The sequence below is a fragment of the Allobosea sp. GW821-FHT12C12 genome, assembly GCF_058807355.1.
This window is the reverse complement of the sequence record NZ_JBXAQP010000003.1, coordinates 1-112,645: the sequence shown is the minus strand read 5'-3', so window position 1 is coordinate 112,645 and position 112,645 is coordinate 1. Positions and strand designations below refer to the sequence as shown.

The 112,645-nt window shown below is 68.8% G+C and carries 104 protein-coding genes and 1 pseudogene (1 of these 105 cut by a window edge); 54 read left to right on the top strand and 51 right to left on the bottom strand.

The window, feature by feature from the left end; all coding sequences use genetic code 11:
- From AC1RRW_RS05340 to AC1RRW_RS05320, 5 genes are all read left to right on the top strand, one after another.
- Window positions 1-41 carry the end of an ABC transporter substrate-binding protein gene (locus tag AC1RRW_RS05340; RefSeq protein WP_492899507.1) on the top strand. The gene continues 925 nt to the left of window position 1, outside the view, so the window shows 41 of its 966 coding nt (coding positions 926-966); its start codon lies off the left edge, out of view; its stop codon occupies window positions 39-41.
- A gap of 187 nt (window positions 42-228) precedes the next feature.
- On the top strand, window positions 229-1,002 hold the full coding sequence (locus AC1RRW_RS05335; RefSeq protein WP_492899506.1) for an ABC transporter permease: 774 nt from the start codon (window positions 229-231) through the stop codon (window positions 1,000-1,002).
- Window positions 999-1,784 carry an ABC transporter ATP-binding protein gene (locus tag AC1RRW_RS05330; protein ID WP_492899505.1) on the top strand — a complete coding sequence of 262 codons (786 nt, stop codon included), beginning with the start codon at window positions 999-1,001 and terminating at the stop codon, window positions 1,782-1,784. The genes AC1RRW_RS05335 and AC1RRW_RS05330 overlap by 4 nt, the downstream gene beginning before the upstream one ends.
- Before the next feature lie 233 nt (window positions 1,785-2,017).
- Complete coding sequence (locus AC1RRW_RS05325) at window positions 2,018-3,577, top strand: AMP-binding protein (protein ID WP_492899504.1); 1,560 nt, start codon at window positions 2,018-2,020, stop codon at window positions 3,575-3,577.
- Window positions 3,578-3,760: 183 nt separating this feature from the next.
- Complete coding sequence (locus AC1RRW_RS05320) at window positions 3,761-5,488, top strand: 2-hydroxyacyl-CoA lyase (protein WP_492899503.1); 1,728 nt, start codon at window positions 3,761-3,763, stop codon at window positions 5,486-5,488.
- A gap of 21 nt (window positions 5,489-5,509) precedes the next feature.
- Here the strand turns inward: AC1RRW_RS05320 and AC1RRW_RS05315 are convergent, their stop codons facing one another.
- Genes AC1RRW_RS05315 through hutI form a run of 6 tightly spaced genes read right to left on the bottom strand, consistent with a single transcriptional unit; the run spans window position 5,510 to window position 11,405 of the window.
- A complete protein-coding gene (locus tag AC1RRW_RS05315; RefSeq protein WP_492899502.1) occupies window positions 5,510-5,914 on the bottom strand; it encodes a type II toxin-antitoxin system VapC family toxin in 405 nt (134 codons plus the stop codon).
- The gene (locus tag AC1RRW_RS05310) at window positions 5,911-6,177 is read right to left on the bottom strand and encodes a type II toxin-antitoxin system Phd/YefM family antitoxin (RefSeq protein ID WP_492899501.1); all 267 of its coding nucleotides are present in this window, start codon (window positions 6,175-6,177) and stop codon (window positions 5,911-5,913) included. Before AC1RRW_RS05310 ends, AC1RRW_RS05315 begins: the two co-directional genes overlap by 4 nt.
- Before the next feature lie 56 nt (window positions 6,178-6,233).
- Window positions 6,234-7,904, bottom strand: a complete 1,671-nt coding sequence (gene hutU / locus AC1RRW_RS05305) for a urocanate hydratase (protein WP_492899500.1) — start codon at window positions 7,902-7,904, stop codon at window positions 6,234-6,236.
- Window positions 7,901-8,710: an N-formylglutamate deformylase gene (gene hutG / locus AC1RRW_RS05300; protein WP_492899499.1), complete on the bottom strand. Its 810-nt coding sequence runs from the start codon at window positions 8,708-8,710 to the stop codon at window positions 7,901-7,903. Before hutG ends, hutU begins: the two co-directional genes overlap by 4 nt.
- Entirely contained in the window at window positions 8,707-10,242 is a 1,536-nt protein-coding gene (hutH, locus tag AC1RRW_RS05295) for a histidine ammonia-lyase (protein WP_492899498.1), read from the bottom strand. The genes hutG and hutH overlap by 4 nt, the downstream gene beginning before the upstream one ends.
- Window positions 10,239-11,405: an imidazolonepropionase gene (hutI, locus tag AC1RRW_RS05290; protein ID WP_492899839.1), complete on the bottom strand. Its 1,167-nt coding sequence runs from the start codon at window positions 11,403-11,405 to the stop codon at window positions 10,239-10,241. The genes hutH and hutI overlap by 4 nt, the downstream gene beginning before the upstream one ends.
- Window positions 11,406-11,548: 143 nt before the next feature.
- Between hutI and AC1RRW_RS05285 the strand changes: the two genes are divergently transcribed.
- Together AC1RRW_RS05285 and hutC are read left to right on the top strand one after the other, a co-directional pair.
- Entirely contained in the window at window positions 11,549-12,922 is a 1,374-nt protein-coding gene (locus AC1RRW_RS05285) for a formimidoylglutamate deiminase (protein WP_492899497.1), read from the top strand.
- Between the two features lie 2 nt (window positions 12,923-12,924).
- The gene (gene hutC, locus AC1RRW_RS05280) at window positions 12,925-13,674 is read left to right on the top strand and encodes a histidine utilization transcriptional repressor HutC (protein WP_492899496.1); all 750 of its coding nucleotides are present in this window, start codon (window positions 12,925-12,927) and stop codon (window positions 13,672-13,674) included.
- Window positions 13,675-13,731: 57 nt separating this feature from the next.
- On the opposite strand, the gene AC1RRW_RS05275 is transcribed toward hutC, so the two are convergent.
- Window positions 13,732-13,995, bottom strand: a complete 264-nt coding sequence (locus tag AC1RRW_RS05275; RefSeq protein WP_492899495.1) for a YMGG-like glycine zipper-containing protein — start codon at window positions 13,993-13,995, stop codon at window positions 13,732-13,734.
- Window positions 13,996-14,251: 256 nt separating this feature from the next.
- Here AC1RRW_RS05275 and AC1RRW_RS05270 point away from each other — a divergent pair, with 256 nt between their 5' ends.
- From AC1RRW_RS05270 to AC1RRW_RS05240, 7 genes are all read left to right on the top strand, one after another.
- Entirely contained in the window at window positions 14,252-14,659 is a 408-nt protein-coding gene (locus tag AC1RRW_RS05270) for a PRC-barrel domain-containing protein (RefSeq protein ID WP_492899493.1), read from the top strand.
- A gap of 209 nt (window positions 14,660-14,868) precedes the next feature.
- A complete protein-coding gene (locus tag AC1RRW_RS05265; protein WP_492899492.1) occupies window positions 14,869-15,759 on the top strand; it encodes a transglutaminase-like domain-containing protein in 891 nt (296 codons plus the stop codon).
- 121 nt (window positions 15,760-15,880) lie between these two features.
- On the top strand, window positions 15,881-16,810 hold the full coding sequence (locus AC1RRW_RS05260) for a diacylglycerol/lipid kinase family protein (protein WP_492899491.1): 930 nt from the start codon (window positions 15,881-15,883) through the stop codon (window positions 16,808-16,810).
- Between the two features lie 36 nt (window positions 16,811-16,846).
- Window positions 16,847-17,527 (top strand): phosphatase PAP2 family protein, encoded by a 681-nt coding sequence (locus tag AC1RRW_RS05255; protein WP_492899490.1) that lies wholly within the window; start codon window positions 16,847-16,849, stop codon window positions 17,525-17,527.
- Window positions 17,528-17,552: 25 nt separating this feature from the next.
- On the top strand, window positions 17,553-17,969 hold the full coding sequence (locus tag AC1RRW_RS05250; protein WP_492899489.1) for a DUF2177 family protein: 417 nt from the start codon (window positions 17,553-17,555) through the stop codon (window positions 17,967-17,969).
- Between the two features lie 76 nt (window positions 17,970-18,045).
- Window positions 18,046-18,198, top strand: a complete 153-nt coding sequence (locus tag AC1RRW_RS05245; protein ID WP_492899488.1) for a hypothetical protein — start codon at window positions 18,046-18,048, stop codon at window positions 18,196-18,198.
- A gap of 156 nt (window positions 18,199-18,354) precedes the next feature.
- The gene (locus tag AC1RRW_RS05240; RefSeq protein ID WP_492899487.1) at window positions 18,355-19,800 is read left to right on the top strand and encodes an aldehyde dehydrogenase family protein; all 1,446 of its coding nucleotides are present in this window, start codon (window positions 18,355-18,357) and stop codon (window positions 19,798-19,800) included.
- 108 nt (window positions 19,801-19,908) lie between these two features.
- On the opposite strand, the gene AC1RRW_RS05235 is transcribed toward AC1RRW_RS05240, so the two are convergent.
- The 6 genes from AC1RRW_RS05235 to AC1RRW_RS05210 form a co-directional block, all read right to left on the bottom strand.
- A complete protein-coding gene (locus AC1RRW_RS05235; RefSeq protein ID WP_492899486.1) occupies window positions 19,909-20,193 on the bottom strand; it encodes a type II toxin-antitoxin system RelE/ParE family toxin in 285 nt (94 codons plus the stop codon).
- Window positions 20,193-20,351 carry a hypothetical protein gene (locus tag AC1RRW_RS05230; RefSeq protein ID WP_492899485.1) on the bottom strand — a complete coding sequence of 53 codons (159 nt, stop codon included), beginning with the start codon at window positions 20,349-20,351 and terminating at the stop codon, window positions 20,193-20,195. The genes AC1RRW_RS05235 and AC1RRW_RS05230 overlap by 1 nt, the downstream gene beginning before the upstream one ends.
- 162 nt (window positions 20,352-20,513) lie before the next feature.
- Window positions 20,514-21,686 carry a 4-hydroxybenzoate 3-monooxygenase gene (pobA, locus tag AC1RRW_RS05225; RefSeq protein WP_492899484.1) on the bottom strand — a complete coding sequence of 391 codons (1,173 nt, stop codon included), beginning with the start codon at window positions 21,684-21,686 and terminating at the stop codon, window positions 20,514-20,516.
- Between the two features lie 137 nt (window positions 21,687-21,823).
- On the bottom strand, window positions 21,824-22,702 hold the full coding sequence (locus AC1RRW_RS05220) for a transglutaminase family protein (RefSeq protein WP_492899483.1): 879 nt from the start codon (window positions 22,700-22,702) through the stop codon (window positions 21,824-21,826).
- Complete coding sequence (locus tag AC1RRW_RS05215; RefSeq protein ID WP_492899482.1) at window positions 22,699-25,221, bottom strand: circularly permuted type 2 ATP-grasp protein; 2,523 nt, start codon at window positions 25,219-25,221, stop codon at window positions 22,699-22,701. Before AC1RRW_RS05215 ends, AC1RRW_RS05220 begins: the two co-directional genes overlap by 4 nt.
- Window positions 25,222-25,228: 7 nt before the next feature.
- Window positions 25,229-28,717: a transglutaminase family protein gene (locus AC1RRW_RS05210; protein WP_492899481.1), complete on the bottom strand. Its 3,489-nt coding sequence runs from the start codon at window positions 28,715-28,717 to the stop codon at window positions 25,229-25,231.
- 266 nt (window positions 28,718-28,983) lie between these two features.
- On the opposite strand from AC1RRW_RS05210, the gene AC1RRW_RS05205 reads away from it, so the two are divergent.
- From AC1RRW_RS05205 to eda, 8 genes are all read left to right on the top strand, one after another.
- On the top strand, window positions 28,984-30,573 hold the full coding sequence (locus tag AC1RRW_RS05205) for an ABC transporter substrate-binding protein (protein WP_492899480.1): 1,590 nt from the start codon (window positions 28,984-28,986) through the stop codon (window positions 30,571-30,573).
- A 130-nt stretch (window positions 30,574-30,703) separates the two neighbouring features.
- On the top strand, window positions 30,704-31,780 hold the full coding sequence (locus tag AC1RRW_RS05200; protein WP_492899479.1) for an ABC transporter permease: 1,077 nt from the start codon (window positions 30,704-30,706) through the stop codon (window positions 31,778-31,780).
- A 6-nt stretch (window positions 31,781-31,786) separates the two neighbouring features.
- Window positions 31,787-32,677 carry a nickel transporter permease gene (gene nikC, locus AC1RRW_RS05195; protein ID WP_492899478.1) on the top strand — a complete coding sequence of 297 codons (891 nt, stop codon included), beginning with the start codon at window positions 31,787-31,789 and terminating at the stop codon, window positions 32,675-32,677.
- The gene (locus AC1RRW_RS05190) at window positions 32,677-33,552 is read left to right on the top strand and encodes an ABC transporter ATP-binding protein (RefSeq protein ID WP_492899477.1); all 876 of its coding nucleotides are present in this window, start codon (window positions 32,677-32,679) and stop codon (window positions 33,550-33,552) included. Before nikC ends, AC1RRW_RS05190 begins: the two co-directional genes overlap by 1 nt.
- A gap of 106 nt (window positions 33,553-33,658) precedes the next feature.
- Entirely contained in the window at window positions 33,659-34,414 is a 756-nt protein-coding gene (locus AC1RRW_RS05185; RefSeq protein ID WP_492899476.1) for an ABC transporter ATP-binding protein, read from the top strand.
- A gap of 108 nt (window positions 34,415-34,522) precedes the next feature.
- Window positions 34,523-36,028 carry a glucose-6-phosphate dehydrogenase gene (gene zwf, locus AC1RRW_RS05180; RefSeq protein WP_492899475.1) on the top strand — a complete coding sequence of 502 codons (1,506 nt, stop codon included), beginning with the start codon at window positions 34,523-34,525 and terminating at the stop codon, window positions 36,026-36,028.
- Window positions 36,028-36,729 (top strand): 6-phosphogluconolactonase, encoded by a 702-nt coding sequence (locus AC1RRW_RS05175; protein ID WP_492899474.1) that lies wholly within the window; start codon window positions 36,028-36,030, stop codon window positions 36,727-36,729. The genes zwf and AC1RRW_RS05175 overlap by 1 nt, the downstream gene beginning before the upstream one ends.
- A 38-nt stretch (window positions 36,730-36,767) precedes the next feature.
- Window positions 36,768-37,412, top strand: coding sequence for a bifunctional 4-hydroxy-2-oxoglutarate aldolase/2-dehydro-3-deoxy-phosphogluconate aldolase (gene eda, locus AC1RRW_RS05170; protein WP_492899473.1), 645 nt, complete (start codon window positions 36,768-36,770; stop codon window positions 37,410-37,412).
- Window positions 37,413-37,415: 3 nt separating this feature from the next.
- On the opposite strand, the gene AC1RRW_RS05165 is transcribed toward eda, so the two are convergent.
- From AC1RRW_RS05165 to AC1RRW_RS05155, 3 genes are read right to left on the bottom strand one after another with little or no spacing between them, the layout of a single operon-like run.
- Window positions 37,416-37,751: a hypothetical protein gene (locus AC1RRW_RS05165; RefSeq protein ID WP_492899472.1), complete on the bottom strand. Its 336-nt coding sequence runs from the start codon at window positions 37,749-37,751 to the stop codon at window positions 37,416-37,418.
- Window positions 37,748-38,854, bottom strand: a complete 1,107-nt coding sequence (locus AC1RRW_RS05160) for an NAD(P)/FAD-dependent oxidoreductase (RefSeq protein WP_492899471.1) — start codon at window positions 38,852-38,854, stop codon at window positions 37,748-37,750. The genes AC1RRW_RS05165 and AC1RRW_RS05160 overlap by 4 nt, the downstream gene beginning before the upstream one ends.
- A gap of 16 nt (window positions 38,855-38,870) precedes the next feature.
- The gene (locus AC1RRW_RS05155; protein ID WP_492899470.1) at window positions 38,871-40,055 is read right to left on the bottom strand and encodes a M20 aminoacylase family protein; all 1,185 of its coding nucleotides are present in this window, start codon (window positions 40,053-40,055) and stop codon (window positions 38,871-38,873) included.
- 378 nt (window positions 40,056-40,433) lie between these two features.
- On the opposite strand from AC1RRW_RS05155, the gene AC1RRW_RS05150 reads away from it, so the two are divergent.
- Complete coding sequence (locus AC1RRW_RS05150) at window positions 40,434-40,835, top strand: hypothetical protein (protein ID WP_492899469.1); 402 nt, start codon at window positions 40,434-40,436, stop codon at window positions 40,833-40,835.
- Between the two features lie 2 nt (window positions 40,836-40,837).
- Here AC1RRW_RS05150 and AC1RRW_RS05145 read toward each other — a convergent pair whose 3' ends face one another.
- From AC1RRW_RS05145 to AC1RRW_RS05130, 4 genes are all read right to left on the bottom strand, one after another.
- A complete protein-coding gene (locus tag AC1RRW_RS05145) occupies window positions 40,838-41,935 on the bottom strand; it encodes an ABC transporter ATP-binding protein (RefSeq protein WP_492899468.1) in 1,098 nt (365 codons plus the stop codon).
- Between the two features lie 2 nt (window positions 41,936-41,937).
- A complete protein-coding gene (locus AC1RRW_RS05140) occupies window positions 41,938-43,656 on the bottom strand; it encodes an ABC transporter permease (protein WP_492899467.1) in 1,719 nt (572 codons plus the stop codon).
- 165 nt (window positions 43,657-43,821) lie between these two features.
- Window positions 43,822-45,150: an ABC transporter substrate-binding protein gene (locus tag AC1RRW_RS05135; RefSeq protein ID WP_492899466.1), complete on the bottom strand. Its 1,329-nt coding sequence runs from the start codon at window positions 45,148-45,150 to the stop codon at window positions 43,822-43,824.
- Window positions 45,151-45,287: 137 nt separating this feature from the next.
- A complete protein-coding gene (locus AC1RRW_RS05130; protein ID WP_492899465.1) occupies window positions 45,288-46,271 on the bottom strand; it encodes a threonine ammonia-lyase in 984 nt (327 codons plus the stop codon).
- Window positions 46,272-46,439: 168 nt separating this feature from the next.
- Here AC1RRW_RS05130 and argE point away from each other — a divergent pair, with 168 nt between their 5' ends.
- The 7 genes from argE to AC1RRW_RS05095 all read left to right on the top strand — a co-directional run bounded on the left by argE (window position 46,440) and on the right by AC1RRW_RS05095 (window position 54,145).
- Window positions 46,440-47,591, top strand: coding sequence for an acetylornithine deacetylase (gene argE / locus AC1RRW_RS05125; RefSeq protein WP_492899464.1), 1,152 nt, complete (start codon window positions 46,440-46,442; stop codon window positions 47,589-47,591).
- A gap of 174 nt (window positions 47,592-47,765) precedes the next feature.
- Window positions 47,766-49,367, top strand: a complete 1,602-nt coding sequence (locus AC1RRW_RS05120; protein WP_492899463.1) for an ABC transporter substrate-binding protein — start codon at window positions 47,766-47,768, stop codon at window positions 49,365-49,367.
- A gap of 159 nt (window positions 49,368-49,526) precedes the next feature.
- Complete coding sequence (locus AC1RRW_RS05115) at window positions 49,527-50,510, top strand: ABC transporter permease (RefSeq protein WP_492899462.1); 984 nt, start codon at window positions 49,527-49,529, stop codon at window positions 50,508-50,510.
- Window positions 50,511-50,517: 7 nt separating this feature from the next.
- Window positions 50,518-51,465, top strand: coding sequence for an ABC transporter permease (locus tag AC1RRW_RS05110; protein ID WP_492899461.1), 948 nt, complete (start codon window positions 50,518-50,520; stop codon window positions 51,463-51,465).
- Window positions 51,466-51,469: 4 nt separating this feature from the next.
- Window positions 51,470-52,123, top strand: coding sequence for a hypothetical protein (locus AC1RRW_RS05105; RefSeq protein WP_492899460.1), 654 nt, complete (start codon window positions 51,470-51,472; stop codon window positions 52,121-52,123).
- 7 nt (window positions 52,124-52,130) lie between these two features.
- Entirely contained in the window at window positions 52,131-53,153 is a 1,023-nt protein-coding gene (locus AC1RRW_RS05100) for an ABC transporter ATP-binding protein (protein ID WP_492899459.1), read from the top strand.
- Window positions 53,150-54,145: an ABC transporter ATP-binding protein gene (locus tag AC1RRW_RS05095; RefSeq protein ID WP_492899458.1), complete on the top strand. Its 996-nt coding sequence runs from the start codon at window positions 53,150-53,152 to the stop codon at window positions 54,143-54,145. Before AC1RRW_RS05100 ends, AC1RRW_RS05095 begins: the two co-directional genes overlap by 4 nt.
- A 16-nt stretch (window positions 54,146-54,161) precedes the next feature.
- Here the strand turns inward: AC1RRW_RS05095 and AC1RRW_RS05090 are convergent, their stop codons facing one another.
- The gene (locus tag AC1RRW_RS05090) at window positions 54,162-55,427 is read right to left on the bottom strand and encodes a peptide ABC transporter permease (protein WP_492899457.1); all 1,266 of its coding nucleotides are present in this window, start codon (window positions 55,425-55,427) and stop codon (window positions 54,162-54,164) included.
- A 291-nt stretch (window positions 55,428-55,718) separates the two neighbouring features.
- Here AC1RRW_RS05090 and AC1RRW_RS05085 point away from each other — a divergent pair, with 291 nt between their 5' ends.
- The 5 genes from AC1RRW_RS05085 to AC1RRW_RS05065 all read left to right on the top strand — a co-directional run bounded on the left by AC1RRW_RS05085 (window position 55,719) and on the right by AC1RRW_RS05065 (window position 58,510).
- Window positions 55,719-56,234, top strand: a complete 516-nt coding sequence (locus AC1RRW_RS05085; RefSeq protein ID WP_492899456.1) for a DUF2478 domain-containing protein — start codon at window positions 55,719-55,721, stop codon at window positions 56,232-56,234.
- A gap of 25 nt (window positions 56,235-56,259) precedes the next feature.
- On the top strand, window positions 56,260-57,141 hold the full coding sequence (locus tag AC1RRW_RS05080) for a formate dehydrogenase accessory sulfurtransferase FdhD (RefSeq protein WP_492899838.1): 882 nt from the start codon (window positions 56,260-56,262) through the stop codon (window positions 57,139-57,141).
- A 19-nt stretch (window positions 57,142-57,160) separates the two neighbouring features.
- Window positions 57,161-57,691, top strand: coding sequence for a hypothetical protein (locus tag AC1RRW_RS05075; RefSeq protein ID WP_492899455.1), 531 nt, complete (start codon window positions 57,161-57,163; stop codon window positions 57,689-57,691).
- Window positions 57,688-58,311: a molybdenum cofactor guanylyltransferase MobA gene (gene mobA, locus AC1RRW_RS05070; RefSeq protein WP_492899454.1), complete on the top strand. Its 624-nt coding sequence runs from the start codon at window positions 57,688-57,690 to the stop codon at window positions 58,309-58,311. Before AC1RRW_RS05075 ends, mobA begins: the two co-directional genes overlap by 4 nt.
- Window positions 58,312-58,384: 73 nt before the next feature.
- Window positions 58,385-58,510 carry a hypothetical protein gene (locus AC1RRW_RS05065; RefSeq protein WP_492899453.1) on the top strand — a complete coding sequence of 42 codons (126 nt, stop codon included), beginning with the start codon at window positions 58,385-58,387 and terminating at the stop codon, window positions 58,508-58,510.
- Between the two features lie 7 nt (window positions 58,511-58,517).
- On the opposite strand, the gene AC1RRW_RS05060 is transcribed toward AC1RRW_RS05065, so the two are convergent.
- Both AC1RRW_RS05060 and AC1RRW_RS05055 read right to left on the bottom strand, forming a co-directional pair.
- A complete protein-coding gene (locus AC1RRW_RS05060) occupies window positions 58,518-58,916 on the bottom strand; it encodes an SRPBCC family protein (protein WP_492899452.1) in 399 nt (132 codons plus the stop codon).
- A 58-nt stretch (window positions 58,917-58,974) separates the two neighbouring features.
- Window positions 58,975-59,520: a MarR family winged helix-turn-helix transcriptional regulator gene (locus AC1RRW_RS05055; RefSeq protein ID WP_492899451.1), complete on the bottom strand. Its 546-nt coding sequence runs from the start codon at window positions 59,518-59,520 to the stop codon at window positions 58,975-58,977.
- A 61-nt stretch (window positions 59,521-59,581) separates the two neighbouring features.
- On the opposite strand from AC1RRW_RS05055, the gene AC1RRW_RS05050 reads away from it, so the two are divergent.
- The gene (locus tag AC1RRW_RS05050) at window positions 59,582-59,971 is read left to right on the top strand and encodes a DoxX family protein (RefSeq protein WP_492899450.1); all 390 of its coding nucleotides are present in this window, start codon (window positions 59,582-59,584) and stop codon (window positions 59,969-59,971) included.
- Window positions 59,972-60,003: 32 nt separating this feature from the next.
- The gene (locus AC1RRW_RS05045; RefSeq protein WP_492899449.1) at window positions 60,004-60,231 is read left to right on the top strand and encodes a DUF4287 domain-containing protein; all 228 of its coding nucleotides are present in this window, start codon (window positions 60,004-60,006) and stop codon (window positions 60,229-60,231) included.
- 90 nt (window positions 60,232-60,321) lie between these two features.
- On the opposite strand, the gene AC1RRW_RS05040 is transcribed toward AC1RRW_RS05045, so the two are convergent.
- The 10 genes from AC1RRW_RS05040 to AC1RRW_RS04995 all read right to left on the bottom strand — a co-directional run bounded on the left by AC1RRW_RS05040 (window position 60,322) and on the right by AC1RRW_RS04995 (window position 69,609).
- The gene (locus tag AC1RRW_RS05040) at window positions 60,322-61,449 is read right to left on the bottom strand and encodes an Mrp/NBP35 family ATP-binding protein (protein WP_492899448.1); all 1,128 of its coding nucleotides are present in this window, start codon (window positions 61,447-61,449) and stop codon (window positions 60,322-60,324) included.
- 25 nt (window positions 61,450-61,474) lie between these two features.
- On the bottom strand, window positions 61,475-61,702 hold the full coding sequence (locus tag AC1RRW_RS05035) for a sulfurtransferase TusA family protein (RefSeq protein WP_492899447.1): 228 nt from the start codon (window positions 61,700-61,702) through the stop codon (window positions 61,475-61,477).
- Window positions 61,699-61,941 carry a hypothetical protein gene (locus tag AC1RRW_RS05030; protein WP_492899446.1) on the bottom strand — a complete coding sequence of 81 codons (243 nt, stop codon included), beginning with the start codon at window positions 61,939-61,941 and terminating at the stop codon, window positions 61,699-61,701. The genes AC1RRW_RS05035 and AC1RRW_RS05030 overlap by 4 nt, the downstream gene beginning before the upstream one ends.
- Window positions 61,938-62,483: a hypothetical protein gene (locus AC1RRW_RS05025; protein WP_492899445.1), complete on the bottom strand. Its 546-nt coding sequence runs from the start codon at window positions 62,481-62,483 to the stop codon at window positions 61,938-61,940. The genes AC1RRW_RS05030 and AC1RRW_RS05025 overlap by 4 nt, the downstream gene beginning before the upstream one ends.
- Window positions 62,484-62,566: 83 nt before the next feature.
- Window positions 62,567-64,762, bottom strand: coding sequence for a 3-hydroxyacyl-CoA dehydrogenase NAD-binding domain-containing protein (locus tag AC1RRW_RS05020; RefSeq protein WP_492899444.1), 2,196 nt, complete (start codon window positions 64,760-64,762; stop codon window positions 62,567-62,569).
- Window positions 64,763-64,767: 5 nt separating this feature from the next.
- Complete coding sequence (locus AC1RRW_RS05015) at window positions 64,768-65,163, bottom strand: endonuclease domain-containing protein (RefSeq protein ID WP_492899443.1); 396 nt, start codon at window positions 65,161-65,163, stop codon at window positions 64,768-64,770.
- A gap of 192 nt (window positions 65,164-65,355) precedes the next feature.
- Window positions 65,356-66,564 carry an acetyl-CoA C-acetyltransferase gene (locus AC1RRW_RS05010; protein WP_492899442.1) on the bottom strand — a complete coding sequence of 403 codons (1,209 nt, stop codon included), beginning with the start codon at window positions 66,562-66,564 and terminating at the stop codon, window positions 65,356-65,358.
- Entirely contained in the window at window positions 66,557-67,057 is a 501-nt protein-coding gene (locus AC1RRW_RS05005) for a GFA family protein (protein WP_492899441.1), read from the bottom strand. The genes AC1RRW_RS05010 and AC1RRW_RS05005 overlap by 8 nt, the downstream gene beginning before the upstream one ends.
- A gap of 33 nt (window positions 67,058-67,090) precedes the next feature.
- Entirely contained in the window at window positions 67,091-68,887 is a 1,797-nt protein-coding gene (locus AC1RRW_RS05000) for an acyl-CoA dehydrogenase C-terminal domain-containing protein (protein ID WP_492899440.1), read from the bottom strand.
- 236 nt (window positions 68,888-69,123) lie between these two features.
- Window positions 69,124-69,609 (bottom strand): MerR family transcriptional regulator, encoded by a 486-nt coding sequence (locus tag AC1RRW_RS04995; RefSeq protein ID WP_492899439.1) that lies wholly within the window; start codon window positions 69,607-69,609, stop codon window positions 69,124-69,126.
- Window positions 69,610-69,992: 383 nt separating this feature from the next.
- Between AC1RRW_RS04995 and AC1RRW_RS04990 the strand changes: the two genes are divergently transcribed.
- From AC1RRW_RS04990 to AC1RRW_RS04980, 3 genes are all read left to right on the top strand, one after another.
- Entirely contained in the window at window positions 69,993-73,247 is a 3,255-nt protein-coding gene (locus tag AC1RRW_RS04990) for a hypothetical protein (protein WP_492899438.1), read from the top strand.
- A gap of 327 nt (window positions 73,248-73,574) precedes the next feature.
- A complete protein-coding gene (locus AC1RRW_RS04985; protein WP_492899437.1) occupies window positions 73,575-74,504 on the top strand; it encodes a sulfite exporter TauE/SafE family protein in 930 nt (309 codons plus the stop codon).
- Window positions 74,501-75,268, top strand: coding sequence for a TIGR02186 family protein (locus AC1RRW_RS04980; protein ID WP_492899436.1), 768 nt, complete (start codon window positions 74,501-74,503; stop codon window positions 75,266-75,268). Before AC1RRW_RS04985 ends, AC1RRW_RS04980 begins: the two co-directional genes overlap by 4 nt.
- A 6-nt stretch (window positions 75,269-75,274) precedes the next feature.
- Here the strand turns inward: AC1RRW_RS04980 and AC1RRW_RS04975 are convergent, their stop codons facing one another.
- From AC1RRW_RS04975 to AC1RRW_RS04920, 12 genes are all read right to left on the bottom strand, one after another.
- Window positions 75,275-76,531: a molybdopterin molybdotransferase MoeA gene (locus AC1RRW_RS04975; protein ID WP_492899435.1), complete on the bottom strand. Its 1,257-nt coding sequence runs from the start codon at window positions 76,529-76,531 to the stop codon at window positions 75,275-75,277.
- A gap of 7 nt (window positions 76,532-76,538) precedes the next feature.
- Window positions 76,539-77,069, bottom strand: a complete 531-nt coding sequence (mobB, locus tag AC1RRW_RS04970; protein ID WP_492899434.1) for a molybdopterin-guanine dinucleotide biosynthesis protein B — start codon at window positions 77,067-77,069, stop codon at window positions 76,539-76,541.
- 99 nt (window positions 77,070-77,168) lie between these two features.
- A complete protein-coding gene (locus tag AC1RRW_RS04965; RefSeq protein WP_492899433.1) occupies window positions 77,169-78,176 on the bottom strand; it encodes a formate dehydrogenase subunit gamma in 1,008 nt (335 codons plus the stop codon).
- Between the two features lie 198 nt (window positions 78,177-78,374).
- On the bottom strand, window positions 78,375-78,971 hold the full coding sequence (gene fdh3B / locus AC1RRW_RS04960; protein ID WP_492899432.1) for a formate dehydrogenase FDH3 subunit beta: 597 nt from the start codon (window positions 78,969-78,971) through the stop codon (window positions 78,375-78,377).
- Window positions 78,972-78,985: 14 nt separating this feature from the next.
- Entirely contained in the window at window positions 78,986-81,964 is a 2,979-nt protein-coding gene (locus AC1RRW_RS04955) for a formate dehydrogenase subunit alpha (RefSeq protein ID WP_492899431.1), read from the bottom strand.
- A gap of 13 nt (window positions 81,965-81,977) precedes the next feature.
- A complete protein-coding gene (locus AC1RRW_RS04950) occupies window positions 81,978-82,196 on the bottom strand; it encodes a formate dehydrogenase (protein WP_492899430.1) in 219 nt (72 codons plus the stop codon).
- Between the two features lie 26 nt (window positions 82,197-82,222).
- Window positions 82,223-83,023 carry a Cro/CI family transcriptional regulator gene (locus AC1RRW_RS04945; RefSeq protein WP_492899429.1) on the bottom strand — a complete coding sequence of 267 codons (801 nt, stop codon included), beginning with the start codon at window positions 83,021-83,023 and terminating at the stop codon, window positions 82,223-82,225.
- A 111-nt stretch (window positions 83,024-83,134) separates the two neighbouring features.
- Entirely contained in the window at window positions 83,135-83,854 is a 720-nt protein-coding gene (locus AC1RRW_RS04940) for a DUF3306 domain-containing protein (protein ID WP_492899428.1), read from the bottom strand.
- Complete coding sequence (locus AC1RRW_RS04935) at window positions 83,854-84,369, bottom strand: DUF3305 domain-containing protein (protein WP_492899427.1); 516 nt, start codon at window positions 84,367-84,369, stop codon at window positions 83,854-83,856. The genes AC1RRW_RS04940 and AC1RRW_RS04935 overlap by 1 nt, the downstream gene beginning before the upstream one ends.
- A 10-nt stretch (window positions 84,370-84,379) precedes the next feature.
- Window positions 84,380-85,390, bottom strand: a complete 1,011-nt coding sequence (locus AC1RRW_RS04930; RefSeq protein WP_492899426.1) for a DUF6352 family protein — start codon at window positions 85,388-85,390, stop codon at window positions 84,380-84,382.
- Window positions 85,387-85,959 carry a DUF6505 family protein gene (locus AC1RRW_RS04925; RefSeq protein ID WP_492899425.1) on the bottom strand — a complete coding sequence of 191 codons (573 nt, stop codon included), beginning with the start codon at window positions 85,957-85,959 and terminating at the stop codon, window positions 85,387-85,389. The genes AC1RRW_RS04930 and AC1RRW_RS04925 overlap by 4 nt, the downstream gene beginning before the upstream one ends.
- Window positions 85,960-86,069: 110 nt before the next feature.
- The gene (locus AC1RRW_RS04920; RefSeq protein WP_492899424.1) at window positions 86,070-86,825 is read right to left on the bottom strand and encodes a biotin/lipoate--protein ligase family protein; all 756 of its coding nucleotides are present in this window, start codon (window positions 86,823-86,825) and stop codon (window positions 86,070-86,072) included.
- A 132-nt stretch (window positions 86,826-86,957) separates the two neighbouring features.
- Between AC1RRW_RS04920 and AC1RRW_RS04915 the strand changes: the two genes are divergently transcribed.
- A complete protein-coding gene (locus AC1RRW_RS04915) occupies window positions 86,958-88,997 on the top strand; it encodes a 4Fe-4S dicluster domain-containing protein (protein ID WP_492899423.1) in 2,040 nt (679 codons plus the stop codon).
- A gap of 119 nt (window positions 88,998-89,116) precedes the next feature.
- Here the strand turns inward: AC1RRW_RS04915 and AC1RRW_RS04910 are convergent, their stop codons facing one another.
- From AC1RRW_RS04910 to aptA, 3 genes are all read right to left on the bottom strand, one after another.
- On the bottom strand, window positions 89,117-90,397 hold the full coding sequence (locus AC1RRW_RS04910; RefSeq protein ID WP_492899422.1) for a c-type cytochrome: 1,281 nt from the start codon (window positions 90,395-90,397) through the stop codon (window positions 89,117-89,119).
- 61 nt (window positions 90,398-90,458) lie between these two features.
- Window positions 90,459-91,499, bottom strand: coding sequence for a serine hydrolase domain-containing protein (locus AC1RRW_RS04905; protein ID WP_492899421.1), 1,041 nt, complete (start codon window positions 91,497-91,499; stop codon window positions 90,459-90,461).
- Window positions 91,500-91,579: 80 nt separating this feature from the next.
- Window positions 91,580-92,920: an omega-aminotransferase AptA gene (aptA, locus tag AC1RRW_RS04900; RefSeq protein ID WP_492899420.1), complete on the bottom strand. Its 1,341-nt coding sequence runs from the start codon at window positions 92,918-92,920 to the stop codon at window positions 91,580-91,582.
- Between the two features lie 188 nt (window positions 92,921-93,108).
- On the opposite strand from aptA, the gene AC1RRW_RS04895 reads away from it, so the two are divergent.
- From AC1RRW_RS04895 to AC1RRW_RS04885, 3 genes are all read left to right on the top strand, one after another.
- The gene (locus tag AC1RRW_RS04895) at window positions 93,109-94,947 is read left to right on the top strand and encodes a hypothetical protein (protein ID WP_492899419.1); all 1,839 of its coding nucleotides are present in this window, start codon (window positions 93,109-93,111) and stop codon (window positions 94,945-94,947) included.
- 161 nt (window positions 94,948-95,108) lie between these two features.
- On the top strand, window positions 95,109-96,566 hold the full coding sequence (locus tag AC1RRW_RS04890; protein ID WP_492899418.1) for an EAL domain-containing protein: 1,458 nt from the start codon (window positions 95,109-95,111) through the stop codon (window positions 96,564-96,566).
- 66 nt (window positions 96,567-96,632) lie between these two features.
- Window positions 96,633-97,499: a TIGR01459 family HAD-type hydrolase gene (locus AC1RRW_RS04885; RefSeq protein WP_492899417.1), complete on the top strand. Its 867-nt coding sequence runs from the start codon at window positions 96,633-96,635 to the stop codon at window positions 97,497-97,499.
- A gap of 155 nt (window positions 97,500-97,654) precedes the next feature.
- On the opposite strand, the gene AC1RRW_RS04880 is transcribed toward AC1RRW_RS04885, so the two are convergent.
- The gene (locus tag AC1RRW_RS04880) at window positions 97,655-98,038 is read right to left on the bottom strand and encodes a response regulator (protein WP_492899416.1); all 384 of its coding nucleotides are present in this window, start codon (window positions 98,036-98,038) and stop codon (window positions 97,655-97,657) included.
- A 275-nt stretch (window positions 98,039-98,313) separates the two neighbouring features.
- Between AC1RRW_RS04880 and AC1RRW_RS04875 the strand changes: the two genes are divergently transcribed.
- The 10 genes from AC1RRW_RS04875 (at window position 98,314) to AC1RRW_RS04830 (ending at window position 111,772) form a co-directional block, all read left to right on the top strand.
- Window positions 98,314-98,754, top strand: coding sequence for a MaoC family dehydratase (locus AC1RRW_RS04875; RefSeq protein WP_492899415.1), 441 nt, complete (start codon window positions 98,314-98,316; stop codon window positions 98,752-98,754).
- Window positions 98,755-98,827: 73 nt separating this feature from the next.
- A complete protein-coding gene (locus AC1RRW_RS04870; RefSeq protein WP_492899414.1) occupies window positions 98,828-99,826 on the top strand; it encodes a bifunctional riboflavin kinase/FAD synthetase in 999 nt (332 codons plus the stop codon).
- 205 nt (window positions 99,827-100,031) lie between these two features.
- Window positions 100,032-103,082, top strand: coding sequence for an isoleucine--tRNA ligase (gene ileS, locus AC1RRW_RS04865; protein WP_492899413.1), 3,051 nt, complete (start codon window positions 100,032-100,034; stop codon window positions 103,080-103,082).
- A complete protein-coding gene (gene lspA, locus AC1RRW_RS04860) occupies window positions 103,079-103,561 on the top strand; it encodes a signal peptidase II (protein WP_492899412.1) in 483 nt (160 codons plus the stop codon). The genes ileS and lspA overlap by 4 nt, the downstream gene beginning before the upstream one ends.
- A gap of 74 nt (window positions 103,562-103,635) precedes the next feature.
- Window positions 103,636-104,277 (top strand): hypothetical protein, encoded by a 642-nt coding sequence (locus AC1RRW_RS04855; RefSeq protein ID WP_492899411.1) that lies wholly within the window; start codon window positions 103,636-103,638, stop codon window positions 104,275-104,277.
- A 143-nt stretch (window positions 104,278-104,420) separates the two neighbouring features.
- The gene (locus AC1RRW_RS04850; RefSeq protein WP_492899837.1) at window positions 104,421-105,707 is read left to right on the top strand and encodes a M16 family metallopeptidase; all 1,287 of its coding nucleotides are present in this window, start codon (window positions 104,421-104,423) and stop codon (window positions 105,705-105,707) included.
- 65 nt (window positions 105,708-105,772) lie between these two features.
- A complete protein-coding gene (locus tag AC1RRW_RS04845; RefSeq protein WP_492899410.1) occupies window positions 105,773-107,077 on the top strand; it encodes a M16 family metallopeptidase in 1,305 nt (434 codons plus the stop codon).
- Between the two features lie 137 nt (window positions 107,078-107,214).
- Entirely contained in the window at window positions 107,215-108,537 is a 1,323-nt protein-coding gene (locus tag AC1RRW_RS04840; RefSeq protein ID WP_492899409.1) for a phosphoglucose isomerase-related protein, read from the top strand.
- A 173-nt stretch (window positions 108,538-108,710) separates the two neighbouring features.
- Window positions 108,711-110,516 carry a DNA mismatch repair endonuclease MutL gene (gene mutL / locus AC1RRW_RS04835; RefSeq protein WP_492899408.1) on the top strand — a complete coding sequence of 602 codons (1,806 nt, stop codon included), beginning with the start codon at window positions 108,711-108,713 and terminating at the stop codon, window positions 110,514-110,516.
- Between the two features lie 158 nt (window positions 110,517-110,674).
- The gene (locus tag AC1RRW_RS04830; RefSeq protein WP_492899407.1) at window positions 110,675-111,772 is read left to right on the top strand and encodes a DUF3616 domain-containing protein; all 1,098 of its coding nucleotides are present in this window, start codon (window positions 110,675-110,677) and stop codon (window positions 111,770-111,772) included.
- A 43-nt stretch (window positions 111,773-111,815) separates the two neighbouring features.
- Here the strand turns inward: AC1RRW_RS04830 and rsmD are convergent, their stop codons facing one another.
- Window positions 111,816-112,376, bottom strand: coding sequence for a 16S rRNA (guanine(966)-N(2))-methyltransferase RsmD (gene rsmD / locus AC1RRW_RS04825; protein WP_492899406.1), 561 nt, complete (start codon window positions 112,374-112,376; stop codon window positions 111,816-111,818).
- 10 nt (window positions 112,377-112,386) lie between these two features.
- Window positions 112,387-112,645: pseudogene (locus AC1RRW_RS04820) on the bottom strand (pseudouridine synthase); the annotation flags it as partial.

Sequence of the window (112,645 nt, the reverse complement as noted above, 5' to 3'; positions counted from 1 at the left end):
ACCTGGTCGAGACGAAATACGTCGCCGGCGGCGCGAGCTGACGCCGCGGGCGTCATGCTCGGGCTCGTCCCGAGCGTCTTGTGCAGCCGCTCAACCTCGTCATGCTCGGCCGTGTGCCGAGCATCCACGTCCTCGTCGTAGCGCTCGACAGCCGAAGACGTGGAGGGTCGGGACAAGCCCGACCATGACGGGGAAGGCGTGGCCTCCGTCTCCGCGTCTGGACGTCCGATGAAACCCCTCCAGCCAGTCTCCGCGCCCTCCCGCGTCGCCTATGGCCTCGCCTTCCTCGCGCTGTTCGTGGCGGTCTGGTCGGTCGCGACCTTCGGCGGCTATGTCCAGAAGCTGTTCCTGGCCGACCCGCTGACCATGGTCCGCGAGGGCTGGAACCTGCTGACCAAGTTCGGCTTCGCCTTCGACATCGGCATGACGATCTGGCGCGTCGTCGGCGGCTTCGTGCTGGCGGCGATCGTGGCGCTGCCGCTCGGCATCGCGATGGGCGCCTACAAGCCGGTCGAGGCGCTGCTCGAACCTTTCGTCTCCTTCGCCCGCTATCTGCCGGCCTCGGCCTTCATCCCGCTGCTGATCCTGTGGGCCGGCCTCGGCGAGGCGCAGAAGCTCCTGGTCATCTTCATCGGATCGGTCTTCCAGCTGATCCTGATGATCGCGGTTTCGGTCGGCGGCATCCGGCGCGATCTGGTCGACGCCGCCTATACGCTGGGCGCGACCGACGCTTCGGTGGTGCGACGGGTGCTCCTGCCCAACGCCGCGCCCGAGATCGCCGAGATCTTCCGGCTCGTGCTCGGCTGGGCCTGGACCTATGTCATCGTCGCCGAGCTGATCGGCTCGTCGTCCGGCATCGGCCACATGATCACGAACAGCCAGGCGCTGCTCAACACCGGGCAGATCATCTTCGGCATCATCGTCATCGGGCTGATCGGGCTCGTTTCGGATTTCCTGTTCAAGGCGGTCAACCAGCGCCTGTTTCCGTGGGCAAGGCCGTGAGCAAGCTCGTCATCGACAATGTCGGAAAGGTCTTTCCGGCGAGCCGCGGCGGCCAGCCGACCCGCGCGCTGACGCCGACCACGCTGAACGTCGCCGACAACGACTTCATCACCATCCTCGGCCCCTCCGGCTGCGGCAAGTCGACCTTGCTGCGCATCATCGGCGGGCTGGAGACGGCGAGCGAGGGCCGCATCCTGCTCGACGGCGTGCCCGTCGGAGGGCCTGGCGCCGATCGCGGCTTCGTCTTCCAGAGCTACACGCTCTTCCCCTGGCTCAGCGTCGTCGAGAACATCGCCTTCGGCCTGCGCGAGAAGGGCGTGCCCGAGAAGCAGCGGCTGGAGCTGGCCCGCGACTGGGCCGGCCGCGTGGGCTTAAGCAGCTTCATGGAGCATTTTCCCAAGCAGCTTTCGGGCGGCATGCAGCAGCGCACCGCGATCGCGCGAGCGCTCGCCAACGATCCGAAGATCCTGCTGCTCGACGAGCCCTTCGGCGCGCTCGACAACCAGACCCGCGCCCTGATGCAGGAGATGCTGCTCGGCATCTGGGAGCGCGAGCGGAAGACCGTGCTCTTCGTCACCCACGACATCGAGGAGGCGATCTTCGTCGGCTCGCGCGTCGTGGTGATGAGCGCGCGGCCCGGCCGGATCAAGGCCGACATCAAGGTCGATCTGCCCCATCCCCGGCCCTACACGATCAAGACCTCGCCGGAGTTCGTGGCGCTGAAGGAGCGGCTGGTGGAGGAGATCAGGGTCGAGGCGGTTCTGGCGGCCGAGGTGCATTAGGCTGAGCCAAATCGATCGCGTTTCGGTTCTTCAGCCATCGTCCTTCGAGACGCCGCCGTCGCGGCTCCTCGGGATGTGGGCCCGGTTGTGGATGCGATAGCCCGCCATGCGTCGCCGCCGGCTTGCATGCCCGGCTGCGTTCGGTCGATGATTTCGTCCTGATCGCGCGGACGCCATACGGCGTCGAGAGCCGGCGAACCGGCCATGAGCGGTCGCGGGAGGACGACGGGACGATGCCGGGGCGTCTGCTGAATCTGGGCGAGGTGCTGGCCGCGCAGGCGCGGCTGCGGCCTGACCGTGTCGGCGTGCGCGATCTCGAACGGTCGATGGACTACGCGCTCTGGAACGCCCGCGCCTGCCGGCTCGCCAACGCGCTGCTCGGGCTCGGCCTGCGCAAGGGAGACCGTGTCGCGGTGCTGGCCTATAACTGCGTCGAATGGGCCGAGATCTATGCCGCCACGGCCAAGGCCGGCCTCGTCGCCGTGCCGGTGAATTTCCGGCTGGTCGCGGCGGAAGTCAGCTTCATCCTGGAGAACGCCGAGGTCTCGGCGCTGATCGTGCAGAGCGATCTCGCCGGCATCGTCGCCGAGATCGGGTCGGCTCTGCCAGTGAGCGGGAACCGCGTCGTTCACTTCGGCGCGGTCTCCTGCCCGGCCGGCTGGCGCGACTACGAGGCCCTGCTGGCGCAGGCCGCCGACAGCGAGCCTGAGCCGGTCGTCGCGCCCGACGATCCCTGGATGCTGATGTACACCTCCGGCACCACCGGCAAGCCGAAAGGCGCGATCCGCAGCCATCGCGGCAACGCCATGGTCTCGCTCGTCACCGAGATCGAGCTGTCGATCCGGCGGCAGGACGACGCATTGCTGGTCATGCCGATGTGCCACGCCAACTCGCTCTATTTCTTCGGCTCCTTCGCCTATTCCGGCGCGGCGGCGACGATCTATTCGCGCAGGAGCTTCGATCCCGAACATGCGCTGCGCACGCTGAACGAGGCCGGCATCACCTTCACCTCGCTGGTGCCGACGCACTACATCATGATGCTGTCGCTGCCCGAGGCGGTTCGCGCGGAAAACCCCTGCGAGCGCGTGACGCGGCTGATGATCTCCTCTGCCCCGGCGCGGCCCGACACCAAGCGCGAGATCATGGCGATGTTCCGCAACACCGGCCTGTTCGAGCTCTACGGCTCGACCGAGGCGGGCTGGGTGACGATGCTGCACCCGCACGAGCAGTTCGAGCGCACCGGCTCGGTCGGGCGCGAATGCGTCGGCTCGGCTCCGATCCGCATCCTCGACGAGGCCGGAAACGAGGCGCCGGACGGGGAACCCGGCGAACTCTATTCGAGCAACCCCTACACCTTCGACGGCTACTGGAAGCTGCCCGAGAAAACCGCCGAGGCCTTTCGCGGCGACTACTGCACCGTCGGCGACATGGCCCGGCGCGACGCGGACGGCTATATCTGGCTGGTCGACCGCAAGAAGAACATGATCATCTCGGGCGGCGAGAACGTCTATCCCTCCGAGGTCGAGACGGCGATCGGCGCGCACCCGGCGGTGCAGGATGTCGCCGTGATCGGCGTCCCCGACGAGAAATGGGGCGAGCGCGTCCACGCCGTCGTCGTCCTGCACGCCGGCGCGCCGTGCAGCGCGGACGACCTAGCCGCCTGGAGCCGCGAGCGCCTCGCCGGCTACAAGCGCCCGCGCTCCTTCAGCTTCCTGACCGAGAGCGAGATGCCGCGCACCGCGACGGGAAAAATCCTGCATCGCGTGCTGCGCGAGCGGATGTGCGGAGGGTGAGGATGATTCACGGAACCACTTTGTCATTCCGGGGCGCCGCGCAGCGGCGAACCCGGAACCCCCGACCGGGTAAGACCTTCGAAGACGCCCGGTCGGTTGCGCTCGCCCGGTCGTGGGTTCCGGGTTCTTCGCGTCGCGAAGGCCCGGATGACAGCGTGTATCGCAAGTGACCCCGGAGCCCCCATGTCCGACCCCGTCCTCGACCTCAACAGCGCGCCCGACACCTGCGCCGAATGGATCGCGCGCTTCCTGCGGGCGCGCGGCGTCGACCGCGTCTTCGGCCTGCAGGGCGGGCATGTCCAGCCGATCTGGGACCATCTCGCACGGCTGGGCATCCGCATCGTCGATGTCCGCCACGAATGCGCGGCGGTCCACATGGCCCATGCCCATGCCGAGCTGACGGGCGCGCTCGGCGTCGCCATGGTCACGGCCGGCCCCGGCGTCACCAACACCGTCACCGGCATGGCCAACGCCTCGCTCGCCCGCGTGCCGCTGCTGCTGATCGGCGGCTGCACCTCGCGACCGCAGGCCAATATGGGCCCGCTGCAGGACATTCCCCATGTCGACATCCTGAAGCCCGTCTGCCGGCAGGCCCGCACGCTGCGCGTCGCCGACCAGGTGATCCGCGAGTTCGACGAGGCGGTTGCGCGCGCCTTCGGCGATCTCGGCGAGCCCGGCCCGGTCTATCTCGAAATCCCGACCGACGTGCTGCGCACGCAAGTCGCGCAAAACCTCGTCCTCGAAGAGTGGATGGCGGCCAAGCCGTCGCGCCGGATCGAGCCCGACCCGGCCGCGATCGCCGAGGCCGTCGATGTCCTGTGGAGCGCCAGGCGCCCGCTCGTCGTCACCGGCCGCGGCGCTCGCGGAGCCGGGCCCGAGATCGCCCGGCTGCTCGACGCCTGCGGCGCGGTCTATCTCGACACGCAGGAGAGCCGCGGCCTCGTCCCGGGCGGCCATGCCGGCTTCGTCGGTGCGATGCGCGCGGCGGCGATGACGCAGGCGGACGCGGTCCTCGTCATCGGCCGCAAGCTCGACTACCAGCTCGGCTACGGCTCGCCCGCCGTCTTCCCGGACGCCAGCTTCGTGCGCCTCGCCGACTCGACCGGCGAACTCATCGACAATCGCCGTGGGTCGCCCGAGCTGCTGGCGACGCCCGCGCTCGCGCTCGCGGCCATGGTCGAGGCCGCCGGCAACCGCGCGCCGGCCGTCGATCGCGGCTGGAGCGAGGGCCTGCGCCAGCGCCATCTCGAGCGCTCGCGGCCGACGAAAGCCGAGACCAAGGGCAGCGACGGCAAGATCCACCCGGCCGCGATCTTCGCCGCGATCCGCGAGCACGCCGAGCCGGACCATATCGCCATCGCCGACGGCGGCGACCTGCTCTCCTTCGCCCGTGTCGGTCTGGAGGCCTCGACCTATATGGACGCCGGCGCCTTCGGCTGCCTCGGCGTCGGCGTGCCCTTCGCGGTGGCGGCCTCGCTTGCCTTCCCGGACCGTCAGGTGATCTCGGTCAATGGCGACGGCGCCTTCGGGCTCAACGCCATGGAGATCGACACCGCCGTCCGCCACGGCGCGAAATGCGTCTTCATCGTCTCCAACAATGCCGCCTGGAACATCGAGCGGCTCGACCAGGCGATGAACTATGGCGGCCGCGTCGTCGGCACCACGCTGCGGCATTCCGACTATGCCGGGATGGCGCGCGCGCTCGGCGCCCATGGCGAGCGCGTCGAGCGGCCCGAGGACCTGTCGGCCGCCATCACCCGCGCGCTCGCCAACGCACCGGCACTGGTCGACGTCGTCACCTCGCAGACCGTGGTGTCGTCCGATGCGCGGAAAGGTCTGGGCTTCGTGCCGGATTATCAGGCGCTGACCGCCTGGGACGAGGCGGAGCGGAAGCGGCGGGGGCTGGGATGAAGGGCAGCAGGCGAACGCATCTCAATCAGGCCAAGGGTTGAACAGTTTCACTGGCAAGTCGGCGAAATCGCGCGTATTGCGCGTGACGAGCGCGAGGTCATGGACGATCGCGGTGGCGGCGATGAGGGCGTCCGCCGGACCGCGGGAGCGGCCAGCGGACAGTTCTCCCCAGGCCGACGCAATCTCGTCCGTCACGGGCAGCGTGTTATCGCGGTAGTCGTTACGCAGTGCCAGCAGCCAGCGCTCCAGGCGCTCGGCGAAAGCAGGCTCGGACCGCCGCTTGATCTCGATCCCTTTTCGGATTTCACCGAACGAGATCACGCTGAAATGGACATTCGCGGGCGCGACCGCCGCATACCAAGCCATCACCGGCGGCACTTTTCGTCTCACCGCCGAGATTACGTTCGTATCGATCAGAAGTGTCAAAACTCGATCTCGCGGCCAGGGTCCTTTGAGCGCGCATTCACCAGTTCGACGAAATCGTCAGGCCATGGTTCTCCTTCGAGCAGGAACGCGACGATGTCTTTTTTAGGCTCGGCCCCAAGATCGCGCAGCCTCTGCAACTCGCTTTCGGCGATCACCACGACCGCCGGCTCGCCGCGCACGGTGACGTGCTGCGGCCCCTCGGTCTGAGCCCGCTTCACGACCTCGCTGAATTTCGCCTTGGCATCTTGAAGCGCCCAGGCCATGTCGACATCCTGACTAGTCTGACCAGTCGGCAAGATGGGCCCAGGCTGCGCTCGCGTCAACCGATCCCCATCCCCGGCAGCCGCAAACCCTTGTCCCGCGCGCAGTCCCGCGCGATCTCGTAACCCGCGTCGGCATGGCGCATCACCCCTGTCGCCGGATCGTTCCAGAGCACGCGCTCGAGCCGTTTCGCAGCTTCCGGCGTGCCGTCGGCGACGATGACGATGCCGGAATGCTGCGAATAGCCCATGCCGACGCCGCCGCCATGATGCAGCGAGACCCAGGTCGCCCCCGATGCGGTGTTGAGCAGCGCGTTCAGCAGCGGCCAGTCGGAGACCGCGTCCGAGCCGTCCTTCATCGCTTCGGTCTCGCGGTTGGGGGAGGCGACGGAGCCTGAATCGAGATGGTCGCGGCCGATCACGACCGGGCCCTTCAACTCGCCCCTGGCCACCATCTCGTTGAAGGCGAGACCGAGCCGGTGCCGGTCGCCCAAGCCCACCCAGCAGATGCGGGCGGGAAGGCCCTGGAACTGGATGCGCTCGCGCGCCATGTCGAGCCAGTTGTGCAGATGCGCGTCGTCCGGCATCAGCTCCTTCACGCGCCGGTCTGTGCGATAGATGTCCTCGGGATCGCCCGAGAGCGCGCACCACCTGAAGGGCCCGATGCCGCGGCAGAACAGCGGGCGGATATAGGCCGGCACGAAGCCGGGGAAGTCGAAGGCGTTCTCGACGCCCATGTCCTTGGCCATCTGGCGGATGTTGTTGCCGTAGTCGAGCGTCGGCACGCCCATCTTGTGGAAGTCGAGCATCGCCCTGACATGCTCGGCCATCGAGCGTTTCGCCGCCTCGACAGTTCCGGCCGGGTCGCGCTCCTTGCGCTCCTCCCACTGCTCAAGCGTCCAGCCGGCCGGGAGATAGCCGTTGAGCGGGTCGTGAGCCGAGGTCTGGTCGGTGACCACGTCGGGCCTGATGCCGCGCTTCACCATGTCGGGAAACACCTCGGCCGCATTGCCGAGCACGCCGACCGAGACGGCCTTGCCCCTGGCATGGGCGGCTTCGACGATCTTCAGCGCCTCGTCGACGCTGTCGGCCTTCTCGTCGAGATAGCGGGTGCGCAGGCGGAATTCGATGCTCGACGGCTTGCACTCGACCGCGATCATCGAGGCGCCGGCCATGGTCGCGGCGAGCGGCTGCGCCCCGCCCATGCCGCCGAGCCCCCCGGTCAGCACCCATTTGCCCTTGAGCGAGCCGCCGTAATGCTGCCGGCCGACCTCGACGAAGGTCTCGTAGGTGCCCTGAACGATCCCTTGCGTGCCGATATAGATCCAGGAGCCGGCCGTCATCTGGCCGTACATCATCAGCCCGGCCTTATCGAGCTGATGGAAATGCTCCCAATTGGCGTAGGCCGGGACGAGGTTGGAATTGGCGATCAGCACGCGCGGCGCGTCCGCATGCGTCCGGAAGACGCCGACCGGCTTGCCGGACTGCACCAGCAGCGTCTCGTCGGCCTCGAGCGAGCGCAGGCTGGCGCAGATCCGGTCGAAATCCTCCCAGGTCCGGGCGGCGCGGCCGATGCCGCCATAGACCACGAGCTCGCCCGGCTTTTCGGCGACGTCGGGATCGAGATTGTTCATCAGCATGCGCAAGGGGGCCTCGGTCAGCCAGCTCTTGGCCGAAAGCTCGCTGCCGGTGGCTGCGCGGATCACGCGGCTGTTGTCGATGCGGGTCATGCTTTGGCCTTTTCGATGCTGGCGCCTGCGTCCAGCGCGGCGGCGATGATGGCGGACAGGGCGGTCTGGAGCGTGGCGGCCTTGGCCGCGTCGAAGGTCCAGGGCGGCGCTTCGTCGACGAGATAGGCGCTGAGCGCGATCTCCATCTGGATCGCGTGCACATGCTCGGCCGCTCGGCCGTAATGTCGGGTGATCCAGCCGCCCTTGAAGCGGCCGTTGGCGACCTGCGTGACGGGCTGGCCGGCCATCGCCGCGACGGCGGCGTGCTCCACCGCAGGTGCGCAGCTCGCGCCCGAATTGGTGCCGAGGTTGAGCGTCGGCAGCGTGCCGGGAAACAGGCGCGGGATGACCGATTTGATCGAATGGCAGTCCCAGAGCAACGCGTAGCCATGGGCGGCCTTGACCCGCGCGATCTCGGCGACGAGCGCGTCGTGACAGGGCTGGAAATAGGTCTCGCGCCGCCGCTCGATCTCGGCTGCGTCAGGCGGCGTCGTCCAGATCGGCGCGCCGTCGAAGGTCGTGGTCGGGACGAGTTCGGTCGTCGCCAGGCCGGGATAGAGCGAGATGCCGGACGGGTCGCGGTTGAGGTCGATGACGTAGCGCGAGAGCCGCGCCTCGACGATCGTCGGCTGGAAGCGTTCCGCGAAGGCGTAGAGCTGGCGCATGTGCCAGTCGGTGTCCTCGACGAGTCGGCCGCGGTCGTTGAGCGTGGCGTGGACCTCGGGCGGAATCCTGGTGCCGGGATGCGGCATCGAGAGGATCAGCGGGGAGGGGCCGCGCGTCACGGCGACGATGTCGGCCGTCATGCGGACAACTCCGCGAACCCGTCCAGACCCGCCGCCTCTCCGACCGTGCCCGACAGCACGAACTCGGTCGCCGCCGCCAGATCCGGCGCGAGGTAACGGTCCGCCTCCAGCGGCGCGATCTTGCTTCGCAGCAGCGCCAGCACCGGCTCCAGCCGCGGGCTCGTCCTCATCGGGCGGTGATGCTCGATCGCCTCCGCCGCCGCCATCAGTTCGACCGCGACGATGCCGGCGGCATTGCGCGCCATGTCGAGCAGGCGATACGCCCCATGCGTCGCCATCGAGACATGGTCCTCCTGGTTGGCCGAGGTCGGGATCGTGTCGACCGAGGCCGGATAGGCCTTCTGCTTGTTCTCGGAGGCCAGCGCGGCCGCCGTCACCTGCGCGATCATGAAGCCGGAGTTCAGCCCGGCGTCGCGAGCCAGGAAGGGCGCCAGCCCGCTCATCGCCGGATCGACCAGCAGCGCCATGCGCCGCTCCGAGAGGTTGCCGATCTCGCACAGCCCGATCGCCAGCATGTCGGCGGCGAAGGCGACGGGCTCCGCATGGAAGTTGCCGCCGGAAACGATCTCGCCCGGCCCCAGCACCAGCGGATTGTCGGTGACCGCGTTGGCCTCGATCGCGAGCGTCGTCGCGGCGTTTCGCAAGAGATCGCCGACCGCGCCCATCACCTGCGGCTGGCAGCGCAGCGAATAGGGGTCCTGCACCTTGCTGTCGCCGAAGCGGTGGCTTTCGCGGATTTCGCTGCCGGCGATCAGATCGAGCAGGATCGCGGCGACGCGAATCTGGCCGGGCTGCCCGCGCAGCGCCTGGATGCGCGGGTCGAACGGCGTGTCGGAGCCTTTCAGCGCATCGACGGTCAGCGCGCCCGCGACCAGCGACGCGTCGAAGACGCGGCCGATCTGGCTGAGCGCGGCAAGGGCGATCGCCGTCGAGACCTGCGTGCCGTTGATCAGCGCGAGGCCTTCCTTCGCGCCGAGCGCCAGCGGGGCCTGGCCGATCCGCGCCAGCGCCTCGGACGCCGGAATGACGACGCCGTTCAGCCTGATCTCGCCGACGCCCATCAGCGCGGCGGTGAGATGGGCGAGCGGCGCGAGATCGCCCGACGCGCCGACCGAGCCCTTGGCCGGAACGACCGGCAGCGCATCGGCCTTCAGCGCCCCGACCAGCGCCTCGACCACGATCGCGCGCACGCCCGACGCGCCGCGCGCCAGGCTCGCCGCCTTCATGGCGAGGATCAGCCGCACCACGCTGTCGGGCAGGGCAGGGCCGGTCCCGACCGCATGCGACAGGATGAGGTTGCGCTGGAGCGTCGCGAGGTCGGAGTCGGCGATGCGCACGCTGGCGAGCTTGCCGAAGCCGGTGTTGACGCCATAGGTGACGGTGCCGGCCGCGACGATGTCGTCGACGATCGCCTGCGCGGCCGCGATGGCTTGCGCGCTCGCCAGCGAGAGCGTGACCGTGGAGCCATCGAGAACGGCGCGCCAGTCGGTGAGCGCGGCCTGGCCGGGAGACAACAGCAGAGGTGCGGTCATTGGCCGTTCCAGATGCGGGCGTGAAGCGGGTTGAAGCCGATGCGGTAGGCGAGCTCGGCCGGGCGTTCGATCTCCCAGATCGCGAGGTCGCAGCGCTTGCCGGCCTCCAGCGTGCCGACTTCGTCCTCGAGGCCGAGCGCCTGCGCGGCATGGCGCGTCAGCCCGGCCAGCGCCTCCTCCGGCGTCAGGCGGAACAATGTGCAGGCCATGTTGAGCACCAGAAGCGGCGAGGTCAGCGGCGAGGAGCCGGGATTGGCGTCGGTCGCCAGCGCGATCGGCACGCCATGCCGGCGCAGCAGCTCGATCGGCGGTTTTTGCGTCTCGCGCAGGAAGTAGAAGGCGCCGGGCAGGATCACCGCGACCGTGCCGGCCTGTTTCATGGCGATGACGCCCGCCTCGTCGAGATATTCGAGATGGTCGGCCGAGAGCGCGCCCTGGCCGGCGGCCAGCGCCGCGCCGCCGAGATTCGAGAGCTGTTCGGCGTGGATCTTGATCGCCAGGCCTCTGGCCTTGGCGGCGGCGAAGACGCGCGCCGTCTCGTCGGGCGAAAATGCGATGCCCTCGCAGAAGACATCGACCGCGTCGGCGAGATCGCCGTCCGCCACCGCGTCGAGCATCGGCCCGGCGACGAGGTCGACATACTCGCCCGAACGGCCCTTGAACTCGGGCGGGATCGCATGCGCGCCGAGGAATGTGGTGCTCACGCCGACCGGACGCTCGCGCCCGAGCCGGCGCGCCACGCGCAGGCATTTCGTCTCGGCGGCGATCTCCAGCCCGTAGCCGGACTTGATCTCGACGGTGGTGACGCCCTCGGCCAGCAGCGCGGACAGACGCCTGTCGGCGCCGGCGAAGAGCTCGGCCTCGCTTGCCGCCCGTGTTGCGGTCACGGTGGAGAGGATGCCGCCTCCGGCCCGCGCGATCTCCTCATAACTCGCGCCCTGCAGGCGCAACTCGAATTCATGGGCGCGGTCGCCGCCATGAACGAGGTGGGTATGGCAGTCGATCAGGCCGGGCGTGATCCAGCGCCGGCCGCAATCGACCGTCTCGGCGGCGTCGAGGCGCGGCGCTTTTGCCCGCGGCCCGGCATAGACGATCCGGCCGTCGCGGGCCGCGACCACGCCGTCATCGATCGCGCCATAGGGCTGGACCGCGCCCTGCGCCATCGTCGCCAGCCGGGCGTTGCTCCAGAGCCGGTCGCAGATCAGGATGTCGTCGCGCCGCTGGGTCACCCGCGTTTTCCCTCGACAATCTCCGGTGCCTGATACAATATCCATTTGCATATGCAAATGGCAAGCGGAGCGATTGCGTGACCTCGACCCTGCATCTCGCGCAGGCCCTCCTGCCGGACGGATTTGCCGACGACGTGACGCTGACGATCGCCGATGGCGTGATCACGCAGGTTCGGGCCGGAACGAAGCCCGCGGCCGGAGCCGAGCATCTTTCCGGCCTGACGCTGCCCGGCATGCCGAACCTGCACAGCCATGCCTTCCAGCGCGGCATGGCGGGGCTGGCCGAGCATCGCGGCGCGCCCGAGGATTCGTTCTGGACCTGGCGCGAGGTGATGTACCGCTTCCTCGACCGGCTCGACCCCGACGACGTCCAGGCCATCGCGGCTCAAGGCTTCGTCGAGATGCTGGAGGGCGGTTTCACCGCGCTGGCCGAGTTCCACTACCTCCACCACGACAGGGACGGCCGCCCCTATGGCGACATCGCCGCCATGGCCGGCGCGATCGCGGCGGCGGCGGAGGAGACCGGGCTCGGCCTGACGCTGCTGCCGGTGCTCTATCGCTTCGGCAATTTCGGCGGAGCGCCGCCGGCCCATGGCCAGCGCCGCTTCGTCAACGAGCGCGACGCCTATCTGCGCCTGCTCGAGGCGAGCGCGGTCGCGCTCGGATCCTTGCCCGACGCGCGGCTCGGCGTCGCGCCGCATTCGCTGCGCGCGGTCGCGCCCGACGATCTCGACTGGATCGCGTCCTTGAGGCCGGACACGCCGGTCCACATCCATGTCGCCGAGCAGATGCGCGAGGTCGAGGACAGTCTCAGGCTGACCGGCCGCCGCCCGGTCGAGCTGCTGCTGGAGAATGCGGCGCTCGGGCCGCGCTGGTGCCTGATCCACGCCACCCATCTCGCCGATGCCGAGCGCGACGGCATCGCCGCGAGCGGCGCGGTCGCGGGTCTCTGCCCGATCACGGAATCGAGCCTCGGCGACGGCATCTTCGACGGCGTGCGCTATCGCGACGCCGGCGGGGCGTTCGGCGTCGGCAGCGATTCCAATGTCCAGATCGACGCCGGCTCGGAGCTCCGCCAGCTCGAATATTCGCAGCGGCTGCGGGACCGCCGCCGCGCGCTGATGGCGGAGGCGGACGCCTCGACCGGCGTGGCGCTCTGGCGCGGGGCCTGCCTCGGCGGGGCTCGCGCCTGCGGCCGCGAGATCGGGCGGATCGCGGTCGGCTGTCGCGCCGACCTCGTCACGCTCGAAGCCGATCATCCTGCGCTCGTCGGCCGCGACGGGGCGGCGGCGCTCGACAGCGCGATCTTCGCCGCCAACGCATTGCCGTTGCGCGAGGTCAGGGTTGGCGGCAGGCGCGTCGTCGGTGAGGGTCGGCATCAGGCCCGCGAGGCGATTCGCCGCCGCTTCGGCGCGACGATGCGCAGGCTCGTGGCGCGGGACCGGGGCTGACGATGACGGATGCGGGCGGCGAAACGATCAGGCTCGACGGGGCGGGGCCGGTCTACGATCAGATCCGCCGCGCCATCCGCGACCTGATCCTCGACGGCAGCTGGCCGCCTGGCACCTCGGTTCCCCCCGAATACGCGCTGATGGAACAGCTCGGCGCCTCGCGCATGACGGTGCATCGCGCCCTCGCGCAGTTGGCCGGCGAGGGGCTGATCAACCGCCGCCGCCGTTCCGGCACCACGGTCGCGAGTCCGCCGGCCAGCCACGCCATGCTCGACATCCTCTCGATCCCGGACGAGATCCGCAATCTAGGGCAGGTCTACAGCCATGAGATCCTGTCGCGGCAGGACGGGCGGCCGACGGCGGCGGCGGCCGAGCGCTTCGCCATCAGGCGGGCGCGGCCCGTGGCGCATCTGTCGGTGCTGCATCGCGGCAGCGGCCAGCCGTATGTGCTGGAAGAGCGCGTCATCCATCTCGATACGCTGCCTGAGGCGGCAAGGGAGCTTTTCGCCGCGACGCCGCCGGGCGACTGGCTGCTGCGCAACAGCCTCTGGTCGCAGGCCGAGCATGCGATCAGCGCCGTCGCGGCCGAACCGACGGATGCGGCGCTGCTCGGGGTCGTGGCCGGCGAACCCTGTCTTCTGGTCGAGCGTCGCACCTGGAATCAGGATGCGCCGGTCACGGCCGTTCGCCTGCTCTACCCCGGCGCGCGCCATCGCTTCGTCGGACGCTTCGGACCCTACGGCGCCGTCTGAGAAAAGGCCCGCCGGGTTCGCGCCGGGCGGGCCTGACCTCGTGACGGTCGCGCTGCCTCAGCAGGCGTAGCGAACCCTGCGGCCGTATTCGTCGCGGCCGTAGCAGACCTGGTCGGGCGTCGCGGCCGAGCCGATGATCGCGCCGCCCGCGCCACCGATCGCGGCGCCGGCCAGCGCGCCGCCGGCCCTACCGGTGGCGAGGCCGCCGATGACCGCGCCGGTGCCGGCGCCGATCAGCGCGCCCGTTCCGGCGTTCTGTTCACGCGGGGTGCAAGCGCCGATCGAGGCGGCGAGCGCGGCGAGGATGAGGAATTTCTTCATGGTGTTTGGCTCCTGGCGTTCTGCTGGCCGGTGTGTCACCGCTGAACTCGACTCTTCCGCGAAGGTTCCGTCCGCGGCCGCTATGAGCGCGTCCCGATCATGTCGCCGTGGTGGCGCGATCATGGCCGGAGTTCGCCTGTCGGGGCCTCGTTCGGCCGCGCCGGCCGCCCCGGCGCCGGGAACCTTTCGGGCAACGCCAAGTTGATCCGCTGAGAGCGCCGACCGCTTTGCGGCGCCCGTGACGGAGGAGGTTCTCATGACTGACCACACCATGGCCGCGACGGCCCGCTCCACGACCGCCGGCTCCATGACGGCCAATCCGCTGATCGCCGGCGCTCGCGTCGCCGGAACCGACGTCTACAACACCGCCGGCGACCATCTCGGCGAGATCTACGACGTCATGCTCGACAAGCAGACGGGGAAGGTCGCCTATGCGATCATGTCCTTCGGCGGCTTTCTCGGACTCGGCGAGAAATACCACCCGATTCCGTGGAGCGTGCTCGACTACGACACGGGCCGAGGCGGCTATGTCGTCCCCCTGACCAAGGACAAGCTCGAGGCGGCGCCGATGTACGACAGCGCCGGCGAGCCCGACTGGGACGACAAGGCCTATGGCAAGCGCGTCCACGATTACTACGGCACGATGCCCTACTGGATGATGTAGGGCTCGCCAGACGCAGGTCGCGGCGGTTGCTATCCCCCCAGCCGAACCGTCGTGGCGGCGGGATGCGGGCCGAAAGGCCCGCATCTTCTTTTTCGACGCATGCCGGCCTTTTCGCGGAACCAAAAAGCGCGAGCGGCGTCATGTCTCGAGACTTCACACCTTCAGAGATTTCACTTCGGGCGCATGCCGCCGAAGTCGAGGAGAGCGTCATGCGGATAAGGTACGGCTATCGCATCGAGCTGCTGTGCCAGCAGGATCTGCCCCTGATCACCATGCTCGATGTGCATCCGTCTCGGCGCCATGATCTCGTGCGGCCTGACGAGATGGTGGTGACCGCGCTCGCCGACCGGATGAAGCCCATTCCCGTGAATCAGTATCTCGATCAGTTCGGCAACATCTGTCGCCGGATGGTGGTGCCGGCCGGCGGCGCGATCCTGCATTCCGAAGGCGTCGTGCACGATTCCGGCGAACCGGAGCCGCTGGGCCATGGCGCGCCGGAGGTGCCGCCGTCGCGCCTTCCCGACGAGGCGCTCGTCTATCTGCTGGGCAGCCGCTATTGCGAGACCGACAAGCTCGCGCCGCAGGCCTGGAGCCTGTTCGGCCATATCCCCGCCGGCTGGGAACGCGCGCAGGCGGTCGTCGATTTCGTCCATAACCACCTGACCTTCGGCTACCACTTCGCCCGCAACACCCGCACTGCCGCCGAGGCCTTCGAGGAGCGGATCGGCGTCTGCCGCGATTTCGCGCATCTCGCGGTGGCTTTCTGCCGCTGCCTCAACATTCCGGCGCGCTACTGCAACGGCTATCTCGGCGATATCGGCGTGCCGCCGAACCCGGCCCCGATGGATTTCAACGCCTGGTTCGAGGTCTTCCTCGGCGGGCGCTGGTACACGCTGGATGCAAGGCACAACCAGCCGCGCATCGGCCGCGTCGTAATCGCGCGTGGCCGCGATGCGACCGACGTCGCGATGATGAACTCGTTCGGACCGCATGTGCTGCGGCGTTTCGAGGTCATCACCGAGGAGGTCGAGGAGGAGGTCGCGATAGCGCCGGTGACTCCGCTCAACGGCCACTGGCAGCATCAGGCCGCGCTGGCCTGAACCGTCGGGCTGTCATCTCGTGCAAGCCCTTCCTATATGCGAAGATGCGGGCGCGGTCACGGCAACAGGCTTGCGGCCGGAATCTGCAACGCAACGATCCCGAGTTGTTCGTCAGGTCGCCATGCGCCACATCGTCGTCGTCAATGCCCGCGCCGGAACCGTTCTGGAGGCCGGAGCCGAGGCTTTCGAGGCGCGCATCGTCGCCGCCTTCGAGGCGCATGGCTGCACGGCCGAGGTCAAGCTGGTCCATCCGCGCGAACTCGACGACGCGCTGGCCCTGGCGATCAACGACGGCGACGCCGTTCCCGTCATCGCCGGCGGCGACGGCACCATCAACCGCGTCCTGCCGGTGCTGCTGGAGGCCGGCAAGCCGGTCGGCGTGCTGCCGCTCGGCACCGTCAACGTGCTCGGCCGCGATCTCGGGCTTTACGGCACGCTGGAACATCAGATCGAGGCGCTCTGCAAGGGGGCGCCCGTGACCATGGATGTCGGCGCGCTGAACGATCGGCTGTTCCATTCGATCTCCGGCATGGGCTTCTTCAGCCTGATGGCGCGGGAGCGCGAGCATGCCCGCCGGCGCTTTCCCTTCAGCCGCGCCATCGCTTTCGCCTTCGCCGCGACCCGTTCGATCCTGTTCACGCGCGCGATCACGGTCGATATCCGCATCGCCGAGGAGCGTCAGATCGTCCAGGCCGACGCCGTGCTCGTCACCGTCAACTGCTTCGACGGCGCGGACTGGCGTCGCGACCGTCTCGACGGCGGCGTCTTCGAGGTCCATGTGCTGAAGGCCGGCGGTCTGCTCTCGCGCTGCAAGGCGGCATTGTCGATCGTCTCCGGGCGCTGGCGCAGTTCCGCCAACCTGACCTCGTTCACCGGCGACAGCGTGACCCTGACGCGCCGCGACAAGCGCCGCGGCCACATCACCTTCGACGGCGAGGTCGAGCGCAAGGCGGGGCCAATCGCCTACCGGCTGCTGCCAAAGGCGATCCGGCTGATAGCGGCGCGCCGGGAACCTGACGAAGCGTCCGAACTTGACCGGGCCGTCGCCTGAGCACACTTCTTCCAGACGGCTTTCACCAGGAAAACGATGTCCGCGCTTCGCCCACATACCCTCGTCCCGGTCGCCGCCGCCTGCGCTTTCGCGGGGCTGACGCTGTTCATCGTGTCGGGACGCAGTTTTGCCTTCGATTCCTGGCTGGTGCTGCTGCTGCGCGAGGCCAACGATCCGGCGACGCCGCTCGGTCCGGCCTGGCTGCGCGAGGCGATGCGCGACCTGACGGCGCTCGGCAGCTTCGTCGTGCTGGGTATCATGACGGTCGTCGCCTGCCTGACGCTGAGGCTCAGCGGCTATCGGCATCTCGCAACCGGCCTGCTGATCAGCGTCGTCTCGGCCAGCATGGTCAGCACCGGCCTGAAGGCCCTGATCGGGCGCGCGCGGCCCGACATCGTCGAGCAGAGCGTGCGGACCTTCACCGCGAGCTTTCCGAGCGGCCACGCATTCCTGTCGGCGGTGACGCTGCTCTGCATCGCCGGCTTCGTCGGCATCGCCTCGCGGCGGGAGGACATGGCGCGGCTCTGCCTCGTCCTGGCCTGGATCCTGATCGTGGTGATCGGCGCGAGCCGGATCTATCTTGGCGTCCACTGGCCGACCGACGTGATCGCCGGCTGGTGCCTCGGCATCGTCTGGTCGAGCGTCGCCGTGGCCTGGCTCGGCCGGAAGATGGCGAAGGCCGAGCCGCTCGCGCCGGACCCGGCGGCCGAACGATGAACCATGACGCAGGAGAGAGACCGGCATGACACGATTTCTCCTGCTCTATGCCGCGACCGCGCTGGTGCTGTTCCCGCTCGATTTCCTCTGGCTCGGCTATGTGGCGCGCGGCTTCTACGCCTCGCGTCTCGGCGATCTCCTGCTGCCGCAGCCGCGCCTCGGCGTCGCGGCGGCGTTTTACGTCTTCTACGTCGCGGGCGTCGTCTGGTTCGCGATCCTGCCCAATCTCGCCTCGGGCAGCCTGATGGCGGCCTTCCTGACCGGCGCTGCCTTGGGCTTCGTCGCCTACGGCACCTACGACGCGACGAATTTCGCGACCCTGAAAGGCTATCCGCTCTCCATCGCCGTCGTCGATCTGATCTGGGGCATGGCCCTGACCGCCGTCAGTGCCGCCTGTGGCCTATATGTCGCAACGCGCTGGTTCGGCGTGACGGCGGGCTGAGGCGCGGAACCTTGGCGGCGCCGTGGGGTTGTGGGGCCGTCGCGCTGCCTGCGACGCACAATGCCGGAACCCATCGATGCAGTCCTCGCGCACCCTCCTGATCGCCCTCGTCGTCGTTCTCGTCGTGGGCCTCGCGGTCACCGGCTACGCGCTCTATCAGGAGAAGAAGCAGCCCGAGGGCGTCGAGATCTCCGTCGGCAAGAACGGCCTGTCCATCAAGGAGAAGTAAGGCCGAAACGGCGGCTGTGGCGACGCTGCTCTCTGCAAGTATCTCGGATACGATGCGCGGAAGGACTGGCGCGATAGCCGCGGCGGCAGTGGCCTTCGTCGGCCAAAGCGGTTACCACCGCCCACGAAATCCATAGTCGCCGTGGGAGGCCTCAAGATGACCGAGATGTTCAAGAACCTGATCGCCGGCGAGTGGGCCGCGGGCGGCAACGCCTCGCGCAACATAAACCCCTCCAACACCGGCGACGTCGTCGGCGAATACGCGCAAGGCTCGGCCGAACAGCTCGACGACGCGGTGGCAGCCGCCAAGGCCGCCTTTCCGGCCTGGAGCCGCTCCGGCCCGCAGGAGCGCTACGAGATCCTGAAGAAGGCCTCCGACGAGATCCTCGCCCGCAAGGAGGAACTCGGCCGCCTGCTCTCGCGCGAGGAGGGCAAGACGCTGGCCGAAGGCATCGGCGAGGCCGGCCGCGCCGGCCAGATCTTCGCCTTCTTCGCCGGCGAGTGCCTTCGGCTCGGCGGCGAGGCCGTGCCCTCCGTGCGGCCCGGCGTCGGCGTCGAGATCACCCGCGAGCCGCTCGGCATCATCGGCATGATCACGCCCTGGAACTTCCCGATCGCGATCCCGGCCTGGAAGATCGCTCCCGCGCTCGCCTGGGGCAATTGCGTCGTCGTCAAGCCGGCCGATCTCGTTCCGGCCTCGGCCTGGGCGCTGGTCGACATCGTCCACCGCGCCGGCCTGCCCAAGGGCGTGCTCAACCTCGTCATGGGCCGCGGTTCCGTCGTCGGCCAGGCGCTGCTGACCCACAAGGACGTGCAAGCGATCTCCTTCACCGGCTCGGTCTCGACCGGCCGCAAGGTCGCCGAGGCCTGCATCGCCTCGAATCCGATGAAGAAGGTCCAGCTCGAGATGGGCGGCAAGAATCCGCTCGTCGTGCTCGACGACGCCGATCTGAAAACCGCCGTCGAGGCCGCCGTCACCGGCGCCTATTTCTCGACCGGCCAGCGCTGCACGGCGTCCTCGCGCCTGATCGTGCAGGCCGGCATCCATGACCGCTTCGTCGAAGCCTGCATCGAGCGTCTGAAGGGCGTGGTCGTCGACGATGCGCTGAAGGCCGGCACCCATATCGGCCCGGTCGTCGACCAGGGCCAGCTCGATCAGGACCTGAAATACATCCAGATCGCCAAGGACGAGGGCGGCAGGCTCGCCTTCGGCGGCGAACTGCTCAAGCGCGAGACGCCCGGCTTCTACCTCCAGCCGGCGCTCTTCACCGAGACGACGAACAGCATGCGCATCTCGCGCGAGGAGGTGTTCGGCCCGGTCGCCAACATCATCCGCGTCAAGGACTATGACGAGGCGCTCGGCATCGCCAACGACACCGAGTTCGGCCTGTCCTCGGGCATCTGCACGACCTCGCTGAAGCACGCGACGCATTTCAGGCGCAATGCCGAGGCCGGCATGGTCATGGTCAACCTCGCGACCGCCGGCGTCGACTACCACGTCCCCTTCGGCGGCCGGAAAGGCTCGAGCTACGGCCCGCGCGAACAGGGGGCCTATGCGAAGGAGATGTATACGACGGTGAAGACGGCCTACACGCTGGCTTGAGGGTCTCGCTCAGGAATCGCCGCGCGGGCGTTCGGGCTTGGGCCCGAACGCTTCCGCTTCGAGGGCATCCGGCAGTGAGCAAGGTATATTCAGGTCACGATTCCGAACTCAGGATCGCCATGGAGTCGCGCGCGCCATGGATGACATGCGCGATTTCGACGACATCCGCTTTGATGCGATAGAGATCAGATAGCGGCGATAGACTTTTCTGCGAACGCCTTGGCTTTCCAGCCCTTCGGCCAGCGGCGAAGCCAATGGCGCCAGCCCGATCGCGTGACAGGCTTCCTGTATGGTGAAGAGAAAGCGCGCTGCTCTTTCGGGACTTTCGGCGGCCATGTAGGCGCCGATGCCAGCAAGGTCGGCTTCGGCCTCCGCAGTGACGACGACCCGCATCAATCGGCGGCTTGGGCCATGGCTTCGTATTTGGCGATCAGACTGTCGAAAACCTCGGCGGCCGGCTTGACCCTGCCGGCATCGGCATCGGCGAGATCTCGCGCGATTGCGGCATGGAGTTCCGCCCGCCGCTCTTCGCGGAGCCCGACCAGCTTCATCGCTTCGTGAAGGACGGCCTCGGGCGAAGCGTAGTGCCCTGCGTCGACCAGGCTGGTCCGAAGGACTGATCATCATCGTCGAGCTTGACCGGCGCGGACATGACTTGTTCCTGTTAGATCGCCAATATAGGCGCATGCTGCGTCGCGCCGCCATTGGTCGCTTCAATACCCCAACCCGACATAATTCTCCGCCAGCGCCGCCATCGCGTGCTCCGACGACACCAGATAATCGAGCTCCGCGCGCTGCATCCGCTGCTCGAAGCCGCTCTTGTCGGGGAAATGGTGCATCAGCGAGGTCAGGTGCCAGGAGAAGCGCTCGGCCTTCCAGACCCGCGCCAGCGCCCTGGCCGAATAGCTCTGGATGCCGGCATCCGAGCGCTCGCCGTAGTGCTCGATCAACGCTTCCGACAAATAGTGCACGTCGCTGGCGGCGAGGTTGAGCCCCTTGGCCCCGGTCGGCGGCACGATATGGGCGGCGTCGCCGGCCAGGAACAGTTTGCCGAAGCGCATCGGCTCGGTGACGAAGGAGCGCAGGGGCGCGATCGATTTCTCGATCGAGGGGCCGGTCACCAGCGCCTCGGCCGAGGCCGGATCGAGCCTGCGCCGGAGCTCGTCCCAGAAGCGATCGTCCGACCAGTCCTCGACTTTCTCGTCGAGGCCGCATTGCACGTAATAGCGGCTGCGGCTTGCCGAACGCATCGAGCACAACGCAAAGCCGCGCTCTTCGCCGGCATAGATCAGTTCGTGCGAGACCGGCGGCACATCGGCCAGGATGCCAAGCCAGCCAAAGGGATAGACCCGTTCGAACAGGCGCAGCGCGTTCTCAGGGATGCTGGCGCGGGAGACGCCGTGATAGCCGTCGCAGCCGGCGATGAAGTCGCAGTCCAGGCGTCGCTGCCGCCCGCTCTCGCTGAAGGTCACATAGGGCCGGGCGCCGTCGAAATCGTGCAGCGCGACATCGTCGGCGTCGAACACGGTCTTGCCGCTCTGCGAAGCGCGAAGATCCATCAGGTCGCGCGTCATCTCGGTCTGGCCGTAGACGGTGACGTGCTTGCCGCCGGTCAGGCGGTCGAGCGCGACGCGATGGCGCTGGCCGCCGAAGAGCAGCTCGAAGCCGTCATGCTTGAGCCCCTCGGCATGCAGCCTCGCGCTCGCGCCGACCTTGTCGAGCAGCGCGACGGTGCCCTGTTCGAGCACGCCAGCGCGAATGCGCGCCAGCACATAGTCGCGACTTTTGCGCTCGACGATGACGGCGTCGACGCCGGCAAGCTGAAGCAGCTGGCCGAGCAGCAGCCCGGCCGGACCCGATCCGATGATGGCGACCTGCGTGCGCAAGCTGTTCTCCAAAACCCCGCCGAGGCGCGGCCGCGCGCCATCGGCCGCGCCAACATGCCAGCATGCCGCCGCGCGAACAAGTTGTCATAGCAACTAATTATGAAGAAGGATCGCCCGGCGGCTCGCGCTGGCCATGCTCATCCGATCGGAATCACATCGACGGCGACGCCGACCTTCTGCGAGCCGGGGCCGACCAGCACGCCGTCGAGCGGCGAGACGTCGGCGTAGTCGCGCCCGAAGGCGGTGACGATATGGTCGTCGGCGACGATCAGATCGTTGGTCGGATCGAGCCCGATCCAGCCGGTCTCCGGCCCGCACCACAGCATCACCCAGGCATGGCTGGCGTCGGCGCCCTCCAGCCGCTTCTGCCCTGGCGGCGGAATGGTGCGGATATAGCCGCTGACATAGGCCGCCGGCAGGCCGAGGCCACGCAGGCCGGCGATCATGATATGGGCGAAATCCTGGCAGACGCCGTGACGCTCGGCGAAGGCTTCCGCCAGCGGCGTCGAGACTTCCGTCGCGTCGGGATCGTACGCGAACTCGGCCCTGATCCGCGCCATCAGCTCGCAGGCCGCCTCGAGCGCCGGCCGCAGCGGCGGAAAGCTCTTGCGCGCATAATCCACGACCTCCTCGACCTGCGGCGTCAGCCGGCTCGGAAAGAGCTGATGCGCGGGCGAATCCGGCGCGAGGCTGGCGGACGCCTGCGCCAGCGCGGCGACCTCCTCCCAGTGCCGGGTCAGGCCGGGATGCGGCGCGGGCGGCCGGTTGACCGCGATCCGCGCGCGCATCTCGACCTTGAGCTCGCGATGCGGTTTCGAGATCGTGATCGTCGTCATCCGGTTGCCGAAGAAGCACGCGCCGTCGATGCGCTCGGCCGGGCGCGGCGAGATCGAGAGGTCGGCGCGCTCGACGCGCTGGCCGCCATCGTCGCGCGGCAGAAGCCGCAGGATGCAGCGGGCGAACGGGACCGGGCGGCTGTAGCCATAGGTCGTGACGTGGCGCAGGTCGTAGATCACGCGATGCCCGTCAGCCGCGAGCCTTCGGGCGCGTTGTTCTGCAGGAAATAGCGCTCGGCGATGGCGCTGGAGAGCCCCATCAGCAACTGCTCGAACAAAAGGATGCCGCTGCGGTCGAGCCGCGCGGCTTCGGCGATGCGGCACTCGGCGGCGAGCTTCAGCGCCAGCCGGCGCGGCGCCTCCAGCATGCCGTCCTCGTTGAGCGAGGGCAGGGTCGCGATCTCGGCGTCGAGCCTGTCGATCTGGAACGCGGCCGAGCGCGGGTTGTAGGGGTCGAGCATGACGAGATCGAGCACGGGGTGGAGGCTGGCGCCGAGCAGATAGCGCGAGCGGTAGGTGATCTGCGAATCGGTCAGGTCGAGCAGGGCGTCGAGCGCGTCGGCCGGCGCGGTCGCATCAGTGAAATGCCGGGCGAAGCGGCAGGTCGCGATGCCGCGCTCGATGCGCCGGCCGATATCGAGGAAGCGCCAGCCCGGCCCGCGCACCATGTTCTCCTGGGAGAGGCCGGAGAAGGCGGCGAGCGACTTCAGCGCCCGGTCGGCGATCTCATAGGCCTCGCCGGCGCTGGGCGGCTTGCTGACGACGCGGGTGAGCTGGTGCCGCAGGTCGCTGAACAGCCGCCAGGCGTCGATCGAGAGCCGCTCGCGGATCACCGACGCCGTTCGGCGCGCCTCCAGCACGTTGGCCGCCGCCGAGCCGTACTGCTCGGGGTCGTGCAGCGCGGCCGAGGCCTGAAGGGCCGGCGCCTGGCCCTTGCCGCCGGGGGCCGCGCCCCAGGCGACGAGCAGGTTGGCGAGCCGCTTCAGCGTGTCGGGCCGGCCGGGCGTGGCGGTGTCGGCGTCGATCAGGCGGCCGAGCAGGGCGCGCACCAGGCGCAGCGTCGCCTCGGTCCGTTCCAGATAGCGGCCGAGCCAGAACAGGTTGTCGGCGGCCCGGCTCGGCAACGTGCCGACGAGGCGGCGGATCGCGGTGCGTTCGGGCGTCTGCAACAGCGAGACCGGCTCGACCGGCGCGTCGGACGTGACCCAGACATCCGAGGAGCGCACGCCGCTGCGCATGCTGACGGCGCGCGCGTCGGGCTCGTCCGAGATGCGGCAGAAGCCGCCCGGCATCACCTTCCAGCCGTCGGGCGTCGCGGCGGCGAAGACGCGCAGCGTCACCGGGCGCGGCTGGAGCCGGCCGTTCTGGAAGACGGGCATGGTCGAGAGCCTGACGATCTCCTGCCCGACATAGTCCATGCCGCGCGCCTCGATCCGGGCGCGCAGCGCATTGCGCTCGGCCGCCGGCAATTCGCCGGCGAGGATCGGTCCGGTGTCGAGCCCGCCGCCGGCCGAGCGGAAGGCCGGCGCGATGCTCATCCCGTCGAGCCGGTCGAGCACGGCGGCGCGCTCCTTCGGCTGCCCGCACCACCAGGTCGCGACATTGGGCAGGATCATCTTCTCGCCGAGCAGCCGCTCGCCGATCGCGGGCAGGAAGCCCATCAGCGCGCGCGCCTCGACGACGCCGGAGCCGAGCCCGTTGGCGACGTGGACATTGCCCTGCCGCACCGCCTGCACCAGCCCCGCCACGCCGAGCTGCGAATGCGCGTTGAGTTCGAGCGGGTCGGAGAAATCGCCGTCGATGCGTCGCCAGATCACGTCGGCGCGCTTGGGGCCGGCGATGGTGCGGACATGGATGCGCCCGTCGCGCATCATCAGGTCGCCGCCCTCGACCAGAAGGAAACCGAGATAGCGCGCCAGATAGGTCTGCTCGAAATAGCTTTCGTTCAGCGGGCCGGGCGTCAGCAGGCAGATGCGCGGCTCGACGCGGCGCGAGCCCGCGACGAGGCCTGCGCGAAAACCCTGGAAGAAGGCGGCGAGCCGCTCGATGTTCATGGTCCGGAACAGCTCCGGAAAGGCGCGCGCCAGGGCGAGGCGGTTCTCCAGCGCGTAGCCCGCGCCGGAGGGGGCCTGCGTCCGGTCGCCCAGCACCCACCAGCGCCCGTCCGGCCCGCGGCCGAGATCGGCGGCGTAGAGCTGCAGGCCGCCGCCGCCGGGCGCGCCATGCAGCGGCCTGAGATAATCCGGACTGCCGGTGACGATCGAGGCGGGCAGTAGCCCGCTCGCGATCATTTCGCCGGGACCATAGATGTCGTCGAGCAGGCCGGCGAGCAGTTGCGCGCGCTGCGCCACGCCCGCCGCGATCGTCTCCCATTCCGCGCCGGTGATGACCAGCGGCACATGGGAAAGCGGCCAGGCGCGCTCGCCGGCGAGCGGGTCGCGCGCGTCGAGATCGCCATGGACGCGGTAGGAGACGCCGGTGTCGCGGACATGCCGGTCGGCGAGGCCGAAGCGCTGGGTCAGCTCCTCCTGCGAGAGCGCGCTCCATTCGGCGAGGAAGGGCTCCCAATGCGGCCGAACCCGGCCCTCGCCGTCGATGAACTCGTCATGGACGCCGGGCAGCGGCCGGTAGCCGGACAACAGGGCGCCGCGCCGCTCCGTCTTCAGTCGCGTCGACGAGGAGCGGCCCTGCAGCGCCATCGGTCCATCAAACCCTCATGGGACGCCGCAGATCCAAGGTCATTGGAAAGTCCGGGCTGCGCTCCTCCGGCGGAATCGCCAGCGCGCCCGGACTATGACCGATTGACTCGAAACGCGCGAGCCGCCGCGCCTCCGCCTCGTAGGAATTCACAGGCGGCGTCTCGTAGTTGCGCCCGCCGGGATGGGCGACATGGTAGACGCAGCCGCCGAGCGAGCGCCCGACCCATGAATCGACGATGTCGAAGATCAGCGGCGCATGCACCGGAATCGTCGGGTGCAGGCCGGATGCCGGCTGCCACGCCTTGAAGCGCACGCCGCCGATCGCCTCGCCCGAGCGGCCGACAGGCGTGATCGGGATGCGGCGGCCGTTGCAGGCGACGATGTGGCGGCCGGGCACGAGCCCGCTCGCCTTGACCTGCAGCCGCTCGACCGACGAATCGACATAGCGCACCGTGCCGCCGATCGCGCCCTCCTCGCCCATCACGTGCCAGGGCTCCAGCGCCTGCCGGATCTCGATCGAGACGCCGCCATGCTCGACATTGCCGTAGAACGGGAAGCGGAACTCGGCCTGCGCCTCGAACCAGACCGGGTCGAAGGCGTAGCCGGCGCGATTGAGATCGGCGAGCACGTCGCCGAAATCCTGCCAGACCATCTCGGGCAGCATGAAGCGGTCGTGCAGGGTCGTGCCCCAGCGCACCAGCTCGCCTCCCTGAGGCTCGCGCCAGAACCAGGCGACCAGCGCCCGGATCAGCAGCTGCTGCGCCAGCGACATCCGCGCGTCCGGCGGCATCTCGAAGGAGCGGAACTCGATCAGCCCGAGCCGCCCGGTCGGTCCGTCGGGCGAATAGAGCTTGTCGATGCAGATCTCGGTGCGGTGCGTGTTGCCGGAGACGTCGACGAGCAGGTTCCGCAGCAGCCGGTCGATCCGCCAGAGCGGGATCGACGGCTCGCCCGGCTTCGGGATCATCGAGAGCGCGATCTCGAGCTCGTAGAGCTGGTCGTGGCGCGCCTCGTCGATGCGCGGCGCCTGGCTCGTCGGGCCGATGAACAGTCCGGAGAACAGGAAGGACAGCGACGGGTGCCGGTTCCAGTACAGGATGATGCTCTTCAGCACGTCCGGCCGGCGCAGGAAGGGCGAATCCGGCGGGGTCACGCCGCCGAGCACGACGTGGTTGCCGCCGCCGGTGCCGGTATGGCGGCCGTCGACCATGAACTTCTCGGCGCAGAGCCGCGACTGCCGCGCCTCCTCATAGACGCCGCGCGTGATCTCGACCGCCTCGCGCCAGTTCCTGGCCGGGTGGATGTTGACCTCGATCACTCCGGGATCGGGCGTCACCTTGATGTTGCTCAGGCGCGGGTCGTGCGGCGGCGAATAGCCCTCGATATGGACCGGCTGGCCGAGTTCCGTCGCCACCGCCTCTACGCTGGCGATCAGGTCGAGATAGTCCTCCAGCTTCTCGACCGGCGGCAGGAAGACGCAGAGCACGTTGTCGCGGACCTCGAGGCTGAGCGCGGTGCGGACATGCTCGCCGCCGATCTCCTGCTCCTGCCGGTCCTGGGCGCCCGAGCCTGGCGCGGGTTCGACCGCGCGCGACATCTGGGCATGCGCACCCATTCCACTCTCGAAGCCCTCATCCTGAGGAGCGCCCGCAATGCGCGTCTCGAAGGATGCTCCAGTGGTCCCGGGGCCTGCTGGAACATCCTTGGGGACGGCCGCCGACGCGGCCTCCTCGGTATGAGGGCCGAGCGATGCGGGCGAGCGTCCTCCCGCCGTCGGCAACGGCCCGCGCGGCTCCATCGGATCCTGGGGATGGATGTGCGGGTATTGGTCCTTCGGCACGACCGGCAGCGAGCCGAGCGGCAGCCGGTAGCCGACGGGCGAATCGCCAGGCACCAGAAAGAGCTTGCCGCGCCGGAGCTTCCATTTCTCCGAGCGCCAGCGCCGGTCGCCGGCCTGGCTCTGCCAGCGCTGCACCGGGATGACGTAGCCCCGCGGCTTGCCGAGGCCGAGCTGGAAGACCTGCGCCATGCGGGCGCGCTCCTCGGGGTCGGCTAGGCGAGGGTCGAGCGGATCGACATTGTCTGGAAGCTGCGCCTCCTGGAGCAGCCAGTGGCCGGTATCCTCATAGGCCGGCAACACATAGTCCGTCCCAAGGCCCAGTTTCTCCGAGAGGCCGGCCGCCAGCGCCTCCGCGTCGCCGATCGAGGCGGCCTGCTCCAGTTCGCGGTCGCCGCCGGTCCGGGCGCCGGGCTCGCGCGCGATCAGGGCGGCATTGCGCCAGATCGGCTCGCCATCGGCACGCCAGTAGAGCGCGAAGGCCCAGCGCGGCAGGCTCTCGCCCGGATACCATTTGCCCTGGCCGTAATGCAGCATCCCGCCCGGCGCGAAGCGCTCGCGCAGCCGCCGGATCAGCGCGTCGGCGCGGTGTCGCTTGGTCGGGCCGACGGCGGCGATGTTCCATTCCTCGCCGGTCTGGTCGTCGATCGAGACGAAGGTCGGCTCGCCGCCCATGGTCAGGCGGACATCGCCGGCTGTCAGATCGGCCTCGACCTGTTCGCCGAGCGCGTCCAGCCGCGACCAGGATTCGTCGGAGAAGGGCAGGGTGATGCGCGGCGCCTCGTGGACGCGATCGACCCGCATCGAGAAGTCGAAGGTCGTTTCGGCATAGCCCGCTAGCCCTGAGACCGGCGCGGCCGAACGGTAGTGCGGCGTCGCCGCCAGCGGCAGGTGACCCTCGCCGGTGAGCAGGCCGGATGTCGGATCGAGCCCGATCCAGCCCGCGCCGGGGATGTAGATCTCGGCCCAGGCGTGCAGGTCGGTGAAGTCCTTGTCTGTGCCGCGCGGGCCCTCGAGCGGGTCGATGTCGGCCTTCATCTGGATCAGGTAGCCCGAGACGAAGCGCGCCGCGAAGCCGAGATGGCGCATGATCTGGACGAGCAGCCAGCTCGTGTCGCGGCACGAGCCGGACCTGATGTGGAGCGTATGCTCGGGCTCCTGCACGCCCGGCTCCATGCGGATGCCATAGGCGATGCCGGCGGCGAGCTTCGCGTTGAGGTCGACGATGAAATTGACCGTGTTGACCGGCTCGCGCGGGATCGTCGCGAGATAGGCCGAGAGCAGCGGGCCGGCGGGCTCGGTGACGAGATAGGGCGCGAGCTCCGCCCGCAATTCGTCGGGATAGGCGAAGGGAAAGGTCTCGGCGTCGGTCTCGACGAAGAAATCGAACGGGTTGATGATCGACAGCTCGGTGACGAGATCGACCTCGATGCGGAACTCCCTGACCGGCTCCGGGAAGACATAGCGCGCCAGCCAGTTGCCGCTCGGATCCTGCTGCCAGTTCACGAAATGCTCGGGCGGGCTCACCTTCAGCGCGTAGCTGTTGATCGCGGCGCGGCAATGCGGCGCGGGCCGAAGCCGGATGATCTGCGGGCCGAGCGTGACCGGCCGGTCGTATTTGTAATGGGTGACGTGGTTCAGCGCGGCGATGATGGCCAAGGCGGACCTGCTTCACATGATGCGCGAGGCTTGAGCGCCAGGCCGGGTCACGTTAGCGGCGCGGCATGGGCGCGCAAAGCCGCAACTTGCGCAAGTCGCCGCCAACAAAACCGGCCTCTGCGCAAGAATCGGGCAATCTCGCGGCGGCTGCCCCGGGGACGGAAAGGCGGCGCTGGACATCGCGCGCGGAACGGTTCCACATTGCACGAAGAGCCGCGGCCATCGTGCAGGAACGAGCCGCAGGCCCGCAACATATGGGGATTTTAATGCGTCACGTCACCAAACTGATGGTCGCTTCCGCCTTCATGGCGTTGATGGCCACGACCGCGCTCGCCCAGACGCCGAAGGACACCGTCGTCATGGCCAAGCAGATCGACGACATCATCACGCTCGATCCGGCCGAGGCCTTCGAATTCTCCGGCGTCGAGGTCGTGACCAATGTCTACGACAAGCTGATCGGCGTCGATCTCGCCAGGAACAACGCGCTCGTCGGCGAGCTCGCCCAGAGCTGGACCGTCAGTCCCGACCAGTTGACCTACACCTTCAAGCTCCGCCCCGGCGTGAAATTTCACTCCGGCAACGCGCTGACCGCCGCCGACGTGGTCTATTCGATCCAGCGCGCCGTGACGCTGAACAAGTCGCCGGGGTTCATCCTGGCCCAGTTCGGCTTCACCAAGGACAACGTGCTGGACAAGGTGAAGGCCACGGATGACGCCACCGTCACGATCGAGGTCTCGAAGCCCTTCGCGCCGAGCTTCTTCCTCAACTGCCTGACCTCGGGCGTCGCCTCGGTGGTCGACTCCAAGCTGGTCAAGGCCAACGAGAAGGACGGCGACTGGGGCAATGGCTGGATGAAGCTGAACTCGGCCGGCTCCGGCGCCTACAAGGTCCGCGCCTACCGGCCCAACGAGCAATATGCGCTCGACGCCAACGAGGGCTGGTACAAGGGCGCGCCCAAGAACAAGCGCGTCATCGTGCGTCATGTCGCGGAGCCCGCCTCGCAGCGCCTGCTGCTGGAAAAGGGCGACATCGACGTCGCCCGCAACCTCTCCAAGGACCAGCTCGCCGCGGTCAAGGCCAACAAGGACATCGAGATCGTCCAGGGCGACAAGGGCTACATTCTCTATCTCGGCCTCAACACCAAGAACCCGAACCTCGCCAAGCCTGAGGTGCGCGAGGCGCTGAAATGGCTGGTCGACTACCAGTCGATCGAGAAGAACATCGTCGAGGGCACCTACAAGCACCACGAGGCCTTCCTGCCCAAGGGCTTCCTCGGCGCGATCGACGACAAGCCCTACAAGTTCGATCCCGCCAAGGCCAAGGAGCTGCTCGCCAAGGCCGGCCTGCCGAACGGCTTCACCGTCACCATGGACGTGCGCTCGGTCTCGCCGATCACCGACATCGCCCAGGCCGTGCAGGCGAGCTGGGCCCAGGCCGGCATCAAGCTCGAGCTGATCCCCGGCGACGGCAAGCAGACCCTGACCAAGTACCGCGCCCGCACCCACGACATCTATATCGGCCAGTGGGGCCCGGACTATCTCGACCCGCACACCAACGCCGAGACCTTTGCCATCAACGAGAACAACGGCGAGGACGCCAAGTCGAAGACGCTGGCCTGGCGCAATGCCTGGGACATCCCGGAGATGACCAAGGTCACCCAGGCCAACGTGCTGGAATCGGACGCCGCCAAGCGCGCCGCGACCTATGAGACGCTGCAGCGCGACCACCAGAAGGTCTCGCCCTTCGTCATCATGTTCCAGCAGGTCGAGGTCTCGGCCGATCGCAAGGGCGTCACCGGCTGGGTGATCGGGCCGAGCTCCGACACCAATTTCTACGCGCCGATCGCCAAGAACTGAACCCGCCGACCGACATCGCCCGCCGCGCCCCAAAAAGGTCGCGGCGGGTTTTCTGCTTTGACCGGACGCAAGCCAGACGCATGATCGAACCAGGAACCGCCATGCCCGCTCGGCAGGACAGGATGCGGCTATGACCAGCCTGACGGACGCGCCAATTCCCGCGCCGGTTCCCAAGCCGGGCTCGCCCGGACGTGCGCTGCGCTGGAGCAAGCTGCTCTGGCGCGAGCTGACCACGGTCGCGATCACGCTGTTCGGGCTTCTGCTGGTGACCTTCTTCATCGCCCGCGTCATCCCGATCGACCCAGTGCTGGCCGTCGTCGGCGACAACGCCCGGCCGGACGTCTACGAGAACGCCCGTCTCGCGCTCGGTCTCGACAAGCCGCTCTGGCGGCAATTCGCGATCTATGTCGGCAAGGTCTTCACCGGCGATCTCGGCACCTCGGTGCTGACGGCCCAGAAGGTCACCGACGACATCCGCCGCGTATTCCCGGCGACCCTGGAGCTCGCCACGCTCGGCACGCTGATCGGCGTCGTGCTCGGCGTGCCGCTCGGCATCGTCGCGGCGGTCAACCAGGGCCGCTGGCAGGACCAGGTCGCGCGCCTCATCGGCCTGTTCGGCTATTCGGTGCCGGTGTTCTGGCTCGGGCTGATGGGCCTGCTGCTGTTCTACGCCAGGCTCGGCTGGGTCGCCGGCCCCGGCCGCATCGGCGTCGCCTTCCAGGATTTCGTCGATCCGATCACCAACATCGTCATCCTCGACGCCATGCTGCAGGGAGAATGGGATGCGGCGAGAAACGCGTTCTCGCATCTCATCCTGCCGGCGGCGGTGCTCGGCCTGCTCAGCGTCGCCTATATCAGCCGGATGACCCGCAGCTTCATGATCACCGAGCTGCAGCAGCAATATGTCGTCGCCGCCCGCGTGAAGGGGCTCTCGGAATGGCGGGTGGTCATCCGCCATGCGCTGCGCAACGCCGCCGTGCCTCTCGTCACCGTCATCGCCCTGTCCTACATGCATCTTCTGGAGGGCTCGGTGCTGACCGAGACGATCTTCGCCTGGCCGGGTCTCGGCCGCTACCTGACCAACGCCTTGCTGAACGCCGACATGAACGCCGTTCTCGGCGGCACGCTGGTCGTCGGCGTGGTCTTCATCGCGGTCAATCTGTTCACCGACATCCTGGGCCGCATCGCCGATCCAAGGGCGAGGTGAATGCGCATGAGCACCTGGACCGACTACCTCCTGACCGATTCCCCCGCCTCGCGCCGGCAGGCCAGGCTCGGGCAGTTCTACCGGCAATGGCTCGCCTTCCGGCGCAATCCGCTGGCGCTGGCCGGCCTCGCCATCGTCGTGGCGCTGCTGCTGGTGGCGGCCTTCGCGCCGCTGATCGCCTCGCAGGACCCGCTTGCCCAGAATCTCGCCGGCCGGCTGCTGCCGCCGTCCTGGGACCATCTCTTCGGCACCGATGCGCTCGGCCGCGACATCTTCAGCCGCATCGTCCATGGCACGCGCGTCACCCTCGTCATCGTCGTTCTGGTGGTCATTTCGGTCGGTCCGATCGGCCTCCTGATCGGCGCGGCGTCGGGTTATCTCGGCGGCTGGGTCGACCGGCTGCTGATGCGGATCACCGACGTCTTCCTCGCCTTTCCCCGCCTCGTGCTGGCGCTGGCCTTCGTCGCGGCGCTCGGGCCGGGGCTGGAGAACGCCGTCATCGCCATCGCGATCACCGCATGGCCGCCCTATGCCCGGGTTGCCCGCGCCGAGACGATGATCATCCGCGGGCAGGACTACATCGCCGCCGTGCGGCTGCAGGGCGCCTCGCCGGCCCGCATCGTCTGGAAGCATGTCGTGCCGATGTGCCTGCCCTCGCTGATCGTGCGCACCACGCTCGACATGGCCGGCATCATCCTGACCGCGGCGGGGCTCGGTTTCCTCGGTCTCGGCGCGCAGCCGCCGATCCCGGAATGGGGCGCGATGATCTCGGCCGGCCGCGAGCAGATCTTCGACCAGTGGTGGGTCGCGACCTTCCCCGGCATCGCGATCTGCATCGTCGCGCTCGGCTTCAACCTGCTCGGCGACGGCCTGCGCGACGTGATGGACGCCAGGTGATGGCGCTCGTTCCCGCAAACGCCAGCGAGCCCCCGCTGCTCGAACTCGACAATCTCAAGGTCGATTTCCACACCCCGACCGGCATCGTCAACGCCGTGCGCGGCCTCTCCTTCACGCTGGGTCGCGAGCGGCTCGGCATCGTCGGCGAATCCGGCTCCGGCAAGTCGATGACCGGCCGCGCCATCCTCGACCTGATCCCGTGGCCGGGCGTCGTCGGCGCCGACCGCATGACCTATCGCGGCCAGGATCTGCTGACGATGGACAGGCGCAACCGCCGCAAGCTGCGCGGCCGCCACATCTCGATGGTGATGCAGGATCCGAAATTCTCGCTGAACCCGGTGCAGAGCGTCGGCCGCCAGATCGCCGAGGCCTACCGCGTCCACCACAAGGCGAGCGCGCGCGAGGCGAGGGAGCGCAGCCTCGCCATGCTGGAGCAGGTCCAGATCAGGGAGCCGGCCCGTGTCTACGACCTCTACCCGCACGAGGTTTCCGGCGGCATGGGCCAGCGCGTCATGATCGCGATGATGCTGATCGCCGAGCCCGACATCCTGATCGCCGACGAGCCGACCTCGGCGCTCGACGTCACGGTGCAGTTGCAGGTGCTGAAGATCCTCGACGACCTCGTCACCAGCCGCGGCATGGGGCTGATCTTCATCAGCCACGATCTGCATCTGGTGCAGTCCTTCTGCGACCGGGTCATCGTGATGTATGGCGGCAAGGCGATGGAGACGATGCCGGCCGCCGAGCTCGCCGACGCCGGCGCGCGCGACCGCCGCCATCCCTACACGCTCGGCCTGCTCGGCTGCCTGCCCGATCTCGACAAGCCGCAGGGCAAGCTCGCCACCCTGTCCCGCGACCCGGCATGGCTGGCATGATGATTTTGCGAAACGGATCGTCCGGGCGTGAGCCCTCTTCTCCCTCCCCCCGCTTGCGGTGGGGAAGGGGACAGGACGGCGCTCGCTCGCACGGTGGATCGCTCGCATGACCACCCAACCCGCCATCGCCGTCGACAGGCTCGACGTCTCCTTCGGCGATTCCCATGTCGTGAAGGACCTCTCCTTCGCGGTCGCGCCCGGCGAGAGCTACGGCATCGTCGGCGAATCCGGCTCCGGCAAGTCGACCGTGCTGCGCGTGCTCGCAGGCCTTAACCGCGACTGGAGCGGCGAGGTCGCGATCCTCGGCGAAAGCCAGCCCAAGCTCAGGAAAAAGGCCTTCTACCGCGCGGCCCAGATGGTCTTCCAGGACCCTTACGGCTCGCTGCACCCCAAGAAGACGGTCGACGACACGCTGGCCGAGCCGCTCGCCATCCACGGCATCCGCGAGCCGGAGGCGAGGATCGCACGCGCCATGACCGATGTCGGCCTGCCAGTCTCGTTCCGCTTCCGCTATCCGCACCAGCTCTCGGGCGGCCAGCGCCAGCGCGTCGCGATCGCGCGCGCGCTCGTGCTGGAGCCGACGATCCTGCTGCTCGACGAGCCGACCTCGGCGCTCGACGTCTCGATCCAGGCCGAGGTGCTGAATCTGCTGCAGGCCCTGCGGCACGAGCGCAGGCTGACCTATATCCTCGTCAGCCATGATCTCGCCGTCGTCGCCCATATGTGCGAGCGACTGCTGGTGATGCAGTTCGGCCGCGGCGTCGAGGAGATGACGGCGGCGACGCTGGCCGCGCGCGACCCCAAGACCGACTACGCCCGGCAATTGCTGACCGCCAGCGAGGGCTTTCGGCGGGCGGGCTGAGCAGGGTTGCGCAGCGAGCGTTTGGCAAAGCTCCCTGCTTGGTCGCATTCTCGTCGCAGCTCTGCGCTCGACTCAGCTCAGCCAGAGCCATACGGAGCCTGAGACGCCATGGACGCCATCGCAGACTGCGCCATCCGCCCGAAGGCCTCGCCGCAGCGCACGCCGGTGCCGCCCTTCGATCTCGTGATCTTCGGCGCCAGCGGCGATCTCGCCTTGCGCAAGCTGTTCCCGGCGCTGGCGCAGCGCAATCAGGAGGGCGTGCTGCCGCCCGAGAGCCGCATCCTCGCCATCGTCCGCAAGGACGACGACATGGCAGGGGTGCCGAAGCAGATCGCCGAGCGGCTGAAGGAGGAAGGCCTCGCCGCCGACCAGATCGAGGATTTCCTGCGCCGCCTGACCATGGTCCAGGCCGACGGCGCCAGGCCGGAAACGTTCAAGGCGCTCAAGAAGGCGCTGGGCGACACCGACCGCGTGCGCTCCTTCTACCTCTCGACCCCGCCCGACCTGTTCATCCCGATCTGCCGGAACCTCGCCAAGGCCGATATTCTCACCCCGACCTCCCGCGTCATCCTCGAGAAGCCGCTCGGGCGCGATCTCGCCTCCGCGCGCGAGATCAACGACGCCGTCGCCGCGATCCTGCCCGAGAGCCGGACCTACCGGATCGACCATTATCTCGGCAAGGAGACGGTGCAGAACCTCTTGGTGCTGCGCTTCGCCAACACCCTGTTCGAGCGCTCCTGGTCGAGCCGCGACATCGACAACATCCAGATCACGGTGGCCGAAACCGTGGGCCTCGAGAGCCGCGCCGGCTATTACGACAAGGCCGGCCACATGCGCGACATGGTCCAGAACCACGTCATGCAGCTGCTCTGCCTCTTCGCCATCGAGCCGCCGAACATGCTGGAGGCCGACGCGGTGCGCGACGAGAAGGTCAGGGTGCTGAAGGCGCTCAGGCCGATCGTCGGCCCCGACGTGCAGCGCCATACCGTGCGCGGGCAATACGGGCCGGGCCAGAGCGACGGCCAGCGCGTGCGCGGCTATGCCGAGGAGCTCGGCCATGCCTCGAACACCGAGACCTTCGTCGCGATCCGCTGCGAGCTCGACACCTGGCGCTGGGCCGGCGTGCCGATCTACCTGCGCACCGGCAAGCGCATGGCGCAGCGCTATTCCGAGATCGCGGTCACCTTCAAGCCGGTGCCGCATTCGATCTTCGGCCAAGGCGGCGGCTGCGACAATCTCGACGCCAACCGCCTCGTCATCCGGCTCCAGCCCAATGACGGCGTCCAGCTCCAGTTGATGATGAAGGTGCCGGGCTCCGGCAAGCTCAAGATCGTGCCGCGCCAGCTCGACCTGCGCTACGAGACCGCCTTCGACGTGCGCACGCCCGACGCCTATGAGCGCCTGCTGACCGACGTCATCCGCGGCGACCAGACCCTGTTCATGCGCCGCGACGAGGTCGAGCAGGCCTGGGCCTGGGTCGATCCGATCATCGCCGGCTGGCAGGAATACGCCCCGCAGCCGCATCGCTACGCCGCGGGTTCCTGGGGGCCCTCGCAGGCGATCGGCCTGATCGAACGCGACGGCCGCTCCTGGGCCGATCCGGACCTGGTCTGATGCGCCCTGTCGAGGCCGCGGCGGGGCCGGTCGCCTGGCATCGCTTCGAGACGCTGGACGATGCCTCCGAGGCGCTGGCCGAGACGGTCGCGGTCCGCCTCGAGGCGCTGCTGGCCGATCGCGAGAGGGTGCTGCTGTCCGTTCCGGGCGGCACGACGCCGGCGCGTTTCCTCGCGGCGCTGGGCGCCCATGACCTCGCCTGGGACAAGGTCACGCTGCTGCCGACCGACGAGCGCTTCGTCTCGCCCGACGACCCCGCCTCCAACGAGCGCATGATCCGCGCCAGCTTTTCGCCGCTGACCGAGGGCAGGGCGCGCTTCCTCTCTTTCCATGGCCATGGCGACGATCTCGAAGCCGCCGCCGGCGCGGTCTCGACGGAACTGGCCGGCCTGCCGCCGATCGACATCCTGATCAGCGGCATGGGAGCGGATGGCCACGTCGCCTCGCTCTTCCCGGGCGACGCCGTCGCGCTGGGCGCGGCCGACGACCGGCACGCCGTCGCGGCCCGACCGCCCGGTCTGCCGGAGCGCATCTCGCTCTCGCCGTCGCGCCTGGGCATGGCAGGCTGGACGGCGCTGCTGGTGGCCGGGCCCGAGAAGCAGCGGATGCTGGCCGGCGCGCAGGCCTTGCCCGCCGCCTTCCCCGTCGGACTTCTGCTGAGCCGCCCGCGGGGGCTCGACGTCTACTGGAGCAAGGTCTAAGCCGTTCCCGTCCTTTCAATCGATTGAAGAGCACTGCCATGGATGACGCCGCCATCATCGCCCGCCTCGAGGCTTGCGGCGTCGTGCCGGTCGTGGTGATCGAGGACGCGCATCTCGCCGTGCCGCTCGCCCGCGCGCTGCTTGCCGGCGGCATCGACGTGATCGAGGTGACGCTGCGCCGGCCGGCCGCGCTCGCGGCTCTGGAGACGATCGCGCGCGAGGTCGCCGACATCCTGCCGGTGGCGGGCACGGTGGCGACCCCGGCGCAGGTCGTCGACGTCAAGGAGGCCGGCGCGCAGGCCGTGGTCAGCCCCGGTTTCAGCGAGGCTGTCGACGATGCGATGCGCGCCGCCGGCCTGCCCTGGCTTCCGGGCGTCGCCACTGCGTCCGACTGCATGCGCGCGGTGTCGGCCGGCCGGCTGACCTGCAAGTTCTTTCCGGCCGAGCAGGCCGGCGGCACGGCGACGCTGAAGGCGCTGTCCGGGCCCTTCCCGCAGCTGCGCTTCTGCCCGACCGGCGGCGTGTCCCTGAGCAATCTCGGCGACTATCTCGCCCTGAAACAGGTCGTCTGCGTCGGAGGCTCCTGGGTGGTGCCGGCCGACGCCATCGCGAACCGCGACTGGGCGCGGGTGACGAAGCTCGCCAGGGAGGCGCGCGAGGCGGTCGCGGCGCTCAGGCGGTAATCCTCACTTCCGGCAGGCGAAGGGCGGGAAGGTGCTCGCCATGCTCTCGTTCATCGCCATCAGCACGAGGATGTTGGCGAGGTCGAGTTCTTCCTTGGAGCGCGGGCAGACATCGCCCTGGGTCGTGCAGCCCGAGGCGAGGAAGGCCTCGTGCCGCGCGACGAACTCAGGACTCAGGCCGGCGCGGCCGCGCTTCGACAAGGCCTCTGTCCAGGCCTTGCCGTAGCGCTCGCATTTGACCGCCGGCCAGCTTTCCGTGCGGCTGACCTGCGCGGCTGCGGGCGCAAGCCCGGCAAGCAGCAGCATCGAAAGCGATGCGATGCGAAGAGCTGTGCTCATGCCGAAAGCCTTTCGACGACCAGATCGGCGATCGCCAGCGAACTGGTCAGGCCCGGGCTCTCGATCCCGAGCAGGTTGACCAGCCCCGTCACGCCATGGATCTGTGGCCCGTCGATGCGGAAATCCGGCATCGGCTCGCCGGCCGAGTGCAGCTTGGGCCGGATGCCGGCATAGTCGGCGACCAGCGCGCCGTCCGGCAGGGCCGGCCAGTAGCTCCGGATCGCGGCATAGAACTTTTCCGCCCGCGCCTGGTCCACGATCAGATCCTGATCGTGCTCGACCCATTCGACATCGGGTCCGAACTTGACCCGTCCCGCCATGTCGATCGTCGCGTGGATGCCGAGCCCCGCCGCCTCCGGGATCGGATAGACCAGATGCGAGAACGGCTGCTTGCCGAGCAGCGAGAAGTAGTTGCCCTTGGCGTAGTGCTGGACCGGCACGTGATCTCCAGGAAAGCCGGCGAGCTTGCCGAGCAGGCGCGGCGCGCCATGGCCGGCCGCGTTGACGATGGTCGTCGCCGTATAGGTCGCCGGATCCTCGCCGCCGAAATCGACGCTGAAACCTTGCGCCTCGCGCCGCCAGCCGGCGATCGGCGTGTTGAGCGCGAGCGAGCCGCCCGCCGCCTCGCATTCGCCGAGCAGCGACAGCATCAGCGCATGGCTGTCGACCACGCCCGTCTCCGGCGAGAGCAGCGCGATCTCGCAGGTCACCTCCGGCTCCAGCGCCTTTGCCTCGGCGGCATCGATCCAGCGCAGGCTGTCGACGCCCGACGCCGCCGCGCGCGCATGGATCGTCTCCAGCGCCGGCCGCTGGCTTGCGGATGTGGCGACGATCAGCTTGCCGCAGGCCTTGTGCGGCAGGCCGCGCTCGCGGAGATAGGCGTAGAGGAGCTTGCGGCCCTCGACGCAGACCCGCGCCTTCAGCGAGCCCGGCGGATAGTAGATGCCGGCATGGATCACCTCGGAATTGCGCGCCGAGGTCTGCGTGCCGATGCAGTCCGCCGCCTCGGCGATCACGACCTCGCGCCCGGCCAGCGCCAGCGCGCGCGCTACAGCCAGGCCGACGACGCCGGCCCCGATGACGAGGCAGTCGATGTCGCTCATCGAATGATGCCGGCGTTCACGCGTGCCGGGGCATCGCCATCTCGACGAGGCTCGCCCAATAGGTCACGCCGACCGGGATCGCCGCGTCGTTGAACTCGTAGGCCGGGTGGTGGACGCCGGCCGAATCGCCGTTGCCCATCATGATGTAGGCGCCGGGGCGCTCCTCCAGCATGAAGGAGAAATCCTCCGAGCCCATGGTCGGGGCGACCTCGGTGTCGATCGCGTCCTTGCTGAAGGCGCTGCGCACCGCGCTGGTGACGAAATCGGTCTGGCCGGCATGGTTGAAGGTCACCGGATAGCCGCGCTCGTAGTCGATGTCGGCGCTGAGCCCGAAGGCGAGCGCCGTGCCGTTGACGATCTCGCGGAAGCGCTTCTCGGCGAGGTCGCGCATCGCCGGCGAGAGCGTGCGCACCGTGCCCTTGATCTCGACATGCTGCGGAATGACGTTGAAGGCCTCGCCGGCCTTGAACGCCGTCACCGAGACGACGACGGAATCGAGCGGGTCGGCATTGCGCGAGGAGATCGTCTGCAGCGAGGTGACGAGCTGGCAGGCGGCGACGAGCGGGTCGATCGTCTCGTGCGGCTTGGCGGCGTGGCCGCCGCGGCCCTCGAGCTTGAGCAGGAAACGGTCGGCCGCGGCCATCATCGCGCCCTTGCGGATGGCGAACTGGCCGATCGGGATGCCCGGCATGTTGTGCAGGCCGTAGACCTCCTGCACGCCGAAGCGCGCCATCAGCCCGTCCTTGCACATCTCGCGTCCGCCCGCGCCGCCCTCTTCGGCCGGCTGGAAGATCACGATCGCCGTGCCGTCGAAGTCGCGCGTCTCGGCGAGGTACTTGGCCGCGCCGAGCAGCATGGCGGTGTGGCCGTCATGGCCGCAGGCGTGCATCTTGCCGGGCGCCGAGGAGCGGTGCTCCAGATTGGTCTCCTCATGGATCGGCAGCGCGTCCATGTCGGCGCGCAGGCCGATGACTTTCCCCGAGTCCTGGCCGGTGCTCGCGCCCTTGCCCTTGATCACGCCGACGACGCCGGTGCGGCCGATGCCGGTGACGACCTCGTCGACGCCCCATTCCCTGAGCTTGTCGGCGACGATGCCGGCGGTGCGCTGCACGTCGAACATCAGCTCGGGGTGCTTGTGGAAGTCGCGGCGGATCGCGGTGATCTCGGGCGCGAGCGCGGCGATGAGCTCGGATTTGGGCATTGTCATCCTCGAGGAAGGGTAGCGTGGCGGCTCCGCGGGAAACGGGTCGACAGGCGCGCAAGCTAGCCGGCAGGCGCGCCGCTGTCCAAGCCGAATGCCGCATGACGGGGCGGAGGGCGGGGCATGGGGATGTCGGTTCGCGCCGGCGGGAGGGGATTAAATAAGCGCGCGCGAGCGCTCCTGAGAGATCATTCCGCTCGTTACGGCGCTGATCGAAAGTCTTTCCGCCTAACCTGTGGTCGACGAGATTCACAGCGCGTCATGATTTGGCCTTGTCCCCAGAATAGATCGCCGATCGCGCGCTCGGCCAGACCAGAACTGGCGGCCTGAGCTTTCCACTCCTCCCGTCTCATGTCTGGTTGATTGATGCGTATTCCGATGACGGCCGCCTTTATTGCGGCCAGCGTTCCCGCCGTCGCGGCCGATGTCGCCACCCCGAAAATCTCATTCCAGCCGCAGGTCAAGGGCGCCGCCTGCCTCAAGCGCGAAACGCTGGCCATGAGCGACGAGCTCGTCGCCAGGATCGGCCCGATCCAGATCACCTCGACCTGCGGCGGCCGCCACGCCCGCCGCTCGCAGCACTACGGCGGCAAGGCGATCGACTTCCGCCCGCTCGCGACCTCGGCCCGCAAGGCGGCCGCCGCCGCCCGCTCCCTGGAGGCTGTCGGCGGCGTCGGCGCCTATTCCAACGGCCTCGTCCACGCCGATGTCGGCGAGCGCGAGATCTCCTGGTACGGCCGCAAGCGCGCCAAGCGCCGCTACGCCCAGCTCGCGCGCTGAGATCAGGCGGCGAGCCAGAGCATGCCGCGCGAGGCGAGCGCCAGTTCGACCGCCTCGCCGACCTCGTGCAGGGCGTCGCCGGACTGGAAGGGCTGGTCGACGGCGACCTCGGTCGCGCCGACGCGCACGCCGTAGCGGACGCTCGCGCCGAGGAATTCGCGATGCGAGATCGTGCCGGGCAGCGGCACGCGGTCGCTCCGGCTCGCGCCGGGCCGGGCGATCTCAGCCTGCTGCGGCCGGAACACCAGCTTGGCGCCGGGCGGGATCGCCGCATCCCCGGGCACCGGCAATCTCACGCCGCCCTCGACCTCGAAGACGCGGTTGTCGCCCGCGCCGCCTACGGCGCCGGCCAGGATGTTGGCCGTGCCGAGGAAGTTCGCCACGAACAGGTTGGCCGGGCGCTCGTAGAGTTCCATCGGCGTGCCGACCTGCTGCACCACGCCGTCGTTCATCACGGCGATGCGGTCGCAGATCGTGTTGGCCTCCTCCTGGTCGTGCGTGACGAAGATCGTCGTCAGGCCGAGCCTCTGCTGCAGGTCGCGCAGCTCGCGCCGGACCTGCACGCGCATCTTCGCGTCGAGGTTCGACAGCGGCTCGTCGAGTAGCAGCACCTTGGGCTCGACGGCGACGGTGCGCGCCACCGCGACGCGCTGCTGCTGCCCGCCCGAGAGCTGCGAGGGCCGCCGCTCGCCGAGGTGGCCGAGACCCACCAGGTCGAGCGCGAGCGTGACGCGGCGCTCGATCTCGGCCTTGGCGACGCGCCGCTCCTCCAGCCCGAAAGCGACGTTGCGGCGGACGCTCATGTGAGGCCAGAGCGCATAGGACTGGAACACCATGCCGACATCGCGCTTCCAGGGCGGCAGCGCCGAGACGTCCTTGCCGGCAATGGTGACGCGGCCGCTATCGGCCTGGTTGAAGCCGGCGATCAGGCGCAGCAGCGTGGTCTTGCCGCAGCCGGAAGGCCCGAGGAACGCGAAGAACTCGCCGGGCCTGATCGCGAGGTTGATGGTCTTGAGGACGTGGTTGTCGCCATAGGACAGGTTGACGTTCTCGATCTCGACCGGGACGGCCGGCGTGGCGATGGCTGCGATCGCGTTCATGGTCAGTGACCCATGCCTTTTGCCTTCTGGCTGCGTTCGATGATGAGATGCGACAGGAAGGTGCAGAGCGCGACCAGCACCACCGCGACGACGCCGAGCGCCGCGCCCGGCCCGCGTCCGGCCGCCGACTGCATGAAGACGTAGAGCCCGTAGGCGAGCGGCGCGTCCGAGTTCGACTGGACCAGCATCAGCGTCGCCGAGAGCTCGACGGCCGCCGTCGCGAAGGCGGTGACGAAGCCGGCGAGGATGCCGCCCGCCATCAGCGGCACCACGACGCGCCGCACCGTCCGCGCCTTGGTCGCGCCGAGATTTTCCGCCGCTTCCTCGAGCGAGACCGAGATCTGCTGGAGCGCCGCCATGCAGGCCCGCAGCGCGTAGGGCAGGCGGCGGATCGCCAGCGCCAGCACGATGGTGATCCAGAGCGAGGCGAGCGGCGTCCCGTCCGGCAGGGTGACGCCGTAGAAGGTGCGCAGGTATCCGATGCCGAGCACGACGCCGGGGATCGCGAGCGCGGCCGAGGCCATCCAGTCGAGCCATTCGCGGCCGATCAGCTTCGTCCTCAGCACGAGATAGGCGATCGCGACGCCGAGCACGACGTCGATTCCGCCGGCGAGCGAGGCGTAGATCAGCGTGTTCTTGATGTAGAGGAAGCTCTCGCCGAAGACCCGGCCGTAATGCGCCGTCGTATAGGCGTCGGGCAAAGGCGAGAACGACCAGATCGTCGCGAAGGAGAGCAGCAGCAGCGCCAGATGCGGCGCCAGCACCAGCGCCAGGATCAGGAAGACGACGCCGTAGCCGAGCACGCCCTGCAGCGGCGTCATCCCGCGCTTGGCGAGCCCGCCGCCGCCGCGCTGCGTCGTCGCGTAGTCGCGGCCCTTCAGGGCCAGCGCCGAGAGCCACATCGCGACGACGGAGGCGACGATCAGCACGACCGAGATGACGTAGCCCATCGGGTCGGCGATGCCGATCGAGGTGACGCGCAGATAGGCCTGCGGCGCCAGCATGTCCTTGACGTTGAGCAGGAGCGGCGTCGCGAGGTCGTCGAAGACCTTGACGAAGACGAGCGAGGCCCCGGCGAGATAGCCCGGCATGGCGAGCGGGAAGACGATGCGCCGGAACAGCCGGAAGCCCGACGAGCCCAGATTCTGCGCCGCCTCCTCCATCGCCCGGTCGATGTTGCGCAGCGCCGCCGAGAGGTTGATCAGGATGAACGGGAAATAATGCACCGACTGCACGAAGATGACCCCGGCCAGCCCCTCCATGAACTCGATCTTGAAGCCGAACCAGTCGTCGAGCAGCAGGTTGACCGAGCCGTTGCGGCCGAAGAAGAGCTGCATCGCCACCGCGCCGACGAAGGGCGGCATGATCAGCGGCAGGAAGCCCAGCGTCTGCACGATCGCCGCGCCCCGGAAGGCGAAGCGGGTGGTGAGATAGGCCAGCGGCAGCGCGAAGACCGAGGCCCAGACCACCGACATCGCCGAGACGTAGAGCGAGTTCCACAGCGAGCGCATGAACAACTCGGTGCGGAAGAAGTCGTAGAAATTGACCAGCGTGAAGGTCGAGGCGCCCTTCTCGGTGAAGGCGACGTAGATCACGGCGCCGACCGGCAGCGCCAGGAACAGCACGAGGAAGGCCGCGATCCCGAGCGCCAGCGCGATCTGGCCTGGCGTGGCCGAGCGGCGCGCGGCGCGGGGGAGGGCGGGGGCCGGAATGGCGGTCATGAGGTCGTTTTCTTGCTTTGCGACAGACTTACGCTGTCACCGCCGTCATGGTCGGGCTTGTCCGGACCATCCACGTCTTCGTTCGCCGAGCGCTCTGACGAAGACGTGGATGCCCGCCACAAGGGCGAGCATGACCGTGAGTGGTGAGAAGGGTTCGCAGCAGGTCTACTTCGCCGCCTTCAGCGCCTCGTCCGCCTTCGCCCTGGCCTTGGCGTAGTTGTCGCGCGCGAAATTGGCCCACTGGCTCTCGACCTCGGCCTGGCGCGCGCCCTTCTCCTTGGCCCCGGTGAACGCGCCGCGCAGTTCGGCGCTGGCGGCCTGCGCTTCCGTCACCGGCAGCGCCGCGATCAGGGTGCGCGCCTCGTCGGCGAGCGCCTTGGCCTGCGGGTTCGGCTTCTTGGCGAGCGCCGCATCGACCTCGTGCAGCACCTTGGTCACGCCCTTCAGCCCGTCGAGCTGGAACGAGACGAGCTGGTCGAACAGCGTGTCGACGACGGCCGTGCGCGCCTCCGACTTGTCGACGTCGAAGCCGATCATCTTCTGGAAGCGCTGATCGGTGAAGGGGTTGGGATAGTCCGCTCCCGCCTTGGCGTAGACCGCCGGGTTCACCGGCAGGCGGCGGATGCCGGGCTCGAGCAGCACCTCCTGGCCGGTCGGCGAGAGCAGGAACTCGACGAAGGCTTCGGCCGCCGCCTTGTTGGGCGGGTTCGCGACGATGCCGACATTCGCCGGCACCACGGTCGTCACCGTCGGATAGACGAACTTGACCGGGAAGCCCGAGGCCTGCGCCGAGAAGGCGAAGAAGTCGATCACGATGCCGAAGCCGACCTGCCCGGAGTTCACCGCCTCTGGCACGCCGAAGGAGCGGTCGGTGATCGTGCGGAAATTGCCGGCCATCTCCTTGACGGTGCGCCAGCCCTTCTCCCAGCCCTCGCCCTGCAGGATCGTCTCGATCGTCAGATGCGTCGTGCCCGAGCGGGCCGGCGAGGCGATCGAGACATGGTCGAAATAGGCCGGCTTCGCCAGATCCTGCCAGTCCTTCGGCTCGGGCAGCCGGTTCGCCTTGGCGTAGCGCTCGTTCCACATGATGCCGTAGCCCGAGGCGGCGAAGCCGGAATAGAACCCGGCTGGGTCGTTGATCGGATAAGAGCCGATCTTGTCGGGGATGCCGGTCGCCTTGGGCTTGTAGGCGGTGAGCAGGTTCTTGCCCTTCAGCACCTCGAAGGCGTCGGGAGCCGAGGCCCAGAACAGGTCGACCTGGTTGTTGGCCTTCGTCTCCTCGAGATACTTCACGCCCGCATTGGTGTTGCGGTTCTGGACCTCGAGCGTGACGCCGGGCACGGCCTTCTCGAACGCCTTCTTGATCGGGTCGGTCACGTCCTTGGAGAAGGAGGTCACCACGGTGACCTTGCCGGTGGGAGCCTGGGCGAGCGCGGCCGTGGCGAAAAGGCCCAAGGCGGCCGATGCCGCGAGCGCGGCCCTGCGTGAGATCATGATGTCCTCCCGATCGTTTTTTGACAGGCTCGGCGTCGAGGCCGATTGGCGCCATTAAACCGTGGATCGGGTTACGCGGATAGTCATCGAACTGTCATATTGCTTTTCGCGTCCGTCACGCTCCGCCTTGAAACGGCTCAGATGCCGAATTGCGTGCGCCAAGCCGCGATATCCTCCAGCGCCACGTTCGAGCCGCAGAGCACCAGCCCGACGCGCTCGCCCGGCTTGAACATGTCCTTGCGGGCGATCGCCGCCGCGACGACGCAGGCCGCCGCCGGCTCCAGCAGCACGCGCCCGTTCTGCAGCACCCAGACGATCTCGCGCACCGCCTCGGCGTCGGGCACGACGATGATGTCCTCCAGGAATTCCCTCGCCGCCGCCATCGTCCGCTCGGTCGCGAAGGGCGCTCCAAGCGTGCGCGCGATCGAGGTCGGCCGGATCGCGACGGGTTTTCCCTCGGCCAGCGCCTGCGTCATCGTCGTCGCGCCCTCGGTCTCGACGCCGTGGATGCGCACCGCCGGGTCGAGGCCCTTCAGCGCGGCCGCGACGCCGGCCGCGAAGCCGCCGCCGCCGATCGAGATGAAGACATGGTCGAGCCGCCCGCTGGCGTCGGTCGCCATTTCGAGGCCGAGCGTGCCGTGGCCGGCGATGATCGCCGGATCGTCATAGGAATGGACGTTGGTCATGCCCTTGCCGGCATGGGCGTCGGCCTTGGCGAAGGCCTCGATCGAATCCTCGCAAAGCTCGATCTCGCCGCCGAGGCTCTTGGTCAGCTCGATGTTGAAGGGCGCGGCGTTCTTCGGCATCAGCACGAGCGCGCGCGCGCCCAGCGCCCTGGCGACGAGCGAGACGGCGATGGCGTGGTTGCCGCCCGAGACGGTGACGAGGCCGCGCGCGAGTTCGGCCTCGCTCAGGCTCATCAGCTTGTTGAAGCAGCCGCGCACCTTGAACGAGCCGGCGAGCTGCAGCGCCTCGACCTTGACCATGGTCTCGACGCCGAGCCGCGCCGATAGGCCGGCGCTATGATAGGTCGGCGTCCGCCGGACCTTGCCCGAGACGCGGGTCGCGGCGGCCTGGATGTCGGCGAGGGTCACGTCGAAAGTCATGGCGGCGGAAGTCATGGCGGCAGGCTTTCCGGTTGTTTCGGCGGGTTATAGGCGCTCGGCCGCCGCAGGTCAGCGCGCGCCGCGCATCCCCGTCAAGCGCTTCCGGGATTGACCCCGTTCGCGGGCAGCGTAGCGTGCGGAACGAAATCTGCCCGCGGGTCGTGCTTCCGGAGACTCTCTGTCGTGAACCTGTCGCCCAAGGAGATGCTCGCCAGGCTGGTGTCGTTCAATACGGAATCGCAGCGCAGCAATCTCGATCTGATCCATTTCTGCCGCGACTATCTCGCCAGCCACGGCGTCGAGAGCACGCTGGTCCCGAGCGAGGACGGGCGGAAGTCCAATCTCTTCGCCACGATCGGGCCAAGGGTCGATGGCGGCGTCGTGCTGTCGGGCCATACCGACGTGGTGCCGGTCGCGGGGCAGGACTGGAGCTCCGATCCCTGGACGCTGACCGAACGCGACGGCAGGCTCTACGGCCGCGGCGCCTGCGACATGAAGGGGTTCGACGCCATCGCCTTGGCGCTGGCGCCGGAAATGCTGAAGGCGCCGCTGAAGCGCCCGGTCCATATCGCGCTCTCCTACGACGAGGAGGTCGGTTGCATCGGCGCGCGCTTCCTCGCCAGGGCGATGACGGCGGCCGGCGTCAAGCCTTCGGCGGTGATCGTCGGCGAGCCCTCGATGATGCAGGTCGTCACCGGCCACAAGGGCGTCATCCGCATGCGGACCAGCGTGCGCGGCCATGCCGTGCATTCGAGCCGCATTCACGCCGGCGTCCCGGCGGTCATGGTCGCCGGCCGGCTGATCGACTGGCATCGCCTCGTGATGGAGGAGAATGCCGCCCGCGCCGATGCGAGCAACGATTTCGAACCGCCCTACAGCACGTTGCATGCCGGCGTGGTCGAGGGTGGAACGGCGGTCAACATCACCGCGGAGCGCTGCGAGTTCGTGCACGAGGTTCGCGCGATCCCCGGCGAGAGCGAGCTCGACTACGAGGCGCGCTATCACGCCTATGCGGCCGAGGTGGAGGCCGGCATGAAGGCGATCGCCCCGGCGACGGGCATCGAGATCGAGCGCACCTCGTTCACGCCCGGTTTGAAAAGAGAGACGAACGGCGAGGCCGAGGCGCTCGCGCGGCGGCTGACCGGCGACAATGGCAGCCATGTCGTCGCCTACGGCACCGAGGGCGGCCTGTTCCAGGGCGAGGGCTGGTCGACCGTGGTCTGCGGCCCCGGCGACATCGCCCAGGCGCACCAGCCCGACGAGTTCATCACGATCGCGCAGCTCGATGCCGGGACGACATTCGTGCGCGGCGTCATTGGCGAGTTGTCGCGCTGAGCGGCCGGGGCGTCGCTCGCGCGATGCGCCCCGCAATTGCCTTGCGAATGTGCATTTGCTTTTGCCGCCATGCGCTTTGCGCGGATTAGACCCGTGACTCGCGCGCACTCTTTCCCTAGCATCCCTCGCTTCGCCGGCCTCAAGCCAACGGCCGCTCCCGGGAGGCATGATCTCATGAAACCGCGTTCTCTCACCCTCGCCGCCGCCCTGTTCTGCGCATCGCTGCTCGCGATCGGCGCCGCGGAGGCCCGTCCGCTGAAATGGGCCGCCGCCGGCGACGCGCTGACGCTCGATCCCCACGGCCAGAACGAGGGGCCGACCACGAGCCTGAACCAGCACATCTATGAAAGCCTGACCGAGCGCGACCACGCCGGCAAGCTCAACCCGCTCCTCGCCACCTCCTGGCGCGTGCTGCCGGACGATCCGACGACCTGGGAGTTCAAGCTGCAGCCGGGCGTCAAGTTTCATGACGGCGCGGCCTTCACCGCCGACGACGTGGTGTTCTCCTATGAGCGCGCCATGCAGCCGACCTCGGACTTCAAGGGCTACCTGACCTCGGTCGAGAAGGTCTCGAAGGTCGACGACCTGACGGTGCGCATCAAGACCAAGGGGCCGAACCCGCTTCTGGTCAACAACACCTCCTCGATCCGGATCATGAGCAAGGCCTGGGCCGAGAAGAACAACGCCACCAAGGCGCAGGACTTCAAGAACAAGGAAGAGAACTTCGCCGTCCGCAACGCCAACGGCACCGGCCCCTTCATCCTGGTCTCGCGCGAGACCGACGTGAAGACGGTGATGAAGCGCAACGACGCCTACTGGAACAAGGGCAAGGTGCCGCTCGAGATCACCGAGCTGACGCTGGTGCCGATCAAGCAGGACGCCACCCGCGTCGCGGCGCTGCTCTCCGGCGAGGTCGACTTCGTCCAGGACGTGCCGGTGCAGGACATCGCCCGGCTGAGGAGCCAGCCCAAGATCCGGGTCAACTCCGGTCCCGAGAACCGCACCATCTTCTTCGGCATGGACGTGGCGTCCGCCGATCTGAAGGGCGACGACGTTCAGGGCAGGAACCCCTTCGCCGACAAGCGCGTGCGCCAGGCGATGAACATGGCGATCAACCGCCCGGCGATCCAGCGCGTCGTGATGCGCGGCGAGTCGGTCCCGACCGGCGTGATCATGCCGCCCTTCGTCAACGGCTGGACCAAAGAGCTCGACGCGGCACCCGCCGTCGACAACGCCAAGGCCAAGGCGCTCCTAGCCGAGGCCGGCTATCCGAACGGCTTCTCGACCACGCTGCATTGCCCGAACGACCGTTACGTCAACGACGAGGGCATCTGCCAGGCTGCGGTCGGCATGTTCGGCCAGATCGGCGTCAAGGTGAACCTGGTCTCGCAGTCGAAGTCGATCCATTTCAACCTGATCCAGAAGAACCCGCCCGAGACCGAGTTCTACCTCGTCGGCTGGGGCGTCCCGACCTTCGACTCGGACTATGTCTTCTCCTACATGTATCACAGCCGCACGGGCTCGCAGGGCTCGTGGAACGCGACCGGCTACAAGGACGCCGAGGTCGACGCGATGATCCAGTCGCTGTCGCGCGAGATCGACCTGCCCAAGCGCGACGCCACCATCGCCAAGCTCTGGACCAGGCTGAAGGACGAGACGGTCTATCTGCCGATCCACAATCAGTCCCTGAGTTACGGCATGAGCTCGACGCTCGACATCCCCGTCGACGTGTCGAACAACCCGAAGCTCAAGATGGTGAGCTTCAAGGGCTCGTAGTTCTCGCGGCGTTTCCGCGCGACTGTCATTGTCATGGTCGGGCTTGTCCCGACCATCCACGTCTTCCGTCGTCGAGCGCTGCGACCAGGACGTGGATGCTCGGCGCAAGGCCGGGCATGACGGCGGAAAGTCGACGAAACCAGAAAAGAAGAGCCCCGTATGCTCGCCTATATCCTGCGCTCGCTCATGCAGGGACTGGTGGTGATGCTCGCCGTCGCCTTCATCGCCTTCTCGATGTTCCGCTTCGTCGGCGACCCGGTCGTCAACATGCTGGGCCAGGAGGCGACGCTGCAGGACCGCGCCGCGCTGACCGAGCGGCTCGGCCTCAACGACCCCGTGCCGCTGCAGTTCGCCCGCTTCGTCGCCGACGCGGCGCAGGGCGATTTCGGCGTGTCCTGGCGCCAGAGCCGGAAAGTCTCGTCGCTGATCATCGAGCGGTTGCCGGCGACCGTCGAACTCGCCGTGCTCTCGGCGATTTTCGCCTTCGTCGTCGGCATCGCGCTCGGCGTCTATGCCGCGATCCGGCGCGACGGCTGGATCGCCAATCTCGTCATGTCGCTCTCGCTGATCGGCGTCAGCCTGCCGACCTTCCTGATCGGCATCGGGCTGATCTACATCTTCGCGGTCGAGCTGCGCTGGCTGCCCTCCTTCGGGCGCGGCGACACGGTGCGCATCGGCTGGTGGACCACGGGCCTGCTCACCGTCAGCGGCCTGAAATCGCTGGTCATGCCTGTGCTGACGCTCGGCTTCCTGCAACTCACGCTGATCATGCGCCTCGTCCGGTCCGAGATGCTGGAGGTGATGCGCGCCGATTTCATCCGCTTCGCCCGGGCGCGCGGCATTCCCGAGCGCAAGATCGAGTTCCGCCACGCCCTGCGCAACACCATGATCCCGGTGATCACCATAGCCGGCCTGCAATTGGGCGGCGTCATCGCCTTCGCCATCGTCACCGAGACGGTGTTCCAGTGGCCGGGGCTGGGCGCGCTCTTCGTCAACGCGGTGCAGTTCGTCGACGTGCCGGTGATGTCGGCCTATCTGATGTTCGTCGCCTTCGTCTTCGTGCTGACCTCGCTGATCGTCGACCTGATCTACGTCGCGCTCGATCCGCGCCTGCGCACCGGCAACCCGGCGATGGCGAAGTGAGGGGCCGATGAGCAGCGCACCACTCCCGACCCCGGCAAGGCCTGGCCGCCTCGCCCGCGCCTGGGATTCCGACCTCGCCTGGTCCTTCCGCTCCTCGCCGGTGACCGTCGTCGCGACCGTGCTCGCGCTGGTGCTCGTGCTGGCGGCGGTGCTGGCGCCTCTGATCGCGCCCTACGACCCGTTCGATCCGGCCTCGCTCGATCTCTCCGACGGCTTCTCCAGGCCGATGGAGCCGAACGAGATCACCGGAAAGGTGTTCTGGCTCGGCTCGGACGGGCAGGGCCGCGACATCTTCTCGGCGATCCTCTACGGCTCGCGCATCTCGCTGCTGGTCGGGGCGGCCTCGGTGCTGTTCTCGCTCGTCATCGGCGTGGGACTCGGGCTTGTGGCCGGCTATGTCGGCGGCCGCACCGAGGCGCTGATCATGCGCGTCGCCGACATCCAGCTCTCCTTCCCGGCGATCCTGGTGGCGCTGCTCGTCTTCGGAGTGGCGCGCGGGCTGATCCCCCCGGCGCTGCAGGAGCGCGCGACTTTGTTCGTGCTGGTCGCCGCGATCGGCCTGTCGAACTGGGCGCAATACGCCCGCACCGTGCGCGGCTCGACGCTGGTCGAGAAGAACAAGGTCTATGTCGACGCCGCCCGCCTGATCGGGCTGAAGGCCTGGCCGGTGATGCTGAAGCACGTCCTGCCGAACGTCGCCGGCCCGGTGCTGGTGATCGCCACGATCAACCTCGCGCTCGCCGTGATCGAGGAGGCGACGCTCTCCTTCCTCGGCGTCGGCATGCCGCCGACCCAACCCTCGCTCGGCACCCTGATCCGCTTCGGCCAGCAATATCTCTTCTCCGGCGAATGGTGGATCCTGCTCTTCCCCTCGCTCGTCCTCGTCCTGCTTGCGCTCTCGATCAACCTGTTCGGCGACTGGCTGCGCGACGCGCTCAATCCGAAGCTGAGGTGATCGAGTGACGATCTGGGCTGCTCTCATTCAGGCGCTCGGCACCATCACGGCGGCGTCGGTCGCCGTCGTCCTCTGGCGGCTTCAAGTGACTCGCGACCGTGAAAAATTGACGCTGGAACAGCGCGACCATGAGGAACGCGAGCGCAGGTTGCGCCGCGATAGGATCGACGACATGCTTGCGGCGATTGGCGCCGACATCTCCGTGGAGCTTCCATATCTTAAGATTCAGTTCGAGGATGACCGGATCGACGCGGTGCGTCGCAAGTTCGTCGAGCGGTTGAAGGATACCCGCTCGAAACCTGACGGAAAGGACATGCCTCAAGCGCCGGTCGTCGGAAACTTCGTGTTCGATACCCTCAAGCAGGAACTCGTCATCTTGCCGCGGGGCGTGATCGAGCAGATCGTCGGTTATTATCGCAACGATCAGCGGCTCGTGCGTCTGGCCCAGGCTTTCTCGGACGGCATGTATGAGGAACTCAGCGATGAGCGTCAGATCGAAGCAGTCGATTATTATCTCGATCTCGGCCGTCGCACGCTGGCGGCGGCACTGACCGCGCGCGATGCGATCATGAGCTACCAGTCGCGCAACACTTTAACGGCGTCAAACGGGCGGGATGACGGGACCAACCATAGCTCACCTCCAGTCCATGGAGCATAGCACATATATGGCGGGATCCGAAGTAAACCATGGCGCCCCCGTCCTCTCCGTCCGCGACCTCACGGTCGAGTTCGTCACCCGGCGCGGCACGTTGCGCGCGCTCGACGCGATCTCCTTCGACGTCGCGCGCGGCGAGGTGCTCGGCGTGGTCGGCGAATCCGGCGCCGGCAAATCCGTCACCGGCTCGGCGATCATCGGGCTGATCGACCCGCCCGGCCGGATCGCCGCCGGTGAGGTCATCCTGTCCGGCGAGCGTGTCGACGATCTGCCGCCGGACGCTATGCGCAAGGTGCGCGGCAAGCGCATCGGCATGATCTTCCAGGACCCGCTGACCAGCCTGAACCCGCTCTACCGCGTCGGCGAACAATTGATCGAGACGATCCGGACCCATACCGACATGAGCCCCAGCGAGGCCCGCGAGCGCGCCATCGCCTTGCTCGACGAGGTCGGCATCCCCGCGCCCGAGCGCCGCATCGACGGCTATCCGCACGAGTTCTCCGGCGGCATGCGCCAGCGCGTGGTGATCGCGCTCGCGCTCTGCGCGGAGCCCGAATTCATCATCGCCGACGAGCCGACGACCGCGCTCGACGTCTCGGTGCAGGCCCAGATCATCGCGCTGATCAAAAGGCTCTGCAAGGATCGTGGCGCCTCGGTCATGCTGGTCACGCACGACATGGGCGTCATCGCCGAGACGGCCGACCGCGTCGCGGTGATGTATGCCGGACGCATCGCCGAGATCGGCCCGGTGCGCGAGGTCGTCAAGGCGCCGCTGCATCCCTATGCCAAGGGGCTGATGGGCGCGATCCCCTCGCTCGAGGGCGACACCGACCGGCTCGTCCAGATTCCCGGCTCGATGCCGCGGCTCTCGGCGATCCCGCCGGGCTGCGCCTTCAATCCGCGCTGCGCGCAGGTCTTCGCGCGCTGCCATGTCGAGCGGCCGGAACTCGTCCCGGTCGGCGAGCGCAAGGTCGCCTGCCATCTCTACGACGAACCGGGCACGATCGACGGCAAGGCGGAGATCGCGGCATGAGCGAGGCCCCGTTCGTCCAGGTCCGCGAGTTGCGCCGCGTCTTCGACGTGTCGAAGCCCTGGCTCAACCGCGTCATCGAGCGCGCCCCGCGGCAATATCTCAAGGCCGTCGACGGCGTCTCCTTCGACATCCGCAAGGGCGAGACCTTCGCGCTCGTCGGCGAATCCGGCTCGGGCAAGTCGACGGTCGCGCGCATGGTCGTCGGCCTGCTGCCGCCCTCGCACGGCACGGTGTCGATCGCCGGGGTCTCGATGAACGACGTGAACGTCGCGCGGGAGCGCCAGCGCCTGCGCCGCCGCATCCAGATGATCTTCCAGGACCCTTACGCCTCGCTGAACCCGCGCTGGCGTGTCGGGCGCATCATCGCCGAGCCGATCCGCGCCTTCCGGATCATCGACGGCGAGGCCGATATCCTATCCCGCGTCGGCGAATTGCTGACCTTGGTCGGCCTGCATCCCGACGACGCCCGCAAATTCCCGCACGAGTTCTCGGGCGGCCAGCGCCAGCGCATCGCGATCGCCCGCGCGCTCGCCTCAAACGCCGAGTTCATCGTCTGCGACGAGCCGACCTCGGCGCTCGACGTCTCGGTGCAGGCGCAGATCCTCAACCTGATGCGCGACCTGCAGCAGACGTTCGGGCTGACCTATCTGTTCATCTCGCACAATCTCGCCGTCGTCAGGCACATGGCGACGCGCATCGGCGTGATGTATCTCGGCCGCCTCGTCGAGGTCTCGAACGGCCGGCAGCTCTTTTCCGCGCCGCGCCATCCCTATACGCGCATGCTGCTCGACGCGGTGCCCGACCTCGCCATGGTCGGCAAGGCGCGCGAGGGCGTGAAGGGCGAGATCCCGAACCCGATCTCGCCGCCCCCGGGCTGCACCTTCCACCCGCGCTGCCCGCTGGTCTTCGATCGCTGCCGTGTCGAGAATCCGCCGGTAATCGACGGCGTCGCCTGCCATGCGGTCAACGAGGGCCGGGTCCAGGCCGCCTGAAACGTCGGCCTGAACGTCACTCGCCGGCGGGCGCGATCCCGCCTGGGCCGTTGGCCTTGGGCCTCGCCCCGGTCTTGAGCGAGAGCGGCGCGACCGGGCGTTCGGTGCGGTATTGTCCGCGTGCGATCGCGGTGAAGAGCAGGGCCACCGCCGCCAGCGTCATCAGCCACCAGGGCTGCAGCGTGGCGAAGCCCAGCGCCGTCAGCGCGAAGGCCGTGACATAGGCCGCGACCCCGCCGGCGGCGAGCGCGCCGGGCATCCGGCCGGCCGCCCTGATCGCGAAATAGAGGCAGGCCGAAGCCGCCGCCGCGCCGACGATCCCGAGTTCGTACCAGGTCTCGAACAGCAGCGTCGCCGGGGTCGAAGGCGGCAGCGCGCCGGTGACGCGCCCGCGCAGCACCGTGTCGAGCCCATGGCCGGTGACGAGCTGGACCGGCGCGCGCAGCACGACATCGGCCCAGACCCCGAGCGCCTGGACGAAGTCGTTGGCGCTGTCGGGCAGGCGGGCCGCGACGGGCGTGAGCAGGAAGGGCAGCAGCGGCGCGAACAGCATCAGAAGCGCGACGATGGCCGCGATGATGCGCACCGCCTTGTCCCGGTTGGCGCTGACGGCCCCGAAGGCGACGGCGCCGCAGATCATCGCCACGGCCTCGCCATCCTCGAAACGCAAGAGCGCCAGCATGCCGACCACGAGCGAAAGCGCCAGCGCCGTCAGTCCCCGGTCGCGCGAGAGCAGCCAGGCCAACGCCGGCCAGGCCATGATCAGCACGACGCTGACGCCGCGCTCGACGCTGCCGGGCTCGGCGTCGCCGCGTCGCAGCGCGGCCACCACGATCAGCGCCAGCGCGAAGACGGCCGCCGCGCCGGTGCCCAGCGCCGCCAGGTTGAGGTTCGAGGCGCGCATCCGCTCGGGCAGGGCCGCGACGCCGCAGAAGCCGAGCACGACCGCCAGCACGAGATTGCTCGCCTTTTCGGCGGCCGAAAGAGTATAGGGGCTCCAGATCAGCGAGAGCACGGCCCAGCCGACGAGGCCGATCAGGATCAGTCCCGGCCGGCTGAACACGGCGCGTTTCAGCGTCGCCGTGAACAGACCCGGCGCCTCGACCAGCGCCGCGATCACCAGCAGCACCACGCCGATGGGAGCCAGCACGACGGCGGCGCGGCGCGAGACCAGCGAGGCGATCGGCAGCGCCACTGCGAGCGTCGCGAAGCCGATCCGGCGCAGCAGCAAGGCGGCGTCGGTGGCGGGGTCGAGCGGACCTTGAGGATTGCGACGTTGCATCTGTATCGACCATCGGCAGGCGTCGTCCGGAAAAAGCGCCGGACATCAACCTCTTCGCCAGCGTAGCGGTTCAATTCGCGCGGCGCTGTAGGTGCGGCGCAACACTGCGCGCCGATCTGAACGGAGGAGTTGCTTGCCGCGCCGACCTGTCTCCCCGCCGCAAGCGGGGAGAGGGGCGGAACGCATTGCGCCTTGAATCTTTCCGGGCGCTGCGTCGGACCATCCTTGCCGGACGCCATCGTGACGAATGCCCTCTGGCCGGCGCGGCGCTTTCATGGGATGGAACAGGCGATGACCATGCTCGCCGCCATCCCCTATGCCCAGGGTTTTCCGATCGACCGTTTCATGGCCGATCTCGCGGCGACGTTGCGCGGCCGGGGCCTGCGGCTCGCCGGCCTCGTCCAGCACAATGAGGGCGATTGCGACGGGGCCTGCGAGGCGATGGCGCTGGAGGAACTCGCCAGCGGCGCGCGCTTCGCGATCAGCGAGGATCGCGGCGCGGGCTCGATCGGCTGCCGGCTCGATGCGACCGGGCTCGCCGCCGCCGGCGGGGCGCTCGGCCGGGCGCTGACCGGCGCGGTCGACCTCGTCATCGTCAACAAGTTCGGCCGGCAGGAGCTGCTGGGGCAGGGGCTGCGGCAGGAGATCGCGGCGGCGCTGCTCGCCGGCCTGCCGCTGCTGATCGCGGTGCGTCGCGACTTCCTGCCAGCCTGGCGCGAATTCGCCGGCGAGGACTGGATCGAGCTGCCGCCCGAGGCCGAGACCATCGCGGCCTGGTCGGCGGCGCGCGTCCATCTCGCCGCCTGACGGAGCACGCGCCTTGGCGCAGGATATGAGCTTCCTCGACGACTATCTGGTGCGGCCGGACCCCGCCGCGCCGCGCCTCGGCGCGATCGTCTCGGGCATCGACCAGGCCGGCAGGGCGGTCGAGACCCGCGTCGTCACCGAACGCGCGCTGACGCTCTATCTGAACGCGCGGGAGATCGTCACCATGATGACGATCGGCGACCATCCCGACGCGCTGGCGCTCGGCTACCTGCTCAACCAGAACATGCTGAAGCGCGGCGACGTCGTCGAGGCGGTCGACTACGACGAGGAACTCGAGGTCGTGGTGGTGCGCACGCCGGAGCGCACCAATTTCGAGGAGAAGCTGAAGAAGAAGACGCTGACCTCGGGCTGCGCCCAAGGCACCGCGTTCGGTGACCTGATGGAGGCCATCGACGAGATCGAGCTTCCGAAAGCCGAGCTGCGCACGAGCTGGCTCTACGCGCTGACCCGCAAGATCAACACCACGCCCTCGCTCTATCTGGAGGCCGGCGCGATCCATGGCTGCGTGCTCTGCGAGGCCGACCGGCCGCTGGTCTATATGGAGGATGTCGGCCGCCACAACGCCGTCGACAAGGTCGCCGGCTGGATGTTCACGCACGACGTCGATCCCGGGAAAATGATCTTCTACACCACCGGCCGGCTGACCTCCGAGATGGTGATCAAGACCGTGCGCATGGGCATCCCCGTGCTGGTCTCGCGCTCGGGCTTCACCGAATGGAGCGTCGAACTGGCGCGCAAGGCCGGGCTCACGCTGATCGGCCGGGCGCGCGGCAAGCGCTTCGTCGCGCTGGCGGGCGAGAGCAACATCGTCTTCGACGCCGATGTTGACGCGGCCGAGGACGAGGACGGCCGGCATCGCCGCAAGGGGGCGGGGGGCGATGACTGAGTTGAGGCCGGATCGGCGCATGCCGTGGCAGCCTGCCAGCCTGCTCGAGCCGGGCGAAGTCGCGTTGTGGTGGGGAAGGCCGGACGCGCGGCGTTATGTGTCGCTGCCCCGCAGTCTCCTCGGCGGATTCGTCGTTTTGATTATGTTTGCATACCCCTGTGCTCTGGCAGTCCAGTCGGTGATTGCGGAGGCTGGCGGGTGGTTAATGGTGGCCGGACTGCTCATCTGCGCGGTCTTTGGAGCGTTTTCTATTGCCCTCTTTTGGATGATCTCCATCGCACCTTATCTTGAGGCTCGGCACGTCATCTACGTGCTAACTGCCCGACGAGCTATTGTTGCAAGGCCGACCGCCACCTCCAGTTTTCCGCTTGCGGCGATGGACCGCGTCCATGTCGAGACAACCGGGTCGAATATGGGAGACGGGATCTTTCGCGAACACTGGGCCGACAGCGGCGATGGCAAGTATCTGGTCCGCGATGGGTTTTTCGGGATCGTCGGTGCCGAGGCGGTTGGTCGTGAGATGCAGCGTCTGAAAGTGGGCCTAGCATGACCACGCCCACCCTCGGCCTCCTCCTCGCCGGCGGGCTCGCGCGGCGCATGGGCGGCGGCGACAAGCCGCTGCGGACCATTGCCGGCCGCACCATCCTCGCCCATGTCATCGAGCGGCTCGCCCCCCAATGCGACGGCCTGCTGGTCAACGCCAATGGCGATCCGACGCGCTTCGCCGACTACGCCTTCCCGATCGTCGCCGACAGCGTGCCGGATTTCGCCGGCCCGCTCGCCGGCATTCTGGCCGGGCTCGACTGGATGGCGCAGAACCGGCCGCAACTCGACTGGCTCGTCAGCGTGGCGGCCGACACGCCCTTCATCCCGCGCGATCTCGTTTCGAGACTGCACGAGGCTCGCGCGACTGCAAATCTCCCGCTCGCCTGCGCTGCCTCCGGCGGCTGGACGCATCCCGTCATCGGGCTTTGGTCAGTGCGTCTGCGCGGGGAGCTCCGCCATGCGCTTATCGTCGAGGACGAGCGCAAGATCGACCGCTGGACCGCCCGCCATGGCTGCGCCGGCGCGGAATGGCCGGTCGATCCCGTCGACCCCTTCTTCAACGCCAACAGGCCCGAGGACATCGCCGAGGCGGAGCGGCTTTTCGCCTCGCTGGACGGCGCTTGATCCGCACGTCGCGGCTCGCTATCTCTCTTGCGAATAAGAAGAGCTTATCGGCGCTGCCTGTCGGGGGACGACCATGAAATCATTCGTTATCGCCGTCTTGTTCTCCGTCGTCGCCGCCTGGGGCGCCAGCGTCGTGCTCAACACCATGTTCCAGAAGCCGGTCGAGACCGCCTATTCGACCGGCGGCGTCAGGCTCTGAACCCCGGCTAGCCCTCCAGCAGCGCCTTCAGCGCCGCCAGGTCGCGCGCCACCATCAGCGCGTCGCGCGCCATCTCGTCGTCCGACATGTCGCGCTGGAACAGCGTGAAGACGATCTCGCTGCCATCGCCATTGGCCATGATCCGCATCGGGTTGTGCATCGCCGGCCCGTGCTCGGGAACGACGGCATGGTCGCAGACGCCGTGATTGTTCGGCTCGCTGAAGACGATGCGCATCGGTCCCATCGGCGTCTCCGCCAGCCATGTCATGCCCTCGACATGGCTGAAGGAATGGCCGAGGCCTTCCGCCCACTTGGGAAAGTTCAACGGCTCGGCCAAAAAGGCATAGACCTCCTCGGCCGGTCGCTCGATCGAAATCCCGATATGGCGGGCATGGCTCGTGGTCATCGCCGGCTCCTCCGTTCGATGGAACAAATAAAGAACGGAATACCGGCGGCGTCAATAATCAGCCCTGCCCGTCAGGCGGCTGCTGATCCGCGAGGCTGACGGCCAGCCGCGCCAGCAGCCGGCCAAGCTCCTCGCGCTCCGGCTCGCTCAGGCCCGCGAGCATCCGCGCCTCGGCCGCCATGTCCTCGCGAAAGGCGGCTTCCGTTTTTTCGCGGCCGGCAGGCGTGAGTTCGACCAGCGTGCTGCGCGCATCGCTTTCGCTTTGACGCCTCGCGATCAGGCCGGCGCGCTCGAGTCGGTCGAGCCGGTTGGTCAGCCCGCCCGACGAGATCATCAGCGAGCGGAACAGCTCCGTCGGCCGCAGCCGATAGGGCGCGCCCGACTGCAGCAAAGTCGAGAGCACGTCGAATTCGCCGGTGTCGAGCCCGTGCCTGGCGAAGACCTGCTCGATCACGGGCCTCGCCTGCAGCGTGACCAGCCGCGCGCGGCCGAGTATCGCCATCCCGATCGTGTCGACCTCCGGCAATTCGCGCCGCCATTGCGCTCGCCGCAGCGCGACGCGGTCGCGCCCGTCCTCGGCCGGCTCGCGTGATTGTCTTGACATAAAGATAAATCCCGTTTTATCTTGGGATCAAGATAAACCTCCTTGCCGCTGGAGCAAGCCGATGAACGAGAACGCCATGCGCTGGACCGGGCGCACGCTGACCGGGATTTTCACGATCTTCATGCTGGGCGCGTCGATCGCGCCGAAATTCGCCGGCGCGGCGGTGGCGACCGACACGATGCGCGATCTGGGCTGGGATCCGAAACTGACGTTTCTGATCGGCGTGCTGGAGCTTGCCTGCCTCGTGCTGCATCTCCTGCCGAGAACCAGCATCCTCGGCTCGATCCTGATGACGGGCCTGCTCGGCGGCGCCATCGCGACGCAGGTCAGGGTGGGCAGCCCGCTGTTCAGCCATATGCTCTTCGGCGTCTATCTCGGGCTGATCATGTGGGGCGGGCTCTGGCTGCGCGACGCGGGCCTGCGCGCCCTGTTGCCGCTGCGCCGCGCCTGACAGCCCCGAAACCGAACCGGAGGACACAGACCATGTCGTTCCAGGCTTATCTCGACAACATCCAGGCCAAGACCGGCGTCACGCCGGACGGCTTCAAGGCGAAGGCGCGCGACAAGGGCTTCGTGACCGAAACCGGCCTTGCTCCGGGAATCAAGGCTGGCCAGGTCATCGAGTGGTTGAAGACCGATTTCGGCCTCGGCCACGGCCACGCCATGGCGATCGTGGCGCTGCTGAAGGGCCGCGGCCCGGAGGGTTGCTGAGGCATTTTCGTCGGTGCGAGCGCGGCGAGGCAATCCAGCGTTTCGCGCCACACGTCCCCTGGATTGCTTCGCTGCGCTCGCGATGACGGGTTATTCGATCACGATCCTCGGCGCGACCCTCTGGCTTCCACCCTCGAGCCCCGCCATCACCTGCCGCGCGATCGTCAGATAGGCCTTGGCGTGGGCCGAGTCGGGGTCGCTGGCCACGATCGGCCGGCCGCCGTCGGAGGTCTCGCGGATCGGCATGGCGAGCGGGATCTCGCCGAGAAAAGGCACGCCCAGCCGCTCGGCCTCGTGCCGCGCCCCGCCATGGGCGAAGATGTCCGAGCGCGCGCCGCATTCCGGGCAGACGAAATAGCTCATGTTCTCGACGATGCCGAGGATCGGCACCTCGACCTTTCGGAACATCGCGACGCCGCGCCTGGCGTCGAGCAGCGCCAGATCCTGCGGCGTCGAGACGATCACGGCGCCGGCGAGCGGCGTCTGCTGCGCCATGGTGAGCTGCGCGTCGCCGGTGCCGGGCGGCATGTCGACCAAGAGCACGTCGAGCTCGCCCCAGGCGACCTCGCGCAGCATCTGGGTGATGGCCGAGATCACCATCGGCCCGCGCCAGATCATCGGCGTCTCCTCGTCGATCAGGAAGCCGATCGACATGATCTTCAGCCCGTAGGCCTCCATCGGCGCGAGCGTGCGGCCCTGCACTAGGCGCGGCTTGCCGGTGATGCCGAAGATCTTCGGCACGGACGGCCCGTAGATGTCGGCGTCGAGCACGCCGACGCGCAGGCCGAGCGTGGCGAGCGCCACGGCGAGATTGCCTGTCGTCGTGGATTTGCCGACGCCGCCCTTGCCGCTGGCGACGGCGACGATCCGCTTCACGCCGGGAATGCCGGCGGCCTTCGGCGTCGGCCCGCCGGGGGCGGGCGTCGGACGCTGGGCCTGCTGGCGCGCCTGCGCGGCGGCGGAGGAGGGGGCCTTGTCCCCGGTCAGCCCGACCAGAACCTGCGTCACGCCGGGGAGCCCCGACACCGCGCTCTCGGCCGCCTTGCGCACCCGCTCCATCGCGGCGGCCTCGGTCGCGTCGATGCCGATCGCGAAGATCACCTTGCCGCCGTCGACGAGGATATTGGCGACGCGCCCCGAGGCGGCGAGCGATTGCCCGCTCGCCGGCAGCTTCACCAGTTCGAGCGCGCGCAGGATGTCGGCTTCGGTCACGGCCACGCTGCCAGCTCCATCCGCCGCGCTGTCAGGCCGCGGCCTTGCGAATATGGAAGACGAGCAGCTCGCCATCGCTGTGGCTGTGCTCGATCCTGTCGCCGGTTTCGCGCATCAGGTTGGGAATGTCGATAGCGGCCATCGCATCGGTGCATTCCACCACGAACAGCGCGCCCGCCGGCGCGCCCTTCAGCGCCTTGCGCACGCGCAAGGCGGGCAGGGGGCATTTCAGGCCGCGGAGATTGAGGGGGGTGCTCATGCGCGCGGGGATGATCCTGCTGCCGCCTCTTCTTCGAGCCCGAGCAGGGCCAGCGCCCGGCGATACTCCGACTCGACCAACGCCCCGTGCGGATCGGGCAGCCGTCCGAATCGTTGCGTCGTGGCCAGGATGACATCAATGGCCGCCATGCCCGCGCCGAGACGATCCGCAGCCTCGGCGGCGCTGATCCGGCTTTCGACATAGGCGTCCAGGACGTCGATATCCGGTGATGGCTTCATGGCCGCGTCCCCTTGATGATCTGGTAGTTCATCGCCGGATTGGCCTGTGGCGCCGTCCCTTCGATGCTGCGCCAGACCGCGTCGGCGTCACCGAGATGACCGGCGCGTTCGGCAAGATTCAGGAGGGCGCGACTGGTGACGACGACCACGTCCTCCGTCAAGCCCTCGCGCACGAGTAGGTTTGGAACGCGACCGTTTTCATAGACGACCAACGCCGGCCCGCCGAACGAGGCGAGGTGATCGCCGAGCCATTCGACGATCGCGTGCTCGCCGGCGTTGCGCGGACGGGGGCGTCCGGTCTCGAGCGCGATTCTGTACAGCTCGCCGATATCGGTCACGGGACGTTCGACCCAGCGATTGGCCCCAGGACGACGACCGTTCGCGTCGAGCCACGCCGCGATCTCGCGGGCATAGGGCTTGTCCGGGAAGAAGGTCGCCTCGATCTCGACGGCGTCCGGAACGACGACCATGCCGAAACGCAGCAGCAGGTCCATCTCGCCGGCTATGGCGAGATGGATCAGCGGCGAGGCGTCGACCAGCACGATCGTCGGCTCGACGCTCGGGAGCGGCATGGATTCGTCCGGCATCGCTTCAGTCTATCACGGACCGCCGATGCTGCGCGCGTCTAAGCCGCCTTCGCAGCCCCGTAATAGCTCTCGCCGGTCTTGGCCATCCTCTTCAGCTGCCGGTTAGGCTTGAAGCGCTCGCCATGCTTCCTGGCCAGCCCCTCGCAGAGCTTCACGAAGGCCGCCGCGCCCATGTTGTCGATGTAGCTCAGCGTGCCGCCGGAATAGGGCGCGAAGCCGAAGCCGATGATCGAGCCGACGTCGGCCTCGCGCGGATCGGTGACGACGCCCTCCTCATAGGTGCGCGCCGCCTCCAGCGCCTGCGTCGCCAGCAGGCGGTGGATCAGCTCCTGCATGTCGACGCGGTCCGGATCGATCCGGTTCTTCGTCAGCTCGGCGAGACCGGGCCAGAGCCGCTTCGGCCCCGCTTCCGGATAGTCGTAGAAGCCCTTCCTGTTCTTGCGACCGAGGCGGCCATGCTTCTCGACCATGTCGGCGAGCAGCTTTTCCTGCGCCGGATCGACCGAGCCCTCGCCGAGCTGCGCCTTGGTGGCCTTCAGCACCTTCCAGGCGAGGTCGACCGCGACCTCGTCGTTGAGCGACAGCGGCCCGACCGGCATGCCGGCCTGCTTGCCGGCGGCCTCGATCATCGCCGGCGGCACGCCTTCCATCAGCATGAGGTGGCCCTCGCGGATGTAGTTGCCGACGCAGCGATTGGCGTAGAAGCCGCGCGTGTCGTTGACCACGATCGGCGTCTTCTTGATGGCGCGGACGAAGTCGAGCGCCATGGCGAGCGCCTTCTTGCCGGTCTTTTTCGCCATGATGATCTCGACCAGCAGCATCTTCTCGACCGGAGAGAAGAAATGCACGCCGATGAAGTTCTTCGGCCGCTGCGAATGCTCGGCGAGGCCGGTGATCGGCAAAGTCGAGGTGTTGGAGCCGAAGATGGTCTTGGGACCGACGGCGGCCTCGACCTTCGCGATCACCTCGGCCTTGACCTTCGGGTCCTCGAACACCGCCTCGACGATCAGGTCGCAGCCCTTCAGCGCGGCGTAATCGGCGGTGGCCGTGATGCGGCCGAGCAGCGCGTCGCGGTCGGCGGTCTTGGCGCGGCCCTTCATGATCTGGTCGGAGACCAGCTTGTGCGAATAGGCCTTGCCCTTGTCGGCGGCCTCCTGGTCGCGGTCGACCAGAACGACCTCGAGCCCGTTCTGGGCCGAGACATAGGCGATGCCCGCGCCCATGAAGCCCGCGCCGACGACGCCGACCTTCCTCAGCTTGCTCGCCGGCACGTCGGCCGGGCGGCGCGCGCCCTTGTTTAGCTCCTGCATCGAGACGAAGAGCGAGCGGATCATCGAGGCCGCCTCCTTCGTGCGCAGGATCTTCGCGAAGTAGCGGCTCTCGACCTTGAGGCCGAGATCGATCGGCAGCTGCAGCCCTTCATAGACCGCGCTCAGGATGGCGCGGGCCGCCGGGTAGTTGTCGTTGGTCTCGCGGCGGTAGATCGCGTTGGCCGGCGGCCAGATCTGCATGCCGGCCGGCGAATGCACCTTGTTGGAGGGCAGCTTGAAGCCCTTCTGGTCCCAGGGCGCGGTCGCGGCCGGGTTGGCCTTGAGCCAGTCCCTGGCGTTCTGGACGAGCTGATCGCGCGGCACCACGGCGTGGACGAGACCGGAATTGCGGGCCGGCAGCGCCTTCACCTGCTCGCCCTTGAACATCATCTGGAGCGCGTCGCCGGTCTGCATCAGCCGCGAGACGCGCTGGGTGCCGCCGGCGCCGGGGAACAGCCCGACCTTGATCTCGGGCAGGCCGACGCGGGTCGAGGCGTCGTCCGAGACGACGCGATACTGGCAGGACAGCGCGAGCTCGAAGGCCCCGCCGAGGCAGACGCCATGGACCGCCGCCGCGAACGGCTTCCCGCAGGTCTCGAGCTTGCGGTAGAGTTGGCTGAGCTTTCGGCTCTCCTCGAAGAAGGTCTGCATCGCGACCTGCTCGCCCTTGTCCCTGGCGAGGCCGACATAGAGGTCGCGCAGGCCCTGCAGCATGGTCAGGTCCGCGCCGCCGGAGAAGGCCTCCTTGCCGGAGGTGATGACGCAGCCCTTGATCGCCTCGGTCGAGGCGACCTTGTCGATGATCTGGTCGAGCTCGGCCATCAGCTCGGGCGTGATGACGTTCATCGAGCGGCCGGGCATGTCCCAGGTCGCGGTCGCGATGCCGTCGGTGTCGGTCTCGAAGCGGAAATTGGTGAGGTTCATGGGAGTTACTCCGGTTGGAGAGGGCGCGACTCCTTCTCCCCTCGGGGGAGAAGGTGGCAGCGCGCAGCGCTGACGGATGAGGGCCGGCCCGGCGAAGCCGGGTCGGATGACGGGCGCCGAGCGAGAGCGAGCCGCTCCTCGACTTGGCGCAGAACGAGTTCGAGGCCGGTCAATATCTGTTCGTTGCGGAAGCGCAGGACGAGATAGCCTTGGTCGCATAAGGACGCGTCACGCCGCTGATCATGCAGAAGCTGATCGGCGTCATCGTGCGGTTCACCGTCCAGCTCCACGATCAAGCGCTCCTCGAAACAGCAGAAAGCCGCGATATAGGGGCCAATAGCCAATTGCCGTTTGAGCTTGAGACCGCGAAAACGACGGCCGCGGACGGCTTGCCAGAACAATGCTTCCGCACGCGTCGGCTCATGACGTTGGCCGCGCGCAAACTCTCGCGTCGATGAGCTGTTCCAGCGTTGCAGTAGAGCCTCCCAATATGGGGTCGTTGCCCTTGCCCCTTCGCGCGACCCGGCTTCGCCGGGCCCTCATCCGTCAGCGCTCCGCGCTGCCACCTTCTCCCTCGGGGGGAGAAGGAAAGATCACACTCGCTCGATGATCGTCGCGACGCCCATGCCTGCGGCGACGCAGAGGGTGACCAGCGCGGTCGTCTTGTTCGTCCGTTCCAGCTCGTCGAGCACGGTGCCGAGGATCATCGCGCCGGTCGCTCCGAGCGGATGGCCCATGGCGATCGCGCCGCCATTGACGTTGAGGATCGCGTCGTCGATGTCGAAGGCCTGCTGGAAGCGCAGCACCACCGAGGAGAAGGCCTCGTTCAGCTCGAACAGGTCGATATCGCCGGTCGTCATGCCGGCCTTCTTCAGCACGAGCTCGGTGACGTCGACCGGCCCGGTCAGCATCAGCGCGAGGTCGGAGCCGACCGTGGCGAAGGCGCGGATGCGGGCGCGGGGCTTGAGGCCCGCGGCCCTGCCGCCCTTCTTCGAGCCGACGAGGACGGCCGCCGCGCCGTCGACGATGCCCGACGAATTGCCGGCGTGGTGGACGTGGTTGACGAACTCGACATCCGGATGCGCGGCGGTCGCGACCGCGTCGAAGCCGCCCATCTCGCCCATCTGCACGAAGGAGGCCTTCAGCGCGGCCAGCGCCTGCATGTCGGTGTTGGGACGAATGGTCTCGTCGCGGTCGAGGATGATCAGCCCGTTGACGTCGGTGACCGGAATCACCGAATTCTTGAAGCGGCCCTCGTCCCAGGCGGCCGCCGCGCGCTTGTGCGAGCGCACGGCATAGGCGTCGACATCGTCGCGCGAGAAGCCGTATTTCGTCGCGATCAGGTCGGCCGAAATGCCCTGCGGCATGAACCAGGTGTCGATCGCGACGCTCGGATCGACCGCGATGCCGAAGCCGGACGCGCCCATGCCGACGCGGCTCATGCTCTCGACGCCGCCGCCGATCGCCAGTTCCTTCTGGCCGGACATCACCTGCGCGGCGGCGAGGTTCACGGCGTCGAGCCCGGAGGCGCAGAAGCGGTTGATCTGGATGCCCGGCACTTCCTTGCCGTAGCCGGCCTTGAGCGCGACCGTGCGGGCGATATCGGCCCCGGCCTCGCCGACCGGATCGACGCAGCCGAAGACCACGTCCTCGACCAGCTTCGTGTCGAGTTCGTTGCGGTCGCGCAGCGCGCGCAAAGTCGTGGCGCCGAGCTCGATCGCGGTGACCTCGTGCAGCGAGCCGTCTGCCTTGCCCTTGCCGCGCGGCGTGCGGACATGGTCGTAGATGAATGCGTCAGCCATCAAGGGCCTCCCGTGGTGTGTTGTTCTTGTCGGTTCCGCCGCCCCGGTCTCGCGTCGCCGGAGCGGGCCAGTCGATCAGTTCGGTCGGCGTCCACCGCGCCTTGCGTCGGGCGATGCGGCCTTCCGTCGTCTCCGCGTCGAAATCACGCGACTCAATTTCCCCGGTGAAGGCCTTGCGGTCATCGAGGACATCGACATTGACGACGCTGAACGCGCCGTCGTCGTCGCTCAGCAGCATCGCGACATAGACGCCGCAATTGCGGCACAGGATGACATCGGCGGTGCCGAGCCCGAAGCGGTAGTGATGAACCTGCTCCGGGGCGACGGCCGTCAGCGCGATGCGTGCCTTCGGATCGGAGAAGGCCCGCGCATTGTGCTTGCGGCAGAACGAGCACTGGCATGCGCCGAGCAACTGCTCCGCCGGCGCACGGTCGGTGCGCAGTTCGACCGTGATCGAACCGCAATGACATCGTCCCTTATGCGTGAACCGCATCGGCTCGTCCTTGCGCGAAAGACGGTCGTCCGTTCAGAACTGGTCCGGGCTCAGCGCCATGGTCGAATCCGACCCCGAGGTGATCCGCGCCAGATGCGCCGCGGTCTCGGGCAGACTCCGCTCCATGAAGAAGCGCGCCGTCGCCAGCTTGGTGTTCATCCGCTCGGTCGAGCCGTTCGAGCCGGCCTTGAGCTTGTCCTGCGCGACCTTGGCCATCTTCGCCCACATATAGCCGAGCGAAACCAGCCCGAGCAGATGCATGTAGTCGGTCGCGCCGGCGCCGGCATTGTCCGGCTTGGCGAGCGCGTTCTGCATGAACCACATCGTCGCCTGCTGGAGATGGCCGAGCGAGGCCGCAAGCGGGGTCAGGAGCGGCTTCAGGGCCTCGTCCTCGGCGTTCTCCTGGAGGAAGCCGCCGACCTCGTTGAAGAAGGCCATGATGGCGCGCCCGCCGTCGCGGCCGAGCTTGCGGCCGACCAGGTCCATAGCCTGCACGCCATTGGCGCCCTCGTAGATCATCGCGATACGGGCATCGCGGACGAACTGCTCCATGCCCCATTCGGCGATGTAGCCGTGGCCGCCATACATCTGCTGAGCCTTGACCGCGTTGTCGAAGCCGACATCTGTCAGAACGCCCTTGAGCACCGGCGTCATCAGGCCGAGTTGGTCGTCGGCGGCCTGGCGCTCGGCCGCGTCGTCCGAGCGATGGGCGATGTCGGACTTCAGCGCGTTCCAGAGCACGAAGGCGCGCGCGCCCTCGTTGAAGGCCTTGATCGACATCAGCGTGCGGCGCACGTCTGGATGGACGATGATCGGGTCGGCCGCCTTGGCCGGCTCCTTGGCGCCGGTCAGCGCCCGGCCCTGGATGCGGTCCTTGGCGTAGGCGATGGCGTTCTGGTAGGCGACCTCGGACTGGGCAAGTCCCTGGATCGCGACGCCGAGGCGGGCCTCGTTCATCATCACGAACATGGCGTTGAGGCCCTTGTTCTCCGTGCCGATGAGCCAGCCCCTGGCCCCGTCATAGTTCATCACGCAGGTCGAATTGCCGTGGATGCCCATCTTGTGCTCGATCGAGCCGCAGGAGACGCCGTTGCGCTCGCCGACCGAGCCGTCCTCGGCGATCGCGTTGCGCGGCACGACGAAGAGCGAGATGCCCTTGACGCCGGCCGGCGCGCCCTCGATGCGTGCCAGCACGAGATGGATGATGTTCTCGGTGATGTCCTGCTCGCCGGCCGAGATGAAGATCTTGGTGCCGGAGATCGCATAGGAGCCGTCGCCGTTCGGCACGGCCTTGGTCTTGATCAGCCCGAGATCGGTGCCGCAATGCGGCTCGGTCAGGTTCATCGTACCCGACCAGACGCCCTCGATCATCTTCGGGATATAGGCGCGCTTCTGCTCGTCGGTGCCATGGACGTAAAGCGCCGCGATCGCGCCGGCGGTCAGGCCGGGATACATCGAGAAGGCCATGTTCGCGGCCGAGGCGTATTCGTTCATCACCGCGCCGAGCGTATAGGGCAGGCCCTGGCCGCCATAGTCCGGATCCATCGACAGGCCGATCCAGCCGCCGCCGGCGAAGGCCTCATGGGCTTCCTTGAAACCTTTCGGCGTCGTCACCCGGCCATCCGGATGGCGCGTGCAGCCCTCCTGGTCGCCGGAATGGTTCAGCGGCTGCAGGACCTGCTCGCAGAGCTTGGCGCCTTCGCCCAGCACCGCCTCGACCACGTCCGGCGTCGCGTCGGCGAAGCCCGGCAGGTTGTTGTAGCGTTCGATGGCGAAGACGTCGTTTAGCAGGAAAAGCGTGTCCTCGACGGGGGCCTTGTAGACCGGCATCGCATCCTCCCTTGGTCGTGATGTTCTGGCGAGGCGTCGCGCCGGAAGGCCGGCGGCGTCTCGAATAGTTCACATATAAACTATTTGCGGCGCGGGGCAAGGGGGGTGCGCCAGCGTTCCGGCGCTTTTGCGCATCATTGCGCCGGCCACGCCAAAGAAAAAGGCCCCGGAAGCGTGTCCGGGGCCTTTTTGTCGAGAAGATTGCAAACCGGCGCGGATCGCGCCGGTCGGCCGGCTCAGGCCTTGCCGAGGCGCCGCAGCGTGGTCTCGAGTTCGGCGATCGCGCCCTCGATCTCGCTGCGCTGGCTGTGCAGCAGCTCGAGCTGCTCGACGATCTGATCGCGGTTGAGCTGCAGGCCGCCGACCGAGGCGGAGTTCGTCGCGTCGGCGGCGGCGCCCTTGTCCTCGTTGGCGAGCATGGCGCGGATTTCGACCAGGGTGAAACCGAGCTGCTTGCCCTTGAGGATCAGCGCGAGACGCGCCTTGTCGCGGCCGGAATAGATGCGCGTCAGGCCGGAGCGCGTCGGGGCTAGCAGGCCGCGCGATTCGTAGAAGCGCAGCGTGCGCAGCGTCACGCCGAAATCGCGGGCGAGGTCGCCGATGGTGAAGTCGCCCGCGAGATCCTGCTCGGCCTCGACGGGAGAAACCGGGGCCTTGGACGAAATGGAGGAGCGACCGTCGTGATTCGAGGCGGCCGCCAGAGCGAAGCTGTGGCGTGACATTGAAGCAGTCCTTGCGGTGCATGAGATCGGGAACGCCAATGAAGCAGGCGATGTTCCGTTGGAAGGAGCACATACGCCCGGCCCTATCCTAGCGTCAGGTAATGAGGTCGATTTCAGGGGCAGGTTACGGTTATATGACGCATTCTGCTGCGCGTCGCGACCGATAGTTGCGCCGTTCGCCTTGCATCATTCGCAAAAAATTAACCCGCCCCGGCCCGATCTTAACCGCCTGTTTACCATGGCTGCCAAAAGTCAGGGCTGCGGATCGGCGTTTCGTCAGCGGCAACGTAATCTTCACGTCTGGTCGATTTCGCAAGGAAGGCAGCGGCGAGCAGGGGCCTGCGCTTTTCTGACAAGGACCGGCCCCGTAGGCGAGCGTTGACATGGCCACGAGCTTGCCCTGGAGCGTGAAGGGCGTCGATCCCCGGACCCGCGACGCAGCGAAAGCGGCGGCACGACGCGCCGGCATGACGCTCGGCGAATGGCTCGATCACAAGATCCGCGACGAATCGCAGGCGTCGCAGTCCGACGCGCCCGAGCAGCTCGACATCGCCGCCCTGTCGGAGCGGCTGGCGCGGCTGTCGCAGGGCCAGATGGAAACCTCGTCGCAGGCGGCCGCCAGCGCGGCCCCGGCCCGGCCCGAGCCCGCCTCGTCCGCGATCGACGCTGTGATCTCGCAGGCCGCCGCGACCGAGAGGCTGACGCGCGAATCCAGCGCCAGGACGGCCGGCGCGCTCGATTCGATCGCGCGCTGGATCGAGAACGCCGAACACCGCATGACCGCGAGCGAGCGCGCCGCCGCCGAACGGCAGGAGCGCGCCACCGCCGTCATCGCCGACGCGATCAAGACGATGGGCGAGCGGCTCGTCGACGTCGAACGCAAGACGGTCGAAGCGCGGCGCAAGCCGGCGCAGGCCGAGTTCGCCGGGGCCGAGCCCGCCCGCGCGCCGCGTCTCGCCTTCAACCGCGACGGGCTGGCGGCGGCCGTGACCGACATCCGCACGCGCCAGCGCGCGCTCGATGCCGACCGCATGCCGCAAGGCGCCCAGCGCGCGCCGTCGCCCGAGACGCGGGTCGCCGCCCTGCGGCAGGATCTGCGCGATCTCACCGCCCGCATCGTGCCCGCCGAACCGGCGCAGGAGCCGTATCCGCGCCCCGTGACGGCTGCGGCCTATCAGCCGGCTGCCAATCCGATCGAGCACATGATCGCCGATCTCGGCGCGAGGCTCGACCGGCTCGATCGACGCGACGGCTTCGACCAGGTGCTGAAGCCGCTGGCGCGGATCGAGTCGGAGATGGCGCGCCTGGCGCAGGATCGCGCCGGCGACAGCTATCAGCGCGTCGAACTCGAAATCGCGCATCTGGCCGCCAAGGTCGATGCGCTGGCGGCGCGCGGCGGCGACAGGGCCCTGCTCGCCCCGCTGATGCGCGACATCGGCGAATTGCGCGACATGATGGCCCACTCCGCCGCCGACCGGCGGATGGAGGACGTCTCGCACCAGATCGCCTCGCTCTCCTCCGAGATGGGCCGGCTGCGCGACACCCAGCCCGACGGGCGCGAAATGCGCAGCCTGGCGCTGGCGATCGAGGATGTCCGCGACGCGCTTCTCGCCGACCGCGCCCATGGCGGCCAGGCCGATCCGGCGTCGCTGGATGCGCTGTCGCGCCAGATCGATGGGCTCGCCGGCCGCATCGACGGGCTGGCCGCCAGCAGCAACCTGGGCCAGTTCGTCAACGAGGGTGCGGCCCAGGTCGCGCGCGTCGACCTGCGTCCGATCGAGGACATGCTGCGCACGCTCGCCGACAAGATCGACGAGGCCGGGCGTCCCGGCGCCGATTCGGATGCGTTCGATTCGCTGGAGCAGCAGATTTCGGGCCTCGCCGAAAGGCTCGACCAGGCGGCCGCGACCCGCTCGGCCGAAAGCGGCATCGAGCGCACGCTGCAGGATCTGGTCGGCCATCTCCAGACGCTGCGCGAGGAGACCACGCAGGCCGTGCAGCGCGCCGCGAGCGCCGACAAGAGCGCGCCCGCGAGCGGTCTCGCGGAACTGTCGAGTCTCGTCTCGGGCCTGCGCGAGACCCATGTCTCGTCCGGCCGCGAAACCCAGGACGCGATCGGCGCGGTCCACCGCACCCTGGAGACGATCATTTCGCGGCTCGCCAGCCTCGAGGCCGATCTCGCCGCCGACCGTCAGGGCGCCGCGCCGCGCCCGCCGATGCCGCCGCGCGCCGCCCAGCCGCAAACCCGCCCGCCGGTCATGCCGAAAGCGCGCGATCTCGATATGCGTGATGCGCGCGACCTCGACCGGCCGGAGCCGCCCGCCGACCGCATAGTGCCCGAGCGTCTGCCGCGCGCCGATTCGGCGCCTGCCGTCTCGCTCGACCTGCCGCTCGAGCCCGGCTCCGGCCGCCCGCGCATCGACGCCATGGCCGCCGCCGCGCAGGATCCGCAATCGATCCGCCAGAACCTGATCGCGGCCGCGCGCCGCTCGGCCAAGGCCGCGACCGAAGCCGCCGCGGCTGCCCCCGCGGCTGCGGCCGACGCGCCCAAGAGCGGCGGCCGCCTCAAGGAGATCATGGAGAAGCGCAAGCGGCCGATCCTGCTCGGGCTCGCCGCGATCGTGCTCGCCATCGGCACGACCCATGTCGTCACCGGCGCGCTCAAGGGCGCCAAGCCCGCCACGGGCAAGCCCGCCGTCGAGACGCCGGTCATCGAACCCTCCGCCGCGGCGCAGCCGGAGACGGTGGCCAAGGACAAAATCAAGGACCAGAGCTCGGCGCTGGCGCCTGCTCCGGCCGCCGTGCCTGCCGCTCCCTCGCTCGCGATCGCCGGTCCGGCCCTGGCCGCCCCGGCGGGTCAGGACGTCACCGGCTCGCCGGCGCAAGGCGTGACGATGCCGCCGCTGCCCGTCCCCTCCGAGCCGCTCCAGCCGGCGACGAATATCGGCGAGCTGCCGGCCGGCCTCGGCGGAGCGGGCGTCCGCAAGGCGGCGCAGGCCGGCGATGCGCGGGCGGTCTACGAACTCGCCTCCCGCGCGGCCGACGGGCCGGGCGCCTCGCGCGATCCCAAGCTCGCCCTGCGCCTGTTCGAGCGCGCCGCCGTCGCCGGGCTGACGCCGGCGCAGTTCCGGCTCGGCAACATGTTCGAGAAGGGCATCGGCACGCCGCGCGACATCGCGCTCGCCCGGGTCTGGTACACGCGCGCCGCCGAGCGCGGCAACGCCAAGGCGATGCACAACCTCGCCGTGCTCCATGCCGAGGGCATTTCCGGCAAGCCGGACTATGCCACGGCGACGGAGTGGTTCCGCAAGGCGGCCGAACTCGGCGTCCGCGACAGCCAGTACAATCTCGCCATCCTGCTCGGCCGCGGGCTCGGCGCGCCGACCGATCTCGGCCAGTCCTATCTCTGGTTCTCGGTCGCGGCCGGGCAGGGCGACGAGGATGCCGCCAGGAAGCGCGACGAAGTCGCGCTGCGTCTGTCCGAGGCCGATCTCGCCACGGCCAAGCTGTCGGCCGAGCGCTGGCGTCCCAATACCCTCAATGCCGAGGCCAACGAGGTCGTTCCGCCGGCCAAGGGCTGGGACGAGACGCCGACGGCGGCCAACAGGAAGCCCGCCAAGCCGCCGAGCCGGACCTGATCGCGCCCGGCCCGGAGCTTAGTAATTTCAGTGAAAGCGCCGCGTCATCCCGGACAAGCCGCTTAGCGGCGCGGATTCGGGATCCATCATGAGGCGCGATGACGCTCCAGGACGGATTCCGGGAGAAGCATGACGGCGTGTTTCCGAGTGAAATCATCACTCCGCGGCGCCGCCCTGTCATGGTTCCGACGCCTTGGCCGTTCATCAGGGCTTCACACCGCCACGCCTAAACCGCTGATCTCGCGACGGTAAGGTTTGCCCAACCGTATTGGTGCAATCTGGGACGACAGCATGTGAGCGCCGGATTCCGGCGCGCGAGGATCGCGGGTGCAGATCTATCTTCCCATCGCGGAACTGCCGATCAGCATCCTGATGGTGCTGGGACTGTCGGGCGCCGTCGGCTTCATTTCCGGGCTGTTCGGCGTCGGCGGCGGCTTCCTGCTGACCCCGCTCCTGATCTTCCTCGACATTCCGCCCGCGGTCGCGGTCGCCACGGTCGCGGCGCAGGTCGCGGGCTCCTCGATGACCGGCGCGCTGACCTATTGGCGACGGCGCGCGCTCGATCTCAAGCTCGGCGGCGTGCTGGTGGTCGGCGGCATCGTGGGCACAGTGCTCGGCGTGCTGTTCTTCAACTCGATGCGCCGTCTCGGCCAGCTCGAACTGGTGATCAACCTGTCCTATGTGACGCTGTTCACCATCATCGGCGGGCTGATGCTCTATGACGCCGTCCGCTCGGCGCTGCGCGTGCGCGCCGGCAAGCCGGGGCGGCTGCGGCGGCAGGCCGGCACCCACCCGGCCTGGATGGGCCTGCCCTGGCGCGTCCGCTTCCACCGCTCGCAGCTCTATGCGAGCGTCATCCCGATCGCCGGGCTCGCGGTGGTGATCGGCTTCATCGGCGCCGTGCTCGGCGTCGGCGGCGGCTTCATCCTGGTGCCGGCGCTGATCTACTTCTTCCGCATTCCGCCGGCCGTCGTCGTCGGCACCTCCCTGTTCCAGATCCTCGTGACGATGACCGGCGCGACGATGCTGCATGCGCTCACCAACCAGTCGGTCGACATCATCCTGGCGACGCTGCTCCTGATCGGCGGCGTCATCGGCGCGCAGTTCGGCGGCCGCGCGGCGCGCAACCTCAACGTCGAATCCTTCCGCATGCTGCTGGCGCTGCTGATCCTCTCGGTCGGCCTGCGCTTCGTCATCGAACTCGTCGTGCCGCCGACCGAGCCATACTCCGTCGTGCTGCCGGAGAGCGCGCGATGAGGCGGCTCCTGCTTGTCTTGGCCGCGAGCCTGCTGGCGGCGTCGGCTCCCGCCTGCGCCGAGACGCTGATCGCCTCGGTCTCGAGCCACCAGATCCAGATCACCTCGAACTACACCGGCGACCAGCTCACCGTTTTCGGCCTGGTCGAGCGCGACGGCCGCACCGCCTCGCGCGGCGACCCCTACGACCTCGTCATCACCGTGCGCGGGCCGCGCCGCATGCTGCTGGTGCGCGAGAAGGAGCGGCTCGGGCCGATCTGGATCAATCGCGCCCAGCGCCGTTTCCCCAATGCGCCGGTGTTCCTGTCCGTGTCCAGCAACCGGCCTCTGGCGGAGATTCTGAGTCCCGAGACGGCGCGCCGCGAGCGCATCGGCCTCGCCAACGCCGACCGGCCGCCGCAGCTCTCCTTCGACGTCGACGCCCCGCTGGCGCGCTTCCGCGACGGCATGATCCGGATGCTGGAGGAGAAGGGGCTCTATGCCGAGAACGAGCGCGGCGTCACCTTCCTGTCGGGCACGCTGTTCAGCGCTCCGATCGAGGTGCCGGCGACGGCCCCGACCGGCGCCTACGAGATCGAGATCATGCTCTATGCCGGCGGCGTGCCGCTGGCGCGGCAATCGACCAATTTCGAGGTGGTCAAGACCGGCATCGAGCAGGGTCTCGCCACCGGCGCCTATGAGCGGCCGTTTCTCTATGGCCTGGCGACCGTGGCGCTCGCGCTCCTGCTCGGCTGGCTCGCCAGCGTCGTGTTCCGGCGCGACTGAGCTGGTTTACGCCAGGAGCGCGGCATAGCCGTAGAACGGGACGAGCGTGCCGTCCGCGATCACCGTCCAGTCGTCGGCGAGTTCGACCAGCCCGTCGGTCCGGGTCAGCGAGGTCAGCACGCCCGCGCCCTCGCGCGGATGCTTGCGGGCGACCATGACGCCGTCTGCCGCCGCGGACAGCGAGACGCGGACATATTCGCGCCGGCCCTGCTTCTTGCGATAGGGAAAGCCGAGCCTGACCGGCAGCGCCAGCGGCGGTTTGTGTTCCGCGCCCGCGAGCCGGGCGAGCAGCGGCCGCGCCACGAAGGCGAAGGTGACGAAGACCGCGACCGGATTGCCCGGCAGGCCGATGAAGGGCGTCGTCCCGATCAGGCCCATCGCGACCGGGCGGCCGGGCTTGATGCCGATGCGCCAGAAGGCGAGCGAGCCGGCCCGGGCGAGCGCCGTCTTGACGTGGTCCTCCTCGCCGGTCGAGACTCCGCCGGAGGTCAGGATCAGGTCGCAGGAGCCCGCGGCCTCGGTCAGGCGCGAAGCCAGACTCCCGGGCTCGTCGCGCAGAATGCCGAGATCGACGACCTCAGCCCCCGCCCGCGTCGCCATGGCCGCGAGCAGGCTGCGGTTGGAGTCGTAGATCGCGGCCGGGCCGAGGGGAGAACCGGGCTCGGTCAGCTCGTCTCCGGTCGAGAAGATCGCGACGCGCGGCCGGCGGCGCACCGTGACCTGCGTCTCGCCGAGCGCCGCCAGCGCGGCGACATCCTGCGGGCGTAAGGTCCGCCCGGCGCTCAGCGCCGTCTCGCCGCGCGCGATGTCCTCGCCGGCGGGCCGGGCGTTGGCGCCGCGCTTGAGGCCTTGCGGCAGACGGACCGCGTCGCCGTCGCGGACGACGTCTTCCTGCATGAAGACGGTGTCGGCGCCGGGCGGCATCGGCGCGCCGGTGAAGATGCGCATGGCTGTGCCCGCGACCCCGCGTCCGGAGGCGTCCTGTCCGGCCGCGAGCCGACCGGACAGGGCGAGCCGGGTTTCGCCCGCCGGGGCCAGATCGGCGAAGCGCACGGCATAGCCGTCGACGGCGGAGTTGGCGAAGGGCGGCAGGTCGAGCCCGGCGACGACATCCTCCGCCAGCACGCGGCCATCGGCCATGCCGAGCGCGAGCCGCTCCGTCCCGGCGACGGGCGCGACCAGTTCGGCGGCGCGCGCGCTCGCCTGCTCGACGTTCATCAGAGCTCCGCCGAAGGCCTCGTCGTCGCGGCTCAGTTGCGCCATGGCGGCCTCATTTGTCCTCGCTTAGCCGCGCCAGCACATCGGCGAGCGGCTCGGCATGGGTGAGCACGGCCTCGGTTACGGCCGCGATATCGTCGAGCGCGATCACGGGCCGGCCAGCCTCGGGGAAGCCCGAATCGCTGGCGATGGCGCGGATGGTCGGATCGCCCGGATGCAGCGGCGGCTTGCCGTTGGCCGCGCGATGCACCTCGATCTTGGCATGTCGCTCACGCTTGAAGCCCTCGACGACGACGAGATCGACGGGAGAGAGCCGCGCCAGCAGGTCGGCGAGCTTCGCCTCGGGCTCGGTCCGCAGTTCGCGCATCAGGGCCCAGCGCCGCTCCGAGGCGATCAGCACCTCGCGCGCGCCGGCCTCGCGATGCGCGTGGGAATCCTTGCCCGGCGTGTCGAGGTCGAAGGCGTGATGGGCGTGCTTCAGCGTCGAGACGGAGACGCCGCGCAGGCTGAGTTCGGGAATGAGGCGCGTCAGCAGCGTCGTCTTGCCCGCGCCGCTCCATCCCGCCAGACCGATCACACGCATCGACTACCGTCATCCCAAAACGAAACCGGGCGCTCGCGCGCCCGGCTGTCATCTTCCGGTTCGCCCCGCCTGGTCAAGCCGGGCAGGACAGCGACCGCCTCATTCCGCCGGCTGGAGCTTGCCGCCGCCGGGGACATGGCCCTTCTGCATCTCCTCGGCGACCCAGAGCGAATGGTGCTCCTTGGCCCAGTTGAGATCGACCTCGCCGGAGCCCATCGCGTCGAACGCGCCCTCCATGCCGATCGTGCCGATATAGATGTGGCCGAGGATGACCGCGACCATGACGACGGCGGTGAGCCCGTGCACGACGTTCCAGAACTGCAGGTTGAGCACGCCGCCGGCTGAGGCCGGGAACAGCAGGTAGATCCCCGAGACCGACAGCGCCGCGCCGCCGAGCACGACCGACCAGAACACGATCTTCTGGCCGGCGTTGAAGCGCCTGGCCGGGGGATGCTGCTTGCCGACGATGCCGCCGCCGGCCGCGATCCATTTCAGGTCGAGGCTGCCGGGGATGTTGTCCTTGATCCAGACCACGAGCATCAGCGCGATGCCGAGCATGAACGGCCAGGCGAGGTAGTTGTGCGCCCATTTCGCCACGATCGAGACATTGGTGAAGGCCTGGGGTCCGATCAGCGGCAGCAGCACCGACTTGCCGAAGGTCACGTTCAGCCCCGACAGCGCCAGCACGATGAAGCAGGCGGCGGTGAGCCAGTGCATGAAGCGCTCGAAGCCGTTGAAGCGCGTCAGCGTGCGCCCGGCCATCCCGGCGTGGACCTTCACCTTGCCGCGCACGAGATAGAACGCCGTCAGCAGCAGCAGCATGCCGAGCACCACGATGGCGCCGACGCGGACCATCGTGCCCTGATGGAAGGCCCGCCATTCGCGGCCGGCGGGCCGCTCCAGCGTCGCCGCCTTGCCGTCGGGGATCGAGATGCGGCCCTGCAATTCGGCCGAGGGATTGCCTTTCAGGGCGTCGAGGAACTGCTGCTCCTTGACCGCGTTCGCGGTCGGATTGACCTGCTGGGCCAGAGCCGGCGCGGCCGGAATGGCGGCGAAGGCCAGCATCAGGCCGAGAACCAGGAAACGAAGGTGGGCGCCGAGACGCATGGGCGAAGTCCTCTCGCGAGATGAACCGGACATCGAGGCGAGGGCGGAACCCAGCGCGCCTCGCGGCGACGCCACGCCCCCTCCCCGAGTTCGTCGATTTCGGATCGCCGAGCCGAAATCGACGAACGCGAAATCAGATGCTGTGGGGCGTGATGTCGTCCGAAAACCGCTTCGCGCTTTTCGGCATCACGCCCGAGTTCAGATGGCGATCGTTTCCTTGTAGGCGGTCTGCCAACCCCAGGCGCCCGAGCCGTAGCCGCGCTTGACAACCCGCTCCTTGTAGATCTGGGCGATGATCTCGCCGTCGCCGGCGAGCAGCGACTTGGTCGAGCACATTTCCGCGCAGAGCGGCAGCTTGCCCTCCGCCAGGCGGTTGGAGCCGTATTTCTGGAACTCGGCCGGCGAGAGGTCGGCCTCCGGGCCGCCCGAGCAGTAGGTGCACTTGTCCATCTTGCCGCGCGAGCCGAAGTTCCCGACCTTGGGATATTGCGGCGCGCCGAAGGGACAGGCGTAGAAGCAATAGCCGCAGCCGATGCAGAGGTCCTTCGAGTGCAGCACCACGGCGTCGGCCGTGGTGTAGAAGCAGTCGACCGGGCAGACGGCGGCGCAGGGCGCGTCCGTGCAGTGCATGCAGGCCATCGAGACCGAGCGCTCGCCGGGCTTGCCGTCATTGATGGTGACGACGCGGCGGCGGTTGATGCCCCAGGACACCTCGTTCTCGTTCTTGCAGGCGGTGACGCAGGCGTTGCACTCGATGCAGCGGTCGGCGTCGCAGAGGAATTTCATCCGGGCCATGGTTCAGCTCCTCTTCAAGCCGCCGCGATCTGACAGAGCGTGACTTTGCCTTCGTGCATCGCCGTCACGGGGTCGTAGCCATAGGTGGTGACGATGTTGACCGACTCGCCGAGCACGATCGGGTCCGCGCCCTTCGGGTAGTTCTTGCGCTGGTCCTCGCCCTGGTAGAAGCCGCCGAAGTGGAACGGCATGAAGGCGACGCCCTTGCCGACCCGCTCCGTCACCAGCGCCTTGACGCGGGCCTTCGAGCTGTTCTCGGGGCCCGAGACCCAGACGAACTGTCCGTCCCTGATCCCCCGCGCGGTCGCATCTGCCGGGTTGATCTCGACGAACATGTCCTGCTGCAGCTCGGCCAGCCACTTGTTCGAGCGCGTCTCCTCGCCGCCGCCCTCGTATTCGACGAGGCGGCCCGAGGTCAGCACGATCGGGAAGTTCTTCGCGACGCCCTTCTCGACCGCGGCCTTCTGGACCGAGGTATGGAGGTTCGGGATGCGCAGGGTCCGCTCGTCGGGGCGCGCCGGCCATTTCGCCACGAGGTCGACGCGCGGCGAGTAGATCGGCTCGCGATGCGTCGGCACGGGGTCCGGCAGGTTCCAGGCGTTGGCTCTCGCCTTGCCGTTGCCATAAGGCACGCAGCCATGCTCCAGCGCGACGCGCTGGATGCCGCCCGAGAGGTCGTTCGCCCAGTTCACGGCGTCGATGTTGTTGCCGCCGATCCAGGCGATGGTCGCGATCTCGGCCGGCGTCAGGTCCTTGTCCCAGCCGAGCTTCTTCAGCGAGCCCATGGTGAACTCGGGATAGCCGTCCTTGATCTCCGAGTTCAGCGAGTAGGAGCCGTTCTCGGCGAGCAGCGTGTCGTTGACCTTGCTGCCGTCGGCGAGCGTGCGCTCGCGCGTCAGGCCGAAGCGCGGCCGGAAGGCGCCGCCGCCGTTCCTCGCCTCCAGCGAGGTGTTGTAGAGGATGTGCGTGCCGGGGTGCTTGAACTCCGGCGTGCCCCAGCACGGCCAGGGCAGGCCGTAATAGTCGTTGGCGACGGGCGAGCCGGCCGCGCCGCGCAGCGAAACCAGGTCGAACTTGTCCTGGTGCTCCATATGCAGCTTCAGGCGCTCCGGCGACTGGCCGGTATAGCCGGTCGACCAGCCGCCCCTGTTGATCTCGCGCAGGATCGACTCGGCCGAGGGCTCGGCGCCGAACTTGCCCTGCACCATCTCGAAGGTCTTGAACATCGGCTCGGCGAATCCGAGCTTCTGGGCGAGGCGATAGATGATCCAGTAGTCGTTCGCGGATTCGAAGACCGGATCGACGACCTTCTCGCCCCATTGCACCGAGCGGTTGGAGCAGGTCCGCGAGCCGGAGCACTCGAACTGCGTCGAGGACGGCAGCAGATAGGTGCCGTTCCTGCGCTGGCCGAGCGAGACGAAATTCGTCGGATGCGGGTCTGCGATGACCAGCAGTTCGAGATTCTCGAGACCCTTCACCGCGTCGGGCATGCGCGGGATGGTGTTGCCGCCGTGGCCCATGACGACCATGGCCTTGAGGGTGTCCTTCTGGTCGACCTGCTCGGCCGGCAGATTGGCGGCGTCGAACCAGCGCGTCGAGGTGAGGCCCGAGGTCTCCATATTGGCCTTGCGGGTGCGGGCCGGGCGGCCGCCCTTGGCCGGAACCTCGTCGAAGCGCGAGACGAAATAGTCGAAATCGACGTTCCAGACCCGGGCCCAATGGCGCCACGCGCCCTCCACGAGGCCGTAATAACAAGGCAGATTCGAGATATCGAGGCCGAAATCCGTCGCGCCCTGCACGTTGCAATGGCCGCGGAAGATGTTCGCGCCCGTGCCCATCGAGCCGACATTGCCGGTGGCGAGCAGGAGGTTGCAGATCGCCCGCACATTGGCCGTGCCGACCGAATGCTGCGTCACGCCCATGCACCAGATGAAGGTGGCGGGCTTGACCTTGGCGAAGGTCTCGGCGGCGCGCTTGAGCTGCTCGCCTGGAATGCCGGTGATGTCCTCCACCGTCTTGGGGTCGTATTTCTCGACCTCCTTGCGGACGTCGTCCATGCCGTGGACGCGGGCGGCCAGAAACGCCTTGTCCTCCCACCCGTTCTGGAAGATGTGCCACATCATGCCCCAGATCACCGCGATGTCGGTGCCGGAGCGGAAGCGGACATAGTCGGTCGCGTGGGCGGCGGTGCGGGTCAGGCGCGGGTCGAACACGATGACGTTGGCGCGCTGGACCTCCTTGCCCTCGAGGATGTGCTGCATCGAGACCGGATGCGCCTCGGCGGCGTTCGACCCCATGAAGATGATCGTCTTGGAGTTGCGGATATCGTTGTAGGAGTTGGTCATGGCGCCGTAGCCCCAGGTGTTCGCGACGCCCGCGACCGTGGTCGAGTGGCAGATGCGCGCCTGGTGATCGACGTTGTTGGTGCCCCAGAAGGCCGCGAACTTGCGGAAGAGGTAGGCGCCTTCGTTGGAGAACTTGGCGGAGCCGAGGAGGTAGACGGAATCGGCGCCGGATTTCGCCCGGATCTCCATCATCTTGTCGCCGATCTCGTTGATCGCGACGTCCCAGGAGATGCGCTGCCACTGCCCGTCGACGAGCTTCATCGGATACTTGATGCGGCGGTCGCCATGGGTGAGTTCGCGCACGGACGCGCCCTTGGCGCAGTGCGAGCCCCGGTTGATCGGGCTTTCCCAGGCCGGCTCCTGGCCGACCCAGACGCCGTTATAGACCTCGGCCTTGACCGTGCAGCCGACGGAGCAATGGGTGCAGATGTTCTTGACCACCTTGGTCCCGGTCGCGGGACCGAAGACATCCGCCCGCGCCTTGCGGACGGAGCCGATGGTCAGCCCGCCGGCCGCCGCCGCGCCGCCGGCGACGATCCCCGAACGCCGCAGGAAGGTGCGGCGATCCATCACGCCCGACGACAGGCCGGCGATGGCCGCCTGCAGCTTGCCGCGCTGCGCGTCGGCCGATTTGCGCTTGATCAGCATGGTTTCCGCCTTCTCAGTAACGGTTCGTGCGGTAGAACGCCTTGACGTGGTCGCTTTCCCTGTAGCGCGCCTTCGTCTCGTCCTTGCCGGGATCGACGGCCTGCGCCGGCGTCGCCATGGCCGGCGCCACCGCGACGGTCGCGCCGGCGCCGAGCGCCTTGAAGAAGCTGCGGCGGTCGAAGGCCGACTTTTCGGTCCCGTCGACAGTGTGGGCCTGGGCCTTTCGCGACATGGGCGTCTCTCCAGCGTCGAATGCGGTCACGACGGCAGCCTCGCGGCTTGCGTCTCGATGGCGATGAACAGGCTGCCGATGCGGCCCACGGTCCGGTAGAACTGCGAGGCCTTGGCCACTTCGAGATCGGCGAAGAAGCGCTCGGCCCAGGGCGCGAGATGGCGCGCGAAGAAACGGTCGGCGTCGATGTCGTCGGCGACGAAGACGCCGCGCAGCAATTGCGCGGTGATGTCCATCAGGATCGCGACATGGTCTTCCGGCTCGCCGGCGCGCTCGGCCCGGGCGATGCCGAGCTTGCCCATGTCCTCGCGAACCAGCGCCAGCGGCTTCTCGTGCAGGAAGCCGGTCAGGTAGTAGGATGCGTAGGGCAAAAGCTCGCCGCGGCCGATGCCGACGAAGAGGTCGAAATACTCGTCGCGCACGGCCTCGGGCGTGGTCCGCGCGGCGCTGTCGGCCAGATCCAGATGCGCCAGGCCGAGCGGCGTGCCGTCGCCCTGAACGCCTTGCAGCGCCAGGAGCGTCTCCGCTGTCGGCGCGCGCCAGAGCAGCGCGCCGACAAGCTCGAATTCGCGGGCCCGCGCCTCGTCGATCGGGTCGATCGTGGGCGCGGGATCGCCGCCCTGAGAATGGTCCTGGATCATGACCGGGTAGAGGTCGGGCCTCAGGTCGCTGCGCGACACGCCGGTCAGGGCCTCGATCGTGAGCACGCGATCGGCGGGAACCCGTTTCCAGCTCGATATGGCCGGCTGCGACACGCCGACGCTCCGGGCGAGCGCCCTGACGCCGCCGGCCGCGCCGATTGCCCTGTCGAGCGCCGGATCCCGCATGGTCCGTGTCGTTCCCTCATCCGCCCCGCGACGTCGGATCGCCGCCGCCCTTGTTTAGAACGGTGATAATGAACGCTTATCGCTACGAAATACAACTGTTCCAGTCTGACCTCAGACTGGCATCGCGCCGCCACCGCGCTTGCGGACCCGTTTGGCAGGGAGGTCTGACGGTGCGGAATTTTGTGCTGCAGCATAAACCGCGCTCGATTCAGAAGCGGGGATTCCGCCGCCTTTCGTTTCGCTGGCGGCATGTGTGCGCGGTAGGGTCGTGCGAGGCTCCGTCGCGTTCGCAACGCCATGTTGCGGCGCGGTATGGTTCTCGCGGCTTTCGTCGTGGTCCGCGCTCTGCTGCGACATGGTGTCGCCGGTTGCCCCAGCAACCACCGGATCGGCCTTTTCCGGCTTCGGAGTCTCGCCGAAAATGCCGCGCACCATCGCCGCGACATCGTCCGATTCCGTCAGCGGGCCGTAGCCCGGCGCGCCGCCGGGGATATTCCATTCCAGCGCGTAGTCGCGCGCCGGGTTCTCGAAGCCGGCGATGAAGGGATCGCTCTCCCAGGCCCGGCGCAGCGCGGCGAGCTTCCAGCTTTCCGGCACGTTCTGCTTGAGCCAGTGGGCGACGTCGAAATCCTTGTCGACGAGATCGAGCGGGGGCGGCTCGATCATCTCCGGCTCGGGCTCTTCTCCCTCCCCACCGCAAGCGGGGGGAAGGGGCCCCGTCGCGCTGCCTGCGCCAGCTTTCGCCGGTTCCTTCTCGGCAACCGCCTCGCGCTTGCGGCGCGACCAGCGCGTCAGGAAGCCGTCATCCTCGCCGTCGCCGCTCGGGGCCATCAGCGCCCGCCTCCGCGACGCAGGCCGGCTTCGGGCCGCGGCCCGCCGCCCTTGCGCGGATCGTGCTCCTGGCGCTGGCGCTTGACGAATTCGCGCTCGACATGATGCGCGTCGACAAACGCGAGCACCTGTGCGGCGATTCCCGCCGGCATCGGCAGCGCCTCGACGATGTCGCCGACATTCTCGCAATAGTCCTCGCCCTCGAAAGGGTCGGCGGTGACGCCGACGAACTCCAGCTCGGGCTCGATTCCGGTCGGGCGGATCGCGACCCAGAGCTTGGCGCGCCCGGCCTGGAAGTTCTCGCGGAAATGAGCCGTGTCGACCGAATGCAGCGTCAACACGGCCGGCCCGAGATAGAAGCTCGTCCGGTCAGGCTCGCGCTTGAGCTCCGTCCAGGGCACGAGCCCCGGCGGCTCGGGCAGGACCGCGAGCGGAGCCCAGGCATGGTCGGCCCAGGGCGAGTCGATTTTTCGCCGTTCGACCACGATGCCGACATCGATATGCGATTGCGTCATGCGGGGCTCCTCAATGCGCCGGGGCCAGGTCGGCGAGCGGCAGCCCGGCCACGAGGTTCTGCGGCTTCATGCGCAGGATCCGGCCCTCCGACATTCCCATCAGCAGGTAGATCGGAGCACCCTTCGCGGCGGGCAGGACGGGCACGTCGTCCGGCAGCGTCAGTCTATATAACGCCAGCAGCCGCGAGGCCGCATCCTCCGCCATGGCCTGCCCCTGCCAGAGCGCATTGCCGATCGCGGTCGCCTCCGCATCGAGCCCGACGAACCAGCGCCAGTCGGCGTCCTTGACGCTCTCGACCGGCTCGACCGCAGCCTCGAACCCGTGGACCGCCCGCAGCCAGTGCCGCAACGCCTCGCCCAGGGCCGCGCGCCCCGAAGGCTTGCCGCCGAGATCGAGCACCATGTCGAAGCCGTCCGAGCGCTGCCAGTAACGGTCCGCATTGGCGGTCTTCAGGATGTCGAGCGAGGTCACGGCCGGGCCGCCCAGCATGGCGAGCAGCGGCGAGGCGCGCCGGTCGGCCTCGTGCCCCTCGATGATCTCGGCATCGGCGAGCAGGATCGTGTTCTCGTGGAAGGTGACGCGCTGTGGCCGGAACAGGCATTCGGCCGCCCGTACGACGAAGGGATCGTCGACCGCGTCGAGCGCGCCGCGCAGGATCACATGAACGAGCTGGTCGAGAAACAGCGGCGGAGTGCCGGCGACGCCCCGGCGGATCAGCGCGGTATAGGCCGCCTCGAGCGTCGGCCGAGCCATGAGCCGGTCGCGCCAGTCGAGCATGAAGCGCCAGTTCTCGCGCGCGTCCGCGTCCGCGATGGCGGTAAGTTCCGCCGCCGCGACATCGGCCTGCGGCTGCTCCATCAGCCTCGCATGCAGCGCGCGCTCGGCGGCGCAGGCCTCCTCGGGCGGCAACAGCTCCGGCCGCGCCAGATAGGCCTTGAGAAAATCATCCGTCACGACGAGCCCGCCGCCCGGTGCGCGGTCGAGCAGGAGATGGCCGGCGCTGGCCCAGAAATGCGTCATGACGCAGTGTTCTTTCTCAAATCTTGCGTCCTTCTCAGATTGAGCAGGTCGACCTCCTCGGCCGGTCCGTCTTCGCCCTCGACCTCCAGAAACTCGAAGGCGCGAAAGCCTTCCGTGTCGTGGCTGGCGCGCGGCGTCAGCGTCCGGAAACGCTCGCGGATTTCGCCATCCTCGAGACTGCGATGCAAGGCCAGCAGCGTCTGCGCCGGGTGGTCGCAAAGCGAGGCGGCGAACGCGATCTCGTCTTCCGCCGCCGCGCGGGCGGTCGCGAGGTCTGGCGCGCCGAGTTCTTCCCGAAGAAGCGCGGCGAGCCGTTCGACCGCGGCCTCGCGCTCGGCCTCGCTCGCCTCCGTCACCACCGCCAGCGTGCTCCAGCCGAAGCTGCCGATCCCGAGGAAGCCGGAGCGGAAGGCGACGCGGCCCTTGGCGTCGAGCGCCTCGATCCGTGCGGGATCGAACAGGAAGGAGCCCGTCACCAGCCATTCGCCCGGCTCCGCCGCGCGGCGGAAGACCAGCGTGTCGGAGGGGTCGAGCCGGATCGCGCGCGGGAGTTTGAGAGGAGAAGGCATCGCTCAGGCCGTCTCCGTCATTGCGAGCGCGGCGGAGCAATCCGCGGGCCTCGCGCAATCCTTCCGGATTGCTTCGTCGGCTGCGCCTTCTCGCAATGACGGAAAGGGCTTCACAGCTTCGGGCCGCCGCTGTCGCGATCGAGCCAGTCGGCCCGGCCCAGCGCCTCGACCAGGCTGCGCCGCCGCGTGCCTGCCTGCGAGGTCGCGACGAGGTCGCCGTTCGGCTCGATGCCGTGGCGCGTGCCCACCACCTTGTCGAGCCGGTCGAGCCAGCGTTTCGCCACGGCCTTCGGTCCGTCCTCCTGCCACTGGGTCACGCCGAGCATCAGATGGCGCGAGAAGGATTCGATCAGGTCGACCGCATCGACCTCCTCGAACCCTTCCTCTTCCATGCCGACGCCGGTCTGTCCCATGGCGAAGGGGCTCATCGTCGTGGCGCGCAGCATCGCGCCAAAAACCAGCCAGTCCGGCACGGCGTCCTCGGCGCAGCCTTCAGGCCAGGCCAGCCGGCCGCCGCCGATCAGGCCGAGATCGTAGACCAGCGCGTCGGGCCAGCGGAACAGGATCGGCCGCTCCGGCGGGCAATGCACCGCGAGCGCGTCGGCCAGCGCGTTCATGGCGAGGTAATGCGCCGGACGCGCCTCGCGCAGCGGAGCGTCCGGCTCCAGCACGACCGCGAATTCGACGATGGCGAAGCGCCGCGCCCAGACCAGCGTGGCGGCCCCGGAATCGGCCGCGATCGCCCGCGCATGGGCGAAGGCGTCGCCCGATTCGCGCAGGGTGACGAGCGAAAAGCCCGGCGGCAGCACCGGCTCTCGCCTGAGATCGCCGGAGCGCAGCGCGCTTGCCGCGACTCTTGCCGCCATCGCGGAAAACTCCCCAAGCCGCGACGAATGGCGCGGCTATTGCTTCTTTTGAACCTCTCCAATTCCATATAAGCAGTCGTTATCGCAAGGGAGACGAAAAGACGCTCCCCGACGCAAGGGACGAGACCTGAGATGGCCGACGCCGCCCGCACGCTGATCGTCTGCTCGTGCGAGGACACGATGCCGCTCGAGCTGGGCGCGCTGGCCAAGGGCTGCGCGGATGCGGACATCCGAACGGCCCGCCATCTCTGCCGCAGCCAGACCGGGATCGTCACGAAACTGCTCGGCGAAAGCGCCGCCATCACCATCGCCTGCACGCAGGAAGCCCCGCTCTTCGAGGAGCTGGCGGCCGATCTCGACTATGAGGGCGAGCTCGTCTTCGCCAACATCCGCGAGACCGGCGGCTGGTCGCGCGAGGCCAGGGCGGCCGGTCCGAAAATGGCGGCGCTGCTGGCGGCGGCGGCCGAGCCGATGCCGGCGATGGGCTTCGCCACCCTGGCCAGCAAGGGCGTCGCGCTGGTCTATGGCCGCGACGAGACCGCGATCGCCGTCGGCCAGAAGCTCGCCGAGCATCTCGACGTGACGATCCTGCTCAACCGGCCGGGCGAGATCGCGCCGCCGCGCGTGATGGCGGCGCCAGTGCTGAAGGGCGCGATCGGGACCGCGACAGGCTGGCTCGGCGCGTTCGAGCTGACGGTCAACGACTATGCCGCGCCGCTGCCGTCGTCGCGCGCGAAACTCGTCTTCGGCGAGCCGCGCGACGGCGCGGTCTCGCAATGCGACATCGTCGTCGACGTCTCGGGCGGCGTGCCGCTGTTTCCGGCCGGCGATCTGCGCGCCGGCTATCTCCGGGCCGATCCGCGCGACAAGGCCGCGATCGAGAAACTGGTCAGCGACGCAAGCCATCTCGTCGGCGAGTTCGACAAGCCGCGTTACGTCCGGCTGAACGAGGAACTCTGCGCCCATTCGCGCTCGCGGAAGACCGGCTGCACCCGCTGCCTCGAGCTCTGCCCGACCGGCGCGATCACGCCGAATGGCGACCATGTCGCGATCTCCGCCGAGATCTGCGCCGGCTGCGGGGCCTGCGCCGCCGTCTGCCCCACCGGCGCGGTGACCTACGCCCTGCCGCCGACCGACGCGCTGCTGCGCCGGCTGCGCACGCTGCTGACGACCTATGCCGCGGCCGGCGGGCGCGACGCGGTCGTGCTGCTGCACGACGCCGACCATGGCGAGCCGCTGATCGACGCGCTCGCACGCTTCGGCGAGGGCCTGCCGGCCCGCGTGCTGCCATTGCGCGTCAACGAGATCACGCAGCTCGGGCTGGAGACCTATGCCGCGGCGCTCGCCTTCGGGGCCTCGGCCGTCCGCGTGCTCGGCCGCGCCAGGCCGAAGCACGATCTCTCCGGCCTGACCCGCAATCTCGATTACGCCAACACGCTCGCGGGCGCGCTCGGCTTCGGCGAGGGTAGGGCGGCCATGATCGAGACCGACGATCCCGATCAGCTCGCTCTGGCGCTGTCGCGGATCGCGCCCGGCCGGCCTTCCGCCAGCCCAGCCCGCTTCCGCCCGATGGGCGAGGGCCGGCCGCTGCTGCGCCAGGCCGTCTCGGAACTGCACGTCGCCGCGCCGACGCCGATCGCCGCCATCGCCATGCCCGAGCGCGCGCCTTTCGGCACGATCCATGTCGACGCGGAGGGCTGCACGCTCTGCCTCGCCTGCGTTTCCGCCTGCCCGGTGCAGGCGCTGTCGGACAATCCCGAGCGCCCGACGCTGGCCTTCCAGGAAGATCTCTGCGTGCAATGCGGGCTCTGCGCCGCGACCTGCCCGGAGAAGGTCATCACGCTGGAGCCGCGCATTGATTTCGACGCCTGGACCGGCGGCAGGCGCGTGCTCAAGCAGGAGGAGCCGTTCCACTGCGTCAACTGCGCGAAGCCCTTCGGCGTGCGCAGCACGGTCGAGAAGATCGCGGGCAGGCTCGAAGGCAAGCACTGGATGTTCTCCGGCGCCTCGGCCCCGCGCATCTCGGTGATCAGGATGTGCGAGGATTGCCGCGTCGAGGTCGTCGTCAACGAGAGCTTCGACCCGCATCTCTCGCCACAGCGCCCGCCTGTGCGCACGACCGAGGATTATCTGCGCGAGAGGCGAGAGCGCGGGGAAGACCCGCTGCAGTAGTAGCTCACGATCCGGCCTCCTCCGTCATGCCCGGCCTTGTGCCGAGCATCCACGTCTTACAACGCGGGTAAAGGAAGACGTGGATGGCCGGGACAGCCCGACCATGACGGTAGAGGGAATCATCGCGCCGCCGTCACCTTCTCCAGCCAGTCGACCAGCGCCTGCCGGTCCTCCGCGCTGCCGATCGTCTGCTCGGGCATTTTCGTGCCCGGCGTGTAGGCGTTCGGCCCGACCTCGAAGAGCTTGGCGACCGTCTCTTTCGTCCAGACGATGTCCATTGTTTTGAACGCCTCGGAATAGGCGTAGCCCGGCGCGCTCGCGATCTTCCGCCCGAAGATGCCGTGCAGGGTCGGCCCGGCCCGGTTGCCGTCGGCCGGCGTCAGCGTGTGGCAGGCGGCGCAGGCGCGGAAGACCTGCGCGCCGCGCTCGCCCTGGAAGGCGGCCAGCATATCCTCGCCGGCCCGTGGCACGACCGGGCCGATATGCTCGCCGGTGACCGCGTTCCAGCGCCGCACCAGCCGGTCGGCTCCGCCAGACAGCAACGTCCTGCCGTCCGGCAGAAAGGCCAGCGACCAGACCGGCAAACCCGGCCCGACCAGCGTCGCCCGGATCGCCCGCGTCCTGCGGTCGATCAGCGCGACCTGCCCGCGCAGGCCGCCCACCGCGATGGTCGCCCCGTCGACCGAGAGCGCCAATGCGATCAGCGGCGTCTGGCCGATCGCGATCTCGGCGCGGGCCGCGCCGTCGGGCCCGAACAGCCGCAGCATTCCGTCGGCCGCGGCGACCGCGATCTCGCCGTCGGGCGCGACCATGACGCCGTTCAGCGCCGCCGGCAGCGTCACGATCCTCGCCGGCCCGTCATCGGCCGGCCAGATCCTGAGCGTCGCGTCATAGCCCGACGAGACGATTGCGCCGCCGGGTCCGAAGGCGACGCCGTTGACCGGCCCCTTGTGCCCTTCCAGCACGCGCGCCCCGCCGTCGGCGAGCGAGACGACCCGCACCGTCTCGTCCCAGGAGGCCGAGGCGAGATGCGCGCCTTCGGGCGAGACGGCGACGGCGGAGACCGGCCCCCTGTGCCCCTCCAGCACCCGCGCCGGCTCGGCCGCGTCGCCGTGCCAGAGCGCGATCCGGCCGTCCTCCGCCCCGGTCGCGAAACCGAGTCCGTTCACCGTCGCGACCGCGTTGATCGCGCCCTGATGGAAGCGCAGCACCTTGTCGGCCGCGCCCGTCTCCAGCCGCCACAGGATCGCCGACTGGTCGAAGGAGCCTGTCATGGCGAACCGCCCGTCGGGAGACACCGCGACGGCCCGCACGGGCCCGCCATGCCCGCGCAGTTCCTGGGCGGGGGCGGGGGAGGCGAAAGTGAGACAGAGGAGAACGGCTAAACCGAGCTTGGACATCGACACAACATGCCCGGCATCGCGGCCTTGGCAAGCAGGCTGCTCGAGCGACCTTGATCGCTCAGCGCTCCGCCATGCCGCCGACCACATAGTCGTTGATCAGCTTCACAGGCATCCGGTTGCGATCCGACCTGTTGTAGTTGCCCGCCGTCACGACCACGATGAGACCGAGCGACGGCGCGATCATCATGCGCTGCCCGCCATTTCCCGATGCGACCATGGTGCCGGCGCCGCTGCTCAACCGGCCGAGAAACCATTGATAGCCATAGTCGAAGCCGGGCTCGATCTCGGCGCGACGGCTGGCGCTGGCCTCGATCCACTTGCCGGGCACGATCTGGCGGCCGTCATGGACGCCGCCATCGAGAACGATCTGTCCGATCCGGGCCAGATCGCGCGGGCGCATGCGCAGACCCGACGCCGCCGATTCGCGCCCGTCGAAGCCCTTGGTCCAGCCCGTCTCGGTGATGCCGAGCGGCATAAACAGCTTGGCTTTGGCGAACGCGTCGAGCGAGAGGCCGCTGCCATTGGCGATGAGGTGTCCGAGCAGCGCGGTCGCGCCGCCGCTATAGGTCCAGCTCTGTCCGGGCGGCTTCACGATCGGCCGGTCGAGCACGAAGCGGATGCGGTCCGGCGCGCGCTCCATCGCGATCTCGCCGTTGCGCGGGTCGGTGTAGGGCAGCGACTCGTTCCATTCGGTGCCCATCGTCATCGACAGCACATGCGCGATGGTCAGTTGCCGGCGCGCCGGGTCGTTGGCGAGATCGCCATAGTCGGGAAAGGCGTCGAGCAGGATGGTGTCGGGCGCCGGGACAAGGCCTGCCTCCAGCGCGATGCCGTAGAGCAGACCGACGATGCTTTTCGTCACCGAACGCAAATCGTGCCGCTCGGACGCGTTGAAATCGACCACGCCGCGGCCGGTGCCCCAGATTTCGTCGACGCCCGGGAAATACTGCTCCCAGACGAGCTTGCCGCGCCGGATGACGACGAGGCCGTGCAAGCCGGGCAATTCGTCGGCGGCAAAGGCCTTGGCGACGCGCTCGGCCGCATCGGGCCGGAAGCCGGCCTCCTCGAGCGTGGCCGTCTGCCAGTCGCTGCCGGTCATCTGTCCAGCCGCCGCTTCAGGCAGAAGCGACGCTCCCGCCATCGCCAGGAAAGCACGCCGATCCATCGCTCATCTCGGCCCTAGTTCGCCACCTTGCGGATCACCCGCCTCAGTTTCTCCACCAGTTCGTCGACTTGGCTTTCGCTGATGATCAGCGGTGGCGAAAAGGCGATCGTGTCGCCCGCCGTGCGGATCATCAGGCCTTCCTCGTGGAAAGAGCGCTCGATCGCCTCGTAGCCGCGCTTGCCGACGCCTGCGGCGCGCGGTGCGAGATCGACGGCGCCGACGAGCCCGAGCGTGCGGATATCGACGACATTGGGCTCGCCCTTCAGGCCCATCACGGCCTCGGCCCATAGCGGCTCCATGGCGCGGGCGCGCTCGAACAGGCCTTCATCCCGGTAGATGTCGAGCGCCGCAAGCGAGGCCGCCGCCGCGAGCGGGTGGCCGGAATAGGTGTAGCCGTGGAACAGCTCGATGACGTTGTCGGGCCCGCCCATGAAGGCCTCGTAGATGTGCTTGCGCACCAGCACGCCGCCCATCGGCACGGCGCCCGAGGTCACGCCCTTGGCGAAGGTGATCATATCGGGGATGACGCCATAGCGCTCAGCGGCGAAGGCATAGCCCAGCCGTCCGAAGCCGGTGATGACCTCGTCGAAGATCAGCAGGATGCCGTGCTTGTCGCAGATCTCGCGCAGCCGCTTGAGATAGCCCTTCGGCGGCGGCAGCGCCCCGGTCGAGCCCGCCATCGGCTCGACGATCACGGCGGCGATCGTCGAGGCGTCGTGCAGCGTGACGACGCGTTCGAGATCGTCGGCGAAATGCGCGCCATAGTCGGGCTCGCCCTTGCTGAAGGCCTGCTTCTCGCGGTCATAGGTGTGCGAGATGTGGTCGGTGCCGGTCAGAAGCCCGCCGAAGAATTTGCGGTTGTTGACCATGCCGCCGACGGAGATGCCGCCGAAGCCGACGCCGTGATAGCCGCGCTCGCGCCCGATCAGCCTCGTCTTCGAGCCCTTTCCGGTGACGTTCCAGTAGGCCAGCGCGATCTTCAGCGCCGAATCGGCGGCTTCCGAGCCCGAGCCCGCGAAGAAGACATGGTCGAGGTCGCCGGGCGCGAGCGCCGCGATCCGCGCCGCCGCGGCGAACACCTTCGGGTGGCCATATTGAAAGGTCGGCGCGAAATCGAGTTCGCGCGCCTGGGCCTGGATCGCCTGGATGATCGGCTCGCGCGCATGGCCGGCATTGCAGCACCACAGGCCGGCCGTGCCGTCCATCACCGGCTTGCCCTCGGGCGTGTAGTAGAACATGCCCTCGGCCCGGGCGATCATGCGCGGGTTCTGCTTGAACGAGCGGTTCGCCGTGAACGGCATCCAGAAGGCTTCGAGGTCGTTCGGCGTGCCGAGCGGCTGCAGGGCGGATGTCATCGGCGGCGTTCCCGGTCCGGTTAAGCGTCTCTCAACCTAACAGCACGGTCGGGGCTGTAAATCGCCGCCGGCACGGGGCATGCCTGCGTCCGCCGGAGGCCGGGGTCGCGCGGCGAGACGGGTGACGTTACGTCGTTGCCGGCGTAGTCTGTGTGGCGGGGGAGATAGCAAACTGGACCAGAGCCCCGATGGTCGCTGACGGCGAAGCCCCGGACCGGCCCGACGACCAGAGCGCAGCGTTGATCCGCGCGGCTCTGCAGCGCATCCTCGCCTCCGATCCCTTCCGCGGCGCGCCCCAGCTCGCGGCCTTCCTCGGCTTCATCGTCGAGCGCAGCCTCGCTGGCCGCGCGTCCGGGCTGAAGGGCTATACCATCGCGGTCGAGGCGTTCGGCCGGCCGCCCGATTTCGATCCCCAGGCCGATCCGATCGTGCGCGTCGAGGCCGGCCGGCTGCGCCGTGCGCTGGCGCAGTATTATGCCGGGGAGGGCGCGACCGAGGCGGTCAGGATCGCGATCCCGGTCGGCGGCTATGTGCCGAGCTTCGTCTTCGGGTCAGGCGAGGCGGCGGCCGCCGCCTCGCCGCCGGCGGCGATGCCGGACACGCAGCCCGCTCCGGTCGGGCCCGGCCGCTTCGCCGATCCGCCCATCGCCGCGCCCGCGCCTGCCGGCCACAACCGCATAAGGCTCGCCATGGTCGGGCTGGCTCTGGTGATCACGGTCGCGGTCGCGGCGACCTGGATCGGCGATCGCCGCGCGCCGGATCCGCCCCTGGCCGGGTCGGCGCGGCAGAACCGGCCGGCCCCGCCGCCCGCCTCCGCCACGGCTCCGCCGCCCGCTCCGGCGACGCCGCCCGTCGCCGTGACGCAGCCGATCCATCTCCCGGTCGTCGCGGTAACCGTAGGCCCGCCGCCGGACGATCCCGCGCTTGGCGACATCATGCAGCGCTTCGCCCGCCTGCTTGTCGACGCCATGGCGCGCTTCGACGACCTGATCTCGGTCAGGGCCGTGCAGCCCGGCGCAAGCGGCGCCGAGGCGGCCGATTACGTCTTCGAGATGAACGCCAGCCGCGTCGGCGCGGTCGCGGAAGGATTCGGCCGGCTGCGCTCGGTCAGGGACGGGCGCATCGTCTGGACGACCTCGACCACGCGCACTCTCGATCGTGGCCCGGATGAGTCCGAGCTGAGTGAACGGGCGCGCCGGCTGGCGATCCGGCTGGCGGAGCCCTTCGGCATCATCCATGCCGACTTCCGGCAGTCGGCGGCATCGCCGGCGATGGGCTGCATCTTCCAGGCGCTCGATTTCCGCCGCACCATGCAGCCGGCCCGGCACCTTGCCGCCCGCACCTGCCTTGAGGGCGTGCTGGCCAGGGATCCGGGCTTTCATCCGGCCTGGTCCCAGCTCGCGCTGCTGATCCTCGACGAGTACACGCAAGGCTTCAACCCGCTGCCCGGCCCGCCGCTCGATCGCGCGCTGAGCGCGGCGCTGACGGCAGTGCGGCTGGCTCCGTCGAGCGCGCGCGCCCAGCAGGTGATGATGGACGTGCTGTTCGCGCGCGGCGCGCTGGAGGATGCGATCAGGAACGGTCGCGAGGCGCTCGCGCGCAATCCCTACGATCCCGACATCATGGCCGATCTCGGCTCGCGCTTCGTCCGGCTGAACCGGCCGGCGGAAGGCCTGCCGCTGCTCGCGCGCGCGGTCGAACTCAGCGCCGGGCGGCCGCCCTGGTATGATTTCTACGCCTTTCTCGCGGCGCATCTGCTGGGCGCCGACAAGCTCGCGGAAAGCTACGCCGCCGCCCTTCTGGCCGACCAGGGCGCGCTCAGCCTTCTCGGACGCGCCATCGCCGCCGCCAAGGAGAACGACCAGATCGAGCTGGCGGCCTGCCTGCGCGCGCTCGCCGCGGCCGCGCCGCTCTTCTCCATCGATCCGCGGCTCTATCTCGCCCGGAAGGGCTTTTCGCAGGATCTGATCGACCGCGTGGTCGCCGATCTGGGCGCCGACGCGCTGAGCGCGGTCAAGCGGCAGTGACGCCGCCTGTCGCCGGTCCGGCCGCGAATTCCACCGTTTTTATGCGATCCGGCGCCGGTTGCGGGTCGGGAGGCTCGCTTGGCGCGTCGCGCGCGGTTAACCTCGCGGAAATCATCCGTGATTCGCCGCTGCCGTCCTGTCCCTCTTGCGCGATCGCTCTCTTGGCCCCTGTCAGCCTGAACGTCCTGCACCCTCTCGCGAGCGCCGTCACCGGCCTCTCGGCCGGCGTCGTGACGGCGTTGCTGACGCCGGGGCCGCTCGGCGGCGCGCTCGGGCTGCTGCTTGCCGGCGGCGGGCTGATCGGCTCGGCCCTGGTCTCGGAGAAGCGCGGCGCGGCGCAGCGGGAGCAGGTTCTGGCGGCGGTCGGCGAGGTCAAGGTCAGGCTGGCGACCAATGCGATCCGGCTCGATTCGCTGGCGCGGCGCGTCGAGGAGCTGCCGATGCGCGAGGCCGACGCGGCCCCGGCCCGCGCCATGCTGAACGAACTCACCGCCGAGGTCGGGCTGCTCGGCGACCTGATCCATCAGGTCGCCACCACATTGTCGGACCATGACGCCGAGCTGGCGCTGGCGCGCTCGCGCCAGCAGGCGCCCGCCGCGCCCATGCTTGCGCCCGTCCCGGTTATCGACCCGGAGGCCGCGGCGCGGGCCCGGATGGAGGCGAGGGCTGCCGAGCGCGAGCAGGCGATCGCGCAGGCCGAGCGCCGCGCCGCCGACGAACGCGCCGCCGTCATCAGCCAGGCGCTTTCGGAAGGGCGCGTCGAGGTCTATCTCCAGCCGATCGTGCAATTGCCGCAGCGGCGCACGCGCGGCTACGAGGCGCTGGTCCGCTTGAGGCTCGACGAGCAGACGCTGCTGCTGCCGGAGGATTTCCTCGCGATCGTCGAGGAGCGCGGCTTCGGCCCGACGCTGGATGCGCTCGTGCTGACCCGCGCGCTCGCCATCGCCAGGCATCTCGGGGCCAAGGGCGGTGGCCTCTTCGTCTCGTGCAATTTCAGCAAGGCGACCTGGGGCTCCGCCAAGGCGCTGGCGGCTCTGTCGCGCATCCTCGACAAATACCGCGAGCATGCCGGCCATCTCGTCGTCGAGATGCCGCAGATCGTATTCCGGGCGCTGGATCCGACGAGCCTCGGCTTCCTCGGCGCGATGTCGGCCAACGGCGTGCGCTTCGCGCTCGACCAACTGGTCGATCTCAGGCTCGATCCTGCGTCGCTGTCGGATCGCGGCGTCCGTTTCGTCAAGGCGCCGGCCGCGCTGCTGCAGGCCGACGTCGTCGGCCGCGCCGCGACCGACATCGCCGCCAGCGACCTGTCGGCCCTGCTCGCCCGCGCCTCGATCGTGCTGATCGCCGATGGGGTCGAGGACGACCCGACGGTCGCCGACATGATCGATCTCGGCGTCGGCCTCGCGCAGGGACTGGTCTTCTCGCCGCCGCGCCCGGTCAAGCCGGAGGTCTTCGCCGAGCCGGCCGCTGCGCCGCTCCGCGAGCCGGAGCCGGCCAGACTCTCGGCCGAGGTCGTCGGCTATCCCGCGCCGGCGCCGCCGCAGGACGTCAGGCCGGGGGAAGCCGCGCCCGAGCGCGTGCCGTTCCGCTCCGTTCTGCGCCGGGCCAGCGCCTGACCCGCGGGCTTTCGTTCGCGGCTGCGAAAGGCTAAGGCTGCGCCGCATCCGCCGGAGCCTCGAGCCTTGCCGACATCACAGCACAAGACGCAGCCGCTGGCCGGCTTTTCGACGGTGGCCGAGCGCTTCGACCTCTGCCTCTGCGACATCTGGGGGGTCGTCCATAACGGCGTCGCCGCCCATCGCCAAGCGGTCGACGCGCTGGTCGCGATGCGCCGCGCGGGCGTCGGCGTCGTGCTGGTGACGAATGCGCCGCGCCCGCGCGAGGTGATCAAGGCGCAGCTCGACGGGTTCGGCGTGCCGGCCGAGGCCTATGACGCGATCGTCACTTCCGGCGATGTCTGCCGCGACCTGATCCGCGCCCGCGCCGGCGAGCCGGTCTACATGCTCGGCCCCGACCGCGACCTGCCGCTGGTCGCGGGCCTCGATGCGCCGCGCGTCGCGCCGGAAGAGGCGGCCTACGTCCTTTGCACAGGCTTCGTCGACGACGAGACCGAGACGGCGGAGACCTATGCGGGACTGCTGTCGGGCTTCGCGGCGCGCAAGCTGACCCTGATCTGCGCCAATCCCGATCTGGTGGTCGAGCGCGGCGGGCGCATCGTGCCCTGCGCCGGCTCGCTGGCGCTGGCCTATGAAGGGTTCGGCGGCGAGGCGATCTATGCCGGCAAGCCGCACGCGCCGATCTACGAGGCGGCGCTGGCGCTGGGCGAGGAGGTTCGCGGCTCGGCGATCGATCGCGGGCGCATCTGCGGCGTCGGCGACGCGATCCGCACCGACATCGCCGGGGCCAACGCTTTTGGGGCCGCGAGCGTCATGGTGCTCGCCGGCATCCATGCGCAGGACCTAATGCAGGCGAGCTGGGAGGAGCGCCACGGCTGGTTCGCCGACCAGCTTCACCGGCCGGACTACGCCCTGCCGCATCTGGTCTGGTGATGGTGTCGGGTCACTGAGGGCGTCGCAAAACGCGCTCCGGTGAGTCGGCTGGCGTGGCGGTCTAGAACCGGCGCGCAGCGGACTTCATGTCCGTGAGCACCGGAAGCGGAGAGCGCCGCGTCAGACGGCCTCCGGAGTAGCGCTTGGCGACGCCCTCATGCGGCGCAGACCGACTCGATCTTGCTCTTCAGCGTCTGCGCATTGAACGGCTTGACGATGTAGTTGTTCACGCCGGCCTTCTTGGCGGCGATGACGTTCTCGGTCTTGGATTCGGCGGTGACGATGATGAAGGGCGTCTCGGCGAGCTTCTCCTCCTCGCGGACGCGGCGCAGCAGCTCGAAGCCGGTCATCGGCTCCATGTTCCAGTCGGAGATGACGAGGCCGTATTTCTTGTCGCGCATCTTCTCGATCGCGGCGGAGCCGTCCGAGGCGTCGTCGACATTCTCGAAGCCGAGCTGCTTGAGCAGGTTGCGGATGATCCGGACCATCGTCTGGTAGTCGTCGACCACGAGGATCGGCATGGATGGGTCGAGAGCCATTGCGGTGCTCCAGGCATGACGGTGTTGGCGCAGGGACAGGCCGGCGCGGGCTGCCATCCCAGAGCGGCGACCCTTGGTCAATCGTCTTAAGCTAGGCGGTGTTTCGATCAGGTTAATCCGATGGAACAGTGACGTAAGGTGATGCGTTGGGAGGGGTGTCACCAAAGTCCAATGGCGTGGTGCAACGCAATATGAAAGGCTCGGTCATGACATCGGCGTCTCGCTAAGCCGGCACGGCGTTCTCGCCCCGGTCGGACACTCCCATGAGCCAGGCCATGAACAGCTCTCTCTATCGCGTCCATGCTTTCGAGGATCTGGCGCTCGGCCAGAGCGAGAGCCTGATGCGCACGGTGATGGAGCGCGACGTCTCGCTCTTCGCCGACCTCTCGGGCGACGCCAACCCGATCCATCTCTGCGACCGCTACGCCGCCTCGACCAAGTTCGGCCAGCGTATCGCCCATGGCATGCTGACGGCGAGCCTCGTCTCGGCGCTGCTCGGCACGCGCCTGCCGGGGCCGGGGGCGGTCTATCTCTCGCAGACGCTGACCTTCCTCGCTCCGGTCAAGATCGGCGATGTCGTGACGGCCCGCGTCGAGGTCGTCGAGCTCGTGGCCGAGCGCCGCCGGGCGCGTCTGTTCTGCGAATGCCTCGTCGACGGCAAGGCCGTGCTCGAGGGAGAGGCCTGGGTCGCCCTGCCGCCGGTCCGCCGCGCTTGACGCGTCCGGCGGCTTGAGGCCAAACAACCGCGCGCGGGGTTTTGAGCCCGGCAGCCCGGACGCTCTAACCACCATGACCTTCTCCGCTGACCGCCCGTCGGCCGACGCCAAATCGGCCGCGGCGCAGACAGCCTTCGTCATCGACCCCGCCAAGCCCGTGCCCGCCCATCTGCGCGGCGCGGTGCTCGCGCTTGGCAATTTCGACGGCGTCCATCGCGGCCATGCCGAGCTGGCGCGGGAGACGATGGAACTCGGCGAACAGCTCGGCCGCCGGCCCGCCGCTCTCACCTTCGAGCCGCATCCGCGCAGCGTCTTCAGGCCGGACCAGCCGGTGTTCCGGCTGACGCCGCCGGCGGTCAAGACCGAATTGCTGACCGCCGCGGGTCTGCGCCAGACCTTCATCCTGCCCTTCGACCGCGACATCGCCGCGATCGAGGCGAAGGCCTTCATCGCCGAGCTGCTTCTCGGCAAGCTCGGCGCGGCTGGGCTCGTCTGCGGCTACGACTTCCATTTCGGCAAGGGCAGGGCGGGCTCGCCCGAGATGCTGCAGGCCGAGTGCGAGGCCGAAGGCGTGCCCGTCGTCGTCGTGCCGCCCTATGCCTGGGCGGGCGAGCCGGTCTCCTCGACGCTGGTGCGCGAGGCGCTCGGCGAGGGCGACGTCGTCCGCGCCGCCGATCTGCTCGGCCGGCCCTGGTTCGTGCGCGGCGTCATCGCCCATGGCGACAAGCGCGGCCGCGAGCTCGGCTACCCGACAGCCAATATGCATCTGCCCCGCGACTGTCGGCTGCGTCATGGCATCTACGCGGTGCGGATCAGGATCGACGGCATCTGGAAGGACGGCGTGGCGAGCTTCGGCAGCCGTCCGACCTTCGACGACGGCGCGCCGAGGCTGGAGACTTTCGTCTTCGATTTCGACGGCGATCTCTATGGCAGGCAGGTCGATGTCGCGCTCGTCGCCTGGCTGCGCGGCGAAGAGAAGTTCGACGGTCTCGACGCGCTGATCGCGCAGATGGACAAAGACAGCGCCGCCGCGCGCGACATCCTGGCGAGAACGCCGCCCTTCCTTCCGTAACCTTGGCCTGCTAGAAGCCGCCCATGTCCGCGTCTCGAGCCAGCATCATCGCGTTCCCCCGGCGAATTACGGGCCCGGCTGCGGCCCTGCGCTGATGCGCGGGCGCCTGCGCAGTCCGGGTTGAGCGCCGCTTTTCCTGTTTTCGCGACCAGCGCGCCGTGCCGGGCTTGATCCGGCCAGCCGGTCGCATCGCCCGAGCCGGATCATGACCGACAAGACCGCCGAGAAACCCGCGACGACCGACTATTCCCAGACCCTGTTCCTTCCGCAGACCGAGTTCCCGATGCGGGCGGGCCTGCCGCAGCGCGAGCCCGAGCTGCTCGCCCGCTGGGCGCGGATCGACCTCTACCGCAAGCTGCGCGAGGCGGCCGCGGGCCGCGACCGCTTCATCCTGCATGACGGCCCGCCCTATGCGAACGGCAACATCCATATCGGCCATGCGCTGAACAAGGTGCTGAAGGATCTCGTCACGCGCTCGCAGCAGATGCTCGGCCAGGATTCCAACTACGTGCCGGGCTGGGACTGCCACGGCCTGCCGATCGAGTGGAAGATCGAGGAGCGGTACCGCGCCAAGGGGCTGAACAAGGACGACGTGCCGGTCGTCGAGTTCCGCAAGGAATGCCGCGCCTTCGCCGAACACTGGGTCGACGTGCAGCGCGAGGAGTTCAAGCGCCTCGGCGTCGAGGGCGACTGGGCCGACCCCTACCTGACCATGGCCTTCGGGGCCGAGGCGCAGATCGCCCGCGAGATCATGAAGTTCGCCGAGAGCGGCCAGCTCTATCGCGGCTCCAAGCCGGTGATGTGGTCGGTGGTCGAGAAGACCGCGCTGGCCGAGGCGGAGGTCGAGTATGAGGAGCATACGAGCGACACGGTGTTCGTGGCGTTTCCTGTTTTACAGGCGATGACAGGCGACATGGGCGCCACCCCGTGGCCTGAGATTTGGAAGTTTGCCGAGGAGTTGAGTAACTCATCCATCGTCATCTGGACGACCACGCCCTGGACCATGCCCGGCAACCGCGCGATCTCGTTCCATAACAAGATCGCCTATGGGCTCTATCGCGTCACCGCCGCGCCAGAGCAGAACTGGGCCAAGGTCGGCGCGACCTACATCCTCGCCAAGAACCTCGCCGAGTCCGTCTTCAAGGCCGCCAAGGTCGAAGCGTTCGAACTCGTTGCGGACGTGCCGGCCGATGCGCTTGCTGGCCTCACCGCAGCCCACCCTCTGCGCGGCCACGGCTACGAATTCGACGTTCCCCTCCTCGACGGCGACCATGTCACCGACGAGGCCGGTACGGGCTTCGTCCACACCGCGCCCGGCCATGGCCGCGAGGATTTCGACATCTGGATGGCCAACGGCCGCCAGTTGCAGGCGCGCGGCATCGACACCCACATCCCCTACACCGTCGACGCCGATGGCCGCTTCACCAGGGACGCGCCGGGCTTCGAGGGACGGCAGGTCATCACCGACACAGGCGAGAAGGGCGACGCCAACGAGGCCGTGATCAAGGCGCTGGCGGCGAGCGGCAACCTCGTCGCGCGCGGCCGGCTGAAGCACCAGTATCCGCATTCCTGGCGCTCGAAGAAGCCGGTGATCTTCCGCAACACGCCGCAATGGTTCATCGCCATGGACAAGCCGATCGGCGGCGAGGGCGGTCCGGCGTCTGCCGGAGACCCGGCGCCCACGGCAGGCGGCAACGCCGACACGCTGCGCAACCGCGCCCTTCGCGCCATCGCCGAAACCGAATGGGTTCCCGCGACCGGCGAGAACCGCATCAACGGCATGATCGCCAACCGCCCGGACTGGGTGGTCTCGCGCCAGCGCGCCTGGGGCGTGCCGATCACCGTCTTCGTCGAGAAGGAGACGGGAAGGGTTCTGGTCGATGCGAAGGTCAATGCCGCCATCGCCGAGGCCTTCGAGAGCGAGGGCGCCGACGCCTGGTTCAGCGACACCGACGGCGCGCGCTTCCTCAAGCCTTTCGGCTATGACCCCGCTGAATACGAGCGCGTCACCGACGTGCTCGACGTCTGGTTCGATTCGGGCTCGACCCACGCCTTCACGCTGGAGAAGCGTCCCGATTTGCGCGCCCGCCGGCGCGGCGACGGCGGCAACGACCGGGTGATGTATCTCGAGGGCTCCGACCAGCATCGCGGCTGGTTCCATTCCTCGCTGCTCGAAAGCTGCGGCACGCGCGGCCGCGCGCCCTACGACATCGTGCTGACGCACGGCTTCTGCCTCGACGAGAAGGGCGAGAAGATGTCGAAGTCGAAGGGCAACGTCACCGCGCCGCAGGACATCATCAAGGATTCGGGCGCCGACATCCTGCGGCTCTGGGTCGCGGCGGCCGACTATTCCGACGATCTGCGCATCGGCAAGGAGATCCTCAAGACCTTCGTCGAGACCTACAGGAAGCTGCGCAACACCCTGCGCTGGATGCTCGGCACTCTCGCCCATTTCAGCGAGGACATCCGCGTCTCGGAGACGCAGACGATGCCGGAGCTGGAGCGGCTGATGCTGCACCGGCTGGCCGAACTCGGCCCGCAGGTCGAGGAGGCTTACGCCACCTACGACTACAAGAAGGTCGTGAACCTGCTGTCGCAGTTCATGAACACCGAGCTCTCGGCCTTCTATTTCGACATCCGCAAGGACGCGCTCTATTGCGATCCCCTGTCGAGCCATGTCCGCAAGAGCGCGCTGACCGTGGTCGACCATCTCTTTCGCTGCCTCGCCACCTGGCTCGCGCCCATCCTGGTCTTCACCACGGAAGAGGCCTGGCTCGAGCGCTATCCCGAAGCGAAGGCGATGGACGGCTCGGTCCATCTCGAGCTGTTCGCGCAGGCGCCGCAGGCCTGGCTCGATCCCGAGCTCGCCGAGCGCTGGGCCAAGATCAGGCGCGTGCGCCGCGTCGTCACCGGCGCGCTCGAACTGGAGCGCGCCGCCAAGCGTCTAGGTTCGTCGCTGGAGGCCGCGCCCGAGGTCTTCGTTTCCGATCCGGACCTGTTCGCCGCGCTGTCGGGGGCCGATCTCGCCGAGATCAGCATCACCTCCGGCATCCGGGTCCGCAGCGGCAAAGGCCCGGCGGAGGCGTTCCGGTTGCCGGACGTGCCGGGCGTCGCGGTCGTGCCGGCCCGCGCGGCGGGCGTGAAATGCGCCCGCTCGTGGAAATATTTCGATCCCGCCAGCGCCGATCCGGCCTATCCCGCGGTGACGCCGCGCGACGCCAAGGCGCTGCGCGAACTCGGCCAGCCGGCGCGATGACGCCGGCTCGCCGCTCAGGCCTCGCGATCATCCTTGTCGTCTTCGCGCTCGACCAGGCGCTGAAGCTCTGGCTGCTCTTCGGCCTCCGTCTCGCCGAGACCGGCCCTTTCGCCGTCCTGCCCTTCATGGACATCGTGCTGGCCTGGAATCGCGGCATCTCCTACGGGCTTTTCCAGCAGGGCGCCGATATCGGCCGCTGGGCGCTGGTCGTGATCTCCTTCGTCGCGGCAATCTGGCTCGGGCGCTGGATGTGGCGCGAGAGCCGCCCGCTGACCGTGGCGAGCCTGGCGCTGATCATCGGCGGCGCGCTCGGCAACGGCGTCGACCGGGCCGTCCATGGCGCGGTCGTCGACTTCGTCAGTCTGCATTGGGGCCGCTTCAGCTGGTACATCTTCAACGTCGCCGATGCCGCGATCGTTGTCGGGGTTGCCGCGCTGCTGTATGAATCGTTCCGTCCGGCTGCCAAAGCCGCGAGCTGAAACGGGTTTCGCCATCGTTTCGCCGCGCCGATGCGGTTGAGACGGCGGCGCTCATCGTCCCAGGGAGGTTTGAAATGGCCCATCGCGCTTCGCGTCTGCTGCTCGCGGGCGGCCTGCTGCTGGCGGCCTCGCCGGCCTTCGCCCAGGAAGGCATGCTGTTCAAGAACCTCATGGAAGGCGTCATCGGCAAGCGCGGCGGCGACGACATCGAATATCGCGAGCGCCCGCCGCTGGTCGTGCCGCCGGGTTCGGCCCTGCCGCGTCCGCAGGAACCCGCCAGCGCCCGCACGGCGGCCTGGCCCAACGACCCCGACGTCGCCCGCCGCAAGGCCGCGGCCGAGGCGAGGGTCCTGCCCTTCACCGACAATCAGGCGACGCGCAACAACGCCTGGCTGAACCAGGGCGAGCTGCGCCAGGGCCCCGCCGCGCGCGCCAGCGCCAGGCGTCCTGTCGTCGTCGAGGAGCACAGCAACTACAACAACCAGATCGAGCCGATCCGCAGGGCGAAGGAAGAGGCCGCGCGCCGTGGTCAGGAGGATCTGGCGCAACTGAACTACGGCTCCGAGCCGCCGCGCCGGCTGCTGACCGAGCCGCCGGTCGGCTATCGCCGTCCCGCCGGCTCCGCTCCCGTCGGCCCCGGCCAGAGCGGCCCGCAGGAGGACAAGCAGGCCGTCGGCCAGCGCGAGTTCCTGATCGGCACCACGCCGATGCAGTAGGCGGCCTTTCGCCGCTCCGGCTCGCTCCGGCGCGCCGCAAGTCCTATCTCGCAAGGCCGGCATCGCAAGTCTTGCCATGGAAGTCTTGCCACAGGAGGCGCTGGCCCGGCGCCTCCGCCATCAGGAGACGGCCGAAGGTGAACATGCATTCGCGTCCGAGCCAGGCCGCCCAGCCGGTTGAATCCTTCCGGCTGGAGAACGGGCTGGCGGTCGTCGTCGTTCCCGACAGGCGCGCTCCCGTCGTCACCCATATGGTCTGGTATCGCAACGGCTCGGCCGACGATCCGGCCGGCAAGTCCGGCATCGCCCATTTCCTCGAGCACCTGATGTTCAAGGGCACGTCGAAATGGCCGGCGGGCGAGTTCTCAAAGATCGTCGCCGGCTTCGGCGGTCAGGAGAACGCCTTCACCTCCTTCGACTACACCGCCTATTTCCAGCGCGTGCCGAAGCAGCATCTGCGCGCCATGATGGACTACGAGGCCGACCGGATGACGGGCCTCGCCTTCGACGAGAGCGTCGTCGGGCCAGAGCGCGACGTCGTGCTGGAAGAGCGCAGGATGCGCGTCGATTCCGACCCCGCGGCCCAGCTCGGCGAGGAGTTTTCCTCGGCGCTCTTCGTGCACCACCCCTACGGCACGCCGATCATCGGCTGGGAGCACGAGATCGAGGGCCTCGATCGCCAGGACGCCTTCACCTACTACCAGCGCTTCTACACGCCCGAGAACGCGATCCTCGTCGTCGCCGGCGATGCCGATGCGGCCGAGGTGCGAAAGCTCGCCGAGGCGAGCTACGGCGCGATACCGGCGCGCGGCGAGACGCCGCTGCGCAGGCGCCCGGCCGAGCCCGATCCGCGCGCCGCGCGCCGCGTCGCGCTCTCGGACCCGCGCGTGCGCCAGCCCTCGCTGCGGCGCGGCTGGCTGACGCCGACCTACACCGCCGGCGACCGCGCCGAGGTCTTCGCGCTGGAGATCGCGGCCGAGATCCTTGGCGGCGGCACGACCTCGCGGCTCTATCGCAACCTCTGCGTCGAGCAGGAGCTCTCGGCCGGGGCGAGCGCCTATTTCATGGGCTCGATGGTCGACCGCGCCGCCTTCCAGATCTCGGTCAGCCCGCGTCCGGGGACGGAGATGGCGGCGCTCGAGGCAGGCCTCGACGCCGCTCTCGCGGGCTTCCTCGCCGACGGCCCGAGCGAGGTCGAACTGATCCGCGCCAAGACCCGGCTGATCGCCGAGACGATCTTCGCCCGCGACAGCCAGTCCTCGCTGGCGCGCACCTTCGGCGCGTCGCTCGCCGTCGGCGAGAGCGTCGAGGACGTGCTCGCCTGGCCGGACCGGATCGAGACCGTGACCCGCGACGCCGTCGTCGAGGCCGCGCGCCGCTATCTGAGGCCCGACCGCTCGGTTACCGGCTTGCTGCTGCCGGCGGGCTGAGAGCCGGGCTGCCTGCCTCCCAACCCGTGCGACGCGGCGACGATCGCCGCCGACAGGACATCCTCATGAACGCGTCGATCGATCTCGTCAGACAGGATCTCGCCAGCATCGCCGGCCCGTCCGTCACCGTCCAGAAGGTGCGCGGCGCCTGCGGCGTCGAGGCCTGGCTGGTCGAGGAGCACAGCCTGCCGCTGATCGCGCTCGACTTCGCCTTCGACGGCGGCGCGACGCGCGATCCCGAGGACGCGGCCGGCAGCGCCTACCTCGTCTCCGGCCTGCTCGACGAGGGCGCCGGCGATCTCGACGCCGAGGCCTTCCAGGGCCGCATGGCCGACCACGCCATCAATCTCGGCTTCGAGGCCAGGCGCGACGATTTCCACGGCCATCTCCAGACCTTGTCGCGCCATCGCGACACCGCCTTCGAGCTGCTTGGCCTCGCGCTGCGGAAGCCCCGCTTCGATGCGGACGCCGTCGCGCGGGTCAAGGCCCAGGTCGTCGCCGGGCTTCAGCGCCAGGCCCAGAACCCCGACACGCTCTGCCGCAACGCGCTCTACGCCACCGCCTTTCCCGGCCACCCCTATGGCCGGCCCGAAAAGGGCGATGTCGACAGCGTCTCGAAGCTGGAGGCGGATGGGCTCAAGGGCCTCTCGGGCGAGCTTTTGTCACGGGCCGGACTCAAGCTCGTCGTCGTCGGCGACATCACGGCCGACGAGCTGGCGGAGCGCATCGACGCGATCTTCGGCGCGCTGCCCGAGGGCTCGCCGCGCCGGCTCCCGGCCGAGCCGCTGCCGATCCATGGCCTCGGCGAGACGCAGGTGATCGATCTCGACGTGCCGCAGACCGTGCTGCGCTTCGTCGCTCCAGGTCCGATGCGCGACGATCCCGACTTCATCGCCGCCAGCGTGCTGAACCACATCCTCGGCGGCTCGGCCTTCACCTCGCGCCTGTTCATGGAGGTGCGCGAGAAGCGCGGCCTCGCCTACGGCGTCTCCTCCAGCCTGCTGCCGATGCGCGAGAGCGCCATGGTCGTCGGCGGCACCTCGACCCGCAACGACCGCGTCGCCGAATCGCTTGCCGTCATCCGCGAGGAGATGAGCAAGCTCGCCGAGGAAGGCCCCAGCGAGCATGAGATCGAGGAGGCCAAGCGCTACATCATCGGCTCCTATCCGCTGCGCTTCGACACCTCGCCCAAGATCGCGTCGGAACTGCTCGGGCTGGCGATCTACGGCTTCGAGCCGGAGTTCCTGACCGAGCGCAACCGGCTCTTCGCCGAGGTCACGCCGGCCGACGTCAGGCGCGTCGGCAAGCGCCTATTCGGCGATCCGCGCCTGCTGGTGCAGGCGGTCGGCCGCCCGGTCGGTCTGGTGTGAGTCTCCGCCGTCGTTGCGAGGGTAGCGAAGCAATCCAGAGATTTGCGTGAGACGCTGGATTGCTTCGCCGCGCTCGCGATGACGGTGATGGTTGCGCGTTCGATATCGATTCCTGATCTCTCTCCGGCAGGCTCTCCATGCTCCAGCAAAGCTACGATCTCGCGCTTGAATCCGGCGTCGGCCCGGGCGCCATTCCGGACGCCGCCTTCGAACAGGCGCTGGCCGATCTTGCGCCCGGGCTGGCGAGGCTGAAGGCTCAAGGAGAGGATGGCTCGCTGCCGCTGCTCGGCCTGCCCTCCGACACCGCCGATCTGCCGCCGGTCCACGCCGCCGCCGCACGGCTCAAGGACGGCGCGACCGACATCCTCGTGCTCGGCACCGGCGGCTCCTCGCTCGGCGGCCAGACGCTGGCGCAGCTCGCCGATTACGGCATCACCGGCCTGTCGCGCTTCGCGCCCGAGCCGCGCGTGCATTTCATCGACAATCTCGACCCCGACACCTATCGGCGCCTGCTCGCCAAGCTGCCGCTGAAGACGACCAGGTTCGTCGCGATCTCGAAATCCGGCGGCACCGGCGAGACCCTGCTCCAGAGCATCGCCGCCATCACCGCGATGCGCGCCGCCGGGCTGAGCGACGCCGGGATCGGCGCGCGCTTTCAGGGCCTCTCCGAGCCGGCCACCCCCGGCAAGCTCCACCCGCTGCGCGCTCTTCTGGAGCCGTTCGGCGTGCCCTTCCTCGATCACCATACCGGCGTCGGCGGGCGCTATTCGGTGCTGACCAATTGTGGCCTGTTGCCGGCCTCGGCGCTCGGGCTGAACATCGAGGCGCTGCGGGCGGGCGCGGCCAGGGCGCTGGCGCCCGTGCTCGCCGGCGAGAACGTGCGCGAGACCCCGGCCGCGCTCGGCGCGGCGCTGCATCTCGCCGCGATGCGCTCTGGAAAAGGCATCGCCGTGCTGATGCCCTATGCCGACAAGCTCAGCCTGCTGACGCGCTGGTGGGTCCAGCTCTGGGCCGAGAGCCTGGGCAAGGACGGCAAGGGGACGCAGCCCGTGTCCGCGCTCGGCCCGGTCGACCAGCATTCGCAGCAGCAGCTCTATCTCGCCGGACCCAAGGACAAGTTCTTCACCGTCGTCACCGTCGGCGCCAAGGGCAAGGGGCCGTCGATCGACGCGGATCTCGCCGGCCAGATCGGCCAGCAGGACTTCGCCGGCAAGACCATCGGCGATCTCGTCGCGGCGCAGGGCGTGGCGATGATCGACACCTTCGCCAGGAACGGCTGCCCCGTGCGTCGCTTCCATCTCGACGCGATCGACGAGACGATCCATGGCGAACTGCTTATGCACTTCATGCTCGAGACGATCCTGACCGGCTACGCCATGGGCGTCGATCCCTTCGACCAGCCGGCGGTGGAGGAAGCGAAACTCCTCGCCAAGCGTTATCTTGCCGAGGGGCGGGCTTGAGTCGCGCGCACCTTGTCATTCCGGGGCTTCGCGAAAGCGAGGAACCGGAACCCGCGACGGGGTAAATCCGAAAGCGCATGACAGGCTCGCCCGGTCGTGGGTTCCGGGTTCGACCCCGCGAGCCGCCCCGGAATGACGAATGGGAACGCCGGTCCCGGCTGCTTGAGAACGATATGACCGTCCGCCGCCTCGATCCCGTCCTCGTCGACCGCATCGCCGCCGGCGAGGTGATCGAGCGGCCGGCGGCGGCCGTGAAGGAACTCGTCGAGAACGCGATCGACGCCGGGGCGCGCGCCATCGCCGTCACCATCGCGGCGGGCGGGCGCCAACTGATCCGCGTCGTCGACGACGGGGCCGGCATGTCGCCGCTGGACCTGGCGCTGGCCGTCGAGCGCCATGCCACCTCCAAGCTCCCCGATGGCGATCTCTTCGCGATCGGCACGCTCGGCTTCCGCGGCGAGGCCTTGCCGTCGATCGGCTCCGTGGCGCGGCTCTCGATCGTGACCCGGCGCGCCGACGCGCGCCAGGGCTCCGCTCTCGTCGTCGAGGCCGGCGAGAAGGGCGTCGTCCGCCCGGCCGCCGCCGCGATCGGCACACGCATCGAGGTCGCCGACCTCTTCGCCTTCACCCCGGCGCGGCTGAAATTCCTGAAGAGCGACCGGGCCGAGGCCGGCGCTGTCTCGGAGATGCTGCGAAGGCTCGCGATCGCGCACCCCGCCATCCGCTTCAGCCTCGACGGCGACCACGTCACCGGCTTCGACTGGCCGGCCGAGACGATGAGCGAGGACGGCCAGTTGCGAAGGCTCTCGCGCGCGCTCGGGCGCGACTTCCCCGAGAATGCGCTGAGGCTCGACGCGCGGCGCGAGGGTTTCGCGATCGCGGGCTTCGCCGGACTGCCGACTTTCCATCGCGGCACCTCGGCCGGCGTGCACCTGGCGGTCAACGGCCGCCCGGTGCGCGACAGGCTGCTGCTCTCGGCCGTGCGCGGCGCCTATGCCGACGTCGTGCCCTCCGACCGGCATCCGGTGCTCTTCCTCGACGTGAGCTGCGAGCCGCGCCTCGTCGACGTCAACGTCCATCCGGCCAAGAGCGAGGTCCGCTTTCGCGATCCGGCGCTGGTGCGCGGGCTGGTCGTCTCGGGCCTGAAAGCGGCCCTCGCCCAGGCCGGCCACCGCGCCACCACGACCGGCGGCGCGCGCGCGCTCGAGGCGTTCCGGGCCGTCTTCGCCGGAAACGCCCACGGCGAGAGCGTGCGGCGGCCGCACTTTTCCGGCGCGCCTGCCTGGGCCGCTCCCGCCGCTGGTTTCAGCGACGCGACACAGGCGGGTTTCGCCGCCTTCGCGACGCCCTCCGCCGACGCCAGCGCCGGCATGGCGGAGCCCGCGCCGGACGCGCTCGACCGCCCGCTCGGCGCGGCGCGCGCGCAACTGCACGAGACCTATATCGTCGCCCAGACGCGCGAAGGCGTCGTCATCGTCGACCAGCACGCCGCCCATGAGCGGCTGGTCTATGAGCGGCTCAAGGCCGAGCGCGCCAGGGCCGGCATCGCCCGCCAGCCCCTCCTGCTGCCCGAGGTGGTGGAACTCGACCCCGTCGACGCCGACCGGCTGAACGCGGCGTCCGGCGAACTCGCGACGCTCGGCCTCGGCGTCGAGCCCTTCGGCCCAGGCGCGGTGCTGGTCCGCGAGGCGCCGTCGCAACTCGCCGGCGGCAATCTCCAGCGCCTCGTCCGCGATGTCGCCGACGCGCTGGCCGAGCACGGCACGACAGGCTCGCTGGAGCGCCGGCTCGACCATGTGCTGGCGACGATGGCCTGCCACAATTCCGTCCGCGCCGGCCGCCGCCTGCGCCCGCAGGAGATGGACGCGATGCTGCGCGAGATGGAGATCACGCCCAATTCCGGCCAGTGCAACCACGGCCGGCCGACCTATGTCGAACTGAAGCTGGCCGATATCGAGCGGCTGTTCGGGCGACGGTGAGGGCATCGGGCCGCTGTCGATCGTTGCGAGAACGGCGTGTCCTGGCGGGCCGCCGGCCAACCGGCGATGCTATCGCTCCTCGGCAAGCTGACGTAAGGCTGTATCCCTTGGAGATCACGGGCCGAGGCTGCTGATCCCGTGACCGGGGAGGGACTGTCATGCGGCGCGATATTCCGCTTGTTTCGACCTTGGCTGCCGGCGCGTTCCTGCTCTCTTTCGGCCTCGCGGCGGCGCAGCCGGACTCCACCGGCGTCGCGCTGAAGGTCGCGCGCGCCTTCTCGGCGCCGTCGAGCGATGCCGACGACAAGGCGCGCGGCGTCAGCGGCATGGCCTGCACGGGCGCGCCCGACGCCACGAGCCGTTCCTGCCTTGCGATCATCGACGAGGAGCGCTTCGCCGAGGTCGCGACGCTGTCGGGCGATGTGCTGACGCCGACGGGCCGGCGGATCGTGCTGTCGAAGAAGAAGGAGACCGGCCAGGGCATTCTCGGGGCGATGCCGCGTGCGGCTTGCCCGGACGGCGAATCGTCGAAGTTCGGAGAAGCCGATGGCGAAGGCATCGCCCAGGGCGAGGGCTACCTGTACATCGTCGGGTCGCATGGTTGCAGCGGCAGGGGCAAGTTCAAGCCGTCGAGCTTCCTGATATCCCGTCTCCCCGTGGGCGATGGCGGCGCGATCGCGCGCGGCGCCGTGGTCGAGCGCAGCTGGCGTCTGTCCGAGGCGTTGCTGGCGAGCGACATCAGGGAGGCCTTCGGCAAGGACAAGGATGTCGGCGTCAACATCGAAGGCCTCGCGATCGTTGGCGACAAGCTCTATGCCGGCCTGCGCACGCCTCTCGCGGGCCAGGACGGCAAGAGCGCGATGATCATCGAGGTTTCCGCCAAGGCCCTGTTCGCCCCGCAACAGCCGCCGCAGGCGAAGATCGTCGCCGCGTCGATCCCGGTCAGACTCGGCGCGGGCGCCGGTATCCGCGATCTGGCCGCGCTGAAATCAGGGGGGCTCCTGATCCTGTCGGGTCCGACCGGGGAGCAGGCGGACGTGCCCTATGTCGTCTCGCTGCTCGATCCGGTGACGCCGAACGCCACGCCACGCCCCCTGGCGACGATCGTGACGCCCCTGAAAGGAAAGAAGGGCGAAGTCGCCAAGGCGGAGACGCTGGTGCTTCTCGGCGAGAGCCCCGACTCGGTTTCGGTGCTGATCCTGTACGACAACATCGACGAAGGCGCGCCTCGCCGCCACACGATCAAGCTCAACTGAGTGTTCCTGCGTCGGGCGCTGGGAGGATCGTTTCGGGTCGCGCTCACGCCGCCCGCGCCATCACCACCTGCGTCTCGCCATAAGCCCGCCGCTCGAGCTGCTCGAACCCCTCCGGCAGCGCCACGGCAACGCCCGCCGCCTCCTCCAGCACGATCAGCGCGCCGGGCTCCAGCCAGCCGCCCTCGCGCGCCGAGGACAGCGCCCTTTCGCCCAATCCCCTGCGATAGGGCGGATCGCAGAACACGAGCCCGAAGGGCGGCATGGCGCTGATCGGCCCGAGCTTCGTCGCGTCGCGCCGGAAGACGCGGCTCAACCCCGCGACGCCCAGCGCCATCTGGTTCTCGCGGATCAGTCCGCGCGCCTCCGTGCCGTCGTCGACCAAGAGCGCGAACGCCGCCCCGCGCGAGAGCGCCTCGAACGCCATCGCGCCGGTGCCGGCGAAGAGATCGAGCACGCGCGCGCCCTCGACGACGTCGTCATAGGCATGCGCCAGCACGTTGAAGAGCGATTCCCGCAAACGGTCCGAGGTCGGCCGGATCGCTCCGATCCCCGGTTTCGGGCTGGCCAGGGGCCGCCCGCCGAAGCGCCCGCCGACGATCCGCATGGTCCAGGCCTCAGTCGCGCTTGCCGCGTGGCCCGCCCGGACGCGGACCCTTGTCGTTCCCGCCGGGCCGTCCGCCGCCGGAAGGCCTGCCGCCGGGTTTGCCGCCGAAGGACTTGTCGCCGAAGGACTTGCCGCGACCCGGCTTGCCACCGAAGCCACGGCCGGGTCTGCGTTCGCCCCCGGCGCCGCGCCCGGCCGGGTTGTCGCCGGCGCTCCGGCCGCGCGGCCGCTCCTCGCCGCCGCGTTCGGCGAAGCGACGCGCCGGCCGC

Bases quoted from the DNA above. Each gene is read 5' to 3' on its own strand.
- AC1RRW_RS05020 (WP_492899444.1), bottom strand. From the start codon at position 64,762: ATGAACCTCACCAATTTCCGCTTCGAGACCGACACCGACGGCATCGCG.
- AC1RRW_RS05095 (WP_492899458.1), top strand. From the start codon at position 53,150: ATGAGCGAGGCCCCGTTCGTCCAGGTCCGCGAGTTGCGCCGCGTCTTC.
- AC1RRW_RS05075 (WP_492899455.1), top strand. From the start codon at position 57,161: ATGCCGTGGCAGCCTGCCAGCCTGCTCGAGCCGGGCGAAGTCGCGTTG.
- mobA (WP_492899454.1), top strand. From the start codon at position 57,688: ATGACCACGCCCACCCTCGGCCTCCTCCTCGCCGGCGGGCTCGCGCGG.
- AC1RRW_RS04975 (WP_492899435.1), bottom strand. From the start codon at position 76,531: ATGGCGCAACTGAGCCGCGACGACGAGGCCTTCGGCGGAGCTCTGATG.
- AC1RRW_RS04915 (WP_492899423.1), top strand. From the start codon at position 86,958: ATGGCCGACGCCGCCCGCACGCTGATCGTCTGCTCGTGCGAGGACACG.
- AC1RRW_RS04990 (WP_492899438.1), top strand. From the start codon at position 69,993: ATGGCCACGAGCTTGCCCTGGAGCGTGAAGGGCGTCGATCCCCGGACC.
- AC1RRW_RS05080 (WP_492899838.1), top strand. From the start codon at position 56,260: ATGAGCTTCCTCGACGACTATCTGGTGCGGCCGGACCCCGCCGCGCCG.
- rsmD (WP_492899406.1), bottom strand. From the start codon at position 112,376: ATGCGGATCGTCGGCGGGCGCTTCGGCGGGCGGCCCCTGGCCAGCCCG.
- AC1RRW_RS05230 (WP_492899485.1), bottom strand. From the start codon at position 20,351: ATGAAGCTGGTCGGGCTCCGCGAAGAGCGGCGGGCGGAACTCCATGCC.
- AC1RRW_RS04910 (WP_492899422.1), bottom strand. From the start codon at position 90,397: ATGTCCAAGCTCGGTTTAGCCGTTCTCCTCTGTCTCACTTTCGCCTCC.
- mobB (WP_492899434.1), bottom strand. From the start codon at position 77,069: ATGCGTGTGATCGGTCTGGCGGGATGGAGCGGCGCGGGCAAGACGACG.
- AC1RRW_RS05250 (WP_492899489.1), top strand. From the start codon at position 17,553: ATGACACGATTTCTCCTGCTCTATGCCGCGACCGCGCTGGTGCTGTTC.
- fdh3B (WP_492899432.1), bottom strand. From the start codon at position 78,971: ATGGCCCGGATGAAATTCCTCTGCGACGCCGACCGCTGCATCGAGTGC.
- AC1RRW_RS05275 (WP_492899495.1), bottom strand. From the start codon at position 13,995: ATGAAGAAATTCCTCATCCTCGCCGCGCTCGCCGCCTCGATCGGCGCT.
- AC1RRW_RS04965 (WP_492899433.1), bottom strand. From the start codon at position 78,176: ATGCGTCTCGGCGCCCACCTTCGTTTCCTGGTTCTCGGCCTGATGCTG.
- AC1RRW_RS05190 (WP_492899477.1), top strand. From the start codon at position 32,677: ATGGCGCTCGTTCCCGCAAACGCCAGCGAGCCCCCGCTGCTCGAACTC.
- aptA (WP_492899420.1), bottom strand. From the start codon at position 92,920: ATGACATCCGCCCTGCAGCCGCTCGGCACGCCGAACGACCTCGAAGCC.
- AC1RRW_RS05255 (WP_492899490.1), top strand. From the start codon at position 16,847: ATGTCCGCGCTTCGCCCACATACCCTCGTCCCGGTCGCCGCCGCCTGC.
- AC1RRW_RS05055 (WP_492899451.1), bottom strand. From the start codon at position 59,520: ATGTCAAGACAATCACGCGAGCCGGCCGAGGACGGGCGCGACCGCGTC.
- AC1RRW_RS05235 (WP_492899486.1), bottom strand. From the start codon at position 20,193: ATGCGGGTCGTCGTCACTGCGGAGGCCGAAGCCGACCTTGCTGGCATC.
- AC1RRW_RS05320 (WP_492899503.1), top strand. From the start codon at position 3,761: ATGTCCGACCCCGTCCTCGACCTCAACAGCGCGCCCGACACCTGCGCC.
- AC1RRW_RS05240 (WP_492899487.1), top strand. From the start codon at position 18,355: ATGACCGAGATGTTCAAGAACCTGATCGCCGGCGAGTGGGCCGCGGGC.
- AC1RRW_RS04940 (WP_492899428.1), bottom strand. From the start codon at position 83,854: ATGGCCCCGAGCGGCGACGGCGAGGATGACGGCTTCCTGACGCGCTGG.
- hutG (WP_492899499.1), bottom strand. From the start codon at position 8,710: ATGACGGCCGACATCGTCGCCGTGACGCGCGGCCCCTCCCCGCTGATC.
- nikC (WP_492899478.1), top strand. From the start codon at position 31,787: ATGAGCACCTGGACCGACTACCTCCTGACCGATTCCCCCGCCTCGCGC.
- hutI (WP_492899839.1), bottom strand. From the start codon at position 11,405: ATGGCGCAGGGCGCGGTCCAGCCCTATGGCGCGATCGATGACGGCGTG.
- hutH (WP_492899498.1), bottom strand. From the start codon at position 10,242: ATGACCGCACCTCTGCTGTTGTCTCCCGGCCAGGCCGCGCTCACCGAC.
- AC1RRW_RS05035 (WP_492899447.1), bottom strand. From the start codon at position 61,702: ATGAGCACCCCCCTCAATCTCCGCGGCCTGAAATGCCCCCTGCCCGCC.
- AC1RRW_RS05165 (WP_492899472.1), bottom strand. From the start codon at position 37,751: ATGAGCACAGCTCTTCGCATCGCATCGCTTTCGATGCTGCTGCTTGCC.
- AC1RRW_RS05205 (WP_492899480.1), top strand. From the start codon at position 28,984: ATGCGTCACGTCACCAAACTGATGGTCGCTTCCGCCTTCATGGCGTTG.
- AC1RRW_RS04840 (WP_492899409.1), top strand. From the start codon at position 107,215: ATGCTCCAGCAAAGCTACGATCTCGCGCTTGAATCCGGCGTCGGCCCG.
- lspA (WP_492899412.1), top strand. From the start codon at position 103,079: ATGACGCCGGCTCGCCGCTCAGGCCTCGCGATCATCCTTGTCGTCTTC.
- AC1RRW_RS05065 (WP_492899453.1), top strand. From the start codon at position 58,385: ATGAAATCATTCGTTATCGCCGTCTTGTTCTCCGTCGTCGCCGCCTGG.
- AC1RRW_RS04850 (WP_492899837.1), top strand. From the start codon at position 104,421: ATGCATTCGCGTCCGAGCCAGGCCGCCCAGCCGGTTGAATCCTTCCGG.
- AC1RRW_RS04955 (WP_492899431.1), bottom strand. From the start codon at position 81,964: ATGCTGATCAAGCGCAAATCGGCCGACGCGCAGCGCGGCAAGCTGCAG.
- hutU (WP_492899500.1), bottom strand. From the start codon at position 7,904: ATGACCCGCATCGACAACAGCCGCGTGATCCGCGCAGCCACCGGCAGC.
- hutC (WP_492899496.1), top strand. From the start codon at position 12,925: ATGACGGATGCGGGCGGCGAAACGATCAGGCTCGACGGGGCGGGGCCG.
- AC1RRW_RS05100 (WP_492899459.1), top strand. From the start codon at position 52,131: ATGGCGGGATCCGAAGTAAACCATGGCGCCCCCGTCCTCTCCGTCCGC.
- AC1RRW_RS05265 (WP_492899492.1), top strand. From the start codon at position 14,869: ATGCGGATAAGGTACGGCTATCGCATCGAGCTGCTGTGCCAGCAGGAT.
- AC1RRW_RS05160 (WP_492899471.1), bottom strand. From the start codon at position 38,854: ATGAGCGACATCGACTGCCTCGTCATCGGGGCCGGCGTCGTCGGCCTG.
- AC1RRW_RS05200 (WP_492899479.1), top strand. From the start codon at position 30,704: ATGACCAGCCTGACGGACGCGCCAATTCCCGCGCCGGTTCCCAAGCCG.
- AC1RRW_RS05090 (WP_492899457.1), bottom strand. From the start codon at position 55,427: ATGCAACGTCGCAATCCTCAAGGTCCGCTCGACCCCGCCACCGACGCC.
- AC1RRW_RS05085 (WP_492899456.1), top strand. From the start codon at position 55,719: ATGACCATGCTCGCCGCCATCCCCTATGCCCAGGGTTTTCCGATCGAC.
- AC1RRW_RS04950 (WP_492899430.1), bottom strand. From the start codon at position 82,196: ATGTCGCGAAAGGCCCAGGCCCACACTGTCGACGGGACCGAAAAGTCG.
- AC1RRW_RS05260 (WP_492899491.1), top strand. From the start codon at position 15,881: ATGCGCCACATCGTCGTCGTCAATGCCCGCGCCGGAACCGTTCTGGAG.
- AC1RRW_RS05270 (WP_492899493.1), top strand. From the start codon at position 14,252: ATGACTGACCACACCATGGCCGCGACGGCCCGCTCCACGACCGCCGGC.
- AC1RRW_RS05115 (WP_492899462.1), top strand. From the start codon at position 49,527: ATGCTCGCCTATATCCTGCGCTCGCTCATGCAGGGACTGGTGGTGATG.
- AC1RRW_RS04880 (WP_492899416.1), bottom strand. From the start codon at position 98,038: ATGGCTCTCGACCCATCCATGCCGATCCTCGTGGTCGACGACTACCAG.
- AC1RRW_RS05145 (WP_492899468.1), bottom strand. From the start codon at position 41,935: ATGAACGCGATCGCAGCCATCGCCACGCCGGCCGTCCCGGTCGAGATC.
- AC1RRW_RS05155 (WP_492899470.1), bottom strand. From the start codon at position 40,055: ATGCCCAAATCCGAGCTCATCGCCGCGCTCGCGCCCGAGATCACCGCG.
- eda (WP_492899473.1), top strand. From the start codon at position 36,768: ATGGATGACGCCGCCATCATCGCCCGCCTCGAGGCTTGCGGCGTCGTG.
- AC1RRW_RS05245 (WP_492899488.1), top strand. From the start codon at position 18,046: ATGCAGTCCTCGCGCACCCTCCTGATCGCCCTCGTCGTCGTTCTCGTC.
- AC1RRW_RS04920 (WP_492899424.1), bottom strand. From the start codon at position 86,825: ATGGCGGCAAGAGTCGCGGCAAGCGCGCTGCGCTCCGGCGATCTCAGG.
- AC1RRW_RS05045 (WP_492899449.1), top strand. From the start codon at position 60,004: ATGTCGTTCCAGGCTTATCTCGACAACATCCAGGCCAAGACCGGCGTC.
- AC1RRW_RS04930 (WP_492899426.1), bottom strand. From the start codon at position 85,390: ATGACGCATTTCTGGGCCAGCGCCGGCCATCTCCTGCTCGACCGCGCA.
- AC1RRW_RS05000 (WP_492899440.1), bottom strand. From the start codon at position 68,887: ATGCCGGTCTACAAGGCCCCCGTCGAGGACACGCTTTTCCTGCTAAAC.
- AC1RRW_RS04925 (WP_492899425.1), bottom strand. From the start codon at position 85,959: ATGCCTTCTCCTCTCAAACTCCCGCGCGCGATCCGGCTCGACCCCTCC.
- AC1RRW_RS04995 (WP_492899439.1), bottom strand. From the start codon at position 69,609: ATGTCACGCCACAGCTTCGCTCTGGCGGCCGCCTCGAATCACGACGGT.
- AC1RRW_RS05060 (WP_492899452.1), bottom strand. From the start codon at position 58,916: ATGACCACGAGCCATGCCCGCCATATCGGGATTTCGATCGAGCGACCG.
- AC1RRW_RS04855 (WP_492899411.1), top strand. From the start codon at position 103,636: ATGGCCCATCGCGCTTCGCGTCTGCTGCTCGCGGGCGGCCTGCTGCTG.
- AC1RRW_RS05325 (WP_492899504.1), top strand. From the start codon at position 2,018: ATGCCGGGGCGTCTGCTGAATCTGGGCGAGGTGCTGGCCGCGCAGGCG.
- AC1RRW_RS05030 (WP_492899446.1), bottom strand. From the start codon at position 61,941: ATGAAGCCATCACCGGATATCGACGTCCTGGACGCCTATGTCGAAAGC.
- AC1RRW_RS05175 (WP_492899474.1), top strand. From the start codon at position 36,028: ATGCGCCCTGTCGAGGCCGCGGCGGGGCCGGTCGCCTGGCATCGCTTC.
- AC1RRW_RS04845 (WP_492899410.1), top strand. From the start codon at position 105,773: ATGAACGCGTCGATCGATCTCGTCAGACAGGATCTCGCCAGCATCGCC.
- ileS (WP_492899413.1), top strand. From the start codon at position 100,032: ATGACCGACAAGACCGCCGAGAAACCCGCGACGACCGACTATTCCCAG.
- AC1RRW_RS05185 (WP_492899476.1), top strand. From the start codon at position 33,659: ATGACCACCCAACCCGCCATCGCCGTCGACAGGCTCGACGTCTCCTTC.
- AC1RRW_RS05310 (WP_492899501.1), bottom strand. From the start codon at position 6,177: ATGGCCTGGGCGCTTCAAGATGCCAAGGCGAAATTCAGCGAGGTCGTG.
- AC1RRW_RS05120 (WP_492899463.1), top strand. From the start codon at position 47,766: ATGAAACCGCGTTCTCTCACCCTCGCCGCCGCCCTGTTCTGCGCATCG.
- AC1RRW_RS05010 (WP_492899442.1), bottom strand. From the start codon at position 66,564: ATGGCTGACGCATTCATCTACGACCATGTCCGCACGCCGCGCGGCAAG.
- mutL (WP_492899408.1), top strand. From the start codon at position 108,711: ATGACCGTCCGCCGCCTCGATCCCGTCCTCGTCGACCGCATCGCCGCC.
- AC1RRW_RS05140 (WP_492899467.1), bottom strand. From the start codon at position 43,656: ATGACCGCCATTCCGGCCCCCGCCCTCCCCCGCGCCGCGCGCCGCTCG.
- AC1RRW_RS04945 (WP_492899429.1), bottom strand. From the start codon at position 83,023: ATGCGGGATCCGGCGCTCGACAGGGCAATCGGCGCGGCCGGCGGCGTC.
- AC1RRW_RS05110 (WP_492899461.1), top strand. From the start codon at position 50,518: ATGAGCAGCGCACCACTCCCGACCCCGGCAAGGCCTGGCCGCCTCGCC.
- AC1RRW_RS04980 (WP_492899436.1), top strand. From the start codon at position 74,501: ATGAGGCGGCTCCTGCTTGTCTTGGCCGCGAGCCTGCTGGCGGCGTCG.
- zwf (WP_492899475.1), top strand. From the start codon at position 34,523: ATGGACGCCATCGCAGACTGCGCCATCCGCCCGAAGGCCTCGCCGCAG.
- AC1RRW_RS04895 (WP_492899419.1), top strand. From the start codon at position 93,109: ATGGTCGCTGACGGCGAAGCCCCGGACCGGCCCGACGACCAGAGCGCA.
- AC1RRW_RS04830 (WP_492899407.1), top strand. From the start codon at position 110,675: ATGCGGCGCGATATTCCGCTTGTTTCGACCTTGGCTGCCGGCGCGTTC.
- AC1RRW_RS04905 (WP_492899421.1), bottom strand. From the start codon at position 91,499: ATGACCGGCAGCGACTGGCAGACGGCCACGCTCGAGGAGGCCGGCTTC.
- AC1RRW_RS04870 (WP_492899414.1), top strand. From the start codon at position 98,828: ATGACCTTCTCCGCTGACCGCCCGTCGGCCGACGCCAAATCGGCCGCG.
- AC1RRW_RS05150 (WP_492899469.1), top strand. From the start codon at position 40,434: ATGACGGCCGCCTTTATTGCGGCCAGCGTTCCCGCCGTCGCGGCCGAT.
- AC1RRW_RS04875 (WP_492899415.1), top strand. From the start codon at position 98,314: ATGAACAGCTCTCTCTATCGCGTCCATGCTTTCGAGGATCTGGCGCTC.
- AC1RRW_RS05130 (WP_492899465.1), bottom strand. From the start codon at position 46,271: ATGACTTCCGCCGCCATGACTTTCGACGTGACCCTCGCCGACATCCAG.
- AC1RRW_RS05005 (WP_492899441.1), bottom strand. From the start codon at position 67,057: ATGCGGTTCACGCATAAGGGACGATGTCATTGCGGTTCGATCACGGTC.
- AC1RRW_RS05335 (WP_492899506.1), top strand. From the start codon at position 229: ATGAAACCCCTCCAGCCAGTCTCCGCGCCCTCCCGCGTCGCCTATGGC.
- AC1RRW_RS05215 (WP_492899482.1), bottom strand. From the start codon at position 25,221: ATGGCGCTGCAGGGCCGCTCCTCGTCGACGCGACTGAAGACGGAGCGG.
- AC1RRW_RS04935 (WP_492899427.1), bottom strand. From the start codon at position 84,369: ATGACGCAATCGCATATCGATGTCGGCATCGTGGTCGAACGGCGAAAA.
- AC1RRW_RS05135 (WP_492899466.1), bottom strand. From the start codon at position 45,150: ATGATCTCACGCAGGGCCGCGCTCGCGGCATCGGCCGCCTTGGGCCTT.
- AC1RRW_RS05050 (WP_492899450.1), top strand. From the start codon at position 59,582: ATGAACGAGAACGCCATGCGCTGGACCGGGCGCACGCTGACCGGGATT.